This window comes from Streptomyces sp. NPDC002309, from assembly GCF_053593375.1.
This window is the reverse complement of sequence record NZ_JBSFCI010000004.1, coordinates 170,520-281,305: the sequence shown is the minus strand read 5'-3', so window position 1 is coordinate 281,305 and position 110,786 is coordinate 170,520. Positions and strand designations below refer to the sequence as shown.

The window sequence follows — 110,786 nt, the reverse complement described above, 5'->3', positions numbered from 1 at the left end:
TGGGCCGCGCTCACGGCACACCGGCCGCTCCCAGCATGCGCTGCTCCTGATCCCGGATGAGGACAGCACGCATGTCCGGGACGCATTCATCACCTGGGCTTTCCGAGGCGAACGGATGCCGCGGGAGGACGACTACCTGATCTGGCAGGTCAGTCAGCAGGGCAACCGGTACCCCCGCCCCGCCGACGCCGGCCGCGCACTCTGGCGTGACCTGGACGCCTTGCTGCTCCAGCACCCGCCGGCGGGCAGTGCCCATCCGCAACAGCCTCGGGTGTTTCGCAGCGCGGTCGAGGTTTCGGAGGACCTTCGGGTCCGGGCGCTCGGATTCGACCAGGAGGGGCAGGCAAAGGACACCCAGTTCGTCGACGCAAGCACCCCGGCCGTCCTCGGGTTCGCCGAGGCCAACGACGCCCGTACCGTCCCCGCCGTCGGCCGGTTGCGGCAGTGCGGCGAGCTGTTCGGGCGCCGCCTCGAGCGCGCGGTCAAACGTGCGTGGTCTGCGTACGTCAAGGACTCCAAAGCCGACGGCGCGGCCTGGGCCGCAGAAGCGGGCGCCCGGTACTGGCCCCGTGCCGAAGCGGAGTTCTGGGCACGGTTCCGGCTTCTGGACCGCACTGGTGATGTCGCCGACGGTGGTTTCGACCCGGCCGCCACCCGTCGGGCGTTCCTGCGCCTGGCCGAGGAGGCGTACGACGCGGTCACCGAACCCGTCACCCGTACCCTGCGCGGCGCGAAGGCCGTCTCGCAGGCCCGCATCGAGCTCTACGGCGGAACCCCCAAGAACCGGGCGGCCTCACCCGAATCCCGCGCGAAGACCAAGGAGCCCACCGTATGACGACCACAGCCCGACCTGCCGCACCGGACACCACCCGTGAACCGGAGGTTGTGGACGGGCAGATCCCCAAGCAGAGCAGCACACCGCGGGCCGGCCGCTCGCGCGCGTACACCAACTGGGTCCTGCAGGTCTGCCGCGAGGACGTCGGCGCCCGCAGTGCGTTGCGCAGCGGGCTGGGCAAGGACCTCGACTCGGTGCGGCGGATGCACCGACTGGTGGCACCGTGGCTGCCCGAGCAGTGCTCTGCAGACGTGGAGCGGGCCTACTACACGGTCGCGGCGATGATCGCGGCTCAGCCCCGCAGCGCGCTGGCTTTTCCGGACCTGACGCCGACCGCCGGCCAGGTGCCGCCCGACGGGCAGGAAGCGGCCCCCACCCGGTGGCGGCGACGCGCCAGTCTCGGCACAGCGTTCGCCGTCGCCGTCACCGAAGGCCCGGGCCGGGAGAAGGAGATGCGCGCGGGAACAGCGGAGAGCCGTCTCAATCTCCTCACCCGCCAGAGCGTCAACGGTCTGCACCGGCACCTTCCCGCCTCCGCCGGGTACTTGCGCACGCTGGGTGTGGACGTCGACTGGTCACAGCTCCTGGACGACCTCGGCGACTGGCGCAGGCACTCCGGACGGATCTCGCGCACCTGGCTCCAGGACTTCTACCGGCTGCGCGACCAGAAGTCCGTCGGAGAGGCTGACGACGCCGACGAAGAAGAGGAACTGGCGGCAGGACCGACGGGCCTCGCCTCACCCTGACCCCGCCCCGACCCCGGAACCACACCCGCCACCATCATGCGCGTCCGCGTAAAGGAGTCACTTCATCATGCCCATGGCCGCTCGTTTCATCGACATCCACATCATCCAGAGCGTTCCCTTCGCCAACCTCAACCGGGACGACACCAACTCGGTCAAGACGGTCCAGTACGGCAACACGCTGCGTACCCGGGTCAGCAGCCAGTCCTGGAAGCGGGCCGTCCGCGAAGTGTTCGAGGACCGCATCGGCCAGGCTGCCCTGCGTACTCGCCGCATCGGCGAGCGCGTCACGCGGCTGCTGAACGAGGACCGGGAGTGGCCGCTGGACCTCGCCGAGCGGGCAGGTGCGCACGTGGCTGCAGCCAGCAGCATCAAGTTCGAACTCGCGAAGAATCCGGCAGACCTCAAGCAGACCCTTCCCAACAAGGTCCTCACCAACGCGATGGTCTACGTCCCCGAGAGCGCTGTGGCCGAACTCGCCGACCTGGCCGAGGAGCACCGCGTCGCACTGCAGGCCGCCAAAGACATCAAGAAGCCGGCCGACAAGAGCGTCCTGCCCACCGACCAGGTCGAGGCGGTCCTGCGCTCACGCAACGGCGTGATCAACCTCTTCGGCCGCATGCTCGCCGAGGTCGACAACGCCGGCGTAGACGGCGCCGTCCAAGTGGCACACGCGCTCACCACCCATGAGACCGACGTCGAACTCGACTACTTCTCCGCCGTGGACGACGTCACCGCCACCTGGGGAGACCAAACAGGCAGCGGTCACATGGGGCACACCGAGTTCAGCGCCGGCACCTTCTACCGGTACGCCACCATCGATCTCCGCGACCTCGCCGCCAACATCGGCGAGAACCCCACCGAGCTCCGCGAACTGGCCGCCGCGTTCCTCAACGCGTTCATCCTGTCCCTGCCCCAGGCGAAGAAGAACTCCACCGCGCCCCACACCATCCCCGACCTCGCCCACATCTCGGTGCGCGCGGACCGGCCGCTGTCCTACGCCGCGGCATTCGAAAGCCCGGTCACCGCGTCCGGGCAGGGTGGCTTCGCGAGCGCCTCCCGCACCACCCTGGCCGACTACGCGGAAGCCGCCAACCGCCTCCTCGGCACCCAGGGGATCATCGACGCCGGCTGGGCCGGCATCGACACCAAGGGCCTCGACGGACTCGGCACCCGCCACACCGGCTTCGACGCCCTCATCTACGCCGCCCTGGACAGCGCGCTGGCCGCACAGCCCGCCGGAGACGCGGCATGAACGACGTCCACCCCACCCCCGAGCCGGGGCTCCTGCTCCGGTTCGCAGGCCACCTCCAGTCATGGGGCCTGCACAGCCACTTCAACGAACGCGACACCGCCGGCTTCCCCACCCGCTCGGGCGTCATCGGCCTGCTCGCGTCCGCGCTCGGACGCAACCGCGACCAGCCCATCGACGACCTCACCGCCCTGCACATGACGGTGCGCACAGACCGGCCCGGCGTCATGCTGCGCGACCTGCACACCGTCGGCGGCGGGCTTCCCCCGAAGGCAACCGTGACCACAGCCGAAGGCAAGAAGCGCCCCGGCGACACAGGCACCCTCCTCACCCACCGCTACTACCTCGCCGACGCCGCCTTCACCCTCGCCCTCACCGCACCCCCGGACACCGAGGTCAGCGCGCTCCTCGACCGCTGTACCGCCGCCCTCCGCAACCCCCGGTGGCCGCTCCACCTCGGCCGGCGCTCCTGCCCACCCGAAGGCCCTCTGCTGCTCGGGCAGAGCGAGGACGCCCTGTACCACCTCGTACACCTGCCACTCGCCGCCCGACCGACGAAGAATCGTGTACCGGGAGGCGTGCCGGTGGAGTTCCTGGCAGACCGCCCGCTGAACCACCTACCCACCCCGGCCGGCACGGTCGGGGAAACGGACGGGGACGGCTCCCACCCCTCCGGCGAAGTCAACGACCAGCCCGTCAACTACCACCCCCGCCACCGCTCCTACCGGGCACGGCCGCTGTACCGACGCACTCTGCTCCTGCCCCCCACCCAGTTCGCCGGACTCGGAACAGACCAGCTGACCGCCTTGCACCAGTACATCGGCACCCGGCTGAACACCACCGAAGGGAGCCGACGATGACCCTCTGGCTCACCCGCATCGTCCCGGACGCCGGCTCGCGGGACGCCCGGCGCGACCTCAGCGGCGCCCTAGGCATGCACCGCCGCATCATGAGCCTGTTCCCACCAGACGCCGGCCCCGACCCCCGGGCACAATTCGGTGTCCTCTTCCGCACCGAAGACACCCCCGCCGGGCCGCACCTGCTCATCCAGTCCTCCCACGAACCCGACACCAGCCGCCTGCCCGACGGCTACGGAACCGCCCTTTCCCGCCCCCTCGACGCGCTCATCGACGCCATCCGCCCCGGACTCACCATCCGCTACCGGTGCGTCGCCAGCCCCGTCCGCAAACCCGGCGCCACCACCCGCGCCCTCTACAACCTCCCACCCGTCGTCCCGCTCACAGGCGCAGCAGCCGACGAATGGTGGACTCGCCAAGCCGACAACAGCGGCCTCAAACTCCTCACCCACCACGCCCTCCCCCTGGACGCCGCCCAAGGAGAACGCCGCCCCGACGGCGCGCCACCGCAACGTATCCGCCACAACCGCACCCAGTTCGACGGCACCGCAGCCATCATCGACACCGACCTGCTCCGGACGGCCATCCTCACCGGCATCGGACGCGGCAAGGCATACGGCTGCGGCCTCCTCAGCATCGCCCCCGCGAGGCCACAGCAGTGACCCCACGCGCCACGTCGAAACCACTCACCACCGGCAACGCCAGGCGCAAACTCGCCGCTCCCACCGTAGCCATGCTCCCCCGCATCGCCGACTCCCTCTCCTTCCTCTACCTCGACATCGTCCGCATCCACCAGGACGACACCGGAGTCTGCGCCGAAATCACCAGCGAACGGCGAGGAACAGAAACCGTCTACCTGCCCACCGCAGCCCTCAGCTGCGTCCTCCTGGGCCCCGGCACCTCCATCACCGCCCGCGCCCTCACCACCTTCGCCAGGAACGGCACCACCGTCATCACCACGGGGTCAGGAGGCGTCCGCTGCTACTCCGCGGCAGTCCCCGAATCCCTCACCACCCGCTGGCTCGAACGACAGACCCGCGCCTGGGCCAACGACACCCACCGCCTCACCATCGCCCAAGCCATGTACGAACTCCGCTTCGGAGACGGCACCGCGGCTGACGGAACCAACCTCGACAAACTCCGCGGCATGGAAGGCCAACGCGTCAGAGCCCACTACCAACTCCTGGCCCGCCAATACAAAATCGGCCGCTTCCGCCGCGCCTACGACCCCGACTCCTGGGACAGCCAGGACCCCGTCAACCTCGCCCTTTCCTCGGCCAACACCTGCCTGTACGGCATCGTGCACGCCGCGATCACCGCGCTCGGCTGCTCACCCGCCCTCGGCTTCGTCCACAGCGGCAACCAACAAGCCTTCGTGTACGACATCGCGGACCTCTACAAAGCCGAACTCACCATCCCGCTCGCCTTCTCCCTCCACGCGTCACCCAACCCTGAAAGCGAAGCGCGCCGCTCCTTCCGGCACGAATTACGCCTCTTCCAACTACTCCCGCGCATCGTCACCGACATCCAGCAACTCCTCGACCCGAGCAACACATACGAAACCCCGGATCCCGAGGAACGAATGGTCGACCTCTGGGACCCCGTCTCCGGCTCCGTACCGGCCGGAATGAACCACGGCAAGCAACTGTGACCCGCGTACCGAAGGAGGACAGCCCATGTCCTCAATGATCGTCATCTCGGCCACAGCCGTCCCCGACCACCTCCGCGGAGCTCTCACCCGTTGGCTCCTCGAAGTCACACCAGAGCTCTACGTCGGCACGGTCTCGGCCAAAGTCCGCGATGAACTCTGGGCCGCCGTCACCGCTTGCGCCGACGGCGGCGTTGCAGTCCTCGTACACCCCGACAACAACGAACAAGGCTTCCACCTACGAACAACGGGAAGCCAACGCCGCGAACCTCTCGACTTCGACGGCCTCACCTTGATCGCCTTCCAGCGAGAAAGTCAAGGAATGGCAAACCCCCGCTAACGTGCCAGGTCAAAAAGGGGTCCTCTCCGCGCGAGCGGAGGTGAGCCGCAGACCTACGTGCGTCCAGTCGGCGGGCACCGGTCCTCTCCGCGCGAGCGGAGGTGAGCCGCTGCTCGACGAAGCGTCCCAGGAGCGGATCAAGTCCTCTCCGCGCGAGCGGAGGTGAGCCGAGCCAGATGGTTCGGCGCTCGCGGTACACCGCGTCCTCTCCGCGCGAGCGGAGGTGAGCCGATGATCACTACGTTGCCGGTGAGGCCCACCAGGTCCTCTCCGCGCGAGCGGAGGTGAGCCGACAGGAGTAGGACGATCGCGAACGCCCCCGCGGTCCTCTCCGCGCGAGCGGAGGTGAGCCGTCAGACGCAGCAGGCGACCGCGGCCCGGCTGGGTCCTCTCCGCGCGAGCGGAGGTGAGCCGCACCATGCGCTGTACGTGAATACCCGCGACGGGTCCTCTCCGCGCGAGCGGAGGTGAGCCGTCGCCCCGCTGTGGCAACGCGCCCTCGGCGGTGGTCCTCTCCGCGCGAGCGGAGGTGAGCCGGACATCACCAGCGGGCAGCCGCCGGCGGTGTCGTCCTCTCCGCGCGAGCGGAGGTGAGCCGCTCGACATCTGCGCCATCGCCTACACCGTCGCGTCCTCTCCGCGCGAGCGGAGGTGAGCCGTCGTAAAACACCGCCACCTACCAGGCACGCTGGTCCTCTCCGCGCGAGCGGAGGTGAGCCGGCGTGGCTCCCCAAGGCAAGGGAGAAACGGAAGTCCTCTCCGCGCGAGCGGAGGTGAGCCGGCACCCGATGAGCCGCGGATCGCTCCGGGGCGGTCCTCTCCGCGCGAGCGGAGGTGAGCCGTCGAGATCGGCACCCTCCTCCGTGACCCACAAGTCCTCTCCGCGCGAGCGGAGGTGAGCCGAACAACCAGGGCGCCGACGCCCTCTCGGCGATGTCCTCTCCGCGCGAGCGGAGGTGAGCCGGAGGTAGCTGTGGCGCTCACCGTCGGCGAACTCGTCCTCTCCGCGCGAGCGGAGGTGAGCCGTCGGGGGTACCCGTCGAGGAGGGGCAGGATCCGTCCTCTCCGCGCGAGCGGAGGTGAGCCGCCACGGCCGCCGCCGACCAGACGCAACCCATCGTCCTCTCCGCGCGAGCGGAGGTGAGCCGACGAGAAGACCGGCCACCTTGGCCGTGTCAGTGTCCTCTCCGCGCGAGCGGAGGTGAGCCGGCCGCTGAACAGCGGTTTCTCCGCCATCAGTAGTCCTCTCCGCGCGAGCGGAGGTGAGCCGAGGTTCGTCCCGGCGCCATCGGCGCTGAGGTAGTCCTCTCCGCGCGAGCGGAGGTGAGCCGGCTGACGGCATCCCGTCGTTCAGGGAGCGCCGGTCCTCTCCGCGCGAGCGGAGGTGAGCCGTGGTATCCGGTCACGGTGGCGAGGGCGACGATGTCCTCTCCGCGCGAGCGGAGGTGAGCCGTGCGACACCGTGAATCGGGGTGCCGCTGGCCTGTCCTCTCCGCGCGAGCGGAGGTGAGCCGGTGAACACGGGGCCGGGGGTGGGGGTGGGTTCGTCCTCTCCGCGCGAGCGGAGGTGAGCCGGTGCCGGTCCAGGCGGCGATGTGTTCGATGCCGTCCTCTCCGCGCGAGCGGAGGTGAGCCGAGGTTCCCCAGCGTCGGGTCCTTCACCACGGGGTCCTCTCCGCGCGAGCGGAGGTGAGCCGACACCACCACCGGCGCCCGGCAGGCCCCGGCCGTCCTCTCCGCGCGAGCGGAGGTGAGCCGATTCAACGAGTCGTAAAAACCCGCCACCTACCGTCCTCTCCGCGCGAGCGGAGGTGAGCCCTTCGGGCTGATATCGACGGAGACCGTCAGATCGTCCTCTCCGCGCGAGCGGAGGTGAGCCGCGCCTGGCGTCGTCCCTGACCACGCTCGGCACGTCCTCTCCGCGCGAGCGGAGGTGAGCCGAGGGATCAGATGAACGGCACACAGATCACGGTGTCCTCTCCGCGCGAGCGGAGGTGAGCCGCAGACCTACACCCTCAACGCGGGCAGCGTCTCGTCCTCTCCGCGCGAACGGAGGTGAGCCGGCGGTCCGTGTGGTGGTGAAGTTGCGCCCGGTGTCCTCTCCGCGCGAGCGGAGGTGAGCCGGTCCGCCACCGCGACGGTGCGGTGCTTCCCGCTGTCCTCTCCGCGCGAGCGGAGGTGAGCCGACTTGGGCGTTCATCAGAAGGTCACTCCCGCAGTCCTCTCCGCGCGAGCGGAGGTGAGCCGCGTTGCTTCCACCAGGACTACGGCGTCAACGTGTCCTCTCCGCGCGAGCGGAGGTGAGCCGCGGATCATCGGCGACGTCCGCCACCGCTCCCTGTCCTCTCCGCGCGAGCGGAGGTGAGCCGTACCACGCCGAGGGTGAGCACGCTTTCTGTGGGTCCTCCCCGCGCGAGCGGAGGTGAGCCGCCGCCCTGTCCGAGGGGGGCCGGCCGTGACCCGTCCTCTCCGCGCGAGCGGAGGTGAGCCGCGAGGGGGTCCTGATGCCCACGGTGCCCATCGGTCCTCTCCGCGCGAGCGGAGGTGAGCCGCAGATTCACGTACGGGCCCAGCCGGACGAAGCGTCCTCTCCGCGCGAGCGGAGGTGAGCCGTGGCGCAAGGACGAGATCATCACCAGCGTGATGTCCTCTCCGCGCGAGCGGAGGTGAGCCGTCGACACGTCGATATCCGTCGGCACCGGGCTTGTCCTCTCCGCGCGAGCGGAGGTGAGCCGCCCTTGTAGCCCTGTACGGCGGGATGCACCATGTCCTCTCCGCGCGAGCGGAGGTGAGCCGACCGTCCCCTCCACCAGCGTGGCTCGGACCGTGTCCTCTCCGCGCGAGCGGAGGTGAGCCGGAACCCGTCGCCAACGACCAGGTGAAGATCTCGTCCTCTCCGCGCGAGCGGAGGTGAGCCGTTCACGACCTTCACGAACACCACGCTGCGGAAGTCCTCTCCGCGCGAGCGGAGGTGAGCCGTAGCCCCAGACCGGGGCCCGGACCCCCAACCGGTCCTCTCCGCGCGAGCGGAGGTGAGCCGCGCCACATGCCGTGCCGGTAGACCACTGTGAAGTCCTCTCCGCGCGAGCGGAGGTGAGCCGCAGACCTACGACCAGACGCGCACGATGACGGCGTCCTCTCCGCGCGAGCGGAGGTGAGCCGGGGCGCGCCAAGCTGAACCAGGCGGGCAGTCCGTCCTCTCCGCGCGAGCGGAGGTGAGCCGTACCCGCTGGAGTCCGACCTGTCCGGCTCCCCGGTCCTCTCCGCGCGAGCGGAGGTGAGCCGTTCTGGATCGAGACGGTCTACAACAACGGCATGTCCTCTCCGCGCGAGCGGAGGTGAGCCGACGCCGTCGCGGATGGAGACCGTCAACGACCTGTCCTCTCCGCGCGAGCGGAGGTGAGCCGAAGGGCCTCAACAAGGGTCTGCTGCGGCAGATGTCCTCTCCGCGCGAGCGGAGGTGAGCCGAGAGGTCCGGACTCCTTGCGCCGCTTCGTACGGTCCTCTCCGCGCGAGCGGAGGTGAGCCGGCCGACGGCTACCTGGCCCTCGTGCAGATCCTGTCCTCTCCGCGCGAGCGGAGGTGAGCCGACGGCCCGGTAACTTCCCCTGCGTATCGCCCCGTCCTCTCCGCGCGAGCGGAGGTGAGCCGCTTCGTAACCCCCAGAGCAGGCCCTCGACGGCGCGGACGCCGTGGTGATCGTCACCGAATGGCCCGAACTCGCCGAGCTCGACTGGACAGCGGCGCAGAGCGTGATGCGTACCCCGGTCATGTTCGACGGCCGCAACCTCCTCGACCCGGCCCGCCTCCGCGAGATCGGGTTCCGCTTCATCTCAGTCGGTCGCCCCTAGGCTGTGGTCCCTCCTCAGGATGGGTGCCACGGAAGCAAGGTGGATACCGAGGATCACTCAGGCGGTACCTGTCGGCGACAGAGCCACGTCGGCGTGTCCGGTGTGGAAACTCCGGATATCCCCAGAGCTGGCAGGTCGCAGGCCAGGGTGTCCTGCTCGGTCGTCGGGTCGAGCGAACGCAACGCGCGGGTGGGCGCACGGCAAGGCCGCCCCTGCCTGATCGGCGTGGGGCGGCCTTCTGTGGGCCTCGGTCAGACTTCTGCGAGGCAGTTCGAGAGGTCGAGGGCGTCGGTGGCGAACGTGAGGGCGACGCACAGGCCGGTCACCTCGTACAGGGTCGGACGGACCAGGAGCGGCCAGTCGTCCGGGGCGGCGGGCCAGGAGGCTAGGTGCACCTCGGTGGTGGCCAGGCCCAGGTGGGCGGTGACGTCCCAGCCGGTGAGGGAGGCGGGCTTCCAGTGCAGACGGATGCGGCCGAGGGGGAGCCTGGGCCTTCCGGCAGCGAGCCACGAGATGTCGAGCGGGCCGTCGGGCCGGGTGGAGACGCGCCGGACCAGCGCGCCGCGCACGCCGTCTGGCATGGGGCGCACGGCGAGGCCGCGCAGCGGAAGGAGAGACGAGGGGCGAGACCGCGACGAGATAGAAGCCTCCTTGGTGGTGAGGGGATTGGTCAGTCCCAGGCGAGGGCGTCGCGAGCCCTTGCCGGGAGGTAGTCCTCCTGGCCGTCGTCGGCGATGTACGCCTTGCCATCGCCGACGACGACGTCGGCCCCCACGTAGTGGGCGAAGGGGAAGTCGGGGTTGACGGCGAGGCGGACCCGCAGATTGGGGTCGAGGTCCTGGAGCTGGCGGAGCAGGTGGCCGACGGTCAGGTACAGGGGCAAGGGATCCTCCGAGAGTGGTGGGTGGGGGCGGGGCCAGAAGGGCCTGACTCGGGCAGTCAGTGCGAGGAGTTCGCGACCAGGTCGGCTAGGAACCCGGCGACGGCCTCGGAGGGGGTGTGGAGACCGAACTCCTGGACCCAGGCGTCACCTTCGGCGGGCTGCACCCGGACGTGCCAGACGATGCTCCGCTTCCACGCAGCCGGGTCTTCGGGGAGCCAGCCGACGTAGACGCGGCCGTCGGGGCTGGTCGCGTGGACGTTGGCCTCCGGGGTGTCGACGATCGCCCATCCGAGAGTGCCAAGGAGGTCGAGCACCGGACCCGCGCAATGATCGGAGGAGAGCCAGTGGCGGTCGTCCACTGCGGGGCGGACGACGGCGGGCAGGAGGGTGGCAGAGGTGCTCACGGTTGGACTATCCCCTTCGTTGACCTGCGGTTTTCCCGACACCCGTACGTTGGCATGCGGCATGCCGAAGTGCGTAGTGGTTTCCCGGGGGTGACGTCTGCCGTGGGCGAACTCGAGGTCGCCGGCGGGTGGCCGAAGGTCGGGGAATGGAGCGGCAACCGCCGTTGTCGTACCTGGGATGTGGCGACGGACCGCACGGAACCGAAGGGGGAACAGCGATGGTCGAGGCGAGCAGACACTGGGACGGCGCCGGGTTGGAGCGCAAGATCCGCGCTGCCGGGCGACCGTGGACCGTGGGCGACATCGCGATGGTCGCCGACGGCCAGTGGGGCGTCGGCGTGCAGCCCGACCGGTGGCTGGACGAGGAGATCGTGGAGCGCCGGGTTGCGGAAGGCCGGCGCGTCGAGCTGACGGTGGAGGAGCTGGCCCGCGCGGTGGGCTCCCGCGCCGAGGACGCCCACCGCGACGAGGACCTCGCCTGACCGTTCAGCGACGCGGCCCCGTGGCGGGCACCGGTGGCCCGACGACGGCCGAAGGAGGGGACGGTTCGGACACCTGCCCCGGGGCATGCGGTGCTTGCCCGGAACGAGCGACAGCGGCCTGGGCCAGGCGCACCGCCGGGGCCTCGGCCACGGGTGCGGTGGCTTCGCGAGCCTCGACAACGCGCCTGATCGCCTGGAGGTACGCACGGCTCTCCGCGTGGGCGACGCGGAGGGCGACTGCCGATTCGGTGATCCGGTCCAGTTCGTGGAAGTCCGGTGCGTACCCGCGCCGTGTCAGGGCATGTAGACGGTCCTGGTGGGTGGCCACCGCGTTGTCGGTGATGGCCAGAGCTGTACGGGTGTGCACGGCCGCGCGCAGGAGCGGGTCCGGGCTAGGGCGGCGGACCGCGAGGACTTCCAGAGCTTCGGTGGGCTGGCCCCAGGCTTTCTCGATCATGGCCGTGGCCTGGTCGAGCATGGCGGTGGTGGGCATGACGGAACTCCCGATGTGTAGGGACGGTTTCGAGTGGGTGCGTTGTCCCGGACAGGTCCGGGGTGGAGGTCAGCGGCTGTGCCGTGGCGCCGATGAGCTGGCTGGCAGCTGGACGGCGGTTGCGGGGGCGAGGCTGTCCGACGGGTTCTGCACCGCGCCCGTGGACCGGCTCTGGGCGGCCATCACCCGGAGATCGGCTGCGGTGCGCGGAGCCCACGCGGCGCGGTGGACGGCCTGGGCGACGGCCGTACGGCGCACGTCGAGCGGGGTCGGAGCGTGGGAGATCCGGGGATCGGCGACCGGGGCGACCGTCGTGAGCGTGACCAGGTGCTCCATCCACCGGTCGATCTGATGCCGTTCACGTATCACGGGCGCCGACTCCGCCATCACCGCTGCTGTCGAGGCGATCAAGTGGGACGGGGTGCGGGCGGTGAACACCGCCTCCGCCCGCGTGCCCCATCCCGGTGGACCGGCCCAGAGCGTGACGGCCTCGTCGTCCCACCCAGAGAGACGGTTGTCGATCACGACGCCGGCCTGCCCGTCGGGTGCGACGATCTCGACGGTTCCGCGCTCGGCGCCGCCGTCGCGTGTCCAGCCGGCGTCGGTCAGCGGCTGGACGGCGCCAGCCCAACGGTGGGACGGGCTTGCCAGGAAGCGCGCGTTGTCGTCGTAGGCGTCGGATTCGGCGTAGTCCCGGGCCAGCGAGGTGGTGAGGCCGGCGACAATCTCGGCCGGGGTGACGTGGTTGAAGGTGGCCGTCCAGCGGGGCGCGGAGACTGCTTCCGTGGCAGCGGTGATCTTCCACAGCTCGAAGTCGTCGCCGAACCAGCCGATGCGAATGCGCTGGTCGGGGGAGGTGACCACGAGCTGGCAGGGGCCCTCGTCGAGGTGGTGGCGCGGCCAGTAAGCGACGGGGGCGAAGCCGGCGTCGCCCGTCCCGCTGGAACCGGCCAGGTACATGGGGCTGACCAGTACCTCTTGGTACCGGTTCGGGTCATCAGGGGCGTGCATGGGCAAGGCTCCGAGTGAAGGAGGGGAACGCGCCCGCGTGCGCGGCAGGACGAGTGGCTGGAGCGCACGCGGACGCCACGGCAGCGACGAGGTGTCTCTGTCTCTCACCCGGGTCACCGGCCCCGGCCCGGTGCCGACTGGGCAGTCACGGCTGCTGGCACCTGCGGGTGCGGCTGCGATGCGTGGCTGAACAGGGCGTTCGGCGCGGCAGCGCTCCGTCGTAGGCTGCCGCGGTCCGGGCACCGTCCGTCCCCGTCCCCAGCGGGGCGTCAGCGTGGGTGCGCGTGGACGCCGCTGCCGGACGTAGGGCCGACGCGACCCTCCGCAGAGCGACGGGCTCGCTCCAGTGCTCGACGCTCGCGTAGACGGCCCCCAGCGCCTGGCCGGCATCGGTCAGTACGTAGGGGTCACCGTGTCGCGAGCCCGTGCGGGCGACCAGGCCGTCGGCCTGCAGCCGAAGGAGACGCTGCCGCGCGAGGCCGTTGTCCAGACCGGCCTCCTCGGCGATGTGCACGAACCGCATCAGGCCGCCGCGCGCGTCGAGGACCTGGACCACGGCGGTCGAGTGCCGAAGGTGCAGCCGGCGCAGGGCGTCCTCGACACGTTCGGCTTCGGCCATCGGGCCCTGCGACAGGTGCGCGCGGGACCAGTCCGACACGGTGCGAAGCACGGGAGCCAGAGACTCGCCGAGCGCGCTGAGCCGGTACGGCGCTCCGCGACGGTAGGTGTCTCGCGTTACCAGTCCGTCAGCGTGCATCGTGGTCAGCCGCTTTCCGACGAACTGCTGGCTGACGAAGGGGAGCTGGGCGGCGACGTCGCGCACGCGCATGGGGCGGTTCTCCTGGGCCAGGGTCATCGCCGACCAGGTGGTCCACTTGGGCCCGATCCGGGCAAGCGCGTCTTCGACGCGCTGAGCGTCGATCGAAGCGATGGAGAAGGTGGGGCGCTGCGCGAGGGTGGTCATGAAGGCGTCCTGTCGGGAAGTGATCAGCGGGTGTGGGAGGACGTGCTGGACGTCCCAGTGACGGGCACGGCGGCTGGTCCGGCGAGGGCGCCGGAGTTCGCCGTGGTGCTGCGGATGAGGGCAGCGGACACACGCGGCGTCGGCGCGCGCATCCCGCTGGGCGGATTCGCCCTGCGGTGTGAGCGAGAGGAGCTGTTCGGGCTGGTGCAGACTGTCGCTGGTGTCCTGGTACAGCAGCCCGTCGGCCACCGGGCGTTGCACGGTCTGGGGCCAGACCGAGCGTCTTTGCAACGAGGTGAGTGCCTGGACGCGTGGTCGCGTGGTACGGGTTCACTCGGCCGCCTCCATCCGGGCAAGCAGGGAACGGACCAGGGTGGGAAGGCTGCTGGGTCCGTCGCTGAGCCAGACGTGGTCGGTTGCTTCGTCGAGGATGTACGTGGCGTCTTCGAGCAGGCCGCTGGCGATCTCCATGCAGGCGTCGGTAATCCAGGAGGCGGCGAGCAGGGACTGGGAGAGGACCTCGACGTAGTCGTCCGGCGGGAGGCCGGTGGCCTTGGCGGCCGTGCGGATCGCCTCCAGCTCCAGCGCGCTGAACGCGAAGTCGAACGCGTCGTCCCGCTCGGTGCCGCCGGACTTGGCGACGGCCGGGTTGCCGGGCTCGGTGGGGATGCTCACGCGGGTGCAGATCTCGTCGACCGAGGCGGTCAGCTCGGCGAAGGACTCGGTAAGCCATCCCAGTGCGGAGGCGTAGGAGGCCAGGGCGAACAGGCCCGCCGGCGTGGCAGGGCGCGGCTCGGCGGCCACGAGCCGTTCGAGCCGGTCGTTCAGCTCGCCGACCACCCGGGGCCCGGCGGACAGCGCAGCCAGCACGGGGTGCAGGTAGGAGTGGCTGGCGGCTGTTGGGTACTCGGCGGTGAGGATCTCGGAGACGCTCTGTGCGGCATCGGTGAGCAGGTTCGCCAGTTCGGTCCGGGTCAGCGGGGTGCGGTCGGTGGTCATCGCTGGGGAACCCTTCGGGGAGCAGCAGCTGAGGGCGATGCTGTTGTCGGAGGGGCTGCGGGGCCTGCCTCTGGCCGGTCGACGGCGAGCGGCGACCGGGATCGGGCGGCCTGCACACGGGCCTCGGTGTCGGAATCCGCCTCGACGTTCTGTTGGGGATCGGTGCGCAGGTGGGCGGCGCGGTAGACCGCGTAGTCCTTCCGGCTGCCGGCGGCGACGAGGTAGATCTCGCGGTTGTGGGTCGAGGTCGGCGGGGCCGGGCGGAACTGGATGACCATGCGGTAGGCGACGGAGGGGTCGACGTAGACCTTGTGGAATCCGGCGAGACGGCCCTGCAACGGCAGGCAGTCGTCGCTTCCGTGGACCAGGTTCTGCAGCTCCAGCAGCGCCAGATCGCGGATCCGGTCGGGGAGTTCCCGCAGGTCGGCGATGGCGTCCGGGTGCGCGGCGAAGGCGAAGCGGGCGCGGCTCACCTCAGCCTCCCCTGTACCGGACGCTGTACCTGTCGCGCCGGGGTGGTGCGGGGCTCGTTGGGGCCGGCGTTCGGTTTCTCGGAGGCATTGGCCGACCGGGCGAGCGCCATGCGGGCGATGCGGGCCCGGACGACGGCGCCGTTGTGATCGCTGTACTCCGGTGGCTCGGGCAGCGGACCGCGGCGCTCGTCCAGCCAGGCCTGGGCGTCATAGACGTCGGTGAAGGCGCCCTCGCGCATGGTGTACGTGCTGGCGTCGTGGTCCCACTCTTCGAGGAAGATGCGGATCGATGACTGGGCGGCACGGGAGTCGCGGACAAGCGTCCACGTCTCGGCTCGATGGTCGTCGGAGGTGTAGCTGCCGAGGAACTCGTAGCGCGTGCCCGACCCCCGGATCTGCTGCTCGACCTGAAGCGTGAGGTCGTCGGCAGGCTTCACGAAGTCGTCGCCCACCCGAGCGATGCGCTTGGGTGGGCAGCCGCGTAGGACCAGCCAGCTCTGGGCGAAGGACGCTGCGGCGTGGTAGCTCGTCTCGAACGTGAACGTGGAACGGCTGAGATCCCGTGCGACGGCGATCGCAACGAGGTGCGGCTCGCCGGGTGTCCCCCACGTGATCGACCGGTCGTGGGCGAGGACGAAACTGTGGGAGCTACTTGGCGCGGTGTGGTGCTGGGACAGGATCGTCAGGTCGTCGGCCCTGAACGTCTCCATTGCCTCCTGGGAGGCGTCATCGGCAGGCGAGAGGTCGTCGAGGTCGAAGTCGAAGGTGTCGTTCACGCTGCCAGCCCCGCCTGCTTGGGTGCCGGGGTGGCCAGCACGCGATGGTTGGGCCGGTTCGCGTTCGTCGTGCAGGCCGCGAAGGGCCCGTCGGGGGCGCGCAGGTGCGCCAGCGTCTGATCCAGGTGGTCGCGGTGCCAGGTCGACGGGCCGGACAGGCCCGCCTCCGTGTCGGTGAGCTGTTGCCAGGCGAGCCAGAGCGCGTGGAGCCGGGCGACGGCCTCCGGGTGTTCGTGCCACCGTGCGCACCACGGACGACTCGTGCTGACCTCCCGGCCGTAGACCGGGAGGAAGAGGTGGTTGACCCAGTCGCTGAGGGTGGCGAGTTCGACGGCGTACGCCTCCCCGCCCAGGGCGAGGATGAACACTGAGGTGGGTCCGTTGGTCTGTTTGTCGTCGGTCGCCTCGGTTTCCGAAGCGCCGTCCGTCTTTTGGCCGGCGACGGTTTCGGGCTCGGAGCCGAGGCGGTCGAGGATGACGCCGTGCTGCCTGACCTCGGCCATGGTCTTGGCGAGCGTGCTGGCGAGGTCGTCTAGGTCTGCGTCGGAGACGCGGAACGGCTCGGTGCCGGGGGTGGTCGGGCTGGTGTCGGACATGGGGGTGCGCTCCATCTGTGAGACGGCGACATGCCCGAAAGGATCTGGAGAAACCGCGGTTTGGTCCGGCCGGAGAAACCCGGTAGTGGAGCGCTACTGGGCTGCGCAGCGAGGGCAGCGCGGGAAGGGGGCTTCCAACAACTGCAACGCGCGAGCGGCTTGTTGGGGGACGACCCCGTTGCCGAGCGCGGTGAGCTGAGCTGGCCGCCCGAGTCCCGGGGTGGCGGTGACCCATCCGGCGTCGAGGCCCTGCATCCACTCCACGAAGTCCGGGCGGAGCCGACCGGCCGCATCCGTTGGGGCAGGGGCAGGACGGGTGAGCCTCTCCCATCGGGTGATGGCGGCTCCGTACGCCCCCCATCGCCGGTCTGCTCCTCGGCCTCCGAGGACTCCTCCGCCCAGAGCGGCAGGATCACTGCTGACAGGGGAGGACGCCACCCCTTGTGGGGACGGCGGGCCGGGGTTCCCGTGTTGCCGGCCCTCCGTGTGGGCAGCAGGGACGCTGCCGCGCTGGGCAAGGTCATGTCCCCATTGCCGTGCCGCTGGTTCGGGGAGCCCTTGACCCCGTCCGACGCCTTCGGTGTCGGCAGCAGGAGCCACTCGACCTCGTCGGCCAGGTTCGGCCTGTGCCCCCCGCTCTTCCTCTTCGTCGGATGCTGCGAGCCGCCGTTCTTGCCGATGTTGCTGGTCGGCGTCTTGAGCAGGATGTGCGGTGGGCCAGGCGGCGAGGAAAATGCGCTCCCGGCGGTGCGGGGCCCCGACGTCGGAGGCGCGAAGCACGAGCCACTTCGCGTTGTACCCGAGGTCGGCCAGGGATCCGAGTACGGCACCGAGTGCCCGCAGAGGAGGCTGACCTGTGGTGTCTCCCAGACACCACAGGCAGGGTTCCACGTCGCCAGGGGCACCGGCGGGGGAGGTGAGGAGGCCGCGCACATTCTCGATCACAACCAGGCAGGGTCGGAGGGCCTGGACCGCACGGGCGACGTGCAGCCAGAGCCCGGAGCGGGTCTGGGCGTTGAGTCCGGCCCGGCGGCCGACGACCGAGACGTCTTTGACAGGGGAAACCGGCCGTCAGGACGCACACTCGGGGGACGGTGCGCCAGTCGACGGTGGTGATGTCGCCCAGGTTGGGGACGCCGGGCCAGTGGCGGGCCAGGATGCGCGAGGCGTTCGGGTCGACCTCGGCGTGCCAGGCCAGCGTGCCGCCGAAGGCGGACTGCACGCCCAGGTCGAGGCCGCCGTACCCCGAGCAGAGCGACCCGATCAGCGGAGGACCCGCCGCGGCGTCGAAGCCCGACGCAGTGGCGCGGTGGTCCAGAGCATCGGAGGAAGGGGCGTCAGTCAAGGTAAAGTCCCTGAAAGGTAAGAGGAGATGGGCTGTGTGTTGAGGGGCGTCAAGGATGGCCGCGCGACGGCAGCCGGGCTGCCGCCGGCGCGGGGACGGGGCCGGTCCATGCCGGGGGTGATGCGGTTGGGTGTGGCGTGCTGCGGGCGCGGGCGGCCTGCACTCGGGCGGGAGGCGGTCCGCTCGCCGATGGAGCGGAGACGGTCGGTTTCGGAGCCGGGCTGTCGTTCGCGGTCGCCCAGCGGGCACGTACCTTGTCGAATGGGCCGAGCGCGTGCAGGGCGTGGTTGATGAGCCGGCCGGGACCCAGGACCTCGTCCTCAGCCAGGGCGCGAATGGCGCGCGCCGAGGCGGCTGCGGTGCGAGTGAGGGAGGAGCGCATTACACGGTGTGCGAACCAATCGGCGCTGCCGGGGACCATGCCGTCGCAGACGGCGGTCAGTTGCTCGCCCGACAGCGTGCCGTCGGCCAGGAGGCCGCGCCGCTGGGCCTCCCAGAGCAGGGTGATCCGGTCGATGGGCTCGCCCCGGTGGCGCAGCGCGCACAGGCACCGGTAGTGCTGCCCGTGGGCCCGGTCGGCGAAATCCCCCGGCCGCAGCCAGGCCACCACCTCGTCCAGGGCCTCCGGCTGCTCGGTGAGGACTGCCAGGAGGAACCGCTCGTCGTCGGCAACCTGGTCGAAGTGGACCGGCGGCGGGACGGCTGCGGCTTCAGTGGGCGCAACGGTGGGCGCGACCGGACGTGCATCGGTCCCCCAGCGCCGCGCGAGGTCGGTGAGCACTCCGGTCAGGACGTCCGCCGTGCGCAGCGCTGCCTCGACCTCGCCTTGGACGGCGACGGCGCGAGCCGCTTGGTGGAGGCGGATCGCGTGCTGGGCGATGGTGCGGTTGATTGCTCCCTCCAGCACCATGCGGCCGTACACCGGGGCGTGCTCGGTGCGCGGACACGCCTGGATCAGGGTGTGGGTGTACGCCGCGGTCAGACCCCGCACGTGCAGGCCGGCCTCGTCGACCGCGTCGGTCACCCACGACAGTGGCAGCGGACCGTTGGCCGAGAGCGCGGGATGGCCGTGGCTGCGGAGCTTGCGGATTGCGCCGAACAGCGCCCGGTGGACGGGCCGGTAGAAGTGATCCGGCGCGAGCCAGTCCAGGTGCGAGAGTTGGTCGGGATCGAGGAGCACGGCTCCGAGGACCGCCTGTTCGGCACTCAGCAGCGGGTTCATCGACGGTCTCCGGGGTCGGATGTGGAGGGCTCGCTCTGCCGGATGCGGAGGCCGGTGACTGCCCGGTCGGCAGCGGCCATCGCCTGGGCGAACTCGTCCAGAACGGCAGTGAAGGCGGGATCGGACGCGGGGACCGACCCGGCCCCGCTGACCAGCCACCACTGCCCGTCGCGCACAAGGACCGGGGTGTGGGGCAGCCGCCGAGGACGCGGAGTGGGCGCGCTCATGCCGACCGCCCGAGGTCGTCATGTCCGATGTGTTTCGCGAGGGCCCGTTCGGTGATCGCCTTCGTGGCGCGGGCGGAGGCCGGGCCGACCACCCTGGCGGAGGGCTCCTTGTACCAGGGCTTGAGGTTGAGCATGGCGACCCGGATGCCGGTGGCCAGCAGCAGCACCTTGCCCTTGGGCAGGGCGCGGATCGCGTCGGGCGGCAGGATCCGCTCGGTGCGCATGCTTACCGAGGTGGACTTGCCGCTCTCACTCGTGGACACCGAGGTGGTCTGGACGTCATGGTCGCCTACCTGCCTGCTGAGGCGGTCGGCGAAGTCGGCGTCGTCGATGCCGCTTCCGATGATCTTGATGGTGGCGGCGGAGTACAGGGCGTCCATGCCGGCCTCGCCCCAGCACCGCTGGCCCTGCCGGTAGGACTGCAGGATCGTCATCGGGATGACACCCCGGCTGCCCAGGTGCGAGTACAAGTCGGGCAGATCGCTGATGCGGCAGACGTTCGCGGCCTCGTCGAGGACGCACAGGGCAGGCGGGTCGAGTCGGCCACCGGAGCGTTCGGCGACGATCACGGCCGCGCGCATCACGGCGTCGGCCGCTGCCGCGATGATCGCGCTCGCGCTGCCGCCGCTGTCCTTGCTGAGGAGGTAAAGGGTGTCGCGGGAGGTGGCGAAGGCGAAGGGCTGGAACTCGGGGAGGTGCTCGTTCGGGGTGACCCAGGCGGCGACGTCGGGGTCGAGCAAGCAGCTCGCATACTGCCGCGCTGTTTCGTAGATGCCGTCACGCGTCTCGGTCGCGCCGGAGACGGTGCCTCGGAGTTGGGCGGCGACCGCGTCGTGGCCGGCGTCGGTGAGTAGGTCCACCGGGGTGCGGTCGGCCGGCATGGCGAGCCAGGCCAGGACGTCGGTGATCGGCCGACGGTGGCTCGCAGCGGCCAGGAACAGGGCGCCGAGCGTGTTGCTCGCGGCGGTGGACCAGAAGTCCGAGCCGCTCGACTCGTCCACGCTCACGGTGACGAAGTGCCCGGCGAGCCGCTTGGCCCCGGCCAGGTCGCGGGCGTCGGCCAGGATGTCCCACCACATCTCGCGGGGATGGTGGGCGATCTGCTGAGGGTCGAGGGTCCAGACTGTGCCGACCTCGGCGCGGGCGTCCACCGTGGCGGTGAAGGCGTCGCTCGCGGCCTTGTTGCTGGTGAGCAGGACCGGGCCGGGCGCCGAGAGGATCGCGGGGATTGCCAGCCCGGACGTCTTGCCGGAACGAGGGGCCATGATCGCGACGATCACGTCCTCCCAGGACGCGCGGACCTCGGCACGACCGGGATCGAGGGTGCCCAGCAGGATGCCGCGGTCAGCGGGAGCGACCTCTTTTGCCCTCCCGGTTGCCCAGGGACGGGCGCAGGCTCTTCGCCTTCGCGGTGATCTCCTTGTCCAGCAGCGGCGCCAAGTCGCCTTCGCGGGCGAGACCGGCCTGGGAGCTGGAGCGCCGGCGCATCCACAGCACCACTGCGGTGGTAACCAGGGCCACGGTGAGAAGGCCGGGCACGACGCGAGCGCCGACCAGCAGTGTGGTCGCGCTCAGTGCCGGCCACAATACCTCGGGGTGGAGCAGGACGTCGGTGGCCCGGAACGGGGCCCACGGCCCGTTGCTGATGAGGGTGTTGGCGAGGTTGCCGGTCAGCCAGGCGAGGGAGCCGAAGGCCATGGCGGCGCCGAGGATGCCGAACAGGAGGTAGAGGAGCGCGTCCGACCTGATGGTGGTCGAGGGCGTGCTGGTGCGCGCGGAGGGCACGGCGGTTCCTTGGGTGTGTGAGCGGGCAGAGGGCGGGGCGCGCTCGGTTCTCGCGCGGCTCATGGGCCTACTCCTGGGGGCTCGAACGGAAAGGTTTCAGCGAGGTCGGCCGGCGGGGCGCGACGCGGGCTCAGGCGGCGCGGCGGCCGGCGGGCTGCCGGTCAACGGAGGCGTTCCGGCGTGCGGCGAGGACGCACGGGCTGCCCGCCGCCGGTCCGCTTCGGGACTGCGAATGGACGACGGTGTGGGGATCGCTTCGGTGCCGAGGACATCGTCGAGCTGCTCCTGGGTCCGCTGGACGTTGACCATCCCGTGAAACCTGGGGTCGGTGCGCTCGGCAGGACAGGCGGTAACACCGTCCGCAGCGACATCCAGCTGTTCACGGACGTCCTGGAGCATTCCGTAGGCGGCGGCCAGTCGCGTCCAGGTCTAGAACGTCGGGTTGTGATGCGGGTCGTCGAAGTCGAGACGGACGCGGGTCTAGTCGGCGGCAGCGGCGACGAGTTCGGTCAGCTCGGGCAGCGCGCCGTTGACATCCTCGATGATCCCGGCCGCCTCGTCAGGTGTGGCGTCCTCGGTAAGGCGGGCGATCATCCCGCGGACGGAGTGCGGGTCGGCGGAAGCGCTGGGCAGGTTCCGGACCTGCAGCGGCTTGGCGGAACTGGGTGTCACGCTGCGGTGGACAAGCCGGATGTTGTGCTGCATGGCGGCGCCAACAGCCTCGCCGACGCTGGAGTAGTCCGCCCATGCTTTCCCCTCGATCTCGGCGGTTGTCCTGGACGGGTCGTGCCGGGTGGGAGTACGCGGCAGGCCAGCGGCTGGCGCTGACAAATGTGACCTCGCTTCACCGTCGGGGGCCCGAGGTGCGCGTCGAGTGTCCGGCCGCGCTGGACGGTTCCGTTTCGGAGCCGGGCGCCGAGGAGACCTTGGCCTTGGCCGCTGCGGGCGATGAACTCAGGGCGGCGTTCCGGTGGTCGAGCAGGCTGGAGGACCGCGTCCGTGCAGGGGTGTGGGCCTCTGACATGGTGCCAACGCGGCGCAGCTCGGCTTCGGAGTCGATGAGTTCGGACTGAGCCGAGCTGACGAATTCTGAGGCGAAGCCGAACCGGTCGGCGAGCGCGTACGCGTCCTCGTCCAGTTCGTTGACCTGTTCGCCTGCCGCCTCCAGCGCCTCCCGGACACGCTCCAAAACACCGTGCTCGGGGTGAAGGAGATGGTCGACCGCCCGCAGAAGGTCGGCCCCGTTCTCGGCCGCCCTGATCCGGTCCGTGATCCGGAGGAGTTCCGCTCCAGCGGCATAAGGCCCGAAGACAGGCACCTGGGGGCTCATCCGCGCCGCGTCCAGGGAGGGCGGGAGGTCGACGTTATAGCGGGCGGCGCGGAGCATCTCGGCCGCATGGGTGGCGATAGCGACCTTGTCATCGAGTGGGGTGTTGGTGGGAAGGCGATGGCGCCGGCCGTGCCAGTCGTCGATCTGCTGGAAACCGGCGTGCTTGAGGAGCCGGGCGGAGAGGTCATCGGTGGCGCCCTTGGCGACGACGCTGCCGCTGAACTCGGACGTGATGGTTATCGAACGGGCAGGCAAGAGGATCTCCTGGACTCAGCGGAAACGAGGGACCCGGATGATCGGGCCAGCAGGAAGAGAATCCGGCGAATCCGGGATTTGGCCCGGCCGGAGAACGCTGGTAGAGGCCGCAGGCCGCTCAGGCCCCCAGCGCCGTCAGCGGAAGGTGACTGGGTGCCCCGCCGCAGTGAGGTATTCCGGCCAGGATCTGATGCCGGCAGGGCACATTCCAGGCGACGGCCCGCTCGGTCCCCTCCAGGGGAGGCATCCGGTACTGCTCGAGCCAGGCTTCGGATTCGGCCTGCTCCTTGGCGCGCTTGGCTCGGAGCGGTGTCGACGGTCAGCCGCCAATTTCTCACCCGGAACGTCACGTAATGGACCAGGGGGACGGTGACGTCGCGACCACCGTGTCCATGGGGACGGTGGTCGTGATCATCTTTATCGGAGCAGGCTGGCGGCCACCCGTAGGCAGGTAGCGCCGCGGTGAGCCACTCGCGGGATCGGGGCAGCTCGTATGCAGCAACTCTGCCGTTTGAGGACGGAATGGGGCGGGCTAGCTCGATATAGCTATGCGTGTGGAGTGCATGCATAGGGGTGGATCCGTCTGCCGAGCATGTCCCTTGAGTTGTTGTCGACAGCATGGAAGGGCTCTTCGTGGCCGACAGCAAGACCGTGAAGATCAGGCAGGCCGCCCGCACGTTCGGACTGGTGACGCCCCTGGGTAGGGAGGCTGCCGTGCAGGCGCCCCCGGCCGACGAGGTGTGGGAGCTGCCGAGCGGCAGCGCGCGTGTGTACTACGGGGAGGGCCAGAAGGGTGTGGTCCGGCCCGTCGTGCTGGCCGACGGGTTCAATCTCGGGCCGAGCGACTTCGACTGGCTCTGGGACCAGCTGGAGAACGGTCGGTTCCCGTTCATCAGCGAGCTTCGTCGTCGCGGACGCACCCTGGTCCTCGTCGGGTTCGACGAGCGCAGTGAGTCGATCCTCAAGAACGCCGAGACGGTGATGGCCGCGATCCTGCGGACTAGCGCCGAGCAGCTCGACGACACCCGGCTGCTGGCCGGCGGGTTCAGCATGGGCGGCATCGTCACCCGCTACGCGCTGGCGAAGATGGAACAGCGGCGCATGGACCACCGGGTCGGCGTCTACCTTTCGGTCGACAGCCCGCACCGGGGGGCGTGGGTGCCGATCGGCCTGCAGGCGTTCGCGCACTACACCGCCGGTGTCGACGACACCTACCTGCGGCAGATCAGCAGCCCGGCCTCGCAGCAGATGCTCTGGCGCTACCTGGACGACATGAAGGGCACGCCGCAGGAGAGCCCGCTGCGGACCCAGTTCAAGGAAGAGCTCCAGAAGGTCGGCTCATGGCCGCAGATCCCGCATCTGCTCGGCGTGTCCAGCGGATGCGGCGACGGCACGGGCAACGGGGTGCGGGCCGGGGCGAAGACCCTGAGCTGCGCCGGGCCGCTCTTCGACGGCACGTACTTCCTCGCCCAGTCCCAGGGCGAGGAGGCGGAGGTGGCCGTGCTCAACGGGGTCCTCGGCGGGCCGCACTCGATCACGACCGGTGGCTTCCCCGAGCTGGACGGGGCGCCGGGCGGGACGCTCGAATCGTTCGGCATCATCGGCGACGCTCTCGCTGGCGTCGGCGAGAGCGTCGACCTGGTCCACCGTTCCGGGTGCTTCGTGCCGTCCGTCAGCGCGGTCGCCGTACGGGACCTGGACCGGCAGGAGGACCTGTACATCAACATCGACGAGTTGCCGCCGGAGGAGTCCGAGCTCAACGACTTCCTCCTATCCCAGGACAACGACTCGCACGCACTCATGACGGAGGACATCGGCCGCTGGGTCCTCGACCGGCTGCCCGACTGACTCCAGTCGGCTCCGGCAGAAACGAGCAGGGGCTGTGCTCGCTCCGTCCGACCACGGCGGCGGAGCGAGCACGAGCCCCTGTGATCGTCACCGCACCTCATGTCCTCTGACACTGCTATGGGCGAGTCGGACTGAGGGTCTTGTGCTGGTGCTCTGGTTCGGAGATGCGGGAGCAGTAGCGGCAGATACAGTCGAGGATCTGATCGGCGGTCTAAGAACTCCTAACGCAATGCCCCCGTGCGAGCTGGGTGGTGGTGCGCGTGCATCATGACGGCAGTCGATGTGAGCGTAGGGAGCGGGGATGGCCGAGGGCGGCGCTGTGGATCTCATTTGCCTGGCTGACGGAGAGAGCAGTCTCTTGGTTCGGGTGCTGGGCCGACACATGCCTGGGGTGTTGCCATGGCACGACTTCCTCGACGCTGAGATCGTCGTCACGAGCGGGTTCGCCCAGGGACGCTTGGATGTCTGCCTAGCCCGGGACGATCTGGACAGCTGGTCACAGGTCTTGGGCGCGCTCGCCGCCGGAGGGGACGCCGCGTGGATGGATGACGGACGCAACCCCGAGATCCGATTCGAACCGTCCGGCCAGAACGGAGTCGCCGTGGTCGCGGTGGAAGACTTTGCCAGTACAGGGACGTCGGTCCGGGTTCCGGTGCGTCTGACCGATGGATGGGCCGATGACCACTACCAACGGCTGCGGCGAGTCAGGGCGGCCTGGCCTCAGGAAGTTGCGGAGACCTCCCCTGGTGCCTATGAGTGGCGGCGCTGAACTGGCGTCAACCGGCGCCAGCAGATGAGCGCGCAGGCCAGGGTGAGAAAGGCTTCATGGATGTCGTCGCGGATCTCCCAGCGGATCCGCAGGCGGCGGAACCAGTGCAGGTGGGCAAAGGCCCGCTCCACCACCCAGCGTTGAGTCCCGAGTCCGGAGCCGTGCGCGGTGCCGCGCCGGGCGATGACCGGCTTCACGCCGAGGTCCCAGACGAGGCGGCGGTACTTGTCGTGGTCGTAGCCGCGGTCGGCGAGCACCGTGTCCGGGCGGCGCCTTGGCCGGCCTCGCTTGCCGCGCACGGGCGGAACGGCTTGCAGCAGTGGGATGAGCTCAGTGACGTCGTTGCGGTTGCCGCCGGTCAGCGTGGCTGCGAGCGGGATGCCGGTGGCGTCGGTGATCAGGTGGTGCTTGCTGCCAGTTCTGCCCCGATCGACAGGGCTTCGTCCCGTCTTGGGCCCCCCTTTACTGACGTCGGCGCTTCAGGGTGATGGTGGTGGGAGGTCGAGAGAGAGGCCGGTTTCCGCGAGGAATCTGTCGAGGACCTCGCGGGCTTCGGTGCGGTCGTATCCCTGTGCCAGCATCTCTCGGCGGCAATCGCGCCTCCCCGACCGGTGGGCCTTGACGGGCGCCCTGCCGCCGGCCTGACGGCCGCGGGTCTCAGGCGTCGATGCGTACCCAGGTACGGCCGGCTCGGAGCCATAGGGTTCCGTCGCGGCCTTGGCCGCACTTCATGACCACCCGCCCGGGCACCCGCACTCGCTCCTGGCAGATGGCGACGCACACGTCGCCGACCAGCTCCGCGCGGGTCACGGTGGTGCTGCGCTTGTAGTGGTCGCGGCTGGTCAGGACCACCCGCGTGCCGCGCACTGCGAATCCGTCCGGGGCCTTTACCGGGCTGCGATAACTCGCGACTTCGCCGGTGGATGGTGTGATCCGGGTGAGGAAGGTTCCTTTGGGGCTATACCAGACCAGCCATACCGACTCGCCTTCCGTGGCGGCCGTACAACCCTCCAGTGGCCAGTCGGGAAGTCTCCCCTTCGGTGCCCACGTCGCGACACCCCGGGTGTTCCAGCCCGCCAGGCCGGCCCCGGACTCCGGGTGGTCGCCGTAGATGCCCTCGTCACCGTAGGCGGTCCAGATGCCCCCGCTGCGGTCGGTGACCAGGGTCGGGATGTCGTCACCGATGCAGAAGGCACCCTCCGGCCGGCCCTCGGGGGAGTACACGACGGCGTTCTTCCACCAGGCCCCCTCCGCGTCCCGGTGGGTACGGCCCGATGCAAGCAGGAACCGAGAGCCTGGCAGCAGAGCCAGGTGGCTGGGCCGCATGTCAATTCCTTCGACCGGGATACGCCGCTGCTCCTGCCCGGAGGCGATGACCAACTCTGCGTCGAACGGCGTTTCGGCACGCCATCCGATCCACCCGCGGGGATACTTGTCGCGGCTCAGGTACCGCCGCTCGACCAACATCACGGCAAGTTCGCCGGCCGGTCCCACCGTCCACCACAGCGCACGCCACCCCGCCTGGACATCCTCGGGGGACAGCCTCCATGCGACGGGCAGCTCGTCGATCGTCATGGGGATTCACCTTCGGGACTCCGGGGGCCTACGCCATCCGAAGATCGCCACGTTACAGGTCGGGGAAATCCCTACTCCCGCCGGGGAAGCGAAGACCGGCCCTTCGCGCCGCAACGGAGAAAGCCCAGATGACAGCAGACAACCGACAGACAGTGCTCGACCTCGTCCAGTGGAACGGTCGGATCGGCGATCTCATCGCAGCGGCCCGCAGGATTCCAGAAGGGGTGACTCCTGAGGTGGCTCTGGATCGCGCCGCCGCCGAGGCCGTCCTGAGCAAGCTGCTTGCTGGGGAAGCAACCCTTACTGATGTCCCCGCGTGGGCCGAGGAGCTGCACACACGCGAGGACGTCGACGTCGAACCAGGACACGAGGACCTGCTCACTCAGTTTCTGTTCGAGCTCTCGACACCCGAACTCTTCGAACCGATCACCCGAGAACTTTGCAACCGGTGGATCGACGAACTACGACAAAACGCATAGACATCACTACCTGACTTCGGTGTTACAAGGTGAGACGGCTTCCTCGAGGGTCAGGCCGGTGCCGGCTATGAAGCCGTCGAGGGTGTCGGGCCGGTACTGGAGGCGTTTGAGCCGGTTGCGGACGAGGGTTTCGAGCCGGTCGAGTGCGACGACGGCGAGGTTGGCCAGGCTGCGCTTGACGTGCGCCCACACCCATTCGACGGGGTTGAGGTCGGGCGAGTAGGCGGGCAGCAGGAACACCGTCAGCCACTCACGCTCGTCGATGAGCCGGCGCATGGCACGGGAGACGTGGGTGTTCAGGCGGTCCCAGACCAGCACGATCGGAGCCTTCAGGAGATGGTGGGCGCCGTCGACGAGTGCGACGAAGTCCCGCTCGCCCATGCTGCGGCGTGTGCCCCTGCCCGCCGGATGGGTGCGCAGCCGGTGGCACAGCCGGGTCCGGGAGCCGGGCCGCATTGCGATCAGTCCCGCCACGGACAGGCGTCCCGAGCGGCGTCCGCTGACGGTCACGACGGGGGTGTGCCCGCGTCTGCCCCAGGTCCGTACCCGGGGCGGCTTGCGGGTGAAGCCTGCTTCGTCCTCGAAGCAGATGTATCCCCCGCAGTCCGCCCGGGCTCTTTTACCTCGGCCCAGGTCGCCTCCTTCCACGCGGTGACGGCCTGCTCGTCGCGCTCGGCGACCCGCCGCGCGGGGACCTGCGGGCTGAAGCCGATCCGGTGCATCAGCCTCGTCGCACCCGAGACGCTGTAGGAGACGTGGAACTTCCTGCCGATCAGCGTGGCCACCCGCGCCGCGGTCCACACCTGGTCCTCCACCCAGCCGTGCGCAGCCGGGCCCTCATCGAGACAGGAGGCCAGCTTCTCCAGACAGCGCGGCGACAGCCGGCAGCGCGATCCACCCGGACCGCGTGACGAGAGAGCCTCCGCACCACCGTCCCGCCACAACTGATGCCAGTGGTAGGCAGACTTCAGGCTCACCCGCAAGCGCCGTGCGACCTCCGACATCCGGGTGTTCAGCTCGAACAGCTCGGCCGCCTGCAGCCGTACCGACTCCCGGCGCCGACGCCCCTCGGCGGTCAGACCGCCCCCATCGCCATATCTCATCCACCACGGGATACAGGCACCGTTCCGATCACATCAGGCACTTCGCCAAGATTCACCCCGACGAGCCGAAGTCAGTAGCGCCCGGATGTGGGAGCCATCGACTGCGGCCAGGGAGAAGTCCAGGGCATTCGCACCACGCAACTTGGCCAGAAGGACCTCGTGCAGCCGGGGCCAGACGCCGGCCTCGGCCCACTCGGCCAGGCGGCGCCAGCACGTCATGCCCGAGCCGAAGCCGAGTTCCTGTGGCAGATGTTCCCAGGCGATCCCGGTGTGCAAGACGAACAGGATGCCCTGAAACACCAGCCGGTCCGGATGCCGCTTGCGTCCGGGGTGACGAGTCCGCCGTTCGACCTTGGGCAGCAGCGGCTCGACTACCGCCCACAACTCGTCATCGACTTCCCACGGCTTCGGCCGAGCCACCCCGCACCCCCGGATCATCAGTCCTGGGGTGATCCAACCACCTTGAAGATCATTTCGGTAGGAGTTCTAAGGTAGTTGAATCAGCGGTCGCGGGAGAACGCGATGCGGGGGTCGACCGGCCGGACCGCCGCCGCGGGGGTGACGGGGGCGGCGACCGGTGCCTTGCCCGGGAGGCCGGCGCGGGCCGGGCTGGCGGCGAGCGCGGCGGCGCTGATCGGAGATGCACGAGGGGTGTCCTGGCCGCGTTCACGGGATGCGGCCGGTACGGGTGCAGGGCGGCGTGCTGCCACGTGCTGAGCGAGGCGCGGTTGCACTGCGACCTGAACGCCGGACCGGTGCAGGGCGAGTGTGGCATCGGCGACCTTCCCCAGGGCTTCGTCCCGGCTGGCGGTGGCTGGCAGCGTGTAGATGTCAAGGCTCGAGTCGTGTCGCCAGCCGTGCTCCGCCAGCGCGAGTCCGGTGAGGCGGGAGGCGCGGTCGTCGATGGCCGCGACGATGCCGAGCTGCGGATGCTCGGCGATGGCAACGTCGGGCTCACCGAGCGGGCCCGGGGCGCGGGCGGGTGCTGTGTCGGGTGTCAGCGAGGGGCCGAGGGCGATGTCCACGTCGACCCGGTATCCGGCCTTGCGCAGCAGCTCGACTGCTCGGGTCGTTCGGTTCTGCCCGTCACTGTTCTGGTCGGCCAGTGCGTACAAGGTCGGCTGGTTCGGGACGGGATGGAAGTCGAACCCCTTCAGCATCCAGGTGCTGGCCGCGAGGTTCTTCGGGTTCGCGGCGACGATGCCGTGGACGGGGTGGTGGCCGAAGGCCAGATCGGGCAGCACGTCGTAGTGGCTGGGCATGGCAGATCCATCCGGGGGTGGGCGCGGTCGCAGATGTGGGTGAGAGACGAATTGCTTCTGCCGGTGGTACATGAAGGACTCCAGGACGGTGGACGGTCAGCGAGCGGGGGTGGATGAGGGTCGTGCGGGCGGCAGCGTGGCGGGGGCGGACGACTGCGTCGGCGATCCGGACGGGAGCGCGTGCTGTCCCGCCGACGGCGAGGGGGCCAGAGCGGCACTCACCCGGGACAGCGCAGGGGCAGGCGGGAGCGCGCTGGCGGCGCGCTCCTCGACGGATCGCTCCTGCTCATGGCGTGGCGGTACGCCAAGTTGGTCCAGGCGGGCGTCGACGGCGGTGAGTGAGCGTTTTCAGCGTTGCCTCTCCAGGGTGAGGACCGCTTTCGCGATGACGGTCATGCGGTTGGGGCTGATGCGGGATCTGCGGAAGATCTGCCAGGATTTCAGCCGGGCCATGCCGCGTTCGACGGGAGCTCGGGCCTGGGCGAGGGCCCGGTTGACGGTGCGCTGGGTGGCGGTGAGTTCCCCGCCGGGCGGACGTCTGAGGCCGGTGGTGACGTGGGGACCGGCACCGGTGTAGGCGCGGTCGGCGAGGACGGGGACGCCCTGGCGTTCGCAGATCCGGATGATGCGGTGGGTGCGGGCCGCGGTCAGGTCGTGGTTGCGGCCCGGCAGCGTGGGCGAGATCCACAGAATCTCGCCGGCGGGATCGGTGACGACCTGGACTTTCACGCCGTGGCGGCGGTGTTTGGCCGAGTAGTCGGCGCGGCTGTCGCCGACGCGGTCGCACTCGGCGAGGGTTCCGTCCAGCAGGACGAAGTCGGGATCGAATTCGCGCAGCGTCTTCAGCAGGCCCGGGGCGCGGTCGGCGAGCAGGCCGGTGACGGTGGTGACGTAGGCGTGGGCGGTGCCGACGGATATCCCGAAGGCCGCGGCGATCCCCGTAAGGGTGTCGTGGCGGCGCAGGTACACGAGTGCGACGAGCGCGCGCCGGTGCGGCGGGAGTTTGCACCGCCGTTCACCCTCACGGGTGACGATGAGCATCGTGACCCACTCGACCAAGGCGTGCGGGAGGTCGAGTACGGCAGGATACGGAACCAACAGGGCTCCTGTGCTGCTGAGTTGAGACGTCGAACACCTCTCTCAACGGCACGGGAGCCCTGTCCGTTGCGCACCACGAACCACGTCACCACCGTCACTCGATCAGTGGCCACGCTGAAAACGCTCAGTAGATCCGGCACGCTGCCGCCGTGCCGCGCGTTGGGGCCACCGGGCTCGGAGTCGTAGACCACTTCGTACACCGTGGGCTCGGCGGACCGGTGACGGGTCACCATCCAGCTCTCGGGGAACTCAGGGTGCTCGGAGGGTGGCTCCTGCGGTGGCGAGATGATCAGCGAACTGCCGTCGGGAAGCTCCGCGCGGACGATGTAGTCGCTGAGGCCGTACTCGACGGTGCACTCCAGGCCGCGCCGCCGCAGTGCACCAGCAAGGGCGGCGTGACGGTGGTCCTGATCGGACGCCGCGGGCGGGGGCGACGCGCTGATCCAGGCGAGGACCTGCGGGTTTTCGTGGTGCATGGGGTTCTCCGTTGCCGAACGGCCCAGGGCCGACGGCGTGGGCCGCCGGGTGTGTGGAGCTTGAAGAGGTGCGGGTGATGCATGAGGATCCGGCGATCGGTCGGTTTGGTGCTGCCGTGAATCCGTACTGCGGGGTCAGCGGGAACGACCGGGAGGCGGGAGATGCGATGCCGGGGGGACCGGGGGCGAAGCGGGCGGGACGCCGCGGGAGCTGGGAGTGGACCGGGTCAGGGCGACGCGCGCCCGTTCGGTCTGTTCCGGCCGTTCGGCGTCCGCCCGGTCGGCCAGGTACTCACCGACGCGCACGAGCGCCGGGCCCTGGTGGGACAGTTCGTGCGCGTAGTGCCAGCCTTCGCTGTTACGGTGCTCCTCCGCGCGCTTCTGGTAGAGCTGGAGCGAGCCCGGTTGCGAGGCTTCCATGAGCGCCATGATCTGGTCCCACTCATGCCGGAGCGCAGCCGCTCGGATCAGGGTGGCGTCGATCCCGCGCAGTCGGCGGAGGTCGTCGCTGATCGGTCCCTCGACGTAGTCGGGGCCGTCGGCGGCGGCACGGACCCCGGCCAGTACCTCAGGTCCGTGGTCGAGGAACACCTCGGCGTGCTCCCACGCTTGGGTGTCGCGCTTGACCTTGCCGTCCGCGTAGACGTCCTCATCGAAGGGCCAGCCGTCCGCGTCGCAGAGGGAGTCCGAGACCGCGTCCCAGGCGTCGGTCGCCTCATTGATGCCGGTGGCGGCCGAGGCCAGCGCCGGGAGGTGCCGTCGCCACGCCAGGGGATCGGTGGCCGCCGGCGACTGGTTCTCACCGGAGGCGGGCGAAGGGGAGGAGGCAGACATGATCGATTCTTGCTCCGTCGCTGGTCGTTGGGTTATGTCGTCATGCGGGCGTCGGTGTCGAACAGTTCGCGCTCGGCTGGGTGCAGGATGTGCTGCGTGATGAAGGAGCGTCCGGCGACCTTCCACAGGCCCCGGCCCTTGGTCAGGGCGGACACGGCTTGGGTCTCGACGCCGGTCAGGCCGAGCAGGGAAGCGGCGGCGTCGAGCTGGTCGGGCTCTTGGCGGTAGATGATGCGGGTGGAACAGTCGGCCAGCAGGCCTTCGGCCAGCACTCGGCCGCGTGAGCCGACATCACCGGCCGAGAGCAGGTCTGACAATCGGTGGATGACCATCAAGTTCGCGATGCCCAGGCCCCGGGAGAGCTTCCACTGCGACTGCATCCGCTCCAGCAGGCCGACGTGCCGCATCAGCCGCCAGGCTTCGTCGTAGATCACCCAGCGCCTGCCGCCATCGGGGTCGGCGAGGGCGGACTCCATCCACGCGCTTGCGCAGGTCATCGCGAGGACCAAGGCTGTGTCGTCGCCGGAGCCGCCGAGACGGGAGAGATCGATGGACAGCATCGGCGTGGTCGGGTCGAAGGTCACCGTCGAGGGGGCGTCGAACATGCCGCTGAGGTCGCCGTGCACCAGGCGGCGCAGGGCGTGTGCGAGGTCCTGGGCGGCCGATCCGAGATGCCCGGCCTGGTGGCCGAGCGCCCGGTCGAGGCGTTCCGGTGAGCCGAGCGCGTGCGCGATCTCGCCGAGCAGCGGCACCGTGCCACGGGCGGCGGCATCAGCGACGACCACGTCCAGGGCGAGATCCAGGACGGTGTGTTCCATCGGCAGCAGATCACGCTTCAGCACCGTGCGTGCCAGGCTGGCCAAGAGCAGCAGACGTCGCTTGCGGACCTCCGTGAACCAGTCCTCCTCGCTGACTGAGGCGGGCCGGGCAGGGGCGTCGAGTGGGTTCAGCCTGCCCGGGAGCCCCGGCCCCAGTGCGATGCTGTAGCCACCGAGGGCCTGCGCGGCGGACGTCCACTCGCCCTTCGGATCGCACGGGATGTAGATGCGGTAGCCGTGGGCGATCGACCGCGTGGCGATGGACTTCGCCAATGCCGACTTGCCCATGCCGATGATCCCTGCGAGGACCGCGTTCGGGTTCGTGAAGCCCTCGACCCGGCCGCTGTTGTACAGCGAGAACGGGTCGAAACAGAAGGCCGCCTCGGCGTGGACATCGCGGCCGATGAACACCCCCTCCGCCCCCAGGCCGCCCTCGGCCACGAAGGGGTAGGCCCCCGAGGCCGTGGCGGTGGTCATCCGTTGAGCGGGCAGGCCGAGCCTGCCACCGCGGGCGGAGGCCGAACCGGGACGACCCGACGGCGGGTAGGTGGCCCGCAGTTCCGGGTCGAGGGTCTGCTCGGCGCGGTGCTTGGGCGGTGTTCCGGCGAGGCGGGCCTGGCGGCGGGCCTCGGCGAAACCGGCTCGGGCGGCCCTCTGCTCGGCGCGCGATGTCTTGCGGGGCACGAACAGAGGGGAGGCGCTGGCACGGGTGCGGGACATGAACTTTTCTCCAGACGGGGTGGCGAATCAGCGCCGGACGAGGCCGGTGAACGACGTGTGCAGGTCGGCCGGGGTGGTACGGCGCCGCACCAGGCGCGCGGTGCGCTGGTGGCGCTGGCAGATGGTGAGCTCCGGCGCCCCCTCGGGCAGGCCGGCCACATGCTCCACGGGGTCGGGCACCTTGCCGGAGTCCGGCTGGGGCGCCGCGTGGTAGGCGGTGTGGACGTGGTCGGCGGCCTGCCAGATGCGGGTGCGGGCGGTGCGGAGCTGGTCGCCCTCGGCCGGCACGAGCTGTCCGGTGCGGACGGCGTGGGCGTCGAGCAGCCCGTACAGCGAGACGAGGTGGGCGTGCAGGGCGTTCAGCTCGGCGCGGGTGGTGACGAGCGGGCCGCCGGGGAGGTTGAGCGCGCGGTGGAAGTCGAGCGCGGCGGTGGCGAAGGGCACGAAGTCCTGCGCGGTCGGGCTGGCGGTGCGGGACATGACGGTGCTCTTTCGAAGGGAAGGGGTCAGGCGGCCAGCGCGAGCGGCAGGGCGGCGGCGGTGAACGCCTCGGCCTGCTGCCAGGTCAGCGGCCGCAGGTCGAGCTGGGCGCCGACGGCCGCGGTCTCCACCACCGCGCAAGCGGTGCGCAGTTCGTCCTCGGTGTCGGCCGAGACCGTCAGCAGCCCGGTCAGGGCGACGTCGGCGTGCCCCGCGATGAGCTGGCGTTCACGGGTCTTGATGTCCTGGTACTCGATCGAGTCGGCCTCGGAGTCGACCTGTCCGCGCCGGGCGCGCTCCGCGGCGTCAGCGATCACCGTGGACTTCTTGCGCTGGACGTCGCGCAGGGCGGCGTTCAGGTTCTTCGGCTCGTAGGAGAGCGACAGCGTGCGTCGGACCCCGCCGGTGAACAGGAGCTGATGCAGGAAGCCGGCCGACGTCTCGGTGCGGGGCCAGTTCTCCACCCAGTAGGTGGCGTGGACGGCCGAGTCGGTCGCGATGTGGTCCGCCTTCTCCACGACCACGACGGGTCCGGCGGCGGCGGGCTCGGCCTCGGGACGGCCGGCGGCGGACCACCGGTCCAGCGTCGACAGCGCCTTGGGATCGTAGGCGGTGCGCACCACGGCGGCGATCTCGCGGGCGGTGAGCCAGCCGGTCGGGGTGAGACCGGCCGTCCGTGCGGCCTGCTCGAAGGTGGAGGTGAGCTGCGCCAGGACGCTGAACGCACCGGTGAGCCCGCCGCCGGCCCGGTTGATCAGGCGTCGCGCAGCCTTGGTGTCCAGTGCCACCGCGACGTACGCCTCGTGTGGGGCGGCTGCCGGGCCCGCGCCCTGGATCAACTCGTTGTAGATCGTGCCGGCCATGGAGGTGTCGGGCCGGCCGTGCTCTTCCCAGTAGCGGCGCAGCGCGTCGCCGGAGTCGGGGACAGTGCGCTCGATCACCTGGATGCGGGCGATCTGACCGGTGCGGGCGAGGGCGGCCAGCGCCCTTCCCCAGCCGCCCACGTTGGCCTGCTGGGTGCCCGGGTCGAGCAGCGCGTAGGCGCGGGAGGAGACCTTGACCACCGCGGTCAGCGTGCCGGTGTGGGGGTTGTGGACCGCGCCGTACGTGCCATCGGGAGCGGTGGCCACACGCAGGCTTGCGGCGGTGCCGGGCAGGTGGAGCAGCCCTTCGCGGGTGGGCCGGAGGGAGGGCCGGGTGAGCCAGACGAGCTGGCCGCGCATCCGGCGCAGCGCGTACCGGGTGACGATCGGAGCCCAGTCCGCCAGGGCACGGCCCCGGTGACGGACGAAGACGAGAAGAGCGATGACCGCCCACAGCGGAAGGAGCTGGAGAGCGCCGACCACACCGAGGGTGAGGATCACGGCGAGCAGAAGAAGGCCGGTGAGTCCAGCGACGATCAACTGCGGGACGGTCAGGCCGAGCAGAACCCCGCGCCTGCTGCGGTGGGGGAACTTCACGGTGGGCGTGGGGGACTGGTGCTTGCCGGACATGGTGTTTCCAGACGGTGGGAGGGGGCGGAGGACGGGGCGCGCGGCGCTCTTCTGGACGGCATGGTGAAACCCTTCTGCTGATCGGGCGGGGGGCTGATGGGGTTCGAGACATCTCCCCGCCCCGTGCTCGGGAGGGGGACAGACCTGCTCACCCCAGTTCCCCACTCTCTGGACGCTGCCCTGCGGTCGGGCGCCACAGCGGAGGGGCCGCCCGATAGCCAGTCAGGCCCAGGGGTGGGGGCGGGCTGAAGATTGCAGCCCGCCCCCCGGGGTGTGGTGGGTCAGGGACCTGACGGCGGCTGGGTGGGAAACACCCAGTTCGTAGACGTCGGGGAACCCGTAGCCGACGGTGCGCTGGAGGGTGCCGACGTGGTCGAGGGCGCGGGGTCGGCGGACGACACGGTGCCCGCGTAGGTCGCGCCGCCTTCAGGAGTTGACGCGCCGGCGGGATGGCCGGAGCCGCTGACACCCTGGACGGTCAGCTCGGATCCTTCCGCTTCGCCGCCACCGGGACGCGTGATGAGCGGGGGGATTCCCGGGCGCTGGATCAGGGCGTGACCCTTGTCGCCGGTGGCGTTCGGGTCCTCGCCGTAGCGGAGGCGGGTCTGCTGCTTGGGCGGGCCGGCGTCGATGCCCTCCTTGCTGAGGGTGCCGCCGGAGGGGCTGATGCCGGAGGCGACACCGTCGGCACCCGCACCGGGGACCTTGTTCGGGCCCTGCGGGGCAGGGGTTCCGGTGCTTGCCTGCATCGCCAGAGTGCCCGCGGTCTTCGCTGCTCCTGCGACCACCGCCATGCCAGCTACCCCGGTGCGGTGCAGGTCGTCGTGGCCGCTGCCGTCGCTGGCCCAGTGGACGAACTTGTACGTGGCGTAGGGGCAGAGGAGAACCAGGACCATCACAACGATGCCCGCCATAGCGTCGGACAGGGCCGCCATGCCGTCGCTGGTGTCGGTCTTGCCCATGGCGGAGACGCCGATGAGGAAGACGACGGTCATCAGGAGCTTGGAGACGATCAAGGTGGCGGTGGCCTCGATCCAGCCGCGCCGCCACCGCTTGGCGACCTCCCAGCCGCCGCCGGCCCCGGCGAACACGGCGAGCGTGACCATGATGAGCACGCCGACCTTGCGGGCGACCATGACACCCCAGTAGAGGAAGGCGCCGATCGCGCACCCCACGGCGACCAGGGCTGTGACACCCCAGCCGAGTCCGTACATGGTCCCCAGTTGATCGACCTTGACCACGCGGCGGATCGCGTCGTCGACGGAGGTGTTGGCCGCCTGGAACAGGCCATCGGACAGGGCGTCGACCACGGTGATGGCGACGGTGGTGAAGGCGATCGCGGAGAAGCTGAACAGGACGCCGGTCATCGTGCCGAACGCCGCCTGAACAAGGGCGCGTTCGTCACGTCGCCATGCTGCGGTCATGAGCTGGATGCAGAAGATGCCGACGGTCAGGGCGAGCCCGATGGGCAGCAGCAGCTCGTAGTTGTCGCGGAACCAACCGGCGTTGAGATCGATGGCCGTCGTCGTGTTGACGGACTCGGCGGCGAGATCGGCCGCACTGGCCGCCAGCTCGCCCGCCGACTTCGCGATCCATGCGCCGATGCCGTCGGTGACGGTGCCGGCGGGGTTGGCGGCGAAGTCAACGGCGCCGCACACTTTGTCCATCAGTGGGAAGTCGCAGACTCCCATGGTGCTACCTCCTTTCTGAGGCGGGGGTCAGGGCGCTACGGACGGCAGGACGCCGACCAGGGCGCAGGGACGGTCGGGCCGGCACTGGACCGCGAGGGTGGCGGCACGGCTCTCCGCGCCGCCGGCGCGCGACCCCTTCCAGGCGATCGACTGCTTGCCGGAGACCGTGACGGCGTACACGTACGCCTCAGTGATCGCCCCCGGCTTCTCCTGAAGGGCCTGGATGAAGGCGTTCGGGAAGTGACCCTCGTGAACCTTGGCCGTGGCGAACTGGCCGTTGGCGGCCATTTCCTTCCACAGCACAGGCGAAGGGACGACCTTGTCGACCGAGGCCGGATCGGCGTACTTCGCCTCCGTGGTCAACCACCCGCGAAGAGCCTTCCGCAGCTCGGCCTGCGAGTACGCGCGGGTGTCGTAGGACCACAGCGCTGCCGCTGCTGCCTTCCCGTACGCGATCGGGTCGCGAGTCTTCGGCGGGGCCGGGAGGTCACGAAGACCGGTGTGCGGCGCGGGCCGTCCGGACGGTGCCGCGGGTGGGGAGGAAGCCGTACGCGAACTCGTCGGCGGAGCAGGGGTTTCGGAGGGGCTCCTGCCGTCGCGGGTGAGGTACGCGGACAGGCCGGCGAGGGCGACGAGCACCACCAGGGCGACGGTGCCGAGCAGCGCCCGACGGCGTACGCGAGACGCGCCGGCGGGGTGGGTGGAGTGCTGAGCCATCAGTGGATCTGCGTCCCGAGCGTGCTGAAGAAGGCGACCACGCCGTTCGCCGCGCCCAGCAGAAGGGCCGCGCCGGCGCTCACCAGTACGCCCTTCTTGCCGTTCGCCTCCGCCTGGTGGCCGCCGGAGTGGTGGCCCCAGGCCCACACGCCCGCGCTGACGCAGAGGGCGCCGACCACGGCGATGAGGCCGAAGAGGTTGATCGAACCCATCACTTGCCTGAGGACGTCAAGGCCCGGCAGGCCGCCCTCGTTCGGCTTGATCCCGGGATCGTAGGCGAGCCGTAGAACTTGGTCAGCGAGATACATGGGGAACTCCAGTTCGATTTACTGCATGCCGAAGCCCGCACGGGCGAAGCGGCGGTGCGAGGAAAAGTGGAGGAGGAAAGCGCCGTCAGATGACTCGGCGTGCCGCGAGAATCCGCGGTTTCCACGAGGTGAGAGTCGCGATGCGGACCACGTCACCGGTGCGCGGGGCGTGGACGATCAGCCCCTGCCCGATGGCCATCCCGACGTGCTCGGGTACTGCGGCGGTCCCCTCGGTGAAGAGGAGATCACCCGGCCGAAGGGCGTCGACCGATACGGCCTTGCCGTCCTTGACCTGCGTGTATGTGGTTCGCGTCATGGTGACCTCGGCGGCCTTGTACGCCTGCTGCATCAGTGAGGAGCAGTCGCACCGGCCCATCGGGTTCTGGCCGTGGGAGTCGGTGCAGCTCCCGCCCCACTGGTATGGGGTGCCGAGCTGTCCCAGCGCCCAGCGGATCGCCGTCTGAACCTTCGGCGGAGCGTTGGCGGGGATCTCGTACTCGGCCGGCAGCGCGCCGGCCGGGATGGTGCCGAAGTCCGCCCCGTCACCGTCCGCCGAACAGCCGCCCGCGGAACTGAGTGAAGGGCTGCCGGTGTCGGTCGAGCCGGACGGCGAAGGACTCGGCGATGAGGTGCCGGCCTTCTGCAGCAACGGCTCGATGGCCTTCTGCAAGGCGGTGGCCAATGGCTCCCACTTGGCGTACGCGTCGGGGAAGCCCGACCTCTGCACCGCCTGGGCGGCCTGGGTGACGGACAGGGACTGCCAGCCGGAGACCTTCCTGAGCCCCTCGTAGAACTTGGTACTGGCGTGCACCGGGTCGAGGATCTCGTTCGTCGTGCCCCAGCCCTGCGACGGCCGCTGTTGGAACAGGCCCAAGCTGTCGCGGTCGCCGTAGGTCAGGTTTCGCAGGCCGCTTTCTTGCAGGGCGGTCGCCAGAGCCACGACCTGCCCCCGCGCCGGGATGTTCATCGCGACGCCCGTGGCCTGGATCGTCCTGGCATTGGGCACCTGCTCTACGGGGTCGTCCAGACCCGGTACAGAGACCGAGCCTTTGTCGCTGCCGTCTAGGATGGCCTTCACCTGCGTGGCGACGGCGGAAGTATCCACGCCCTGTGCACCGTCGATCGAGCAGGAAGCCGAGGCAGTCACGGCGCCGACGGCAAGGATCGGACCGGCCAGCAGCAGCGGGCCGGTCGCGCACAGACCGAGGACGGCTCCGGTCGCCTTCCTCATCGCAGCCGCCGTTCACCGAGATGACGGTGCCGGCTGGGTGACGGCAGCGGGTCGGGGCGCGGATGTATCAGGGCATGCTGCATCGCAGCGGCTCCTCGGTGTTCGTAGGAGGCGCGGTGCCGACTTCTCGTGCAAAGCCGTCGGCACCGCACCGATGTGCATCCGCCTCTCGGGCGGCCCCGGGGCAGAGGAGTCGGTAGTTCCCGGACGCCGGTTTCAGGTCACGAGCGGCAGCCAGCCGCGCTCGTAATCTCAGGCAGTACACGAGGACCTCCGGACGGCGTTTGGGACTGCGTGGCCAACGTGCCGCCGACGCTGCTCGATTGGACGAGACGGCACGGATAAGCACAGGTCAACGGGGGTGGAGCGAGGCTCCTGCCCGGGGACACGGCGAGACAGTAGACCGGGATTCCGGCCGCACCAAACGACTCCCGCTCTCGCGTCCGCAGCGCGGGTCACCTTGTTAGGCGCGGCCGGAAGTCGCCGTTAACCTCCGGTGCAACCTCGCCCGAGACAATGGCCGTTGAGCGCCGTCCGGAGCAGGTCCAGATCCGCAGTGCCCGAAGAGAGGCCCTCCCCATGAGCTACACACTGCACCGAGGCGACGCCCTGACCGTCCTGAAGTCCCTCCCGGACGAGAGCGTCAACGCGGTGATCACCGATCCCCCCTACAACTCGGGTGGACGAACCAGCTCGGAGCGCACCGGCCGCACCGCGCGAGCCAAGTACGTCACCAGCAACAGCGCCCATGGCCTTGCGAACTTCCCTGGAGAGAACCGCGACCAGCGCTCCTACCGCTCATGGCTGACCGAACTGCTCACCGAGTCCTACCGGGCCTCGACCGAGCACGCCGTGGTCATGGTCTTCTCTGACTGGCGCCAGGAGCCCACAACGACCGACGCCCTGCAGATGGCGGGGTGGACCTGGAGTGGCACCATCCCATGGATCAAGCCCGCCAGCCGGCCCCGCAAGGGCGGGCCGAAGCAGGACTCCGAGTTCATCCTGTGGGGCGTCAAGGGATCCCTCGACAACACCCGCGACCTCTACCTGCCCGGCCACTACATCGCCTCCCAGCCCCGCAAGGGCCGGGTCCACATCACCCAGAAGCCGGTCGAAATCATGCAGCAACTCGTCCAGGTCTGCCCCGAAGGCGGCTCCGTCCTCGACCCGTTCACCGGCAGCGGCTCCACAGGTGTCGCGGCCCTGCGCGAAGGACGCCGCTTCGTAGGCGTCGAACTGTCCGCGCACTACGCCGACATCGCTGAGAAGCGGCTGCGCGCCGAGCTGACGAAGGACGACTTCGAGCTGGCCGGACCGGAGGCATGAGCATAAGAGCGGAGACCCTGGGGCCGGCGGCCCGCAGACGCCGAAGGGCGGCTGGTGCATCGAGTAGCCGATGCACCAGCCGCCCTTCTCGTTGCGTCAGGCCGCTTCGAACGCCCGCCGGATGAGCGGCGCCGCCCTCTCCAGGTCGGTCGCCGAGGCGAGGCGCACCTCCAGGTCCCCGGTCCCGAGATGTCCGGCCGGAACAACATCAGCTCGGCCTCCAGCGTTCCCTCCCGCGATCTCTGCAAGGAAACCAATCGAACGAACGCCCTGGATATTCCACCTGCGGGTAGGCAGATCACTCAGCGGGGCGACGCTCTACCGTAGAAGCCGTAGAGGATGGGCTCAGGTCAGAGGATGACGCGCAGCTCGACCTCGTGCAGCAGTCCTGTCGACGCTGCTGCTGGCGTAGCCCGAGATATTGAGCCTTTGCCAACTTGCTGCGTGGGCTGGCCGGTTGGTTCGACACATGAGTGAAGCCCCTGGTAGACGGGTTCACGACCAAGATCACCCGGTACCCACCAGAGGCTTCACGTGCTTGTCTACCCGTGCGGGCTGGACGTGTCCAGTCGGTCCCTGTCCTTCCTTACCACCCGTCTGCGCGAACACCGTCGTCGGATGGGAAGCCGCTGGCGCCGGCTCTCAGTCGGCCGTCAAGCCCTGCTGGTGCTGGCGCATCTGCGTAACGGGACCACGTACGCCCAGCTCGCAGCAGGTTTCGAGGTCGGGACGAGCACGGTCTACCGCTACATCAGGGAGGCCGTCGACCTGCTGGCCGGCCTTGCACCGACCCTCGCCGAGGCAGTCCGGGCTGCTTCGGGGAAGGCGTACGTCCTGCTCGACGGGACGCTTCTGCCGATCGACCGGATCGCTGCAGACCGGCCCTACTACTCTGGAAAGCACAAGAAACACGGCATGAACGTGCAGGTCATCGCCGATCCGTTCGGCCGGCTGCTGTGGGCCTCGCCCGCACTGCCAGGAGCCGTCCACGACGTATACGGGCAGCCCGCGAACACGGCATCATCGACGCTCTCGACCAGGCCCGCATCACCTGCTGGGCGGACAAGGGCTACCAGGGCGCCCGCGGCACCGTCCGGGTCCCGTTCCGGGGCCGATGGGAGACGCTCTCCACAGGCCAGCAGGCCGTGAACCGATCCCAGGCCAAGATCCGCGCCCTCGTCGAACAAGCCATCGCCACCCTCAAGTCCTGGCGGCTGCTCCGCAGACTTCGCTGCTCGACCACCCGCATCACGGGCATCGTCCAGACCGTGCTCACCCTGCATCACGCCAGCTCAACCGCAGGTTGAAAAAGCCTCACTGTTGGGCAGCTGCTTGTCGAAGACCTTCTTGCCGGCCGGAGTGAGTCCGTGCCCGTGATGGGCGCTCTTGCCGACGTCCAGGCCGAGGAAGACGCCCACGTCGTCGATGTTGTCCAACCCAGCCTCCCGAACGGGGTTCGTGCGGTGCTGGCCAGGGCGTTGGCGTCGTATGCGCGCATCCACGTTATGCAGACCTGCCGCCCGCAAGCGGCCGGGCATTGCGCCAGGCCAGGCGGTAGTCGGACCTCTCATCAGCGTCTCCAACGGCGCCTCCCGGGCCCGGTGACACCACCCCCCAGGTCATCCGTTCGACAGGAGGGAACAGTCATGCCGGGCCCGGAGGCCAGCGGCCCTCTTGCAGGACCGCGGAAAGCATAACGGGGGTGACAACCCGATGCCCGGCGCGACGAACACGGACAACGACACCCCGATGTCATTCAGGGCAGTGACAGCGACCTGCCGTTCGAGGACGGAACCTTCAGGACGGTCCCCGCTGTCAATCCGTTCGGATTCAACCCGGTCAACGCGGAGACGGCCCGCGTCATGGAGCGAGGTGGTCTGCTGATCGTCTCGGCCGCAAAGCGGAACAAGTTCGGGAAGGCCACAGCAGAGGAGATGGCCTCGGCAGGCTTGGAACTGATCGACGAGGGGGCCGGGGTCCACCCGTCCCACATGTTCAGGACGATGAAGTACACCGACGGCCGAGTCATCACACCGCACGAGCGCGCGTTCGCGTGGCGCATGTACCGGAGGTTGTAGTTCAGTGAAGGTTGAGGACGTCATGAGCTTCCTCGTCGACCACAGAGCTCCGAATGTCACCCCTGGCTATGTCGCGGAGCAACTGCTCTCCATGTCCTGGATCATCGAGCCCAAGGACGGGGCGCAGATCTTCGAGACCGGGAAGGAGTGGCTGAAGTCGGACGACCCGTTCCGGGTCGAGGTCGCGATCGGACTGGAGAACCTGACCTATCTGGCCGACTCCTGGGAGGAGCTGGTCGAGCTGGCCGAACCTCTCAAGGAGAAGTTCCCCACGATGGTCGCCGACATCGACGCCTGGATGGCGAGGGCTGAAGCCTCGTACGAAAGGCGCCGGACGGGTTCCTTCTGGAACGACTACAAGCCCCACTGACGTCTCCTCGACCGATCGGCACCACACTCTGTCGCCGCCGCGTCTGGACGATGTGGAGGCGCGTCTCACGGGGGAGGATGAGCTGCTGGTTCGCTGGCTCAACGGCGGTCCCGGCACCCGCGAGGGCGTCGAAGCGTACTTCCGGCACTGCTGGGAACAGTGGGACACGGCCGGGCCGCTCCGCGCTTTCGGCATCCGCGTAGGCGCCGACGAGGTACTTGCGGAGACGATCGACTTGCGGGTTCGCAGGAACACCAGCTTCAGGAACGCCTGGACCACCCGGTCCCGCACGGTGGGGATCCCCAGCCGACGGCGCTTGGCCGTCCCCGGCTTGGGAATCATCCGTTCCCGCACGGGAAGCGGGCGGAAAATGCGGTCTTTCAGGTCGGACCGCACCTCGTCGAGGAATGCCTCGACGCCTTGCCCGTCCTCTACGGAGCGAGCGGTCTGCCCGTCCACTCCGGCCGAGCGGGCGCCCCTGTTTCTCCTCACCCGATCCCACGCGACCAGTAGGAACGCGGGGTCGGCAACGAGATTGAACAGGTCATCGAACCGGCGATCACGATCGTCGGTCGCCCAACAGTGCAGCTTGGTCTGCATCTCCAGTACCCGGCGCTCGGCCTTGAACAGCGCGAACTCCAGCGCGTCGGTATTCACCAGCGGCCTCCCGGCATTGCAGCATCCTCCCTGCCGACTTGCTGGCCCCCTTCGCCATGCACGGAGCTTTCCTCCGCTCGGACTACTACGGGGCCTCCGCCCCACCTGCGGCCCTCAGCCGGCAACGGGCCTGCCCTCGACCTCCGGACCGGATGCCAGAAAGCGGGGGCGACCGCAGGCGGTTCCCACGTTCACCATGTGCCGATCGGCCAGGTCGGCGTCCCGCTACTACCCCGGCAGCATCACCACGCCTACGCCGCAGACCTTCAGCGTGGCCTCCCCACCGGCAGTTGGAGACCGGCTTCGGAGTTGACCGCCCCTGTCGAAGCGAGCGATCACGCACTGCACCCCGGGCCCATATCCGCCAGATTTGAGCCCGGTGCAAGACTTACGGGGCTTTACACGGGTTCCTCTTCGTACGCCTTCTGGCCTTGCTTGCCGAACCCGACACGTCTGGCAGTACCGTGCCGTCCCGGCGTTGTCAGGGCTGCTTTCCATCCTCACCGGCGTTCCCCGGCTCGGACTGCCCTCAGCTTCTACCCGGCCGCTCCGACGGCCCGGCGGTAGAGGTCTCGCACCTCCACTCGGTCACATGGCGCCTCGTGGCGCACCCAGCAGTTCTTGCGCGGCAAGTCCGACAGGAGCCCGAGCACCAACCGCGCGGCCCGCAGCCGGGGTTCGACCCGTGCGAACCGGCCAGCGATTCGGCTCATGGCCACCTCGAACGCCTCCCGCCAACGGCCGGGATCTACGCTGTGACCTGCGGCCACCGTTCCTTCGTAAGTCCACACAACTCACGATGATCAACGGTGGCCGCGCCCGTCTCCGCACCGGCCCGACCAGCAAGATCACGATCTACAGCTGGAGTACTAGAGCGCTCGGAAATGTGGCAACGTCTACGCAAAGGGGACGAGGGGGATGGCCAGATGAGCGACCATCAGCGAAGGCGCGACCGGATGCGGCTTGCCCGCCAGAGCGCGGCTCCCAGCCGAATACGCCGACAGCGCGGGGAGCAGAGGGCGGGAATTCCATGGGTCACGATCGGTACGGCGGCCGGCGCCGTCGCGGCGATCGGTAGCCTCATAGCCACCGCCGTTGCCACCTACTACAGCGCAGAGGTAGCCAAGGCGCAGCTCGACCAATCAAAGAAGGACACTGAGCGCGATGAACGAGACCAGGCGACCCGGGTGACGTTCTGGGAGGAGAACTCCTTCTACGAGCAGTCAAGAGCGATCCATCTCGTGAACCGCTCGCCTGACGCGGTCTCCAACGTCCAGGTCTTCGTCGACGCGACCGTCGTCAAGGGTGAGAAAGACCTGCTCATGCTTGCTGACAGCAACCTGCCTCCGTGCTCGGAAATCGTGTACAAGGCGGGCGAATTGAGCGGGTCCATCGTGAATGGAGAAGGCGAGAAGAAGACGAGGCTGTTGAGCGACACTGCATGGGAGATCAAGAGGCTCGTATTCACTGACCGTGAAGGAAAGATCTGGTCCAGGGCGCCGGTTTTTCTAGAGCTGGAAACAGAAGTGGACTCCCTTAACCCCCTGCTTAAGGGAATCGTCGTGCCCAAGAAACAGGGAAAGGTGAAGGCTCTGGACTCGTGCGGTTCGGCATCCTGAAGCGCGGCGCGAAATCCGCTGTACGCGGCAGGCCGGGCTTCGGCACACTGGTTTGCGTGAAGATGCCCCGAGTTGAGTGCCCCTGCTGTGCCCGGCCGATCGCCGCCGGGATAGTCGCAGGGCGCCCCGGCAAGGGTCGCCTGTGGCGGCACGACCCCACCGAGCGGCCCGAGCTGTTCGGCGACGCTCTCGTGTCTTGCTCCGGGTCGCTGGAGATCGTGCACCTGCCCGCGCCCGCGCAGCTGGAGCTCGTGGAGGCCGACGAGCCCGAGGCAGAGCCGGTGGGGCCGTTGGGCACAATGGCCCTGTTCTGACCCGCCGGCCGAGAGGCCGGACTAACCGGCGGCAGTGTCACCCATCCGCATCTGCTCGGCGAGCGCCTCCCGGAGGGCTGCGCCTTCGTATTGCCGTGGAAGGCCTCGAAGACGGTCCAAGGTGATCTCGCCGACGAAGTCTTGGATCAGCCTTTCCAGCGGGGTGGGTTCGGTCATCGGCAGGCCCAGAGCTTTGAACGCCTCGTCGCTGAGCGGGGATGGTGCCTCATTGCGCAGGACGGTGAGTCGCGGGTTGTTCTCGTCCATGCTGAAGAGGACTGACGTGGTCCAGCTACAGGCGGCCCACGCGGTCCTGAGGGACTGAACGTCGGTGGCCACGGTTCCCTTGAGGGTCCATCGAACGACCGCAGTGCACCACTCGTGATCGCCGATGCGGTATGTCTGGATGCTCTCAAGCTCGTTGAAGACCGCCTCTGAGGACGCCCACCCGACCGCCGGCACGATCACCCCGTAGCCGTCGAGCATGCTCGCAGCGTTGCACCGGAAGAGGCCGTAGTCGGCGGCCGGGAAGGTTTCGCGGGACGCCCTCTCGACAGCCTGCGTGGCGTTCTGCGACTTCAGGATTTTCAGCGCGAGAGTCTCGTCCGGCGTGGTCGCTTCGGCGAACCGGGTGGCCACGTCGCCCATGCTGACCAGGTGAACGAACCGCGCTCCGAGCCCGGCGAGGTCCGCACTCATAGGAGGCGGGTAGGTAGTGCCCTTCCCGAAGTCGTTGGTGTTGGCGCTGACGAAGTACACGGTCTCGTCCGGGTGGTCGCGCGCGTACTCGACAGCGGACAGCCAGATAGCCGCATCCCGGGCTCCGACCTTGAGATCCTTCACGATCTTGCAGGGGGGAAGGTTGTTCGCCTCACGGAATGCCGCCTGCCGTAGCGCTTCCTCGCTCGTCGGGATTTCCGTCACGATGTCCAGCCACTTGCTCCGCCAGTGCTCCCGTACGTGGTCCAGTCCGCTGGGCTCGACCGTCGTGTCCAGCGGCCAAGGAGTCACCTGGCGGAGGGCTTCAACGGCCTGGACGGCCTTGTCGTACTTCTCGCGGTACTTGATGGCTTGCTGAGCGGCGAGTTCCTCCAGCACCACCCACGGCACGCCGACCTGTTCCGCGTTGAGTGTGCGGATCGCCCGAAGGAGGTCGGCGCTACTGCTCTCCGGGCTGAAGGATCGCAAGATGCTGGTGTCCAGGATGATCAACGCTCGCCCCCCAGGCTTCTGTCCTTGACGAACGAGGATCTCAGCAACGGGTGCGTGAATGCTCCAGGTTTCAGTGAAATGAACCCCGCGCTCGGGGTGTGGAAGCTGCGGCGGGGATCTCGGCCCGTCGCATCCGGGCCCCCGTGCTCGGGGTTACGGGGGCCGGGAAGACGAGCGGCTCGAGGGAGGTGGCACCGGCGGCCGGGGCATGCGCGACCCCGCCGTCCCGGACGCTGGCTGCGGCATGACCGACGGTGCGGCTCTCCCGGCCACACGCTTGCTCAAGGCGCGCGAGCGCGGGCTGCAGCAGAACTGGTCAAACCGTGCGCAGGCGCTGAAAGTCGCCCGTTACATCAATTTACAGGGTTACCTTCGGGGTTGGCCCCTCCAGCTGGACGCTGGTTGGTGGGGATCGGCGATACGTTGAAGGTTGGCTCGCCCACCGTCAGGACGTGCACCGAATAGGTGTAGTTGAACATGCGACAGTTCAGCAAGCCAAGAATGGCGTTGAGGACCAGGCACTTTTGGCTCCCGGCACCTGTGAAGAACTGGGACTCCAGTTGCACATCCGCGCTATCGACAGCGAAAACGGTCGCTTCGTCTTCGAATGGAGCCAAGGCTCCTGGAGAAGCGACAACCGTGAAACTGTCGATCGACCCTGGCTTCCCCGGTTCAGCGCCCGAGTAGAACCTCACCTGGCCTGGTGTGACGGGGAGGAAAGTCTTCACCGTGAAGTGCTGGGTCGTATCCAGGACAGCGATATCGCACTGGACCCACCCCGTGTAAATTTCGAGCAAGAAGCGTTCGTTTCCGGCGCTCGTTCGGTTGGTCCAGTGGCGCATGTAGTGGGAAGAGTGGACGCTATCCAGCGGTTTTCCGTAAGGTCCGGGCATCTGAAGAGTCCTTCGTCTTGAAGGTGCGACCCCACTGCATGAAGCCTTACGCATTCACGCGAAACAGCCCGACCCATTCAGTGACGCATCCGTGTCCTGCGCAGAGTCGCGCTCACGTTGCTTGCGCCAGAACCCTCACTGGCTTACATGGCATGGCCTATGTCTATTCTTGATGGTCCTTCACCATCCCGCATCTTGAGCCGGGTGCTTCTGTGAGGTGCGAGCTCTTGTGGCCGAGCCCGAGCGGAGCCGGTCGGCCCTTTGAGTCCGTAACAAGATCTTGTTGAGGTGCCCTGGTCGGGCGTAACCGATGTGATGATCCGGCCGTTTGCGTCGTGTGACGACTCGGCCGTGGATCGTGGACGACGACTTCTGGGTACGGATCGAACCGCTGCTACCGCCCTGGCCCGAGCGGTCACCAGGACCGAAACCCATACCAGACACCGGTTGTGCCTGCAGGGCATCTTGTACGTCTTGTGTCAGGACATCGCCTGGCAACTCCTGCCGTTGGAAGTCGGGTTCGGCTCCGGACAGACTTGTTGGCGACGCCTGGACCGCTGGCAGAAGGCCGGAGTCTTCGAGCAGCTGCACCGCGTCCTGCTCGCCGAACTGCACGCGGCCGACGAACTCGACTGGTCCCGCGCGTGCGTGGACGGCTCTCACTTACGCGCGAAAAAGGGGGTGCCGCAACCGGTCCGTCGCCGGTCGACCGGCGGAAGACAGGCAGCAAACACCACTTGATCTGCGACGGGCGCGGCACCCCGCTCCGGGTCATCACAACTGCCGCCAACGTCAATGACATCACCCAAACCCTCAACCTGGTCGACGGCATCCCGTCGCCGGACGGACCGGCCGCCCGCGAAGGCGACCCGAGTCCGTTCTGGGCGACAAGGCGTACGACTCATGCGCTGTGCGCCGTGAACTTTGGCGCCGCCGGATCCTGCCGGTGATCTCCCGTAGGGGCGTGCCGAACATCAAGAGTCTGGGCAAGCTCCGCTGCGTTGTTGAGCAGACCTTTGCCCTGCTGCACCAGTTCAAGCGCCTGGCCGTGCGGTGCGAGCGACGCCTCGACCTCCACAATGCCTTTGTCTCGCTGGGCTGCAGCCTTATCTGCTGGCGACGGCTCAAGAAGGCTGCCAGACCATGATCGCAGAAGCCCCCCGTGCCGGAAGGTTCCCTTGTAGAGGGCGGCGGGTACGCCGGGGCATCCTCACCGCGCTCGCTACTCACCTGTCTCGTGCTCTGAACGATCCATGGCCGGCGGCTCGTTGTAGGTGATTACCACCGGCGCGTTTGCCTCTGCCCGTGCTCGGTCCGACGCCGTCGCGATCTCCTCGTAGGTCCATTCCCTGTACAGGCGCTCCCCATGGGCATCGGTGATGTCGATGACCACGCTAGTCCACTCCTCGGCGGGCTGTTCGGGGATGAGTCCCAACTCGTACGTAGCGTCCTGGAGGAGGGATTCGGTGACGCGTATGCCGGTGAGTCTCTCGGCCAGAGCGAGGACCGCCGCCTTCCGGTCGACGTCCGGAGCGCTTTCGTCGTGCTTTCCCTCGAAGGTCAGAGGGAAGCCGACTTCCCGCAGCAGGGGGACCAGTTCATCAGGGGTGTTGCCGTCGCGCGATGAGGGGCCCTCGAACGTCGTACGGAGCTCACCATCCTCGAACCAGTGGAAAAGGTGGATGGGTTTGCCGCCGTTGGTCGAGTGCGCCACGACCCGGCCGCTCTTCGACAGCGTCTCCACGCACGGCGCCGCGATCCCCAGGCCACCGTCGAATCCGAGGACGAGTGTCCAGTCGCCGTTCTCGCCCGGAGCGCTGAAGGCGCCCGCGACGTAGGACTCGTCCCAGTAGTCGTAATCCACCTCGGCGCGGTGAGCGTCGTCCGCCTCGATCAGCCCGGCCGTTCCCTCCCCAGTGCCGCGCAGTTCCGCCTCCATCGCACGCAGCACCTCGCGCGGGGCCCACCCCCGTATCAGTGTCAGTGTGTATCCGCTCTCCATCATGTGGCGGAAGACCGGCGAGGTGCGGATCCAGGCGTAGTCGTGCGCAGTCACCAAGTTCATACGGCGCAGTGTGCCCGATGCCTCTGACAACGCCCCGTGCAAGCTGGTTCATACATCTGGAGCTGGTCGGTCGCGCTGCCGAGTCCGCGTCAGCAACATGATCGTGTTACGAGCTCTTTGCCAGTCGTGGCGTTGTTCAGACCGAGTGCCCGCCCGTTAGGCCTGCCACCGGTTAGGCGTCTTGCGGGTCTCGTGCCACCAGTTGAACGACGACCAGCCGCCGCGGGGACAGGGCCGCTTCACGCCGCCGATTCCCTCGTCGTCGACCTTACGCATGTACCAGACGCGGATTGCGCCCCAGTCGACCATGCCGTGCGGGCGGCACGCCTCGCAGTCGGTGACCCTGCACGCCACGGCATGCACCCCTCCCGGAATGGGGGCGGGCCCCCGGCACCTGACGATCACAGCGGGGCCGCAGAAGTAGCCGATACGCGAGGAGGCCCCCGGCCCTAGCCGGGGGCCTCACTCGGGTCAGTCAGGCGCGCGGGGTCAGCCGAGCATCATCCCGTCATCCCTGGTACCGCGAAGTACCAGCGTCGATGCGGCGGCGGCTCCGACCGCCTGGGCGACGGCGCTCACGTGGTCCGGCGGGCAGACCGCCGCGACCCCGATGACGACCACGCCGATGAGGATGACCTTGAAGCGGGGGTTGCCGTGGAGGGGGTGACGGGGCCCATCATGGGGAGAGGGCGTCAGCATTGTTGCCGTCCTATCTGCCGCGAGAGCGGCGGTCCGGCCACTGGGCGTCCTCACGATGCTTGCGAGGCTAGAGGCGCCTGGTGGCCGCTGAGTTGGTGCTCCAAGTTTCCCGGCTGTCTTGTGTCCTCAGGAGGGGGTCGAGACAATACGCCGACAAAGTGACCTCTATGCGTTACATCCTGGGGGGACCGTGCCGCGCCGACCCACGCCACTGAACCCAGACGATGGCCCTCGGGCGCGATTTGCCCTAGCGCTCAGGAAGTTGCGCGACGAAGCGGGCTTCGATGCCATGACGATTGACGCCATCGCTGCCGAAAGAAAGATCCCCCGGGCAACGCTGTATGCGGCCATGAGAGGCGCGCGCATTCCGACCGTCCCGGTGCTCGCAGCGCTCGTGCGAGCGTGGAACGGAGACCCGGGTCACTGGCTTAGATTCCGCTCCGAAACGGAGGCGGAAATCGAGAATCTTCGCCTCTCCCGGAAGGGGCCTCCGGGTGCGGACGCAGTGCGTAGTGTGGACTTCCGTCGGCATGGCATCGCACGCGGAGAGGGGGAAATGGAGTGGATTAAGAAACTCGTCGCGGAGGTAATGGAAGATGCCTCAGTTTCGGGAAGTTCCAGTAACAGCGCGGATTCCGATCAAAGTCCCCACGCGTCCGAGGGGCTGCTTTCGCGCGAGGAGCGCAGGCAACTGCTAGAGGAATTGCACTGGAAGGTAGACCGGCTGATCGTCGACGGAGTTGATGAGACGGAGCAGCGCGCAGCTATGGGAGTGGCACAACAGCTGCAGGACAGGCCCGGCGCGACAATCCTCTACGTTAAGAATGAGGAGCAACTGCGAGCGCTGCTGCGAACAATTGGCCCCTTGCTGGAGTCGATTAATTTGGAAATTAAAGTCAAGAAAGGCGGCATGACGCGACGTGAAGTGATGGCGTTGCTCGACGGTATGTCGCCAGATGCAGTCTCGGAGCGGCTTATAAGCGGGGGATTCGGCGACGATGCCGCTGCCGTTTGGCAGTACTTGCGTTTTCGAGCAGGGCGGCCCGGATATCGCGATCTGGCTCTGGCCACCGATCTGTCTTTCTATAAGGTGAGAGATGTTCTCCATGCGAATAGACCAGGTCGAGGCGCGATGGAGAAGGTGGCCCGCGAGCTTTTCGATCGGATCGCTGGGGTCGACGATCGGCGCCGTACGCAACTGACTGACGGACAGAGCCCCGCAGATAACTAGGACTGCGGCGCAGCTCCGTCCGCCCAGCAGGGCGTCGTGACGCTACCATTCCGCTAAGGGCTTGCAGATCATTAACACGTTGAGCCTTTTCCAACCTCGTGGTGAGGGTGGCTGGTTGGTCGCGGAGGTCTGTACAGCGCAGTGAAGCTCCTGGTAGACGGGTTCACGACCAAGATCACCCGTTGTCTTCCAGGAGCTTCCGTGCTTGTCTACCCGTCCGGGATCGACCTGTCCAGTTCGACCCTGCGGTTCCTTGCCCGTCACCTGCGTCAGCGCCGCCATGAGATCGGTAGCCGGTGGCGACGCCTGCCAGCGGGACGCCAGGCACTCTTCACGCTCGCGCACCTGCGATGCGGCGACACCTACGGCCGGCTCGCCGCGGCGTTCAACGTCGGCATCGCCACCGTCTACCGCTACATCCGCGAAGCCGTCGAAGTCCTGGCCGCCCTCGCGCCAACGCTTGAACAAGCCGTCAGCACCGCGGCGACGAAAGCGTTCGTGATCCTGGACGGCACCCTGCTGCCGATCGACCGCATCGCCGCCGACCGCCCCTTCTGTTGAGTCGGCACGGAGCGCGGTGCCTGTGTTGCCACCGGTCCGTTTCTCCGTGCCGCTCGCCGAACCCGGCGTGCGGCTCTCACCGCACCGGGCTCTCCACGGTCTCTGCCGTTCAAGCGTGGTTGAGTGTCCAGGGGTTGGGGATCGTGTTGCCCCGGTATCGGTAGCGGGTGACCGCGGTCGAGACCATGGGGAACAGTTCGATCCCGTCCGCTGAGAGCTTGTGCCACCGGCCATTGCGGTCGGTAAAGCGTCGGCGGACGTCCTTCCACCTCCAGCGATGCAGCACCATCCACCAGCTGGTCACCCGTCGCCATACGAACTGGTCCAGGGCTTTCAGCGTGGTCTTGCATACCGCGTGCTTGAAGTAGTTGACCCAGCCGCGCAGAATCGAGTTGATGCTCTTCAGCACGGTCCCCGGGTCTTGCTGCGACGTTCTGTTCGTCAGGGCACGGATCTTGTCCTTCACCTGCCGGATGGGCCTCTTGGCGATGAAGGTGTAGACGTACCACTTGTTCGAGCCCCGCTTGCGGCGCCACTGGATGTGGAACCCAAGAAAGTCGAACCCGTCCGACATGTGCACGATCTGAGTCTTGGCCGGTGACAGCCTCAGCCCGAGAGGGTGCAGTACGTCGGCAATGTCCTCGCGCAGACGGGCGACGTCACCACGGCTGCCGTCGACCAGGACGACGAAGTCATCCGCGTAGCGGACGATGCGCCAGTTCGCGCGGCCGTGGAGACGATGGTGTGCCCGCCTGAAGTCCCTCGCGGCCGGCCTGCTGAGCAGCATTGCGGCTGGCGCGATGATCATCGCGGGCCCGGCTGGCCAGGCTTCCGCAACTCCCGCCGCCTCCGACGCTCCTGTCACCGCTGCGTACTCTCCGGGCTGCAACACTGCCACGTGGGATGGCATCAATCTTCTGCGCAGTGTCGGGATCAACCCGTGGATGCAGGAGCCGTGGTACGTGGAGGGTCTGCTGCGTGCGGTTGCCTCCAACTACCCCAAACCCTGGGACTTCGACCGTGCGGCGCTGAACATCACGAGAGCTTGCTCAAACGGATAGCCGTTCAGCGGGCGCTAGCCCGCTGAACCACAAAGCCGCCCGCCTGCGCTCCCGTGGCGGGCGGCTCCGAGGTCGGTGCCGGTCTGCGGTCTCAACGGAGTGTCCGGAGCCTGGGCGCTTGGTCGTGTGACCGCAGTCGCGGCCGACGCACCGCGCGTTGCCCGCGCCGCACGCCAGTGGCAGGGCAGTTTGAACCTACGGAACGGGCTCGTAAGTCACGGTATGGCCGATGCAACCGGCGGCGGTCTCCTGCAGAGCCGCCACCTCTGCGTCGTCAACGGCGAGATTCCAACGGAGCTTGGTGCCGACCCACTCTGTTACGTACCGGCAGTGTGCACCGGTGGCAGGCGGCATCCAGTCGGTCGGGTCCTGGTCAGCTTTGCTGCGGTTTGAGCGTGCAGTGACCGCGACGAGGCTGGCCTCGGCGCCCTGGTCGTTGGCGTACAACTCACGGCGCTGCGCTGTCCAGGCTGAGGCGCCGCTGTCCCATGCTTCGGCGAGCGGAACCATGTGGTCGATGTCCAGTCCCGACGGTCCAGTTACGACGGTGGCGTCGTAGTACGAGAACCAGGTCCCGCCGGCCAGCCGACAGCCGGGAGCGACTTCCGGCTGTTCGACTGCTTCGGAGATCAGTACCTCGTTGCGGGTGTGGCAGCCGTCGGCGGGATCGTTGCCGGAGTTCCAGTGTCGGAAGCTGCTGCGGGTGTAGCCGTCGCGGGACTCGGTGCCCAACGGCAGGCTGGCGATGGCGTCAGCCAGGGGGAGTGTCTCTGCGGCGTGAGCGGGTGGAGAGGCGGTGAGGGACAGGCCGGCGAGCGTGGCGGCAGTCAAGCCGCGCCACAGGGTCTGGATCATGTGACGTTGATAGCGGCTGACCAGGGCGCATTGACGGCGGCTGGTCCGTGAGCCCCCTGTGTGAGTGGATTGGTCCTACTGGAGAAACGAAACGCCACCCTCGCAGTGAGCAGCCCGGAGGATGCTTGACGTACCGCCTCGACCGGTAACCTGAACCCGATGCCGCTGGTTCTGGGCCGGGCTCCCTGTCTTCAATGACTGAGGAGTCCTTCCAATGAGCGGATGCTGCGGGCAGGGGCCCGTGATCGTCAGCGGGGCCGCACCGACGCCTCGTGTCGATGTCGAAGCCCTGCTGCTGTGCGATGTCCTCCCCGGCGGCACCATGGCCGGTCTCGCCCTCGTCGAGCCCGTCTACGACACCGTGTCCGGCGACCGGATCGGCACGCGCATCGTCGACCCGACCACCGGCGCCGCCTACGTGCCGACCGGCACCCTCGGCCTGTGCTCGCTTCCCGACGCCTGCACGCGACAGATCAGCACCGTCTACCGCTGCGACGACACCAACGGCGACGGCGAGCCGAATGTCACCTTCACCGAGGTCTGGGCGCTCGACCCCTGCACTGGGGAGGCCCCGGAGCTGATCGGGACGTTCGCCGAGGACGACTACGGCACGCCATATACGCCGGTCGCGCCCGTCGACTGCCCCGACGCCACGGCGGACACCCCGGTCGTGCTCGGGCAGATCTGCTACGACGCCGGGGCGGGCGAGACCCGCACCGCGGCCGTCCTCAAGTGCCAGGCGTGCAGCAGCCCAACGGTCTCCTACCTCGACGTCGAGACCGGCGCGACCGTCACCGCGCCCACCGTGGTGCCCTGCGCCACCCAGGAGAGCCGCGCGCAGCTCCTGTGTGACGTTGCAGGCGACGGCACGTCAACGCCGTTCCTGCGGACGTACACGATCGCCCCGGACGGGACGGTCACCACGGCGGACACCACCCTTGACGGAGCCATCCCGTACGTACCGGCTGGCACCGTCGGCGCCTGTCTGCCGGTAAGCGACTGCGAGTCGCCGACGACCCCGACCGCCACCGTCGGCCTGTGCCTTGCCGACGGCACCCCGATCGCCGTCACCGTCGTCCGGGACTGCGCCGGAATGATCACCTCGTCCGGCTGGATCAACCTCCTCACGGGCGCCTACAGCGCGGGCGCGCCCCCCCAGCCGGGGCAATGGCGTGCGGAGAGAGCCAGTCGATCCAGCTCAGCGGCACGTTCTGTGACGTCGACGGGGACGGTGACGTCGTCGGCCTGGTCCTGATCGAGTACAGCTACGCCCCGGACGGCTCGATCGATTTCGACCAAGAGAACCGTCTCCACCAGAGGCTTTGCATGCTTGTCTACCCGTCCGGCGTCGACGTGTCCAGCTCTGCCCTCCGCTTCCTCGCCGCCCGCCTGAGGAAACAACGGCGCGCTCTCGGCACCCGATGACGGCGCCTGAGCGCGGGCCGACAGGCTCTCCTCGCCCTCGTGAAGGCCTACGTCGGGGCGGTGACCCTGTTCCTGCGCTGGTGCGCGGGTACAGGGCGGGGCTGGTCGACCGCGGCCCGGGATATGGGCTGTTTATGGTGTGGCTGCGGTGGGCACCGGGCAATGGTGGCCAGCGCCAGGCCGTGGTTCCGATGCCGGGAGGAAAGCCGGTCTGTGGGGATGCGCGAATCAGCAAGGTGCTGACTGCGGTACGGATGTTCCTGCTTCACACGGTGGTCAAGAGGCCGTACCGCACTAAAGCATGGACTACAGCTGGATCTCGCTCTGTCGATATCGACTTCCTCGTCCCCGGTCATCCCCAAGCTCGTAGAGCTGCTCAAGTACCCAGGCTGGCATCGCCTTGCTACACACGTGTAGAGGCCGATGACCCGCTCTACCGACGGAGGTTCGCATATGCTCGTAGCATCCACCCCATTGGCCATGTCGCACGACTTCGCGGCGATCATCTCAGCTGTGATGGCAGCTCTCCTGGTTCTGCTCATTGCAGAGTTCCAGGCCGGTGTCCGCAACAACACAGCCGTCGCCCGTGCACTGAGTGAGGAGTACGCCGCCCCGATTAAAGAGAGCTTCCTCGCCCACTATAATGGAACACCGCTTCCTTCAGCAGATCAAGCCCGCGTTGACAAGGAGCTGAGCAAGTACCAGCAGCTGCGCCGCTCGTCACAAGTGAACGTCGCTTGGCAACTTCTCTTCCTAATCGCCGTGGCAGCCCTCGTTGTCGCGCTGTGCGTCGTGTTGTTTTGGGCGGCGCACCCCGCTCCGGCCACAGGAAATATCAAGCAGACCACTGATGGAACATGGCAGGCCAAGACGGCTTTGTGGGTAACAGGGAGTGCCTTCGTGATCCTGGGCGTGGGCTTCTTCATGAGGTATGCAGCCGCATACAACTTCAGGCGCCTTCAGGCCAGCATCAAGCTGGCCAAGGAGTGCTCTCTCACGGACAGCCCCTCCGAGGTACGCAGGCGTTACACAGAGTGGGAGGACACGCTGTCCCCCCGTCCGTTGTTGTCTGGCCCTTACGCCATGTCGACCGCGTTCATCGACCCCCGTAGGTGGTCCCACTGGCTGAGCAGGTACGGCTCGTAAGCACCCGGCCCTGCAGCTGATGCGGCCATCGGCGAGGCTCCGACAGTGCGCGTCGACCAAAGCGACGCGCACCCTCGTCATCCGGGATCCTTATCCATCCGCTCGCCCACGATCCACCACTCTTCCATCCCGGATTCATCGAGTTGGCGGATGAGATCGTTAATCCGCGTTCTGATCTCCGACTCCTCATCCCCTGGCGGCACATGTGCTGGGCGCGTCAATTCCCACCACTCGCGAACGATCGGATCGTGAAGGAATCGAGAAACGTGACGATAAAGGTCATCTCTGCTGAATTCGCCATTGCGGTAGCGATTGGTGATATGTTCAAGGGTAAAACGGCACTTGATGAACTTTGGCATCGTCTCGAAAACCTGCTGTTCTGTGTTGATGCCGACCGGCTTCAGATCTTCGTACGTCGTTTTTTGCACGGCCTCCATCTGAAGTATCGCCCGTTGCACGTCATCTGGCTGCAACGCGCTGCAGGCGAACTCGAGCAACACCCCCACCAACATTTGGCTCTTCGTGTAGCGCAGTTCTGCCTCGTTCAGCAGCTCTGGCTTGCCAGCCATGATCTGATCGACCAGCCGCTCTCGGGCACGCAACTTCCGATAAAGGCGCCACCAGCCATCGCTCTGACGGTGTAACCGCTGTACCTTGCGGATCTGCTCCACCAGAGCCTGAAGGTGGGCCTCCTGTGCAGGCGTCCACTGCTGCTGAGAACCTCTGGGAATCTCCTGGACGATATGGGCGCCTCTCAGCAGCTCCATGACTGCCCTGAACGCCAGTTCAGGCGTTTGGGCGTCGTCGTGTCCGGACACACTCACCTCTTCCTCAACCTCGTCCGGGCCCTCCAGCCTCACCACCATCTTCTTGTGTGACATGTCCGTCGCCAGCGGCTTGGAAGCGGCAAGGACGGAGGGGCTTGGTGAGGATCGGCGGAACTCTGCTCGAACACGCTGGCCGCATGCTCGATGTAGTTCAGGACGGCTTGCAGTAGAGCGGCGTAGGCGTCTCGCCGGATCCCGCGCCGACTGCCCCGATGCCCTCAAGATCCATCGCGCCCTCCCGGTGCAACGATCCCACAGCAGCCCACGACTGACCCCGTGCTTACCCTTCGGGGTACGCCGCTGGTTCTGGGCCGGGCGACCGCGCGGGAGACAAGGGCAGACCCGTGGCAACGAAAGCGTTCTCGCTCAACACCGATCCCCATGTGGCTCAGCTGGGAGCCCTCGGTGAGCTGCATTTCGTCCCGGAAGTGATGGGCGACGCGTTCCTCGACGGCTATGCGGACGTCCTGGAGGCGCAGCGGGCCCTCGGGGACGGCACGGACTTGAAGGACGTGAACCCCGAGGTGCTTCGCGGGGTCTACGCGTCGATGAAGTCTTTCCTCGCCACCATCATGACGCCCGAATCGGCCGCGCGTTTCCTCCGGTTCGAGGTCATCAAGGGTGGCAAGACGGTCGCCAACTTCCGCAGCAGGGAGGAGGCCGAAGCTCACGCGGCCAGCCTCACCGGCACCGCGCGCGTCGAGGACAAGTCGATGCGGCTCCCGGACCGAGTCCTGGTCGAACTGCCGGAGTGGACGCAGGAACTGTACGGGGGCGGTAACCGCCCTACTGGGTCGTCCAGCGGATCCTCGCGAGCGTCGCGGCGGGCTTCGCAACGTGGGAAGGTCAGCTCGCCCTCCAAGGCGTCGACATCCACCGCTGGACGCTCCGCACGATGATCAGCGCCGCTGAGGCGGCGATGTACATGGCGGCGGAGGATGACGCCGCGCGCGCCCGCATCGAGGCGAAGCTGTACGCGCCTCCGCGTGGGCCTCGTCCCGTCCGACGGCAGGCGCAGCAGCGCTCTCAGGCCCCGAGCGCGGGCATGACCCGGGTCGACGCACGGTCACTGATGGCGCAGCTCGCGGCGCAGGACGCCCAGCTCGGACTGGGCTGAACCGGATAATCTGGACACGCCGCTGGTTCTGGGCCGGGCAACCGCACTCCTTCGTGAGGTTGCCCGATGGCTGGCGAAGACGTCGACTACGGTCGCGCGGTCATCCGGATCGACATCGACTCGTCCGACGCCGACAGCGACGGCCGAGTCGCGGGGACCCAGCTGCAGCGGGCCCTGCTCCGTACAACCCGCCGGATCGGCGAACAGATCCGCCGCCAGATCCAGCGGGGCTTGAACGCCGCAGCCGTCACCGTCCGGGTCGAGCCGGACCTGAGCCGGTTCGACTCCGCGCTGCTGGCCGGCCTGCGGTCGCTGGACGGCATCAACGTCCCGGTCCTGCCGGACGTCACCGGCTTTGTCGAGCGCCTGCGGGCGCTCCTCGCCGGCGTCGAGATCCCGATCCGTGTCGTACCGGACCTCGACGACTTCGACGCCCGGATCCGCGCGCACCGCCCCCCGACGGTCACCGTCCCGCTCGACGTCGATTCCGCCGCGCTGACCCGCGCGCTCGGCGGGATCGGCCGTATCGCCGGCCGCGTCGTCGGTGTGCTAGGCGGCCTGGTGCGCCTGGCGGCGATCGGGATCGCCGCGGCGGCAGCCGCTCAGGGCCTGGTCGCGCTGGGCGCGGCCCTCGCCCCCGCAGCCGGGCTGATCGCGGCCTTCCCGGCGGTGATCCTCGGCGCCCAGGCCGCGCTCGGCGCACTGCGGCTCGCCCTGATCGGCGTACAGGAGGCGTTCTCCGCGGCGCTCACGGGCAGCGCCGAGGAGTTCGAGAAGTCCCTCGAAGGTCTGTCGCCGAAGGCACAGGCCGCCGCACGCGAAGTGCGGGCGCTGAAGCCCGCATTCGAAGAGGTCCGCGACGCGGTTCAGGATGCGTTCTTCGGACCGCTGGTCGGCCAGATCACCGCCACCGCGAACGCGCTGGGCGGCCCGCTGCGGACCGGCCTGACGAACATCGCGGCAGCCTGGGGGACAGCAGCCAGGAACGCCCTCGGCTACGTCCGGGGCAACCAGGGCGTAGCGAACGTCCAGTCCATCCTGACGGCGGCTGAGCAGGCCGTCAGCGGGCTGAGCGACACGACCAACAAGCTGACCGCCGGCGTCCTCCAGTTCGCCGCGGCCGTGGCCGACGCGTTCGGCGCCGAGCTCCAGTCCGGCATCAGCAACCTGGGCCAGGACTTCGGTACTTTCCTTCAGGAGGCAGCTCGGGGCGGTGATGCCGTCCGGTGGGTCGACAACGCGCTGAACACGCTGGCGCAGCTCGGCGACCTGGCGGGGAACGTCGGCAGCATCTTCTCCGGCGTCTTCCGCGCCGCAGACGCCGAGGGCGCCGGCTTCCTGGGCCGCCTACAGACCATCACCGCGTCGGTCGCCGAGTTCGTCAACAGCGACCCCGGCCAGTCTGTGCTCGGCAACATCTTCGCGACCCTCAGCCAGGTCGCCGCCCGGCTCGGCCCGATCGTCGCGGCCGTCGTCACGCAGCTCGGCCAGATCGCGCCCGCCCTAGGTCCCATCCTCACGGGACTCGGCCCCGAGCTCGTCCAGACGATCACCGGGATCGGGCAGGCCGTCCAAGCTGCGCTGCCCCATGCGGCTGTCGTCTTCCAGCAGCTCGGTGCCGCCGCGATCTCTCTGGGGCCTGCCCTGCCCCCGCTCGCTGCCGCCGCGGCGGCCCTGGCGCGTTCTGCCGCCGACCTGGTTGCCGCGCTCGCCCCCGCTGTCGGCCTGCTCGCCCAGGTGCTCGGCCCGATCATCAACTACGCGGCTCCGGTCCTTGTGGCCGCAGCGGCGACGTTGGTGCTGATCAAGGCGATCCGGGGTGCATCCTCATCTTCCGGGCGCTCCAGGCCGCATGGCTCGCGCTGGGCGCGGCGTTCGTCGCCAACCCGATCGGCTTGATCATGGTTGCGGTGATCGGCCTGGTGGCGGCGATCTACCTGCTCTATCGCAGGTTCGGCGCCTTCCGGGCCGTCGTCGACACCGTGGGCCGCGCCCTGCGAGACGGGTTCCTCGCAGCCGTCGAATTCGTGAAGGACCTGTTCAGCGGCTTCGGTGACTTCTTCGTCAGCGCGTTCGAGACCGCGAAGTCGGCGGTGTCGTCCGGGATCGACGCCGTCGTGGCGTTCTTCGCCGCACTGCCAGGACGCATCGTCGCCGGCGCCTCCTCACTCGCCTCGACCGTCGGCCAGTTCTTCGTCGGCGCCTTCCAGTTCGCCCGGAGCGCCGTGTCGGCAGGCGTCCAAGCGCTGATCAACTTCTTCGTGCAGCTCCCCGGGCGGATCGTCGCCGGACTGGCCGCGCTGCCGGGGCTGCTGTATGAGGCGTTCACGTCCGCCGTCGCCTTCTTGATCATCGGCGTGCTGTCCTTGATCGCCGCGGTCGTGTTCGTCTTCACCGAGCTGCCCGGCCGGATCCTCAACGCCCTGGTCGGCATTGGCCAGTTCTTGCTCGCCGCCTTCACCGCCGGGTTCACCATCGTGACCGCGACGGAGCTGGGCTGGATCAACGCGACCGTCGCCTTCTTCGCATCCCTGCCCGGCCGGATCGCCAGCGGCCTGTCCCGACTCGGGGCCTTCCTGGTCACCGTCTTCACGATCGCGTTCAACATCGCCCGCGCGCGGATCACCGGCTGGATCACCCAGACCGTCGCGTTCTTCCAGGCGCTGCCCGGCCGGATCGCCTCCAGTCTGTCGGCTCTGGGCTCGTTCCTGCTGCGGAACTTCACCTCGGCGTTCAACTCGGCGCGCAGCCGCATCACGTCGTTCCTGTCGAGCGCGGTGGGCTTCTTCCGGAACCTGCCCGGCCGTATCGGCTCCGCCCTGTCGGCGCTGCCCGGCCGGCTCGCCTCAGCTTTCTCTAGCGCCGCGAGCCGCGCCCGGGGCGCGGTGTCCAGCCTGATCAGCGGCATCGTGGCCCTGTTCAGCGGTCTGCCCGGAAAGATCGTCGCGGCGCTCGGCGACATCATGGCCAAGGTGCGGTCGGGCCTGCCGTCCGCCGTCCGCAAGTACCTGCCGTTCGCCGACGGCGGCATTGTGTACGGACCGACGCACGCCCTGATCGGCGAGGCCGGGCCCGAGGTCGTCATCCCGCTCACCCGCCCGCGCCGGGCACGGCAGCTCGCCGAGCGGTCCGGGCTCCTCGACATCCTCGGCGCCGCCAAGGGGGCGCCCTCGAGCGCCCAGGCCGGGGCGGTCCTCAACCAGACGATCAACATCACCGAGGTCGGCAACGCCCGCGCGACAGCGCATCGCGTCTCGACCCGGCTGGCTCTTGATGCGGGAGTGATCTGATGCCGCTGACCGACTACGTCACGGTGGGCGGCGTCGAAGTCGTCAACCACACCCGCCTCAACACGTACTTGCAGACGGTCGGCTCACCGCTGGACAGCACGGCCGTCTGCTCGTGCGAGTCGCTGACCGCGGAGATGGTCGGCGACCTGCCGTACAACACCCCCGAGGAGGACGAGGCGCCCTGGTACGACCCGGACGTTCCGGAGTCCGCCCAGTTCGCGGGCTTTCTCCTCCTGAACGTGGAAGGGCTCGACGAGAATCCGGTTCGCCGCATCGTGACGAACGGAGTCGCCGGCGGCGGCGCGATCGGACCTGCCAGGGCCGAGCCGCGCACGATGGTGTTCACGGGCATCCTGCTCGGTGCGACCTGCTGCGCCGTGGAGTACGGGTTCCACTGGCTCGGCGAGGCCCTCCAGGGCTGCACGGTCGGGCAGTGCGAAGGCGACTGCATGACGCTGTTCAACTGCTGCCCCGGCGCTGAGATGAGCCCGGATGAGTTCGCGGAGAAGCACCGGCGGACGATCCGCCGCGTCGCCCTGGTTGACGGGCCGCGCGTCATCTCCCGGGCCGGGGACGGCTGCGTCGGCGGGGACTGCGAGTCCGGGGCCGACATCGTCGGCGTTGAGTTCACCCTCACCGCGGGTACCCCGTGGCTGTGGACCGACCCGATGACCGTCATGGAGATCGTGCCGCCGGTCGACCCGGACGACGGGTGTGTGACCTGGTGCCTGCACCCGTCGGGCGGCGAAGGCTGCGACGGCGCCTGCCGGTTCGCGCCCTGCTCGGATCCCACCGCGGCCTGCGCCGACGACCGGTGCATGCCACCCGCACCCCCTGTGCCGCTGCCGCCCGATACCTGCTTCTGCCTTCCGCTGGCGGCCGAGACCGACTACTACGAGATGGACCTCACGAGCCGGCCGAGCTGGTCGGTCGACGCCCCGGTCATCACAGTCACCGCTGGCTCGGCCGCCCTGCGGAACATCACGATCGAGATCTTCGAGCGGAGCCCGAACGACTCGGCGATGACGTGCGAAGAGGTCGCTGAGCAGTACCGGTGCAGCCCGCACTCCACCTACCACGTCACCTACGTTCCGGCCGGGGGAGCGGTCACCCTGGACGGGCAGATCGGGCGGGCCTTCGTCGAGTGCGGCGGCACATGTGAGTCGTCGAGCGACGTGTATGGCCGCGACGGCGGGCCGGTGTCCTGGAAGACCCTCGAATGCGCCTCGTACTGCCTGGCCGTCTCCTCTGACGTGTCCAACCCGCCGAGCCCGGAAGCGCTCATCACGGTCAACGTCTCCGGCCGGGGGTACTGATGGCCATGGCCGGGTGCGGCACCCACACAGCCGTCATCGCCGACCGCACGGGCGCCCCGATCAGCCCGGCGACGACCCTGACCGAGGTGGAATGGCTGCGGCTCCTCGATGAGACCAGCACGGCGCGCGTGGTCATCAACCCGGACGGCGACTGCTGCGAGGCTCTCGGGCGCGTCCGGTCGTGGCGGCACAACCTGCTGATCTACCGCGACGGGCAGTTCGTATGGGAGGGCCCGATCATCACGCCGACGTGGTCACTCGGGCAGTTGGAGATCCGCGCGGCGGACATCGGGGCATGGCTGGACCGGAGAGTCGTCCACGAGACGATCCAGTTCGGCGGATCGGACCTCGCCGACATCGCGACGTGGCTCATCGGGGACGCCTTCGCCCCGACCCAGGCCACCAGGTCTTGAGGGTCGCCCCGGCCGGCGTGACAGGGGGCAGGCAGTACACCAGAGACATCGGTCAGTCCGGCGACCATCTGCGGGACCTGGCCGCGACCGGCCTGGACTACACCGTCGTCGGCAACACGATCATCCTGCTCCCGGAGAACTGGCTTGAGAGCGTGGGCCGTCTCTCCGACGTCGACCTGCCCGAGGGTCTGGAGGTCACCGAGGACGGCACCAACCTCGCCACCCGGTGGGTCATCGCCGGAGACGACGAGGGCGACGTCCTCGGCGAAGCGGGCTCCCTCGACGCGTACTACGGGCTGCTGGAGCGGTACGAGGAAGACAGCTCGATCACCGACGACGCCTCCGCGACCTCGGCGGCCCGCGCCCGAGTCCGCTCCAGCCTGCCGGTGCCCGTCTTCATCGACAGCCAGGAAGTGACGCTGTCCCCTGAAGCGGCGATCGACGTACCGCGGCTGGTCCCAGGATGGTGCCTGGACGTCACGAGCACCCTGACCTGCTGTACGGTCACGCAGCGCATGAAGATCGTCGGGCTGAAGGTCACCGAGGAAGGCGGCACGAGCGACCAGCCCGGCACGGAGAAGGTGCAGATCCAGCTGGCCGCCGCAGGAACGGAGATGGGCTGATGGCGCTCCGAGGAGGCCCCACGCGACGGGTGCCAGGCAACGCGCTCGCCGGGATGCTGCGCGACGCCGAGAGGCGCGCCCGCAAGCCGGCCCCGGGACGCGGACGCCGAAGGGAAGCGGAGTCGGCGCAGGCGCCACAGCCCCTGCCCTCGCGGGCTCCGGTCGCGGCGATCGTCACGACCTGCGAAGAGGGCCGCGCGGTCTGGGTGTTCCCCGAGCCGTTCACGTCGCCTCCGGTCATCAGCGCTGTACCGGTAGACCCCGAACCCGTTGACGACGAACACACAGTCATGGCTGCCCTAGAGGAAGTCACGGCCTGGCGGGTTGTTGTGCGGGTTTGGAGCACCCTTCCCAAGCGCCGCAGTGGCGTGACAGTTCCGGCAGGCGAGGGTGTACGCGTCCATCTGAGGGCGTTACCCGCGACTGAGGCCAGCGAGGCGCGGTAACGGACCCGCGACGATTGTGCACTTGTCAGATGGCCCGCCCCCCTGCGCGGTAGAACAGGACCAGTCGTCAGAGCGGAGGTGGGCTGGCGTTGATGACGATCCTGTCGTTCTGGCTGACGGTCATTGGGACGGTCGCGGGCGTCGTGAGCATGTGTATCGCTTGGCTCGACCGGCGTGGGCCTCGTGAACCCAGGCAGGGGCCGAGTAGGATCAGCCGCTACTTCGACTTCGCATTCGTGCTCTTCCTCTGCCTCATATGCGTCGCCGTCGTCGTCGTCGACATCGGCGCGTTCTGGGTGCGCTTCGACGTGTCCCGGTGGGGGGCTGTCGGGGGCGTCTATCTGAACCTCGCCGGAATGATCCTATTCAACTCCCTATACTCGCAAGGCCACAAGCTTGCGCGCTTCGTCTACACGATGTTCTGTGGGCTAGGCGTGGCGCTATGGACAGGCGCAAGCATTGCCTTGTGGTCTGCCTGAGAGCACACGAATGCGGAACCCTTTACCCTACTCCTCGTCGCCGCTGGTTGTGGGCCGGGCTGTCGTCTCTCCCCTGAGAGGTGTGCTTTGGCCTCGGTCTGCGTCTGCGACGAGTACTTCACCGTCGATGAGGACGGTTCCCTCTGCATCGTGCCGGGCCGTCAAGGACTCCGGGAGGTCCTCCGCTTCACGGCCCCAGGCACCCACCAGTTCCAGAACGCGAGCTACCCGTGGCTGGCCCGGGTGCGCATTCGTGTGCAGGCGGCCGGTGGCGGAGCGGCAGGCGCACGTGCGAACGCCAACCAGTGTTCCGCGCAGCCTGGGGGTGCTGGCGGCGGTTACTCAGAGGGCGTCTACGACGTGTCTGCCTTGGGGGCGGTGGAGACGATCGTGGTCGGTCAGGGCGGCAGCGCGGGGACCGCGTCGACGGACGGAAGCGACGGAGGGAACAGCAGCTTCGGCGGCCTGGTATCCGCGAACGGGGGCGCCGGTGGCCCGTCCGTGATGACGTCCGGGACGACGACGGTCTGTTTCTCCGGCACCCCTGGCCCCCTCGGTGGTTCCGGCCAGATTGTGATGGGTGGTGGAGCGGGCGGTGGAGCCCTACGGCTGGACGGCGGCCAGGGGCTTGCCGGTGTGGGCGGTGGATCCCACCTTGGGCACGGCGGATACCAGCGCGCCTCAACCAGCGGCGGCGGTGCCGGCCGAGGCTACGGCGGCGGCGCGGCCGGGGCCCTTGCACGAGACGGTGACAGTGTCACCGGCACCGCCGGACAGGACGGCATCGTGATCGTCGAGCTGCTCGGATAGAAGCCCGCTGTCACCCTCGGTCGTTGCGGGTCCCCGGCCGGTGGGAGGCCGGGGACCCGCAGGGGGTCATCCCTGCACACGGATCCAGCGGACGATGCGCAGGGCGACAAGCCCGACGCCCGCAGCGACGGCCTCGTGCGCGCCGGCCTGCACCAGCAGGTATGCCAGGGCACCGGCCACGACGGCGTCAGTGATCGTGGGCCGCCGAAACTCGAAGTGTCCGCCGTACTTCCAGCCCTGTGCTTCCATGGATTGTCCTTCCGTAACGCCTTGCCTGGTGTGCTGAAGGTTCCGAGGGGGAGCTGCCTGCCGGGGCGGCTCCCCCTCCCTCGTCGATCTCGCGATCGCGAAGCGTTGGGGAGGCTAAACGGGGCGTGACGTGAAATCCCAACAGCAATGGCGGTTTGAGACGTACGCCACATTCACCCCCGTCTTTCAACGTCATCCGGTCGCCGGTACCCCCGGCGTCCCAGATAGTTCAACCAACCGAATTGGTGATTGGCTTCCTTACTCTCCGTAATAGCGGTGGATGCGGCGGCTCGCTCGCCGCGCGAACGAGTCACCTTCGAAGCAGCCTGGTGACGTGGAGTTTCCAGTTGACGTGGCGCTCGCGGAGCTGGTGCCGACGCTGCCGGTTGGGCCGCGCTGGTGGTACGAGCTCAAGTTGGATGGCCACCGCACGGTGCTCTTCCGTCAGGAGGCGACGGTGCGTCTCCAGGCGAGGTCCGGGCGGGACGTCACACCGTGGTGGATGGATCTGGCTCTGGCTGGGAAGCACTTGCCGCCGGGCGTCGTACTGGACGGAGAGGCGGTCGTGCCGATCGACGGCCGAGTCTCGTTCGAGGCGGCGCAGTCCCGGGCGGCCTCGACTCCCGCCCGTGCACGGGACTTGGCAGAGCGGCATCCGGCGCTGCTGATCGTCTGGGACGTACTGGCGTTGCCGACGGGTGATGTCCGGGCGCGGCCGTACGAGCAGCGGCGGGCGCTGATGCTGGATGTGGTGGGCGCGTTGCCGCGGCCTTCGCCGATCCAGGCGGTGTCGGCGACGGATGACGTCGAGGTCGCGCGGGTCTGGTACGAGACGCTGGCCGACGCCGGTGTGGAGGGTGTGGTGGCCAAGAACGGGCTCTCGCCGTACCGGGCGGGTAGGTCGTCGTCGTGGAAGAAGGTGCGTCACGCGGAGACCACCGATGCCGAGGTCGTCGGCTTCACGGGGTCGGTGACGCGGCCGAGGGCACTGGTGGTGCGGCTTCCTCCCCGCGCACGCGGGGATGGACCCCCGCGAAACCTGCCAACACGAACTCGACAGAACTGCTCCCCGCGCACGCGGGGATGGATCCACCGTGTCGATCTCCCGCATCAAGAGCCTGGCCTGCTCCCCGCGCACGCGGGGACGGCCCCGGCGACCGGCACTTCCCGCACGCCTCGGCCGGCTGCTCCCCGCGCACGCGGGGATGGACCCGATGCCACAGTGACAGACACCCGCGGTCCGGACTGCTCCCCGCGCACGCGGGGATGGGCCCCCGCTCGGTGTTGTCCCGGTGGTCCCCTTCTCCTGCTCCCCGCGCACGCGGGGACGGACCCCCCGGGTCGCCGGCGCACTGGCTGAGTCGGGCCGCTCCGAACCAGGGACTTCCCAGGGACTTTTCAGGGACTTTCAGCTCTGTCCCGGGGACTTTCCAGGGACATTTCACTGAGTCAGCGGGAAAGGTCCTGACAGCTTCGAAAGACGCAAAGTCCCAGGTCAGGGTCGATTTGGTGTCGGTCGATGCCGCCCAGTAGGTCGTGTCCCCGTGCGGTCCACGTGGGCTGGGCGAGGTCACGCGGCTGAGGACCTGTCGGGCGCCGCCGACGCCAGTGCCGCCGTGGGCGCTGTCCCGGGTGAACTCGCCCTTGAACAGCGCCACTTGGCTGCGTTATCGCACTCGTCAGTACGTGTAGAAGCCCGAGCCGCTCTTACGCCCCAGCCGGCCCGCGTCCACCATCCGCTGCAGCAGCGGGGGAGCGGCGTACAGCGGCTCCTTGTACTCCTCGTACATGCTGTCCGCCACGGAGGCCACGGTGTCCAGCCCGATCAGGTCGGACAGCTTGAGCGGGCCCATCGGGTGGGCGCAGCCCATCTCCATGCCGTTGTCGATGTCCTCGCGGCTCGCGATGCCCGACTCGAACATCCGGATCGCCGAGAGCAGGTAGGGGATCAGCAGCGCGTTGACCACGAAGCCGGAGCGGTCCTGGGCGCGGATGCTGTGCTTGCCCAGGATCTTCTCCGTGAACAGCTGGGCGCGGCCGAGCGTGCCCTCGGAGGTGGTCAGCGCCGGGATCAGCTCGACCAGCTGCTGCACCGGGGCCGGGTTGAAGAAGTGGATGCCGATGACCTGGTCGGGGCGCGAGGTCGCGACCGCCAGCTTCACCAGCGGGATGGAGGAGGTGTTCGACGCCAGGATGGCGTCCGGGCGGGTCACCACCTGGTCGAGGACCCGGAAGATCTCGGTCTTGACCTGCTCGTTCTCGACGACGGCCTCGATCACCAGATCGCGGTCGGCGAACTCGCCCAGGTCGGTGGTGAAGCTCAGGCGCGCCTGCGTGGCGTCCCGCTCCTCCTCGCTGATCTTGCCGCGCTCCGCCGCCTTGGACAGGGAGTTGAACAGCCGGGTACGGCCGATCTCCAGGGCCTCGCCGGTGGTCTCGGCGACCTTCACGTCCAGTCCGGCGCGGGCGCACACCTCGGCGATGCCCGCGCCCATCTGGCCGCAGCCCACGACTCCGACGCGCGTGATGTCGCCCGCTGGGATGCCCGTCACATCGTCCCCTTCGCTGACTCGGCAGGTTCGCCCGGTTCGGTGCCTGCTCCGTTCGTGCACGTTACCCGTAAGTATCGATGATCGATCGCACGGGTGGGGGCATGCTGTGCCGCGGAGACGATCCGTGACCGAGTTCATGTTCATCCGCAGAGTACAGGGGTGTTTTCCATGGGACGGCTGTCACGCCGGGCGTTCGCGCTGGCCGCACTCTCGACGCTGGCGACGGCGGGCGACGCGGGCGCGGCCTCCGCAGGGCGGCCCCGGGCCATCACCGAGATGCGGGGCATGTGGCTGGCCACCGTGGGCAACCGCGACTGGCCGTCGCGCACGGGCCTGTCCGCCGCCGTGCAGCGCGCCGAGCTGCTCGCCTTCCTCGACGCGGCGGCCCGGCGCAGGCTGAACACCGTCATCCTCCAGGTGCGTCCGACGGCCGACGCGCTGTGGCCCTCGCCGCACGAGCCCTGGTCGCAGTACCTCACCGGCACCCAGGGCCGCGACCCCGGCTGGGACCCGCTCGGCACCGCCGTCGCCGAGGCGCACGCGCGGGGGCTGGAGCTGCACGCCTGGTTCAACCCGCTGCGGATCGCGACGCACGGCGACACGAGCCGTCTCGTCGCCTCTCACCCGGCCCGGCTGCACCCCGACTGGGTGGTGCGCCACGGCGGGAAGCTCTACTACGACCCGGGGCTGCCGCAGGTTCGCACGTTCGTGCGGGAGGCCATGCTGGACGCGGTGGCGCGCTACCCGGTCGACGCCGTGCACTTCGACGACTACTTCTACCCGTACCCGATCGCAGGCCAGACCTTCGACGACGACGACGCCTACGACGCGTACGGCGGCGCCTTCCCGAGTCGCGCCGCCTGGCGGCGCGACAACGTCGACCGGCTGGTGCGCGACACCGCCACCCGCATCCAGGAGATCCGCCCCGGCACCCGGTTCGGGATCAGCCCGTTCGGGGTGTGGCGCAACGCCGACACCGACCCGCGCGGCTCGGACACCCGGGCGCTGCAGTCGTACGACGACATCTACGCGGACTCCCGCAAGTGGGTCCGGGAGAACTGGATCGACTACATCTGCCCGCAGCTGTACTGGCACATGGGCAACGCCGCCGCCGACTACGCCAAGCTCGTCCCCTGGTGGGCGGAGGTGGCGCGGGGCACCAAGACGCAGTTGTACGTGGGGGAGGCGCTCTACCGGGCCGGTGACCCGGCGCAGGCAGCGAGCTGGCGGGATCCGGCGGAGCTGTCGCGGCACCTGACGTTGGCCCGCGCCCATCCGGAGGTGCGCGGGCACGTCTACTTCGCCGCCCGGGAGGTGTCCCAGGACGCCCACGGGGCCATGGCGCGGGTGGTCGCCGACCACTATCAGCAGCGGGCGGCGCCCCCACGCTGAATCACCGCCCGGTGGTGGTCTCCCTGTGCCGGATCTGGGTGTCGGGTCCCGGGGAGCACAGCCCCTCGTGCCCGTCCTGGAAGCGGACGCGGTAGGGGGGTTCGCCCTTCTGGCCGAGCACTTCGACGATCTCGCCGACCTTGTCGTGCTGTCCGACCACCCTGCCGTGCTGGACAAGCTGGTCGCCCACGATTGCGCGCATCTGGGGCCTCCTCACGATGTGCGGAAGCAGCGGTCCCTCGTCGTCGAGTGTACGGCGGACAGCACCGGCCGGTACCGGTGCGAACGCCGTTCAGCCTCGGGCCCGTTGCGTGACGGCGATGCAGACGAGCACGGCCGCGGCCGTCACCGGGGCGGCCGCGGTCAGGTGCTCGCCCAGCAGCAGCACCGACCACACCAGTGTGAGCAGGGGCTGGGCCAACTGCAACTGGCTGGCCTTGGGGACGCCCACGGCCGCCATGCCCCGGTACCAGACGACCAGGCCCAGGAACTGTGAGCCCGCCGCGACCCAGAGCACTCCGGCCACGCTGTGGAAGGTGAACTGCACCGGCTCGGACGAGAGGGCGATTACCGCGGCCGGCACGGTGAGCGGCAGGCACAGCGCCAGCGCCCACCCGATCACCTGCCAGCCCGGCATCACCCGCGCGAGCCGCCCGCCCTCGGTGTAGCCGGCGGCGCACACCAGCAGCGCCGCGAAGAGATAGAGGTCCGCGGTGGACAGGGCGCCGCCGCTCTGCTGGACCGTGAACGCGAGCACCGCGGCCGCGCCCGCCAGCGCCGCCGTCCAGAAGGTGCGCGACGGGCGGATACCCGTCCGCAGGGCTGACATCAGCGCGGTCGTCAGCGGCAGCAGGCCCACGACGACGGCGGCGTGCGCGGTGGTCGACGTCTGCAGGGCGAGCGTGGTGAGCAGCGGGAAGCCGACGACGACACCACCGGCGACGACCGCGAGGCCCGCCCAGTGCTCCCGGGCCGGCGGCGCGACACGCAGGGCCAGCAGGCACCCGCCCGCGATCAGCGCGGCGAGCACGCTCCGTACGGCGGCCAGCGACCAGGGGCCGAAGCCTTCGAGGCCCCACGCGGTGGCCGGGAAGGTGAGGGAGAAGACGGTGACGCCGAGCGCGGCCTGGAGGGTGCCGACGGAGGCTCTCGGCCGGCCGCTGACCGCTATCCGACGTGGTGCGATAGCGCTACTCTGTGTCTTCATGCAACAGAGTAGCAGTGTCGCTGAATTGGCGAACCACCTGCGACGAGAGCTCGACCACTACTCTCCTGGTGGAAAGCTCCCGTCCAGCCGGGTACTGGTGGAGCGGTTCCGGGTGAGCCCGGTGACCGTCTCCCGCGCGCTCGCCCAGCTCGCCGCCGAGGGACTGGTCGTCACCCGCCCGGGCGCCGGGGCGTTCCGGGCCCAGCCCCGCGCCGGGGGCGCACCCGCCGGCGACACCTCGTGGCAGGAGGTCGCGCTCAGCGCGGACGCCGCCGCCGAGCTGGTGCCGCGCACCGTGGACGCCTCCGGGGTCACCGTCTCGCTCGCCGTGCCGCCCCCGGGGGTGATCGAGTTCAGCGGGGGCTATCTGCATCCCTCACTCCAGCCGGAGAAGGCCATGGCGGCGGCCCTCACCCGGGCGGGCCGGAGGCCCGGTGTGTGGGGGAGGCCGCCGGTGGACGGGCTGCCGGAGCTGCGCGAGTGGTTCGCGCGGAGCGTCGGCGACACGGTCACCGCCGCCGAGGTGCTGATCACGTCGGGCGGTCAGTCGGCGCTGACGACGGCCCTGCGCGCCCTGGCCCCGCCGGGTGCCCCGGTCCTGGTGGAGTCGCCCACCTACCCGGGCATGCTGGCGATCGCCCGTGCCTCGGGCCTGCGCCCCGTGCCCGTCCCGGTGGACGCGGACGGTGTGAGGCCGGCGCTGCTCGCCGACGCGTTCCGGGCCACCGGGGCACGGGTCTTCGTCTGCCAGCCGCTGTTCCAGAACCCCACCGGCGCCGTGCTCGCCACGCAGCGGCGCGGCGAGGTGCTGCGCATCGCGCGGGACGCCGGGGCGTTCGTGGTCGAGGACGACTTTGTGCGGCGGCTCGTGCACGCGGACGCCGGGCCGCTGCCGCCTCCGCTGGCCGCCGACGATCCCGACGGCGTCGTCGTGCACGTCTACTCGCTCACGAAGGCGACCTCGCCGAGCTTCCGGGTGGGCGCCCTGGTGGCGCGCGGGCCCGTGCTGGAGCGCTTGCGGGCCATCCAGGTGGTCGACACCTTCTTCGTGCCCAGGCCCCTGCAGGAGGCGGCCCTGGAGCTCGTCGGCTCGCCCGCCTGGCCGCGTCATCTGCGCGCGGTCTCGACGGAGCTGAAGGCCCGCCGGGACGCGATGACGGCGGCGCTCGCCCTGCGGGTGCCCGAGCTCGCGCTGCCGCACGTCCCCTCGGGCGGCTACCAGCTCTGGCTCCGCCTTCCCGAGGGCACCGACGAGGCCGCGTTCACCGCGGCCGCTCTGCGTGCCGGGGTGGCGCTCGCCCCCGGCCGGCCCTACTTCAGTGCCGAACCCCCGGCCGGCCATGTCCGCCTCAGCTTCGCGGCGGTGGCGGGGACGGGGGAGGTGACGGAGGGAGTGCGGCGGTTGCGCGCGGCCTGCGACGAGATCCTGTAGGCCTGGACTCCCGCCCCCTACCGTCCAGTAACATCGCCGCCACGTCGTTCCGAGGAGGCGCCATGGCACGGTCACATCGTTCGCCCCTGTTGCTCGCCGGCCTGCTGGCGGCCGCCGGGGTGACGCACTTCGTCGCCCCGAAGCAGTACGACGCGATCGTTCCCCGGGCCCTCCCGGGTCCGCCGCGGGCGTGGACGTACGCGAGCGGCGCCGTGGAACTCGCCCTGGCCGCCGGGCTCGCCGTGCCCAGGACCCGGCCGGCCACCGCGCGGGCCGCGGCGGCGTTCTTCGTCGGGGTGTTCCCCGCCAACGTCCAGATGGCCCTCGACTGGCGCCACCGGCGGCCACCGCTGCGGAACGCCGCCTTTGCCCGCCTGCCGCTCCAGGTCCCGCTGGTGCTGTGGGCGCGGAGCGTCGCACGCGACGAGCGCCCCGGCGCGTCCGGCGCGTGAGCGCGGGCCGCCGAAAATCCCTCGACCCGCGCTCCCGGGACCTGCGAGCCTCCCGGCATGACCGACGTGCCGAACCTCGCAGCGGGGTACGAGTTGTCCACCGACGCCGGGCGGATCGACGCCGAGTGGGTGCACCGCCGGCTCTCGGGCGACGCCTACTGGGCGATCGGGCGGTCGCGGGAGACACAGGACCGGGCCATCGCCGGGTCGCTCAACTTCGGCGTGTACGCCACCGTTTCAGGTGATCAGGTCGCCTATGCGCGGGTGATCACCGATCGGGCCACCTTCGCCTGGCTCTGTGACGTGTACGTCGATCCGTCGGTGCGCGGCAACGGCATCGGCACGGCGCTCGTCGAGGCGGTGCGCGAGCACCTGCGGGGGTACGGCGTGCGCCGCGTGCTGCTGGCCACGCGGGACGCGCACGGGGTCTACGGGAAGGTCGGATTCGCGCCACTGGCGCGGCCGCAGGAGTGGATGGCGCTGCATTTCGAGTGACTTGTCCGGCTGATCCTGGGCTTGGGGCATCGTTTCGCGCCGCCTCCATAACCCCCCGGTAACGCCTCTTGACCTGCCCACTCTCCAGGCGCACGATCCCCGCATGGCACTTCGGGTCACGTTTGTCGCCGCGGCGAGCAGCGGCCCGCTGCTCGCGGAACGTTTCGATGACGACCGGCCGCTGGACCAGGCCGGCTGGGACGAGGTGCAGCGTGTCGCCCGCGACCTGGTGCCGCTCGCTGCCGCCGAGCTGCGCTACTGCTCGCCCACACCCCGCAGCCGGTCCACCGGCGACGCCCTCGGTTACGCCCCCCTGGCGCAACTCGCGTTGCGCGACTGCGACATGGGGCGCTGGCGCGGGCTCACCCTGGGAGAGGCGATGGCCCGGGAGCCGGAGGCGGTGGACGCCTGGCTCGCCGACCCCCGCTCCGCCCCGCACGGGGGCGAGGCGCTGCTGACGTTCATCGGGCGCGTCGGCCACTGGCTGGACACGCGGCCCGTCGAGGACGGCGGCCGGATCGTGGCCGTGGCCGAGCCCTCGGTGATCCGCGCGGCCCTGGTCTACGCCCTGAAGGTGCCGCCGTCGACGTACTGGAGCATCGACGTCTGCTCCCTGTCCACCACCACGGTCGCGGGCCGCGCCGGGCGCTGGAGCCTGCGGCTGGAGAGCGGTCCGGCTCAGCCGACGCGGGTGTAGTCCGTCGCCAGCACCAGGTCCTTCGCCGGGCCGCGCACCCGCCACACCGACCGCCAGCGGTCCTCGTCGCCGACGGTGAACTCGCCGCGGTACAGATCGGCCGAGCACGGGTGGTCGGCGACATGCCGGCCGGTGGTCAGGTCGAGGTCGTGGAAGGGGCGGCCGTCGGCGAAGCGAACGTCCGCCGTGCCGGGCGCGGCGCCGGGCAGGAAGCGCAGCGTCCGCCCGGCCGGCCGCGCGACGCCCCGCCAGACGAACGTGCCGGACTCCTCGTGCAGCAGGCCGCCGCCCAGGGGCGCGAACTCCGTCGTGCCGTCGAAGTGCCCCTCGTCCCCGCTCGCGAGATCCCGCACCGACCTGCGGACCCGCCACCGCCCGGCCAGATACGCCAGCACCTCCGGCACCGGCCAGAACTCGCCCATCCCGCTCCGCTCCCGTCCCGTTCGTCACCGCGCCACCCGTGGACGCGCCCCGCCCGCCCTCTCTATCAGCCGGGGGTCCGCGTCCGCCGACCGGGCCCGGTGGCGGATGACCCGCGCTTTCCCGAAGGTTCGGCCGGACGCCCCCTGATCGTCACCGGCGACGGGGGTGGGTGGCTGGATCCTGCGGTCCGATGGCGTGAGTCCGGGATTGTATAAACGTGCAGGGAAGCGTATAGTCATGCCATCCATGAGGAGGGTTCATGACGGTACGTGCGGCAGTGGCCGGAGCGAGCGGATACGCGGGCGGAGAGCTGCTGCGTCTGCTCCTGGCGCACCCCGAGACCGAGATCGGCGCCCTGACCGCCAACGCCAACGCGGGCCGGCGGCTCGGCGAGCTCCAGCCGCAGCTGCAGCCGCTGGCCGACCGGGTGCTGAGCGAGACCTCCGCCGAGGTCCTCGCGGGCCATGACGTCGTGTTCCTCGCGCTGCCGCACGGGGAGTCCGCCGCCGTCGCCGAGCAGCTCGGCCCGGAGGTGCTCGTCGTCGACATGGGCGCCGACTTCCGGCTGAGGGACGCCGGCGACTGGGAGAGGTTCTACGGCTCCCCGCACGCCGGGACCTGGCCCTACGGCCTCCCCGAACTGCCGGGTGCCCGCGCCGCGCTGGAGGGGTCCAAGCGCGTCGCGGTACCCGGCTGCTACCCCACGGCCGTCTCCCTCGCGCTGTTCCCGGCGTACGGCGCGGGTCTGGCCGAGCCCGAGGCCGTGATCGTCGCCGCGTCCGGCACCTCCGGCGCGGGCAAGGCGCTCAAGCCGCATCTGCTCGGCTCCGAGGTCATGGGTTCCATGTCGCCGTACGGCGTCGGAGGCGGCCACCGGCACACCCCCGAGATGATCCAGAACCTCAGCGCCGCGGCCGGCGAGCGGGTCTCCGTCTCCTTCACGCCGACCCTGGCCCCGATGCCGCGCGGAATCCTCGCCACGTGCACCGCCGCCGCCAAGCCGGGGGTCACCGCCGAGTCGGTCCGCACCGCCTACGAGAAGGCCTACGCCGACGAGCCCTTCGTCCGTCTGCTCCCCGAGGGGCAGTGGCCCGCCACGGGTTCCGTCCACGGTTCCAACGCCGTTCACGTGCAGGTCACGTACGACGAGGCCGTCGGACGGATCATCGCGATCAGCGCCATCGACAACCTCACCAAGGGCACCGCGGGCGGTGCCGTCCAGAGCATGAACCTCGCGCTCGGGTTCCCCGAGGCGCTGGGCCTTTCCACGATCGGAGTCGCACCGTGAGTGTCACGGCAGCACAAGGGTTCACGGCGGCCGGCATCGCCGCCGGGATCAAGGAGAGCGGCAAGCCGGACCTGGCCCTCGTGGTCAACGACGGGCCCCGCCGCGCCGCCGCGGGTGTCTTCACCTCCAACCGCGTCAAGGCCGCGCCCGTGCTCTGGTCCGAGCAGGTCCTGAAGGGCGGCCAGGTCACCGCCGTCGTCCTCAACTCCGGCGGCGCCAACGCCTGCACAGGCCCGAAGGGCTTCCAGGACACGCACACCACCGCGGAGAAGGCCGCCGAGGTGCTCGGCAGGGGCGCGATCGAGATCGCCGTCTGCTCCACGGGCCTGATCGGCGTGCTGCTCCCGATGGACAAGCTGCTCCCCGGCGTCGAGGCCGCCGCCGCCCAGCTCTCCGAGCACGGCGGCGAGAAGGCCGCCATCGCCATCAAGACCACCGACACCGTCCACAAGACGTCCGTCGTCACCAGGGACGGCTGGACCGTCGGCGGCATGGCCAAGGGCGCGGGCATGCTCGCCCCGGGCCTCGCCACCATGCTCGTCGTCCTGACCACGGACGCCGAGGTGGACAACGCGGACCTGGACAAGGCGCTGCGCGCGGCCACCCGGGTCACCTTCGACCGCGTGGACTCCGACGGCTGCATGTCGACCAACGACACCGTCCTGCTCCTCGCCTCCGGCGCGTCCGGGGTCACCCCGGCCCACGAGGAGTTCGCCGAGGCGGTACGCCAGGTCTGCGACGACCTCGCGCAGCAGCTGATCCGCGACGCCGAGGGCGCCGGTAAGGACATCAAGATCGAGGTCGTCAACGCGGCGACCGAGGACGACGCCGTGGAGGTGGGCCGCTCGATCGCCCGCAACAACCTCCTCAAGTGCGCGATCCACGGCGAGGACCCCAACTGGGGGCGCGTCCTGTCCGCGATCGGCACCACGTCCGCCGCGTTCGAGCCCGACCGGCTGAACGTCGCCATCAACGGCGTCTGGGTCTGCAAGAACGGCGGTGTCGGCGAGGACCGCGAGAAGGTCGACATGCGCTACCGCGAGGTGCACATCGTCGCCGACCTCGCCGCCGGCTCCGAGACCGCCACGATCTGGACCAACGACCTCACCGCCGACTACGTCCACGAGAACAGCGCCTACTCGTCATGACGACGACCCGCAAGCACACCGCGCTGCCCAAGGCGCAGATCCTCATCGAGGCGCTGCCCTGGCTGACCCGGCACCACGGCAGGACGGTCGTCATCAAGTTCGGCGGCAACGCCATGGTGAACGAGGACCTGAAGGCCGCCTTCGCCCAGGACGTCGTCTTCCTGCGCCACGCCGGTCTCAAGCCGGTCGTCGTGCACGGCGGCGGCCCGCAGATCAGCGCCGCCCTCGACCGGCACGGCATCGTCAGCGAGTTCAAGGCGGGCCTGCGCGTCACGACCGAGGACGCCATGGACGTCGTCCGCATGGTGCTGGCCGGTCAGGTCCAGCGCGAGTTGGTCGGCCTGCTCAACCAGCACGGGCCGCTCGCCGTCGGCATCACCGGCGAGGACGCCCACACCATGACAGCCACCAAGCACCAGCCCCGGATCGACGGCGAGCTCGTCGACATCGGGCGGGTCGGCGAGATCACCGCGATCGACACGGGCGCGATCGAGGCACTGCTCGCCGACGGCCGGATCCCGGTCGTGTCGTCGATCGCCCGCTCACAGGACGACGGACATGTCTACAACGTCAATGCTGATACGGCGGCTGCGGCACTCGCTGCTGCGCTGGGCGCCGAGACCCTCATGGTTCTCACCGACGTCGAGGGCCTCTACGAGGACTGGCCCCACAGCGACGAGGTGATCAGCCGCCTGACCGCCTCCCAGCTGGAGAAACTGCTGCCGGAACTGTCGAGCGGCATGGTGCCGAAGATGGAGGGCTGCCTGCACGCCGTGCGCAACGGCGTCACCACCGCCCGCGTCATCGACGGCCGGGTCCAGCACTCGATCCTGCTGGAGATCTTCACCGACGAAGGCATCGGCACGATGGTCGTGCCGGACGCGCAGGAGGGGGCCGCCGGATGAGCGCCAACCAGGAACTGACCGCGCGGTGGCAGGGCGCGCTCATGGACAACTACGGCACCCCGCGACTGCCGCTGGTGCGCGGCGCGGGCACGCGGCTGTGGGACGCCGACGGCAAGGAGTACCTCGACTTCGTCGGCGGGATCGCCGTCAACGCGCTCGGGCACGCGCACCCCGCGGTCGTCGAGGCGGTCAGCACGCAGATCGCGTCCCTTGGGCACGTCTCCAACCTGTTCGTCGCCGAGCCGCCCGTCGCGCTCGCCGAACGGCTCCTCCAGCTGTTCGGCCGGGACGGCAGGGTCTTCTTCTGCAATTCCGGCGCCGAGGCCAACGAGGGCGCGTTCAAGATCGGGCGGCTGACGGGGCGCACCCACATGGTCGCCACCGAGGGCGGCTTCCACGGCCGCACCATGGGCGCCCTCGCGCTCACCGGCCAGCCCGCCAAGCAGACACCCTTCTTGCCGCTGCCCGGTGACGTCACCCATGTGCCGTACGGGGACGCGCAGGCGCTGGCCGCCGCCGTCACCGAGGAGACGGCGCTGGTCGTCGTCGAGCCGGTCCAGGGCGAGAACGGTGTGGTCGTCCCGCCCGCCGGCTATCTGAAGGCGGCCCGCGCCATCACCGCCGCCACCGGCTCGCTGCTGGTGCTCGACGAGGTGCAGACGGGCGTCGGGCGGACCGGGCACTGGTTCGAGTACCAGGCCCACGAGGGCGTCCTGCCGGACGTCGTCACGCTGGCGAAGGGCCTCGGCGGCGGGCTGCCGCTGGGCGCCACGGTGGCCTTCGGGCGGGCGGCCGAGCTGCTCCGGCCCGGTCACCACGGCACGACCTTCGGCGGCAACCCCGTCGCCTGTGCCGCCGGACTCGCCGTGCTCGACACCATCGAGAGCGAGGGACTGCTGGAGAACGTCAAGCGGCAGAGCGAGAGGTTGCGGGAAGGAATCGAGTCCCTGAACCATGGATTGATCGACCATGTCCGGGGTGCGGGGCTGCTCCTGGGTATCGTGCTCACCAAGCCGCTCGCGCCGCAGGTCCAGCAGGCGGCCCAGGACGCCGGTCTCCTGGTGAACGCGCCCGCCCCCGACGTCGTACGGCTCATGCCGCCGCTGAACCTCGGCGACGACGAGGTGGCGGCGCTGCTCCGGGCGCTGCCCGGTGTCCTCGACGCAGGTCACGGGGACGGACGAGCCGGAGAATGAGACGACGATGAGCCAGCCGCAGGACAACGGGTACGCGGGAGTCAACGGGCCCGCGGTGCCACAGACCCGCACCGCACGCCATCGCCGGATCGTGGACATCCTCAACCGGCAGCCGGTGCGCTCCCAGAGCCAGCTGGCGAAGCTGCTCGCCGACGACGGTCTGACCGTCACCCAGGCGACCCTCTCCCGCGACCTCGACGAGCTGAACGCGGTGAAGATCCGCAACACCGACGGCGACCTGATCTACGCGGTGCCCAGCGAGGGCGGCTTCCGCACGCCGCGCGCGCCGCTGGGCGGGTCGGCGAAGGAGGAGCGGATGCGGCGGCTCTCCCAGGAGCTGCTCATCTCCGCGGAGGCGTCCGCCAACCTCGTCGTCCTGCGCACCCCTCCCGGCGCGGCCCAGTTCCTCGCCTCCGCGATCGACCAGGCCGAACTGCAGGACATCCTCGGCACGATCGCCGGTGACGACACACTGATGCTCATCAGCCGGCATCCGGACGGCGGGCAGGCGCTCGCCGACCATCTGCTGCGGCTGGCGCAGAACGGCCACTGAGCCGGGGGCTCCGTCGAGCATGCCGGCACCGTACGGGCAGATATGCCGTCAGCGAGCCAGGGGAGAGGCCATGACCGCCGAACGCCAGGAAGCGGAGACACCGAAAGCGCTGTGGAACGGGGTCGCGGGGCGCAACTGGGTCGCCGCGCAGGACCTGCTCGACGTGCTCCTCAAGCCGTTCGAGCCACTGCTCGCCGAGCCGGTCGTCGCCGGTGCGCGCGTCCTCGACGTCGGCTGCGGCACGGGCGCCACGACGGTCGCCGCGGCACGGCGAGCCGGCGCGGAGGGCAGCTGCGTCGGTGTCGACGTCGCCGAGCCGATGATCGCGGCCGCCCGGGCGCGCGCCGAGCGGGAGGGAGTGCCGGTGGAGTTCGTCCACGCCGACGCCGCGACCCACGACTTCGCACCGGGCGGCTTCGACCTGATCGTCTCGCGGTTCGGCGTGATGTTCTTCGACGACTTCGCCGGGGCCTTCGAGAATCTGCGGCGCGCGGCGCGGCCCGGCGCGGAGCTCCGGCTCATCGTCTGGCGCGGTCCGCAGGACAACCCCTTCATGACGACCGCCGAGCGGGCGGCGGCGCCGCTGCTGCCGGACCTGCCGCACCGCGACCCGGACGGGCCGGGGCAGTTCGCCTTCGCACGGGAGGACCGGGTGCGCGGCGTCCTCGCCGAGAGCGGCTGGACGGGGGTCGCCGTCGAGCCGCTCGACGTCTCGTGCGCGATGCCGCGGAAGGAACTGGAGCGCTACTTCACGCTGCTCGGCCCCGTGGGACGGATCCTCCAGGAGACGGAGGAGCCGACCAGGTCCCGGGTGATCGCAGCACTCCACGCGGCCTTCGCCCCCTACGTGCGGGGCACGGAGGTCGCCTTCACAGCGGGCTGCTGGCTGATCAGCGCCTCCGCGTAGGGGACCCGCTTCCCGACCCGGTCACCAGGCCGCGCCGCCCCGTCACCCCGCCATCAGGGCCGCGCCGCCCCGTCACCCCGCCATCAGGGCCGCGCCGCCCCGTCACCCGGTCCGTGCTCACCCCAGCCACCCGCCGAGCCCGCCGGTGCACCACACCTCGTCGCCCGCCGTGATCAGGAGTGCCTCCACGTCCGGCAGGGACTCCAGCCAGGTCAGGCCGTCTCGGGCGCCCATGGCGAAGGCGGCCGTGGCCCAGCAGTCCGCCCACGTCAGACGAGGAGCGACGACCGTCACCGCGAGCAGGTCCGTCACCGCCGACTTCCCGGTGCGCGGGTCCACGATGTGGGCGCCGCGCTCGGCGGTGCCGGACGTCGCGACGGCCAGCTCGCGGGCGCCCGCCGCGGAGATGACCGCAGCCAGCCCGCCGGGCCGCAGCGGATCCGAGACGCCGACCCGCCAGGGGCGCTCCGCGCCGGGCACGCCGAGCAGCTGGACGTCCCCGCCGCCGTTGACGCTGACCCCGCTCGCCCCGGCAGCCGCCAGCAGCCGCGCCGCCCGCTCGACGGCCCAGCCCTTGACGATCCCGGTCGGGTCGAGTCGGCCCTCGTACGTGGTGCTGAACCACCCCTCGCTGACCCGTTCCGCCTCGGCGGCCAGTTCCAGCACCTCGGCGACCTCGGGATCGCACTCCTCGACGGTCAGCTCGCCACGGCCCAGCCGGGTGATCTGGCTGTCCTCGCGGTAGGTGCTGAACACCGCGTCCACCTGGTGCAGTCCGGCGACCGCCGTGGCGAGCGCCGCTCGCACGGTTCGGGGATCCCCGCCGCGGACGTCGAAGGAGAAGACGGTCCCCATCACCTCCTCAGCCCGGCGCACCGCGGCGGGAGCCTGCGCGGGCTCCGTCACCGGCTCAGCCACCGGCCTGGTCCAGTGCCGACTGGAGGGACTCCCGGTAGCCCGCGCTGGTGTAGGTGGCCCCGGAGACGGCGTCGATCTGCGCGCTGCCCGCGGCGACGGCGGCCCGGTTGAGCTGGGGCACGGCGTCGGCGGTGATCTGGGTGCTCTGCCCGCCGCTGGGCGCCTGCACCGCCTCCGCCTGCGTGATCTTCCCGCCGCTGACGGTGATCCGGACCTGCACGGGACCGTACTGCGTCTGGGCCACGGCCCCGTCGACCGTCCGCGCGGCCTGCGCCTCGCCGGCCCCCTGCCCGCCCGAACCCTGCCCGCCCGAACCCTGCCCGCCCGAACCTTGCTCTCCCGAGCCCTGCCCGCCCGAACCCTGCTCTCCCGAGCCGCCGCCCGCCGGCACCTTGTCCAGTGCCGACTGGAGCGACTCCCGGTAGCCCGCGCTGGTGTACGTCGCCCCGGACACCGCGTCGATCTGCCCGCTCTGCGCCGCCACGGCGGCCTGGTTGAGCTGGGGCACGGCGTCGGCGGTGATCTGGGTGCTCTGCCCGCCGCTGGGCGCCTGCACCGCCTCCGCCTGCGTGACTTTCCCGTTGTTCACGGTCAGCCGCACCTGCACGGGACCGTACTGCGTCTGGGCCACCGCGCCGGTGACCGTGGCGGTCCCCGCGGCCTGCGCGCCGCCCTGCGGAGCCGCCGCGCCCGGCGGTTGCCGGGGTATCGCGGCGGCGGCGGAGCCGGGGTCGGTCGCCGGTTTCAGCGACAGCAGCAGCACGATGCCGGACACGGTGGCGGCGGTGGCCAGCACGGCACGCCGGATGGGATGGCTCTTCTTCATGGTTGCCGGTCTCCTGGTGGCCCGTCGCTCACATCTCGAACGACTCGTGATGGATACGGCGGGCGGGAACCCCCGCGCCGCGCAGTGCCTCGTACACGGACTGCGCGAAGCCGGGCGGCCCGCACAGGAAGACGTCGTGATGGTCGATGTCCGGGATCTTCCGCTCCAGCGACTCCGCCGAGATGTCCGGGCGTTCCCCGTCCGGGCTGTTGACCGCGTACATCAGCCGGGCGCCGCGCTGGTCGGCGATCTTCGCCAACTCGTCCCACAGGGCCAGGTCCTGGGTGCTGTTGGCCCGGTACAGCAGCGTGATGTCACCGGCCGCGCCGGGCAGGGTCTCGAACAGCGCCCGCATCGGTGTGATACCGACGCCGCCCGCGACCAGCAGTACCTTGCCGCGGCTGCGGCGCTGGGCCGTCAGCGCGCCGTACGGCCCCTCGGCCCACACCCGCGTGCCGGGCTCCAGCTCGCGCAGCCGGGTGCTGTGGTCGCCGATCGCCTTCACGGTGATCCGCAACATGTCGGGGCGGGGAGCCGCCGACAGCGAGTACGGGTGGGAGCTGAACCGCATGCCGGGCGCCAGGAACCGCCACCGGAAGAACTGCCCGGCCTCGGCCCCCATCCGGTGCAGCTTGCGCCCGCTGATCAGCACCGACACGATGCCGGGCGTCTCCTCGATGACCGCCTCGACCCGCATCCGGTGCCGCAGGTTGAGCCGGATCGGAGTGATGACCCGGAACCACACCACCAGCGCCGTGACCGCGCCGTACAGCCCGTACCAGAAGGTCTTCGCGGCGGGCTCGACGGCGAAGTCGTTGCCCGTGCTGATCTGGTGCCAGAACGTCAGGTACAAGGCCGCGTACGTCATCAGATGGACGTGGTACCAGGTGTCGTACGGCATCAGGCGGCGGACCGGGCCGATCGAGACGAGGCCGATGAGCAGCAGCAGTCCCGTGCCGATGGCGGCCTTGCCCATGTCCGGCAGCTGGTTGACGGAGTCGACGGTCTGCTGGACGACGTCACCGAGGGTCTTGCCCGCCTGCAGGGCGTACCCCCACATGATGAGGAACACATGGGCGATGACCAGGCTCAGCGTGTACCGGCCGGTCATCGCGTGCCAGCGCGCCACCCGGTCGGAGCCCACCCGCCGCTCCAGCGCGGGCACCCGGGCCATCTGGAGCACCACCAGCGCCATCAGATACCCGGCGAGCAGCCCAGTGATGCGGCCGGCGTTGACGATCCGCCCGGTGGTGTCGGCGACGGCCGGGGTGTTCTGCCACCACAGCCACAGCACCGCGGCGGCGCCGGCCCACACGGCGAGCAGCAGGGGGACGGCGGGCGAGCGGCGCGGCCTGATGCGGCGCATGGTCTGACGCCGGGCGGCGCGCCCGCCTGACAGCGTGGTGGTCACGGTTCCTCCGGGGACGGGGGCAACGGTTCGACGTGGTCCCTTGGCCCAGAGATACGTGCGGTGGCGGCCGTGTGTTCAGCTCAGTACCGGGTGATCGCGGTGGTTCCGCTCTCCGTCCCCACCGCGATGTGCGGCCTGCCCCCGGCCTTGGCCCACAGCAGGATCCGCCGCATGGCGTCCTCGGGCACCGACACACAACCCGCCGTCGGCCCCTTGCCCGTGACGTGCAGGAAGATGCCGGCTCCGCGCCCGCGCACCGGTTTCCCGTAGTTGAAGCCGATCACCAGCGCGTGCGTGTACAGCGGCCCGTACGACACCAGGTGCTCCGCCTCCTGCGCCCGGCAGTCGGCGGGGCGGGGCTCGGTCCAGCGGTTGTACGAGGCCGAGTCGTTGTCCTGGCACCACCAGGAGTCCTGGCGCACCGGGCGGTAGGCGTACGTCGTGCCGGCCGGCGCCGGCTCGATGCCGAAGGCGTACGGCAGGGAGAACAGCCCCGTGGGGGTGGTGTTCGCGCCCTGCTTGCGCGTCGCCCCCTCGACCAGCCCCTTCGCCCCGAACCGCGCCGGTGCCGAACCGGCCGCGACCCACCGCCCGTCCACCCGGTCCCACCAGGTGACCGTCCCTGTCGTGGCGTCGGCCTGCGGCGCCACGGCGGTGACGAGCTGACTGCCGCCGCCGGTGTCGGCCATGCGGTCGGGCAGCGCGTCTCCCTCGGCGGGGGCGGCGCCCAGGAGGGCGGCGCAGAGGAGGACGGACACGGCGGCGACGGCGGCGGGGCGCATGTCCCCGACGCTAATGGGGCCTTCCCGCACCGGCAGCGCGGATGGTCCGTTCGGACCCGGAGGTCACCCCACGCGCCGGCGACGTGCACGGGCGGCGGTTCACGTCGCAGGGCCGTCGAACGTCATCGGAGCCGGCGGCAGGGGCACTCGCGGGAGCCCGTCGAGGCTCGTGGCGATGTGGTCCTTGCCCGCGAAGGAGGAGCTGAGCGAAAAGGTGTCCTCGCGCGCGAAGCGCCGGGAAGAGTCGGCTGTCCGACGGCCGCGTCGTCAGCGAGGTGTCCTCGCGCGCGAAGCGCCGGGCGTGCAGTTCGCGATCGCCGTCGTACGTCATCAGCGGCACCGCGAAGCCGCAGCTGTCGCGGACCGGTTCGGCCGTCACGACGACGATCGCGCACAGCCCGTGCGTGCTCGGGTCGATGTCCGGTAAGCGGGCCGGCAGTTCCCCGAAGCGCGGGTCGTCGCGGAAGACCGGCTCGCCGCGCCCGTGCACGCGGACGATGTTCGGCGGGCTCTGGAAGGCGCACCACATGAGGGTGATCCGCCCGTTCTCCCGCAGGTGTGCGACCGTCTCCGCGTTCGAGCCCGCGAAGTCGAGGTAGGCGACGGTGAGTTCGTCGAGCACCACGAACGAGCCCTTGAGGCCCTTGGGGGAGAGGTTGACCGTGCCCTCGCCGGAGAGCGGTGCGGTCGCGGTGAAGAAGAGGGGCTGCTCCTCGATGAACGAACGGAGTCTGCCGTCCATGCGCTCGTACGTCTTTCCCATGGCAGGTGATTGTCCGCGAAGTTAGTTCGTCTGCCTGAGGATTTCGCACGGAGAGCTTCGACCGTGGCCGCCCCGGCCGGCGCTCGAGCGGGGCGGCCACAGCGCCTGTCACGTCACCGGGTGAGTGTGCAGGCGGCCAGGGAGGTGAGGCCCTGGGGCTCGGTGGTGGTGGTGCGGCCGACGGCGACGGCGATGCGGTCGATGGCGGCCGTGCGCTGGGAGGCGAGCGGGCCGAGGACGGCGTTGCGTGCGAAGTCGGGTCCGCCTTGTCCGGCGGTCTCGCGCAGTCGCCGTTCGGCCTCGGTGATCTGGGTGGCGAGCAGTGCGAGGTCGCGGTCGACCTCGGCCCGGGCGGAGGCGGGCACGGCGGGCAGACGGGACGCCACATCGGGGCAGGAGAGCGTGCCGGGTGCCGCCTTCGTCGACGCGCGGGCCGGATCGCTCGACGGCGTCTCCCCGGCCAGCGCGGCTTGGGCGATCACCGTGGCGGACAACACCACGGCGCACTCGCCGCCGATCATCGCGAGGCGGCGCCGGTGGTACTTCGGAAGAGCGCTGGACATGTGAATGCCTCACTGGGGGTGTCGTGACCTAGGGGGCGCCGGCGTTCGGTGAGGAGTACGGGAAAGCGATTTCGGATGTTCAACGGCGGCGGCGATCCGACTCACCGACGGCGACCGGATTGACGAACCATGCAGACTCCTGCATACTCATGCATGTCAGCGAATGCAGTGTGAGGAGAAACCCGTGACCGAGCGCGTCGTACTCGCCTACTCAGGCGGTCTGGACACCTCCGTCGCCATCGGCTGGATCGCCGAGGAGACCGGCGCCGAGGTCATCGCCGTTGCCGTGGACGTCGGCCAGGGCGGCGAGGACCTGGACGTCATCCGCAAGCGCGCCCTCGCCTGCGGTGCCGTCGAGGCCGAGGTCGCCGACGCCAAGGACGAGTTCGCCGAGGAGTACTGCCTCCCGGCGATCAAGGCCAACGCCCTCTACATGGACCGCTACCCGCTGGTCTCCGCCCTCTCCCGGCCCACGATCGTCAAGCACCTCGTCGCCGCCGCCGAGAAGCACGGCGCCACCACGGTCGCCCACGGCTGCACCGGCAAGGGCAACGACCAGGTCCGCTTCGAGGCCGGCATCGTCGCCCTCGCCCCCGACCTCAAGTGCATCGCGCCGGTCCGGGACTACGCGATGACCCGCGACAAGGCCATCGCGTTCTGCGAGGAGAAGAACCTCCCGATCGCGACCACCAAGAAGTCGCCGTACTCGATCGACCAGAACGTCTTCGGCCGCGCCGTCGAGACGGGCTTCCTGGAGGACATCTGGAACGCCCCGATCGAGGACATCTACGAGTACACCCAGAACCCGGCCGTCGCGCGTGAGCCCGACGAGGTGGTCGTCACCTTCAAGGCGGGCGTCCCGGTCGCCGTCGACGGCAAGCCCGTCACCGTGCTCCAGGCGATCCAGCAGCTCAACGAGCGCGCCGGCGCGCAGGGCATCGGCCGGATCGACATGGTCGAGGACCGCCTCGTCGGCATCAAGTCCCGCGAGGTGTACGAGGCCCCCGGCGCGATCGCGCTGATCACCGCTCACCAGGAGCTGGAGAACGTCACCGTCGAGCGCGAGCTCGCCCGCTACAAGCGGCAGGTCGAGCAGCGCTGGGGCGAGCTGGTCTACGACGGCCTGTGGTTCTCCCCGCTCAAGCGCGCCCTGGACGGCTTCATCAACGAGGCGAACCAGCACGTGAGCGGGGACATCCGGATGACCCTGCACGGCGGCCGCGCGGTGGTCACGGGCCGGCGCTCCGAGGCCTCGCTGTACGACTTCAACCTCGCGACCTACGACACGGGCGACACCTTCGACCAGGCCGCGGCCAAGGGCTTCATCGACATCTACAGCCTGTCGTCGAAGATCGCCGCCAAGCGCGACCTCGCCTGACGGGTCCGCCCTTCGGGTCACCTCCCACGCATCGATCTGACAGCCGCCTCCTCACCTGCAAGGGTGGGGAGGCGGTCGCACAACGGCGGTCCCACGGGCGGCCGAGGCCCACCGACTTCTCCGAGGAGCAACGCAAGTGAGCAGCAACAGCGGTGACGTACGCAGCGGTGACGTACGGCTCTGGGGCGGCCGTTTCGCCGACGGTCCCGCCGAGGCCCTGGCGAAGCTGTCCGCGTCGGTCCACTTCGACTGGCGGCTCGCGCCCTACGACATCGCCGGTTCGCGTGCCCACGCCCGTGTGCTGCACAAGGCGGGCCTGCTCACCGCCGACGAACTGAGCCGGATGATCGAGGGGCTCGACCGGCTCGACGCCGACGTGGCCGCCGGCGACTTCGTCGGCACCCTCGCCGACGAGGACGTCCACACGGCCCTGGAGCGGGGCCTGCTGGAGCGCCTCGGCCCGGACCTCGGCGGCAAGCTGCGCGCGGGCCGGTCGAGGAACGACCAGGTGGCGACGCTCTTCCGGATGTACCTGCGCGACCACGCCCGTACGGTGGGCGGCCTGATCGCCGACCTCCAGGACGCCCTGATCGGCCTCGCCGAGGCACACCCCGACGTCGCGATGCCCGGCCGCACCCATCTCCAGCACGCCCAGCCGGTCCTCTTCGCCCATCACGTCCTCGCGCATGTGCAGTCCCTGTCCCGGGACGCCGAGCGGCTGCGTCAGTGGGACGAGCGGACGGCCGTGTCGCCGTACGGCTCGGGCGCCCTCGCGGGCAGCAGCCTCGGCCTGGACCCGGAGGCGGTCGCGAAGGACCTCGGCTTCGAGCACGGCAGCGTCGCCAACTCCATCGACGGCACGGCCTCCCGGGACTTCGTCGCCGAGTTCGCCTTCGTCACCGCGATGATCGGGGTGAACCTCTCCCGGATCGCCGAGGAGGTCATCATCTGGAACACGAAGGAGTTCTCCTTCGTCACCCTGCATGACGCCTTCTCCACCGGCTCGTCGATCATGCCGCAGAAGAAGAACCCGGACATCGCGGAGCTGGCGCGCGGCAAGTCCGGCCGACTGATCGGCAACCTCACCGGCCTGATGGCCACCCTCAAGGCGCTCCCGCTCGCGTACAACCGCGACCTCCAGGAGGACAAGGAGCCGGTCTTCGACTCCATCGACCAGCTGGAGGTCCTCCTCCCCGCCTTCACCGGCATGATGGCCACCCTCACCGTGCACCGCGAGCGCATGGAGGAGCTGGCTCCGGCGGGCTTCTCGCTGGCCACGGACATCGCGGAGTGGCTGGTCAGGCAGGGCGTGCCGTTCCGGGTGGCGCACGAGGTGGCCGGTGAGTGCGTCAAGGCCGCCGAAGCCGAGGGCAAGGAACTGGACGAGCTGACCGACGAGCAGTTCGCGAAGATCTCCGCCCATCTCACCCCCGAGGTCCGCACCGTGCTCGACGTCGCCGGCGCCCTCGCCTCCCGCGACGGCCGCGGGGGTACGGCCCCCGCCGCCGTCGCGATCCAGCTGGCCGAGGTGAAGACGGACGTGGCGGCCCAGCACGCGTGGGCGACGGCGCGCGGCGGGCGGTAGGGCAAAGCCCTCGGCTGCCGGGGGCGAGGGCCGTCGCGGGTTACGTTGGTCGCGAGCCGTACCGGAGCCGACCGAACGGAGCCCGCGATGCCCTTCGCCCGACTGGCCACAGCGACGACCCCCACCTGCCATATCGGACTGGGTCTCGCCGCCGTCGGCCGCCCCGGCTACATCAACCTCGGCCGGGAGCGGGACCTCGGTCAGGACCGCGGCGTCGAGACGCTGCGGGCCCGCACCCATGAACTCCTGGACGCCGCCTACGCGCAGGGCGTGCGCTACTTCGACGCCGCCCGCTCCTACGGCCGCTCCGAGGAGTTCCTCGCCGGCTGGCTGAACGCCCACCCCGAGGCCGACGACGTCGTCGTCGGCAGCAAATGGGGCTACACCTACACCGCCGACTGGTCCACGGACGCCCAGCGGCACGAGGTCAAGGACCACGGCCTCGCCACCTACGAGCGGCAGCGCGCCGAGAGCGCCGAACTGCTCGGCGACCGGCTCGACCTCTACCAGATCCACTCGGTGACCCCGGACAGCCCCGCCCTCTCCGACAGGCGACTGCACGCCGCGCTCGCCGAGGCCGCCGCCGGGGGACTGACGATCGGCTTCTCCACCAGCGGCCCCGAGCAGGCCGCGGCGATCCGGGCGGCGCTGGAGGTGACGGTCGACGGTGAGCCCCTCTTCCGTACGGTCCAGTCCACGTTCAACGTCCTGGAGACCTCGGCCGCCCACGCCCTCGCCGCGGCGCACGACGCCGGGCTCACCGTCATCGTCAAGGAGGGCATGGCCAACGGGCGGCTGGTGGAGCGGCACGCGCCGGGCGGGCTCAAGGCCGTGGCCGCGGAGACGGGCCTGGGCTGCGACGCCGTCGCTCTCGCGCTGATCCTCAGCAAGCCCTGGGCGGGCGTGGCCCTCTCCGGCGCCGCGACCACCGGCCAGCTCGCCTCGAACCTGCACGCCCCGGTCGTGGACCTCGACGACGATCAGCTGGCACGACTCGCCGTCCTCGCAGAGGACCCGCAGGTCTACTGGGAGCAGCGCGCGCGGCTGCCCTGGCACTGACCCTGGCGTCACCTCGTCGCTCAGGTGAGGCACACACGGCAAGATGAGACACGAGTGTCTCATCTGGGGTATTCTTGTCTCATGGCCGTCGATCGCGAGTACGTGCTGCGCACCGCAGCAGCCCTGCTGACCAGAAAGTCCACCGCGACCATGGACGAGGTCGCCAAGGCCGCGGGGATCAGCCGGGCCACACTGCACCGCCAGTTCGCGGGCCGCGACGCGCTCGTCCGGGCGCTGGAGGCGCTCGGCCTCGCGGAGTGCGAGGCGGCCCTGGAGGCGGCCCGGCTGGACGAGGGCGGCGCGCGCGACGCCGTACGGCGGCTGGTGCGGGAGGTCGAGCCCGTGGCCGGACTCGTCGCCTTCCTCTACACCGAGAACCAGCTGTTCGAGGGCGACGAGCAGAACGAGGGCTGGGACCGGCTCGACGCCCGGATCTCGGCGTTGTTCCGGCGGGGCCAGGACACCGGCGAGTTCCGCATCGACCTGTCCCCCGCCTGGCTCACCGAGGCCCTCTACGGCCTGATCGCCGCCGGCGCCTGGTCCGTCCATGACGGCAGGGTCGCCGCGAAGGACTTCCAGCACATGATCGTCGAGCTGCTGCTCGGCGGCGCGACACGGAGAGAGGAATCATGACCAGCACCCTGCGGCCGGCGTACACGCACGACGCGGTGAGGCGCCCAGGGCGTTGGCTCGCGCTGTCCGTGCTCATGCTCGCCGTGCTGCTGGTGGCGGTGGACGCCACCGTGCTCGGCCTCGCGACTCCTTACATATCGGAGGACCTGAGCCCGTCCGGCGCCCAGCTGCTATGGATCGGTGACGTCTACTCCTTCGTGATCGCCGGTCTGCTCGTCTCCATGGGCAGCCTCGGCGACCGCGTCGGCCGCAAGCGGATCCTGCTGATCGGCGCCACGGCGTTCGGCGCGGTGTCCGTGCTCAACGCCTACGCGACCACCCCCGAGATGCTGATCCTGGCCCGGGCGCTGCTGGGTGTCGCGGGCGCGACCCTGATGCCGGCCACGCTCGCCCTGATCCGCAACCTCTTCCACGACCCGCGCGAGCGCAGCCTCGCCATCGGTGTCTGGGGTGCCACCGCGGCGGCCGGCATGGCGATCGGGCCGATCGTCGGCGGGTTCCTGCTGGAGCACTTCTGGTGGGGCTCCGTCTTCCTGATCAACCTGCCCGTGATGGTGGTCCTCGTCCTCGTCGGCATCAAGCTGCTGCCCGAGTCGAAGAACCCCGGGCACGGCCCCTGGGACCTGCCGAGCGTGGTGCTGTCGCTGGTCGGCATGATCGCGGTGGTGTACGCGGTCAAGGAGGCCGCGACGCACGGGTTCGGCTGGGAGGCGGTCGTCGTGGGCCTGCTGGGCGCCGCCGCGCTCCACGGCTTCGTCCGGCGTCAGTTCACCCTGCGGGCCCCGCTGCTGGACATGCGGCTGTTCCGCCACCGCGGCTTCAGTGGGGCGGTGCTCGCCGATCTGCTGACCGTCCTCGGCATGTCCGGTCTGGTCTTCTTCCTCTCGCAGTATCTGCAACTGGTCCAGGGCAGGCGACCGTTGGAGGCGGGCCTCGCCGAACTTCCCGCCGCCATCGGTGCGGTGGCGGCCGGCCTGGTCGCCGGGCGGGCGGCCCGGCGGTACTCGGTGCGGGCGGTGGTCGCGGGCGGTCTCGCCGCGGTCGGCCTGGCGCTGGGCGCGCTGACCCTGCTCTCCCGGGACACGGGGTACCCGCTGCTCGGCACCGCGCTGCTGGTCGTCGGTGTCGGCGCCGGATTCTCGTTCACGGTGACCGCCGACGTGATCCTCGCGTCGGTGCCCAAGGAACAGGCGGGCGCGGCGTCGGCCGTCTCTGAGACGGCGTACGAACTGGGCGCAGCCCTCGGTATCGCGCTGCTCGGTTCGATCGTGACCGGCGTCTACAAGGGCTTCGCCGCGCCCGCGGGCACGCCGGAGGCCGCGCACGAGTCACTGGGCGGAGCCGTCGAGGCCGCGGCGGGCCTCCCGGCCCCCACCTCCGCGGCCCTGCTGGAAGCGGCCCGCGAGTCCTTCGTGGACGGCCTGGCCCTCGCGTCGGGCGTGGGTGCGACGGTACTGCTGGCGGCGGCGGGAGCGGCATGGTTCCTGCTCCGGAACCAAAAACTGGACTGACCGACCGCCCCGCGCCCCAGGGTCGCGGGTAACCACGCACCCGCGCGCAGCAACGACCGGCACCCTGTACGACCTCGCCCGAGCCTCAAATCCCCCGCGGAGGGAAACCAACCGCAGGGGCGCGGGGAACGGCGCGCCAAGCCCCCACCCACCTGCAGCGCAGCAACGACCCGCACCCCGCGCGAACCGGCCGGAGCCTCAAAACGACGCCGAGGGCAACGACCCCAGGGGCGCGGGGAACGGCGCGCCAAGCCCCCACCCACCCGCAGCCGAACCCGAACCGCACCCCCCGACGACCCGCCCCGCCAACCAGCGGAGCTAAGCCGCTTCCTTGGCCTTCGTGGCGTACATGTCCACATACTCCTGCCCCGACAGCCGCATGACCTCCGTCATCACGGAGTCCGTCACGGCCCGCAGCACATAGCGGTCCCGGTCCATCCCGTCGTACCGGGAGAACTCCAGCGCCTCACCGAAGCGCACCGTCACCCGCGCGGGCCGGGGGAAGCCGGCACCGCCGGGCTGGATCCGGTCCGTCCCGATCATGGCGAAGGGGACGACCGGAGCCCCGGTCATCAGGGTGAGCCGGGCGATGCCGGTACGGCCCCGGTACAGACGCCCGTCGGGCGAGCGGGTGCCCTCGGGGTAGATACCGAAGACGCGCCCCTCCTCCAGGATCCGGCGCCCGGTCATCAGCGCCGCGACGCCGCCCCTGGCGCCGTCGCGGTCGACGGGGATCATGCCGACGCCGGTGAAGAACCACGCCATCAACCGGCCCTTGAGCCCCTTACCGGTGACGTACTCGTCCTTGCCGATGAAGAAGACCTGACGGTCGCAGACCAGCGGCAGGATCATCGAGTCGATGAACGTGAGGTGGTTGCCGGCCAGGATCACCGGACCGGAGCCCGGGATGTGCTCCACGCCCTCCACCCGAGGGCGGAACATCAGGCGCATGATCGGACCGAGCACTGCCTTGATGAGCGCGAAGCGGGACAACGGGCCCTCCGGGGTCAACGGTTTCGGTATGAGTCTGTGCAGGTGAGGACGATACTCGCGGCCCCCGGGCAAAAGCACATCGGGGACATCGGGTTCACCGAGGTCTTACGCACTGTTGACGTACGTTCACCTGCGGTGGCGCCTCGCAGCCTACGCGTATCCCGGCCGCGACGATGTGACCGACATCGCGTCGAGCCGCTACCGACCGGCTACCCCGCCACACACCGCCGAAGCCGACACCTCGTCACCTCGGCCGAACATACGGTCCTCATACGACATCCGTAGTCATCCACGCGTTCGACATGACGCCTCCCGGCTGACACGTCTACACCCCTACCATCGGCCGGCACCATCGACATTCACGGCAGGGAGGCCGCTGATGGCAACGCAGGAGTCGAACGAGCGGGAGCAGGCGCACCACGGGCGGCGGGCGCTCCTCGGCGCCGCGATGCTCGGCGCCGGCGGCGCCGTCCTCGGACTGCCCGGCACGGCCAGAGCCGACGCACGCCAGGGAGGCCGAGGAATGAAGAGCCTGCCCGTGCCGACGATCGTCGGTCACCGCGGCGCCAGCGGCTACCGCCCCGAGCACACCCTCGGCTCGTACCAGCTGGCCCTCGACATGGGCGCCGACATCGTCGAGGCCGGCGACCTGGTGCCCACCAAGGACGGCCACCTCGTCTGCCGGCACGAGCCCGAGATCGGCGGCACCACGGACGTCGCGAGCCACCCCGAGTTCGTCGACCGCAGGACCACGAAGCTGCTGGACGGTGTCTCCACCACCGGCTGGTTCACCGAGGACTTCACCCTCGCCGAGCTGAAGACCCTGCGCGCCACCGAGCGCATCCCGGCCAACCGCCCGCACAACACCCTCTACGACGGCCGCTGGGAGATCCCCACCTTCGAAGAGGTGCTCCGTTGGCAGGACGAGCAGGCCCGCAGGCGCGGCAAGGAGGTGTGGATCTACCCCGAGCTCAAGCACCCCACCTACTTCCGCGCACTGGGCCTCTCCCTGGAGGAGCGCGTCGCCAAGGTGCTGCGCAAGTACCGCAGGGACCGCTGGAACTCGCCGGTCATCCTCCAGTCCTTCGAGCCGACCAGCATCCAGCGCCTGCACAAGCTGGTCGACAACCCGCTCGTCGTGCTGCTGTCCGGCGCCACCACCCGCCCCTGGGACTTCGTGGAGACCGGTGACCCGCGCAGCGTCGCCGACCTGATCAAGCCGGCCGGCCTGCGCGAGATCGCCTCCTACGCCCAGGGCATCGGCCCCACGCTCGACCTGGTCATCCCGAGGGACGCCGCGGGCAACCTCACCCGGCCGACCACCCTGGTCGCCGACGCCCACAAGGTCGGCCTCAAGCTGCACCCCTACACCCTGCGCAACGAGAACCCCTTCCTGCCCGCGAACTTCCGCAAGGGCACCGACGCGGACGCCTACGGCGACGCCTTCGGCGCCTACAAGGCGTACTTCGCCACCGGCATCGACGGCATCTTCACCGACCAGCCGGACACCGGTCTGCTGGCCCGCGAGGACTTCGTCAACGGCTGAACCGCCCCACCCCGATCGGGGTGACTGCCGCCCGCCCGGGCAACCCGACGCCCGGGCGGGCGCGTCGTGCCGCATATGACGCACGATCTGGTCACCGCACTGCGCCCCCTGCTCGCCGCCGAGGCCTCGGCCGAGGCGCCCGCCGCCGGCACCGAGCCCGCAGACCTGGAACAGGCGGTCTGGCTCCGCCTGCTGGAACTCCTCGACTCCGGCGGCCCGCCCCGCGACCCCGAGCGCTGGCTGCGCCGCGCCGTGCGCTCCGAGGCCCGCCGCTCCCGCCGCACGACCCGACGGGAACGCCCCTACGGCACCGAGCCCGCCGACGCCGCCGAGCGCACCCCCGAACAGCTCGTCCTCAGCGCCTCCCGCACCCGTGCCCTGCGTGCCGCGGTGCGCAGGCTGCCCGGCCGCTGCCCCGTCCTGCTGGAGGCGCTGATGTCCCCCAGGGACCCCACATACCGGGAGATCGCGGGGGAGTTGGGTATCTCACAGGGGAGTCTCGGGCCGGAACGTTCCAGATGTCTGGGATGTCTGCGGCGATTGCTCGCCGCGGAGGTTGCGGCTCAGGGAGCGCGGGGATAGGAGTGAGGGACATCAGCAACAGGTGAGCGGGAGGCGTGCACACATGGGCATGAGCGTGATCATCTCCGAGGCGACCGACCAGGACGTCGAGCAGATCTTCAAGCTGCAGTACCTGTGCTTCCAGAGCGAGGCGGCGCTGTACGGCAACTACCGCATCGACCCGCTCGTCCAGACGCTGGATTCGGTCCGTCAGGAGGTCGCCGAGGACTGCGTCTTCGTGGCCCGGCTCGGCGACGAGGTGATCGGCTCGGTGCGCGGCACGATCACCGACGACGGCGCGGCCTCCATCGGCGGCCTCTGCGTCCACCCCCGCCTCCAGGGCCACGGCATCGGCGCCCGCCTCCTGCGCGCGGCCGAGTCGGCACTCGCTGAGCAGCGCGGCGCCAAGAAGTTCCGCCTCCACACCGGCCACCGCAGCGAGAGCAGCCTCCGCCTCTACCGCAAGGTCGGCTACGAGACGGTCGGCACGTCGAAGGGGACGGACGGCGTACCCATGATCGTCCTGGAGAAGCAGGCGGGCGCCTACGTGGCGACGGCCTGAGCGGCCACGCCCTGGACGCGGGGTCGCCCGCGTCCGGCCTCGCGAACCCGCGTCCTGCGACGGTGCTCAGCCCGCCTGCGCGTGTCGCGCCTTCCGCAACCACCACAGCGCCGACACCGGCAGCAGCACCGGGATGAACAGATAGCCCATGCCGAAGTCGGACCACACGGTCGCGTCCGGGAACGCCGACGGCTCGACCAGCGTCCACGCACCGACGACCAGCACGCCCACCAGCTCGGCGCCGCAGCAGACCTGTGCCGCCCTGCGGGCCGTCTCCCCGCCGCGCACCAGCGTGTACGTGATGAACCCGTACACGACCCCGGCCAGCGCCGACAGCGAGTAGGCGAGCGGCGCCCGGTCGAACTCGGTCGCGATCTGGTACGCGGACCGCGACACGGCTCCCACGACCATCACGCCGTACAGCCAGACCAGCAGTACGCCGGGCCCGCTGATCAGCCGTGTCCTGGCTGTCGTGGTCACCTCAGCCTCCCCAGATGTCATAGAGCCGCACCTGCAGCACGGCGAGCACCACGCCGCCCGCGGCGACCGTGACCGAACCCCACCTGGACCGCTCGGCCAGCGACATGAACCCGGCGGCCGGGACGCAGGCGAACGCGCCCAGCAGATACGCCACGAAGATGGTCGTTCCCTGGGCCGGCTTCTCGCCGCGCGCCAACTGCACGATGCCGATCACCAACTGCGCCAGCGCCAGCACCGACACCACGGCCATGCCGATGAAGTGCCAGTCCTTCGTCGGCTGATCGCGGTACGCGGCCCAGCCGCACCACGCGCCGAGCAGCAGGGCGGCGACAGCGGTCGCCACCGTCAGGGCATCAAGCATGGACCGACCCTATTACGGCCCGAAAGGCCTGGTGCGGTCGCCCCCGGGCTGCCCCGTAGGGTCGAGAGCATGAAGATCCGCGCTCAAGCCCTCCTCTTCGACAACGACGGCACTCTGGTCTCCTCGCTCGAATCCGTCCACCGCTGCTGGACCCTCTGGGCCGGCGAGTACGGCCTCACCGCCGAACGTTTCGCGGAGGTCGAGCTGCACGGCCGCACCGCGGCCGAGATAGCCGCCGACCTGCTGCCGTCCGAGATCGTGCCCGAGGCCGTCGCGCGGATCGAGGCGCTGGAGGTGGAGGACGTCCCCAACGGCGGTGTGCGCCTGCTCCCCGGCACCCACGACTTCCTCACCGCCCTGCCCGCCGAGCGCTGGGCCGTCGTCACCTCCGCCACCCGCCGTCTGGCCGAGGCCCGCCTCGACGCCGTCGGCATCCTGCCCAAGACGCTGATCGCCGCCGACGACGTCACCCGGGGCAAGCCCGACCCGCAGCCCTACCTGCTCGGTGCCCGCGCGCTGGGCGTCGACCCGGCCGCCTGCGTCGTCTTCGAGGACGCCCCCGCCGGACTGCGGGCGGGGCGTGCCGCCGGGATGACCACCGTGGCCTTGGCCACAACCCACCCCGCCCACGAGCTGACCGCCGACCTGGTGGTCGAGGACCTGTCGGCCCTGTCCGTGCTGGTCACCTCCCAGGGCGTGGAGATCTCCGTACGGCACTGAGGACCGTCCACCGCTGTCCGCAATGCGGACTGCGTTTCCTGATTGCCTGTGTACGTCTGCTTTACTGATCGCATGACCACGACGAGCAGCCGCATCCCTGCGACCGAGGCGACCCCCACGCCCGGTGCCGGCTGTATGTGTCGTCGAATGTGCGCCTTCTAGAGGGCCCCCGATCCCCCTGAGCCTCGCGCCCCGAAGCGAGCCGCCGCGGCATGTCCGTACCTCTTCGCCGTACGTGACCCCCTTGCCCCGCGCACCACCTCCCTCTCGTATCCGGGCACACCCGTGCCCCGGTACTCGACAGTGACGGAACCCCCACGTGATCACCACATCGGGCCTTACCAAGACCTACCGCTCCCGCGGTCGCGAGGTCACCGCCCTGGACGGCGTCGATCTGCACGTCCGCGAAGGCGAGGTGTACGGCGTCATCGGCCAGTCCGGCGCGGGCAAGTCCTCGCTGATCCGCTGCGTCAACCTCCTGGAGCGCCCGACCTCCGGCACGGTCACGGTGGCGGGCCAGGACCTCACCGCCCTCGTCGGGCGCGGTCCGCGCGCGGGACGGGAACTGCGCCGGGCGCGCAGCCACATCGGGATGGTCTTCCAGCACTTCAATCTGCTGTCCTCGCGGACCGTCCAGGACAACGTCGAGCTGCCGCTGGAGATCCTCGGCAAGTCAGGGAAGGAACGTTCCCGCAAGGCGCTCGAACTGCTCGACCTGGTAGGCCTCGCCGACAAGGCGAAGGCCTACCCCGCCCAGCTCTCCGGCGGCCAGAAGCAGCGCGTCGGCATCGCCCGCGCCCTGGCCGGCGACCCCAAGGTGCTGCTCTCCGACGAGGCCACCAGCGCCCTCGACCCCGAGACCACCCGCTCGATCCTGAAGCTGCTGCGCGACCTGAACGAGCAGCTCGGTCTGACCGTCCTGCTCATCACGCACGAGATGGACGTCGTCAAGAGCGTCTGCGACTCGGCCGCCCTGATGGACAAGGGCCGTATCGTCGAGTCCGGCACGGTCGGCGAACTGCTCGCCACCCCGGGCTCGGAGCTGGCCTCCGCGCTCTTCCCGGTGGGCGGCGAGGCGTCCGGCGACGACCGCACGGTCCTCGACGTCACCTTCCACGGCGAGTCCGCCACCCAGCCGGTCATCTCCCAGCTGGCCCGCACGTACAACATCGACATCTCCATCCTGGGCGCCGCGATCGACACCGTCGGCGGCCTCCAGGTCGGCCGGATGCGCATCGAGCTGCCCGGCCGCTACGAGGACAACGTCGTGCCGATCGGCTTCCTGCGCGAACAGGGCCTGCAGATCGACATCGTGGGCGCCGCGGACGACGCGCCCCTGCTGGTGAAGGAAGATGCCAAGTGACCTGGTCCGAGATGCGGCCCCTGCTGGAGCAGGCCTGTACCGAGACGCTGATCATGGTCGGCTGGTCGACTCTGATCGCCGTCGTCCTCGGCCTGCCGATCGGCGTCCTGCTCGTCCTCACGGACAAGGGCGGACTGCTGCAGAGCACCGTGCTGAACAAGGTCATCGGGCAGATCGTGAACGTGGGCCGCTCGCTGCCGTTCATCATCCTGATGGTGGCGCTGATGAGCTTCACCCGCTGGGTCACCGGCACCACCATCGGCAGCGGTGCCGCCATCGTGCCGCTCGCCATCGGCGGCATCCCGTTCTTCGCCCGCCTCGTCGAGACGGCCGTCCGCGAGGTGGACCACGGCCTGGTCGAGGCCGTGCAGTCCATGGGCGGCAACAACTGGACCGTCGTCCGCAAGGTCCTCGTCCCCGAGGCCCTGCCGTCCCTGATCGCCTCCACCACGACCACGGTCATCGCCCTGATCGGCTACTCGGCCATGGCGGGCACCGTCGGCGGCGGCGGACTCGGCGACCTCGCCGTCCGTTACGGCTACCAGCGCTTCGAGACCGGACTGATGTGGATCACCGTGGCGGTCCTCGCCGTCGCCATCTCCCTCATCCAGTTCGCCGGCGACTGCACGGCCCGCTCCCTGCACCACCGCGGCGCGGGCTCCGGCCCCGGCCCCAAGCTCCGCCTGCTGAAGGCGAAGGAGCCCGCCGTGGCCGACGTGGACAAGGTCGCGTAACCCCCCAAGAACCCCCCGCACACCATCGCGGGGTCGCACCACCCTTAAGGAAAGGCACTTTTCGTGCGTAACACCGCCAAGATCACCGCCGCCGCCCTCGCCGCCGGAGCACTCACCCTCGGGCTCACCGCCTGCGGCTCGGGCCAGGACGCCGCCTCCGACACCTCGGGACCGCTGGTCGTCGCCGCGACGCCCGTCCCGCACGCCCAGGTCCTCCAGTACGTCAAGGACAACCTGGCCGCGAAGGCCGGCCTCGACCTCGAGGTCAAGGAGTTCACCGACTACGTCACGCCGAACACGGCGACGGAGGACGGCTCCGTGGGCGCCAACTACTTCCAGACCGCGCCCTACCTCGAGGACTTCAACAAGAAGAACGGCACCCACCTGGTGTCCGTCGCCTCCGTGCACCTCGAGCCGCTCGGCCTGTACTCCGAGAAGACCGACAAGGTCGCCGGTCTGAAGAACGGCGCGACCATCGCCGTCCCCAACGACACCGTCACCGAGGCGCGCGCCCTCCAGCTGCTCGCCGCGAACGGGCTGCTCACGCTCAAGGACGGCGTCGGCACCGCGGCCACCACCGCCGACATCACCGAGAACCCGAAGAACCTCAAGTTCAAGGAGCTGGAGGCGGCCCTGACGCCCCGCGCCCTGAAGGACGTCGACGCGGCCGTGATCAACGGCAACTACGCCCTGGAGGCGGACCTCGAGCCGGCCCGGGACGCCCTCGTCCTGGAGTCCCCGGACAACAACCCGAACGTCAACCTCCTCGTCGTCAAGGAAGGCAGCGAGGACGACCCGCGCGTGAAGAAGCTCGCGAAGCTGCTCACCTCCCCCGAGGTCAAGAAGTTCATCGAGAAGGAGTACGCCGGCTCGGTCATCGCCTCCTTCTGAGCCGCGTCCGCCTTCCCGCGCACCCGGGGTCCGCTCCTTCGCACGGAGTCGACCCCGGGTGTGTGGCGGAGTGCTTTCATACTGCATGCTGGGCAGTTCAGCAGTCCCTGACGGTTCGAAGGTTATGGAGCGACGTCATGACGAGCAGCTTCCCCAGCGTCTCCATCAGCACGGAGCGGTTGGTGCTGCGTCCGTTCGACGAGGACGACGTCCCCGCCCTCGCCGAGATGATGAACGACGAGCAGGTCGTCGCCTGGACCGATGTGCGGCTGCCCTTCACCGAGGACAGCGCCCGCGCCTGGATCACCGGACAGGCCCCCGCCGAGCGCGCCCGGGGACGCGGCGTCGCCCTCGCCGTCACCGAGTTCCTCACCCAGCGCCTGGTCGGCCTCATCCAGCTGAACCGCGCCAACTGGCACGTACGCGCCACCGAGCTGTCGTACGTCGTCGCCCCCTGGGCCCGCGGGGAGGGCTACGCCTCGGAGGCGGCGCTCGCCACCGCCCAGTGGCTGTTCCACGACCAGAAGTTCGAACGCATCGAGCTGCGCACCGCGGCCGACAACACCGCCTCCCAGCAGGTCGCCCAGAAGATCGGCTGCATCAGCGAGGGTGTCCTGCGCGGCGCCTGCATAGCGCGCGCCCGCACGGACGACGGCCGCTGGACCGAGGTGCGCACCGACTACATCGTGTGGAGCCTGCTGCCCGAGGACCTGGAAGGTGCGGGCGAGCAGTTCGCGGACACCGGCGGTTTCACGTCGTACTCGGACTGGAACTGAGGCCGGCGGGGAAGCCGCACGAGCGCGCCCGGACCGCACCAGGTACTCTCACGGAGCCCGCCCGCCGGCTGCCGCCGACGACCTGCGCGAACCCAGGAGACTGACGACGATGGCCGACCGGGTCACGGTGATCGGCTGGGACGGCTCTCCACTGACCGCCACGGCACGCGGCGCGCTGGGCGCCGCCACCCTCGTGGCGGGTGCCGGACACCACCTGGGACTGCCCGAGGTACCGCCCGGCGCCGAGCGCGTCCGGCTCGGCAGCGTCGCCCTCGCCGCCCGCCGGATCGCGGCCCATCGCGGCACCGCCGTGGTCGTCGCCGACGGCGACCCGGGCTTCTTCGGCGTGGTCCGTACCCTGCGCGCCCCCGAGTTCGGCCTGGAGGTCGAGGTCGTCCCCGCCGTCTCCTCCGTGGCCGCCGCCTTCGCGCGGGCGGGCATGCCCTGGGACGACGCACAGGTGGTCGTCGCACACCCCCGCACCCTGCGACGCGCGGTGAACGTATGCCGCGCCCATGGCAAGGTCGCGGTCCTCACCTCGCCCGGCGCCGGTCCCGCCGAACTGGGGCTGCTCCTGGACGGCGTCCACCGCACCTTCGTGATCTGCGAGGAACTGGGCACCGCGCGCGAGCAGGTCACCGTCGTCACCTCCGACAAGGCCGCCGACCACACCTGGCGCGACCCGAACGTCGTCATCGTCATCGGTGGTCCCGCCGCGGCGCAGGAGGGCGGCGGCTGGATCGCCGGCCGCGATCCCGCCCCGGGCCCGCGCGGCTGGACCCTGCCGGCCGAGGCGTACGACGGCGCCCTGGGCGAGGGTGAGACCGAACTGCTGCGCGCGGCCCAACTCGCCCGGCTCGGCCCCCGCGTGGGGGACCTCGTCTGGGACATCGGCTGCGGCAGCGGCGCCTTCGCCACCGAGGCCGCCAGGGCCGGCGCCGCCGTCATCGCCGTCGACCGCGACCATGGCGCCTGCGCCCGCACCGACGCCGCCGCGCGCCGCCTCGGGGTCCAGCTCCAGATCGTCCAGGGCATCGCCCCGCAGGTCCTGGAGAACCTGCCCGAACCCGACGTCGTGCGGGTCGGCGGCGAGGGCGCGGCCGTGGTCTCCGCGGTCGCCGACCGGCGCCCGCAGCGCATCGTCACCCACGCCGCCACCCGCGACGCGGCCGAACTCATCGGCCGCGACCTCTCCGAGCACGGCTACGAGGTCGAGTGCGCCCTCCTGCAGTCCGTGGAACTCGACACGCGGTCCTGGACGGAGAAGGAGCGGAGCGTCGCGTTCCTGCTGACCGGCGTGCTGCCCGATCGCGCCCCGTGATCTGTTTGTCGTACTGCGCGCGGTAGGCTGGCCGATCGTTGTACCGCATTCGGGCGCCCGGCACTTCGTCGGTCAATGTCCGGAAAACATGCTCGTTCTGGGGTGGGTGCGGTACGGCACAACCCGGGGACGCGCAACGTGGCACAGTCCACAGCGGGCCGTCGTGAATGAAGCTGACGTGGCGGTGGAACGGCCGCGACAATGCCACTGAATGGCTTTGTCGCCTTTTCCGGCGGGTCGTTCGTGCCGCTGGGCACGCGCGCTCGTTCTTCACGGCGGGGCGGTCGGTGCGCCGTTCCGGGTGAGCTGGACGTAGGAGCATCAACCGATGGGCGAGGGGTTACGCATGACCGACACCGGCCAGGTCCCGGGCGAGGGGCTGCCGGAGAACGCAGGGCTGGTCGAACAGCCCGACGTCTCCGTTCCCGGCGCGTACACCTACGTCTCCGAGACGTCCGTCGAGGAGGAGGACCTGCTGCTCCCCGGCGCGCAGGGGGCCTGGGGCAACGAGGTCGCCCCGCCCGCGCCCGAGCCGGTCGTCGAGGCCCTCCACGAGCCGGGCGCCCACGAGATGTCCGGCCGCGACAGCGGTTCGGTCGACCTGACCGGCGTCCGCCTGCCGGGTCCCACGCCCGTGCCGCCGGCGCCCGTGCCCGCCGCCGTGCCGCGCCGCCCGCTCCACCTGGGGCCCCTGATCCCCGACGCCTCCGCGAGCCCGGTCCGCTCCCTCGCCGACCGCGGCCCCGCGGGCGCGCCCGTCCGGCAGATGGGGCCGCCCACCGCGGGACCCGAGTACCTCGACGTCCCGCATGTGCGGGAGACGCCGCAGCAGGCCGCGGTGGTGCAGGACGCCACGCCGTGGAGCGGCACCCGGACCGCCGCGCCGCAGCCCACCGGGGCGCGGACCCCGGTCGGCGCGGAGGCGGCGGTTGCGGAAACGGTTGTTCCGGTGGCTGTTCCGGCGGGTCGGCCCTACGAGTACGCGGACGGCCCCGTGCAGGGCGCGCCGGCCGTGCCGGCTCCCGTGCACGAGGAGGCCCGGGCCGAGGTGTACGCGCAGGCGATGGCCGCGGTCCCCGCCCCGGGTGAGCTGCGCCGGCAGCCGGTGGCGCAGGTCCATGAGCAGGTCGAGCCGCACGCGCCGGCCGAAGCGCCGGCAGCCGCCCTCGCGGAGGTACCCGGACCGCCGCAGGCGCAGGCCGCGCCGGCGCGGATCGCCGCGGATGCCGGAGCCCCCGGGGCGCCCGGTCACGGCGAGGCCCACACCGCGGAGGTGGGGGCCGCCACCGAGCCCGCGTTCGCACCCGAGCCGGGCGCTGAGGCGGCGCCTCCCCCGCAGCAGGGTGCCGCCCCCGACGGACAGCCCTTCGTGCCGGAGGCGGGTGAGCCCGCGAGCGCCCCCGCCGCCGCGCAGGAGGAGACGCCGATCGCCGGACCCGCGTCCGCCGCCGTGCCGGAGCAGCCCCTCGTGGCCGCGGAGGAGGCGCCCGCTGCCGGGGCCGAGAACGCTCAGGCCGCCGCGCCCGTGGAAGCCCCGCAGCCCGTGCGGCGGCCGGACCACGACCTGGCGCGGGCCCAGGACACGCCCGCGACCGAGCCCGCCCGCCTCGCGCCCGAGCCGCAGGACGTCGCCGAGCAGGTCGTACCGGCCGGCGCCCCCGAACCCCCGGTGACGGACGAGCCGCCCCTCCAGCCCGTCCCGCACCCCGTGGACGTGGCGGCGGAGGCGGACCCGGCCGCGCCCGTCGAGCAGCCGCACGAGATCGCGCCCGAGGCGGTCCCCGATCAGCAGTTGGGCCGGTTCGTCCCGGTGGACGGCACGGTGCCGACCACCCCGCACCTCGCGCCGACCCCGCCGCACGCCATCGTCCTCCCCGCCCAGGAGCAGGCGCCCCGGCCTTCGGCGCAGCCGGAGGCCGTGGCCATGGTTCCCGGCCCCCGCGAGGCCGCTCCCGCGTCCGCCCCCGAGGCCGTCCAACTGGTGCAGAACGCCGAGGACTTGGACACCCGGGCCGCCGAGCAGGAGGACCAGAGGGTGCTCGACCAGCAGCACCGGCAGGGACCGCAGGACCAGCGGGTCCCGCAGCAGCCGCAGAGGCCGCAGGACCCCGAGGAGACGGCAACGGCCCCCGTGGCGGAGGCCCGGCAGGCCATGGGCCCCGCCGCGCCCGCCTACGACGACGCCGAGCGCGAGGCCGTGCTGAAGGTCATGCGTGAACGGCGGGACATCCGCAACGGCTTCCGCGGCGACCCCATCCCGCACGAGGTGCTCCTGCGCGTCCTGGAGGCCGCCCACACCGCGCCCTCGGTCGGGCACTCGCAGCCCTGGGACTTCGTCGTCATCCGGTCCGCCGACACCCGGCGCACCATGCACGAACTGGCCATGCGCCAGCGCGAGGCCTACGCCAAGTCCCTTCCCAAGGGCCGGGCGAAGCAGTTCAAGGAACTGAAGATCGAGGCCATCCTCGACACCCCGGTGAACATCGTCGTCACCGCCGACCCGACCCGTGGCGGCCGGCACACCCTCGGCCGGCACACCCAGCCGCAGATGGCCCCCTACTCCTCCGCGCTCGCGGTCGAGAACCTCTGGCTCGCGGCCCGCGCCGAGGGCCTCGGCGTCGGCTGGGTCAGCTTCTTCGACGAGCGCGAGATGGTCCGCACGCTGGGCCTGCCCGAGCATCTGGAGATCGTGGCCTATCTGTGCGTCGGGTACGTCGACGAGTTCCCGGAGGAGCCCGAGCTGATGCAGGCGGGCTGGTCCAGGCGCCGCCCGCTGTCCTGGGTCGTGCACGAGGAGACGTACGGCCGCCGTGCCCTGCCCGGGGAGGAGCCGCACGACCTGCTCGCGGAGACCGTCGCCCAGATCCGGCCGCTGGACGCGAAGGCGCTCGGCGAGGCGTGGGAGCGGCAGAAGCGGATGACCAAGCCGGCCGGCGCGCTCGGCATGCTGGAGATCATCTCCGCCCAGCTGTCCGGCCTGTCCCGGCAGTGCCCGCCCCCCGTCCCGGAGCCGGCGGCAGTCGCGATCTTCGCGGGCGACCACGGTGTGCACGCCCAGGGCGTCACCCCGTGGCCGCAGGAGGTCACGGCCCAGATGGTGGCGAACTTCCTCGGCGGGGGAGCGGTCTGCAACGCCTTCGCGAACCAGGTCGGCGCCGAGGTCTGCATCGTCGACGTCGGCGTCGCCGCGGAGCTCCCGTCCACCCCGGGCCTGCTGCCGCGCAAGATCCGCCCCGGCACGGGCGACATGACCACCGGCCCCGCGATGACCCGCGAGGAGGCCACGCAGGCCATCGAGGTGGGCATCGAGACGGCCCGCGACCTGGTGGCGGCGGGCAACAAGGCCCTGCTCACGGGTGAGATGGGCATCGCCAACACCACGGCGTCCGCCGCCCTGATCTCGGTCTTCACCGAGGCGGACCCGGCGGAGGTCACCGGCCGGGGCACCGGCATCAACGACGAGACCCTCGCCCGCAAGACCGAGGTCGTCCGCCGTGCCATCGAACTCCACCAGCCGGACCCGGCGGACCCCATCGGCGTCCTCGCCGCGATCGGCGGTCTCGAACACGCCGCCATCGTGGGCCTCCTCCTCGGCGGGGCGTCCCTGCGGACGCCGGTCATCCTGGACGGCGTCAGCGCCGGCGCCGCGGCCCTGGTCGCCCGCGCCATCGCCCCCGAGGTCCTCGCGGCCTGCATCGCGGGACACCGCAGCGCGGAGCCCGGCCATGTGGCCGCCCTCAACAAGCTGGGCCTGCGCCCCCTGGTCGACCTCGACCTCCGCCTCGGCGAGGGCACGGGTGCGCTGCTGGCCCTGCCGATGGTCCAGAGCACGGCGAGGGCGATGCATGAGGTGGCGACGTTCGACTCGGCGGGAGTGACCGAGAAGTAGGCACCCCGCGCGCAGCGGGCCGGACGGGCGCTCGTGGCACCCGTCCGGCCCCGGCCGCGTACGCTGAACGCACTCCGACATCCGCACGTCAGGGCCGCTCCGGAGCCGTAGCGCCCACCGCACGCCCGCACGAGGAGCCTTACCCTCATGGCCGAACACCCCGCCTACCCCGTAGGCCTCCGCCTCAGCGGCCGTCGTGTGGTCGTCCTCGGCGGAGGCCAGGTCGCCCAGCGCCGGCTGCCCGCCCTGATCGCGGCCGGCGCGGACATCCTCCTGGTCTCCCCGGACGCCACGCCCTCGGTGGAGGCCATGGCGGACGCGGGCGAGATCACCTGGGAGCGGCGGCCCTACGCCGAGGGGGACCTGGCCGACGCCTGGTACGCCCTGATCGCCACCAGCGACCACGGGGCGAACACCCACGCCTCGGCGGAGGCCGAACGCCACCGCGTCTGGTGCGTCCGCTCCGACGACGCCGAGGCGGCGACCGCCTGGACCCCCGCCACCGGCCACAGCGAGGGTGTCACCGTCGCGATCCTCACCACGGACGCCAAGGCCCGCGACCCCCGGCACACCGCGGCCGTTCGTGACGCCGTCGTCGAGGGCCTGCGCGACGGCACCCTGGTCGCCCCGCACCACCGCACCCGCACCGCCGGTGTCGCCCTGGTCGGCGGCGGCCCCGGCGACCCGGACCTGATCACCGTGCGCGGCCGCCGCCTGCTCGCCGAGGCCGACGTCGTCATAGCCGACCGCCTCGGTCCCCGCGACCTCCTCGCCGAACTGCCCCCGCACGTCGAGGTGATCGACGCGGCGAAGATCCCGTACGGGCGCTACATGGCCCAGGAGGCCATCAACAACGCCCTGATCGAGCACGCCAGGCAGGGCAGGTCCGTCGTGCGCCTCAAGGGCGGCGACCCCTTCGTCTTCGGGCGCGGCATGGAGGAGGCCCAGGCCCTCGCCGAGGCCGGGATCCCGTGCACGGTCGTCCCCGGGATCTCCAGCTCCATCTCCGTCCCCGGCGCGGCCGGCATCCCGGTCACCCACCGCGGGGTCGCGCACGAGTTCACCGTGGTCAGCGGTCATGTCGCCCCCGACGACGAGCGTTCCCTCGTCGACTGGCCGTCCCTCGCCAAGCTCACCGGCACCCTGGTGATCCTGATGGGTGTCGACAAGATCGGCAGGATCGCCGAGACCCTCGTCGCGCACGGCAAGCCGGCGGGCACACCCGTCGCCCTGGTCCAGGAGGGCACGACCGCCGCCCAGCGCCGGGTCGACGCGACGCTGGCGACGGTCGCCGAGACCGTGCGTGAGCAGGAGGTCAGGCCCCCCGCCGTGATCGTCGTCGGCGAAGTCGTCGACGTCGGCCCCGGGGCCCCCGCGTAACCCCGGGTAACGCAACCCGTTCCGAGCCGTTGGCACCGTACGTACGACAAGGCAGTATCACCCTGTGGCCGATCTCATCACCGTCGAGGACCCCGACGACCCGCGCCTGCGCGACTACACGGGCCTGACCGACGTCGAACTGCGCCGCAAGCGCGAACCCGCCGAGGGTCTCTTCATCGCCGAGGGCGAGAAGGTCATCCGACGCGCGAAGGACGCGGGCTACGAGATGCGCTCCATGCTGCTGTCCGCCAAGTGGGTCGACGTCATGCGCGACGTCATCGACGAACTGCCCGCCCCCGTCTACGCGGTCAGCCCGGAACTCGCCGAACGCGTCACCGGATACCACGTGCACCGCGGCGCCCTCGCCTCCATGCAGCGCAAGCCCCTGCCCACGGCCGCCGAACTCCTGCGTTCCGCACGCCGGGTCGTCGTCATGGAGTCGGTCAACGACCACACCAACATCGGCGCCATCTTCCGCTCGGCCGCCGCGCTCGGCATGGACGCGGTCCTGCTGTCACCGGACTGCGCCGACCCCCTGTACCGGCGCAGCGTCAAGGTCTCCATGGGCGCCGTCTTCTCCGTGCCGTACGCCCGGCTGGAGGTCTGGCCCAAGGGCCTCGAGTCGGTCCGCGAGGCCGGCTTCGCGCTGCTCGCCCTGACCCCCGACGACAAGGCCAGGGCGCTCGACGAGGCCGCCCCGCACCGGATGGACCGCGTCGCGCTCATGCTCGGCGCGGAGGGCGACGGCCTGTCCACCCAGGCCCTGGTCGCCGCCGACGAGTGGGTCCGCATCCCCATGTCCCACGGGGTCGACTCCCTCAACGTGGGCGCGGCGGCGGCCGTCGCGTTCTACGCGGTCGCGACGGGCCGGCCCCTGCCGTAAGGCGGTTCGTACGGTCGGCGGGTCCTACGGGGACTCCACGAGCGCCGTCGGCCGGTGCTCGGCGAGCGAGGCTCCCGTGTCCGACGGCCGGTGCTCGGCGAGCGAGGCCCCCGCGTCCGACGGCCGGTCCCCGCCGGGCTGTACCTGTTCCTGCTGTGCGCCTGGGCGGCCCCGCTCGTCGCCGAGCCCGCGCGTCGCCGCCTGGCAGCCCTGCACCACCCCGATGCCGAGCGCCACGAGCAGGGTGACGACCACGAACACGAACAGCCGCTGCCGCAGCAGCCGCGGATTGGCCGGCCGCCGCCCGGTCCCGGTGGGCCGCGACGCGGGACGGCCGGCGCCGCCGCGCGGTGCCGTACGACTTCCGCTGCCGGAGCGGGTGGTGTTGCGCGCCGGCGTGTTCCGTGAGGCGGGCGTGGGCCGCGCCCCGGACCGGGACGACGGACCGCCGCTGCGGGAAGGAGCGCCACCGTTCCGGCTCGCCGACGCGCCCCGCGGCGCCACCGGCCCCCGCGGACTGCCGGCACCGCGCGGCGCCGGAGTCACGGGCCCGCCCTGCTGCTGCCGGCGCGGCGCGCGGTCGGGATAGGTGTCGGCCAGCCGTCCGGTGGGCCGGTCCGCCTCGCCGCTGCGCGGCGCCGGAGGCCGCCCCTCGATCAGGCCCTGCGCCTCGCGTGCCGCGATCTCCTTGAGCCGCAGCGACAGCTCCAGCGTGCTGGGCCGCTCCTCGGGGTCCTTCGCCAGACAGGCCCGCACCAACGGGGCCAGCGCGTCCGGCACGCCGTGCAGCTGGGGCTCCTCGTGGACGACGCGGTACAGCATCACCTCGGAACTGCCGTGCCCGAAGGGGGAGTCGCCGGTGGAGGCGTACGCCAGGGTGGCGCCCAGCGAGAACACGTCCGTGGCGGGCGTGACGGTGGCTCCGCGCACCTGCTCGGGCGCGAGGAAGCCGGGCGAGCCGACGGCCGTGCCGACATGGGTGAGCGTGGAGGCCCCGGTCGCCCAGGCGATCCCGAAGTCGATGATGCGGGGGCCCTTGGGGGAGAGCAGGATGTTGGACGGCTTCAGGTCCCGGTGGACGACCCCGGCCTCGTGTACCGCGACCAGCCCCTCGGACAGGGCGGCGCCGACCGCGGCGACGTCGGCGGCGGGGAGCGCCCCCTCGTCGGCGACCTTGTCGTGCAGGGAGGGGCCCGGCACGTACTGCGTGGCGAACCAGGGCCGGTCCGCCTCCAGGTCCGCCGCGACGAGCCGCGCGGTGCATCCGCCGCGGATCCTCCGGGCCGCCGACACCTCACGGGCGAAGCGGGAGCGGAACTCCTGATCCTCCGCCAGATCGGGCCGGATCACCTTCAGGGCGACCCGCTGGCCCTTCTTGTCGGACCCCAGGTAGACCACGCCCATCCCGCCCGCGCCGAGGCGTCGGTGCAGTCTGAACGAGCCGACGACGCGCGGGTCCTCGCGCCTCAGGCGCATCATCGCCATGTTCATCCCC

Annotated in this window: 105 protein-coding genes, 14 pseudogenes and 2 CRISPR repeat arrays (1 of these 121 only partly in view); of the genes and pseudogenes, 62 read left to right on the top strand and 57 right to left on the bottom strand. The window is 70.2% G+C overall.

Annotated features, from left to right (window positions below; all coding sequences use genetic code 11):
- The 8 genes and pseudogenes from casA to ACWCPM_RS05895 all read left to right on the top strand — a co-directional run.
- A protein-coding gene (gene casA, locus ACWCPM_RS05930; RefSeq protein WP_450974889.1) for a type I-E CRISPR-associated protein Cse1/CasA crosses the window boundary here: on the top strand, positions 1-835 show its 3' portion. It extends 794 nt beyond the left edge of the window; only the last 835 of its 1,629 coding nucleotides appear in the window; its start codon lies off the left edge, out of view; the stop codon is at positions 833-835.
- The gene (gene casB, locus ACWCPM_RS05925; RefSeq protein ID WP_450974888.1) at positions 832-1,581 is read left to right on the top strand and encodes a type I-E CRISPR-associated protein Cse2/CasB; all 750 of its coding nucleotides are present in this window, start codon (positions 832-834) and stop codon (positions 1,579-1,581) included. The genes casA and casB overlap by 4 nt, the downstream gene beginning before the upstream one ends.
- A 67-nt stretch (positions 1,582-1,648) precedes the next feature.
- Positions 1,649-2,833, top strand: a complete 1,185-nt coding sequence (gene cas7e / locus ACWCPM_RS05920) for a type I-E CRISPR-associated protein Cas7/Cse4/CasC (RefSeq protein WP_450974887.1) — start codon at positions 1,649-1,651, stop codon at positions 2,831-2,833.
- Positions 2,830-3,690: a type I-E CRISPR-associated protein Cas5/CasD gene (cas5e, locus tag ACWCPM_RS05915; RefSeq protein ID WP_450974886.1), complete on the top strand. Its 861-nt coding sequence runs from the start codon at positions 2,830-2,832 to the stop codon at positions 3,688-3,690. The genes cas7e and cas5e overlap by 4 nt, the downstream gene beginning before the upstream one ends.
- Complete coding sequence (cas6e, locus tag ACWCPM_RS05910; RefSeq protein WP_450974885.1) at positions 3,687-4,349, top strand: type I-E CRISPR-associated protein Cas6/Cse3/CasE; 663 nt, start codon at positions 3,687-3,689, stop codon at positions 4,347-4,349. Before cas5e ends, cas6e begins: the two co-directional genes overlap by 4 nt.
- A 71-nt stretch (positions 4,350-4,420) precedes the next feature.
- Positions 4,421-5,338, top strand: coding sequence for a type I-E CRISPR-associated endonuclease Cas1e (cas1e, locus tag ACWCPM_RS05905; RefSeq protein ID WP_450974884.1), 918 nt, complete (start codon positions 4,421-4,423; stop codon positions 5,336-5,338).
- A gap of 25 nt (positions 5,339-5,363) precedes the next feature.
- Positions 5,364-5,675 carry a type I-E CRISPR-associated endoribonuclease Cas2e gene (cas2e, locus tag ACWCPM_RS05900; RefSeq protein WP_450974883.1) on the top strand — a complete coding sequence of 104 codons (312 nt, stop codon included), beginning with the start codon at positions 5,364-5,366 and terminating at the stop codon, positions 5,673-5,675.
- Positions 5,676-5,694: 19 nt separating this feature from the next.
- Positions 5,695-9,326: direct repeats of the CRISPR family, unit length 29 nt; unit sequence GTCCTCTCCGCGCGAGCGGAGGTGAGCCG.
- Positions 9,327-9,349: 23 nt separating this feature from the next.
- Positions 9,350-9,526 (top strand): annotated as a pseudogene (locus ACWCPM_RS05895) (UDP binding domain-containing protein); the annotation flags it as partial.
- A gap of 251 nt (positions 9,527-9,777) precedes the next feature.
- Here the strand turns inward: ACWCPM_RS05895 and ACWCPM_RS05890 are convergent.
- The 3 genes from ACWCPM_RS05890 to ACWCPM_RS05880 all read right to left on the bottom strand — a co-directional run bounded on the left by ACWCPM_RS05890 (position 9,778) and on the right by ACWCPM_RS05880 (position 10,813).
- On the bottom strand, positions 9,778-10,107 hold the full coding sequence (locus ACWCPM_RS05890; protein WP_450974882.1) for an esterase: 330 nt from the start codon (positions 10,105-10,107) through the stop codon (positions 9,778-9,780).
- Positions 10,108-10,196: 89 nt separating this feature from the next.
- Positions 10,197-10,409 carry a hypothetical protein gene (locus ACWCPM_RS05885; protein WP_450974881.1) on the bottom strand — a complete coding sequence of 71 codons (213 nt, stop codon included), beginning with the start codon at positions 10,407-10,409 and terminating at the stop codon, positions 10,197-10,199.
- 56 nt (positions 10,410-10,465) lie between these two features.
- Complete coding sequence (locus ACWCPM_RS05880) at positions 10,466-10,813, bottom strand: DUF317 domain-containing protein (protein ID WP_450974880.1); 348 nt, start codon at positions 10,811-10,813, stop codon at positions 10,466-10,468.
- A gap of 218 nt (positions 10,814-11,031) precedes the next feature.
- Here ACWCPM_RS05880 and ACWCPM_RS05875 point away from each other — a divergent pair, with 218 nt between their 5' ends.
- Complete coding sequence (locus ACWCPM_RS05875; RefSeq protein ID WP_450974879.1) at positions 11,032-11,295, top strand: hypothetical protein; 264 nt, start codon at positions 11,032-11,034, stop codon at positions 11,293-11,295.
- A 4-nt stretch (positions 11,296-11,299) separates the two neighbouring features.
- Here the strand turns inward: ACWCPM_RS05875 and ACWCPM_RS05870 are convergent, their stop codons facing one another.
- From ACWCPM_RS05870 to ACWCPM_RS05805, 14 genes and pseudogenes are all read right to left on the bottom strand, one after another.
- Complete coding sequence (locus ACWCPM_RS05870; protein WP_450974878.1) at positions 11,300-11,788, bottom strand: hypothetical protein; 489 nt, start codon at positions 11,786-11,788, stop codon at positions 11,300-11,302.
- A gap of 69 nt (positions 11,789-11,857) precedes the next feature.
- Positions 11,858-12,799: a DUF317 domain-containing protein gene (locus tag ACWCPM_RS05865; protein WP_450974877.1), complete on the bottom strand. Its 942-nt coding sequence runs from the start codon at positions 12,797-12,799 to the stop codon at positions 11,858-11,860.
- 145 nt (positions 12,800-12,944) lie between these two features.
- The gene (locus tag ACWCPM_RS05860) at positions 12,945-14,012 is read right to left on the bottom strand and encodes a winged helix-turn-helix transcriptional regulator (RefSeq protein WP_450974876.1); all 1,068 of its coding nucleotides are present in this window, start codon (positions 14,010-14,012) and stop codon (positions 12,945-12,947) included.
- An 81-nt stretch (positions 14,013-14,093) separates the two neighbouring features.
- Positions 14,094-14,762, bottom strand: coding sequence for a hypothetical protein (locus ACWCPM_RS05855; RefSeq protein WP_450974875.1), 669 nt, complete (start codon positions 14,760-14,762; stop codon positions 14,094-14,096).
- Complete coding sequence (locus tag ACWCPM_RS05850; RefSeq protein WP_450974874.1) at positions 14,759-15,235, bottom strand: hypothetical protein; 477 nt, start codon at positions 15,233-15,235, stop codon at positions 14,759-14,761. Before ACWCPM_RS05850 ends, ACWCPM_RS05855 begins: the two co-directional genes overlap by 4 nt.
- Positions 15,232-16,011 carry a glycosyl hydrolase gene (locus ACWCPM_RS05845; protein ID WP_450974873.1) on the bottom strand — a complete coding sequence of 260 codons (780 nt, stop codon included), beginning with the start codon at positions 16,009-16,011 and terminating at the stop codon, positions 15,232-15,234. Before ACWCPM_RS05845 ends, ACWCPM_RS05850 begins: the two co-directional genes overlap by 4 nt.
- Complete coding sequence (locus ACWCPM_RS05840) at positions 16,008-16,607, bottom strand: DUF4913 domain-containing protein (protein WP_450974872.1); 600 nt, start codon at positions 16,605-16,607, stop codon at positions 16,008-16,010. Before ACWCPM_RS05840 ends, ACWCPM_RS05845 begins: the two co-directional genes overlap by 4 nt.
- 93 nt (positions 16,608-16,700) lie before the next feature.
- Positions 16,701-17,600: pseudogene (locus ACWCPM_RS05835) on the bottom strand (DNA cytosine methyltransferase); the annotation flags it as partial.
- 121 nt (positions 17,601-17,721) lie between these two features.
- Positions 17,722-17,829: pseudogene (locus ACWCPM_RS05830) on the bottom strand (DNA cytosine methyltransferase); the annotation flags it as partial.
- A 172-nt stretch (positions 17,830-18,001) separates the two neighbouring features.
- Positions 18,002-19,174, bottom strand: a complete 1,173-nt coding sequence (locus ACWCPM_RS05825) for a DnaB-like helicase N-terminal domain-containing protein (RefSeq protein ID WP_450974871.1) — start codon at positions 19,172-19,174, stop codon at positions 18,002-18,004.
- Positions 19,171-19,401, bottom strand: coding sequence for a hypothetical protein (locus ACWCPM_RS05820; RefSeq protein ID WP_450974870.1), 231 nt, complete (start codon positions 19,399-19,401; stop codon positions 19,171-19,173). Before ACWCPM_RS05820 ends, ACWCPM_RS05825 begins: the two co-directional genes overlap by 4 nt.
- Positions 19,398-21,186, bottom strand: a pseudogene (locus tag ACWCPM_RS05815) (type IV secretory system conjugative DNA transfer family protein). The gene ACWCPM_RS05820 and the pseudogene ACWCPM_RS05815 overlap by 4 nt, the downstream one beginning before the upstream one ends.
- Positions 21,187-21,666: 480 nt before the next feature.
- Positions 21,667-21,858 (bottom strand): hypothetical protein, encoded by a 192-nt coding sequence (locus ACWCPM_RS05810; RefSeq protein WP_450974869.1) that lies wholly within the window; start codon positions 21,856-21,858, stop codon positions 21,667-21,669.
- A gap of 172 nt (positions 21,859-22,030) precedes the next feature.
- Positions 22,031-22,771, bottom strand: a complete 741-nt coding sequence (locus ACWCPM_RS05805) for a hypothetical protein (RefSeq protein WP_450974868.1) — start codon at positions 22,769-22,771, stop codon at positions 22,031-22,033.
- Between the two features lie 618 nt (positions 22,772-23,389).
- Here ACWCPM_RS05805 and ACWCPM_RS05800 point away from each other — a divergent pair.
- Positions 23,390-24,619 (top strand): esterase/lipase family protein, encoded by a 1,230-nt coding sequence (locus tag ACWCPM_RS05800; RefSeq protein WP_450974867.1) that lies wholly within the window; start codon positions 23,390-23,392, stop codon positions 24,617-24,619.
- A gap of 301 nt (positions 24,620-24,920) precedes the next feature.
- Positions 24,921-25,388 carry a DUF5959 family protein gene (locus ACWCPM_RS05795; protein ID WP_450974866.1) on the top strand — a complete coding sequence of 156 codons (468 nt, stop codon included), beginning with the start codon at positions 24,921-24,923 and terminating at the stop codon, positions 25,386-25,388.
- Here the strand turns inward: ACWCPM_RS05795 and ACWCPM_RS05790 are convergent.
- Both ACWCPM_RS05790 and ACWCPM_RS05785 read right to left on the bottom strand, forming a co-directional pair.
- A pseudogene (locus ACWCPM_RS05790) lies at positions 25,370-25,852 on the bottom strand (IS5 family transposase); the annotation flags it as partial. The gene ACWCPM_RS05795 and the pseudogene ACWCPM_RS05790 sit on opposite strands and share 19 nt — an antisense overlap.
- A gap of 193 nt (positions 25,853-26,045) precedes the next feature.
- Positions 26,046-26,963: a hypothetical protein gene (locus tag ACWCPM_RS05785; RefSeq protein ID WP_450974865.1), complete on the bottom strand. Its 918-nt coding sequence runs from the start codon at positions 26,961-26,963 to the stop codon at positions 26,046-26,048.
- A 128-nt stretch (positions 26,964-27,091) separates the two neighbouring features.
- Between ACWCPM_RS05785 and ACWCPM_RS05780 the strand changes: the two genes are divergently transcribed.
- Positions 27,092-27,442: a hypothetical protein gene (locus tag ACWCPM_RS05780; protein ID WP_450974864.1), complete on the top strand. Its 351-nt coding sequence runs from the start codon at positions 27,092-27,094 to the stop codon at positions 27,440-27,442.
- A 6-nt stretch (positions 27,443-27,448) separates the two neighbouring features.
- On the opposite strand, the gene ACWCPM_RS05775 is transcribed toward ACWCPM_RS05780, so the two are convergent.
- The 12 genes and pseudogenes from ACWCPM_RS05775 to ACWCPM_RS05720 all read right to left on the bottom strand — a co-directional run bounded on the left by ACWCPM_RS05775 (position 27,449) and on the right by ACWCPM_RS05720 (position 39,673).
- A protein-coding gene (locus ACWCPM_RS05775; protein WP_450974863.1) for an IS630 family transposase occupies positions 27,449-28,545 on the bottom strand; the annotation gives its coding sequence in 2 pieces (ribosomal slippage) (positions 27,449-28,047 and positions 28,047-28,545; 1,098 coding nt in all).
- A gap of 54 nt (positions 28,546-28,599) precedes the next feature.
- A pseudogene (locus ACWCPM_RS05770) lies at positions 28,600-28,983 on the bottom strand (transposase); the annotation flags it as partial.
- Positions 28,984-29,045: 62 nt separating this feature from the next.
- A complete protein-coding gene (locus tag ACWCPM_RS05765) occupies positions 29,046-29,807 on the bottom strand; it encodes a hypothetical protein (RefSeq protein ID WP_450974862.1) in 762 nt (253 codons plus the stop codon).
- A 348-nt stretch (positions 29,808-30,155) separates the two neighbouring features.
- A complete protein-coding gene (locus tag ACWCPM_RS05760; protein WP_450974861.1) occupies positions 30,156-30,905 on the bottom strand; it encodes a transposase in 750 nt (249 codons plus the stop codon).
- 611 nt (positions 30,906-31,516) lie between these two features.
- On the bottom strand, positions 31,517-32,215 hold the full coding sequence (locus tag ACWCPM_RS05755; RefSeq protein WP_450974860.1) for a hypothetical protein: 699 nt from the start codon (positions 32,213-32,215) through the stop codon (positions 31,517-31,519).
- 32 nt (positions 32,216-32,247) lie between these two features.
- Positions 32,248-33,753 (bottom strand): ATP-binding protein, encoded by a 1,506-nt coding sequence (locus tag ACWCPM_RS05750; protein WP_450974859.1) that lies wholly within the window; start codon positions 33,751-33,753, stop codon positions 32,248-32,250.
- A 27-nt stretch (positions 33,754-33,780) separates the two neighbouring features.
- The gene (locus ACWCPM_RS05745) at positions 33,781-34,233 is read right to left on the bottom strand and encodes a DUF6238 family protein (RefSeq protein ID WP_450974858.1); all 453 of its coding nucleotides are present in this window, start codon (positions 34,231-34,233) and stop codon (positions 33,781-33,783) included.
- A gap of 26 nt (positions 34,234-34,259) precedes the next feature.
- Positions 34,260-35,726, bottom strand: a complete 1,467-nt coding sequence (locus ACWCPM_RS05740; protein WP_450974857.1) for an SCO6880 family protein — start codon at positions 35,724-35,726, stop codon at positions 34,260-34,262.
- A gap of 281 nt (positions 35,727-36,007) precedes the next feature.
- The gene (locus tag ACWCPM_RS05735) at positions 36,008-37,417 is read right to left on the bottom strand and encodes an SCO6881 family protein (protein ID WP_450974856.1); all 1,410 of its coding nucleotides are present in this window, start codon (positions 37,415-37,417) and stop codon (positions 36,008-36,010) included.
- Positions 37,418-37,444: 27 nt separating this feature from the next.
- Positions 37,445-38,134, bottom strand: a complete 690-nt coding sequence (locus tag ACWCPM_RS05730) for a hypothetical protein (RefSeq protein WP_450974855.1) — start codon at positions 38,132-38,134, stop codon at positions 37,445-37,447.
- On the bottom strand, positions 38,134-38,442 hold the full coding sequence (locus ACWCPM_RS05725) for a DUF6112 family protein (RefSeq protein ID WP_450974854.1): 309 nt from the start codon (positions 38,440-38,442) through the stop codon (positions 38,134-38,136). The genes ACWCPM_RS05730 and ACWCPM_RS05725 overlap by 1 nt, the downstream gene beginning before the upstream one ends.
- 85 nt (positions 38,443-38,527) lie before the next feature.
- A complete protein-coding gene (locus tag ACWCPM_RS05720) occupies positions 38,528-39,673 on the bottom strand; it encodes a C40 family peptidase (RefSeq protein ID WP_450974853.1) in 1,146 nt (381 codons plus the stop codon).
- A 579-nt stretch (positions 39,674-40,252) separates the two neighbouring features.
- Between ACWCPM_RS05720 and ACWCPM_RS05715 the strand changes: the two genes are divergently transcribed.
- Complete coding sequence (locus tag ACWCPM_RS05715; protein ID WP_450974852.1) at positions 40,253-40,999, top strand: DNA-methyltransferase; 747 nt, start codon at positions 40,253-40,255, stop codon at positions 40,997-40,999.
- A 96-nt stretch (positions 41,000-41,095) separates the two neighbouring features.
- Here the strand turns inward: ACWCPM_RS05715 and ACWCPM_RS05710 are convergent.
- A pseudogene (locus tag ACWCPM_RS05710) lies at positions 41,096-41,200 on the bottom strand (DUF5655 domain-containing protein); the annotation flags it as partial.
- A 333-nt stretch (positions 41,201-41,533) separates the two neighbouring features.
- On the opposite strand from ACWCPM_RS05710, the pseudogene ACWCPM_RS05705 reads away from it, so the two are divergent.
- Positions 41,534-42,306, top strand: a pseudogene (locus tag ACWCPM_RS05705) (IS5 family transposase).
- 6 nt (positions 42,307-42,312) lie between these two features.
- Here the strand turns inward: ACWCPM_RS05705 and ACWCPM_RS05700 are convergent.
- A pseudogene (locus ACWCPM_RS05700) lies at positions 42,313-42,435 on the bottom strand (IS110 family transposase); the annotation flags it as partial.
- A gap of 426 nt (positions 42,436-42,861) precedes the next feature.
- On the opposite strand from ACWCPM_RS05700, the gene ACWCPM_RS05695 reads away from it, so the two are divergent.
- Both ACWCPM_RS05695 and ACWCPM_RS05690 read left to right on the top strand, forming a co-directional pair.
- Positions 42,862-43,077, top strand: coding sequence for a hypothetical protein (locus tag ACWCPM_RS05695; RefSeq protein ID WP_450974851.1), 216 nt, complete (start codon positions 42,862-42,864; stop codon positions 43,075-43,077).
- Positions 43,078-43,099: 22 nt separating this feature from the next.
- A complete protein-coding gene (locus tag ACWCPM_RS05690) occupies positions 43,100-43,447 on the top strand; it encodes a hypothetical protein (RefSeq protein WP_450974850.1) in 348 nt (115 codons plus the stop codon).
- 1,193 nt (positions 43,448-44,640) lie between these two features.
- Here the strand turns inward: ACWCPM_RS05690 and ACWCPM_RS05685 are convergent.
- Positions 44,641-44,817 (bottom strand): hypothetical protein, encoded by a 177-nt coding sequence (locus ACWCPM_RS05685; protein ID WP_450974923.1) that lies wholly within the window; start codon positions 44,815-44,817, stop codon positions 44,641-44,643.
- A 213-nt stretch (positions 44,818-45,030) separates the two neighbouring features.
- Here ACWCPM_RS05685 and ACWCPM_RS05680 point away from each other — a divergent pair, with 213 nt between their 5' ends.
- Both ACWCPM_RS05680 and ACWCPM_RS05675 read left to right on the top strand, forming a co-directional pair.
- Positions 45,031-45,723 carry a hypothetical protein gene (locus tag ACWCPM_RS05680; protein ID WP_450974849.1) on the top strand — a complete coding sequence of 231 codons (693 nt, stop codon included), beginning with the start codon at positions 45,031-45,033 and terminating at the stop codon, positions 45,721-45,723.
- A 56-nt stretch (positions 45,724-45,779) separates the two neighbouring features.
- Positions 45,780-46,037, top strand: a complete 258-nt coding sequence (locus tag ACWCPM_RS05675; protein ID WP_450974848.1) for a hypothetical protein — start codon at positions 45,780-45,782, stop codon at positions 46,035-46,037.
- 21 nt (positions 46,038-46,058) lie between these two features.
- Here ACWCPM_RS05675 and ACWCPM_RS05670 read toward each other — a convergent pair whose 3' ends face one another.
- Both ACWCPM_RS05670 and ACWCPM_RS05665 read right to left on the bottom strand, forming a co-directional pair.
- A complete protein-coding gene (locus tag ACWCPM_RS05670) occupies positions 46,059-47,249 on the bottom strand; it encodes a PIN domain-containing protein (protein WP_450974847.1) in 1,191 nt (396 codons plus the stop codon).
- 353 nt (positions 47,250-47,602) lie between these two features.
- The gene (locus ACWCPM_RS05665; protein ID WP_450974846.1) at positions 47,603-48,142 is read right to left on the bottom strand and encodes a hypothetical protein; all 540 of its coding nucleotides are present in this window, start codon (positions 48,140-48,142) and stop codon (positions 47,603-47,605) included.
- A 355-nt stretch (positions 48,143-48,497) separates the two neighbouring features.
- On the opposite strand from ACWCPM_RS05665, the pseudogene ACWCPM_RS05660 reads away from it, so the two are divergent.
- Positions 48,498-49,289, top strand: a pseudogene (locus tag ACWCPM_RS05660) (IS5 family transposase).
- Between the two features lie 75 nt (positions 49,290-49,364).
- Here the strand turns inward: ACWCPM_RS05660 and ACWCPM_RS05655 are convergent.
- From ACWCPM_RS05655 to ACWCPM_RS05645, 3 genes are all read right to left on the bottom strand, one after another.
- The gene (locus ACWCPM_RS05655) at positions 49,365-50,207 is read right to left on the bottom strand and encodes a DUF6461 domain-containing protein (protein WP_450974845.1); all 843 of its coding nucleotides are present in this window, start codon (positions 50,205-50,207) and stop codon (positions 49,365-49,367) included.
- 156 nt (positions 50,208-50,363) lie between these two features.
- Positions 50,364-50,561 carry a hypothetical protein gene (locus ACWCPM_RS05650; protein ID WP_450974844.1) on the bottom strand — a complete coding sequence of 66 codons (198 nt, stop codon included), beginning with the start codon at positions 50,559-50,561 and terminating at the stop codon, positions 50,364-50,366.
- 135 nt (positions 50,562-50,696) lie between these two features.
- Entirely contained in the window at positions 50,697-50,906 is a 210-nt protein-coding gene (locus tag ACWCPM_RS05645; protein WP_450974843.1) for a hypothetical protein, read from the bottom strand.
- A 262-nt stretch (positions 50,907-51,168) separates the two neighbouring features.
- Here ACWCPM_RS05645 and ACWCPM_RS05640 point away from each other — a divergent pair, with 262 nt between their 5' ends.
- Positions 51,169-52,137 (top strand): hypothetical protein, encoded by a 969-nt coding sequence (locus tag ACWCPM_RS05640; RefSeq protein ID WP_450974842.1) that lies wholly within the window; start codon positions 51,169-51,171, stop codon positions 52,135-52,137.
- A gap of 201 nt (positions 52,138-52,338) precedes the next feature.
- A pseudogene (locus ACWCPM_RS05635) lies at positions 52,339-52,692 on the top strand (helix-turn-helix domain-containing protein); the annotation flags it as partial.
- 115 nt (positions 52,693-52,807) lie between these two features.
- On the opposite strand, the gene ACWCPM_RS05630 reads toward ACWCPM_RS05635, so the two are convergent.
- Together ACWCPM_RS05630 and ACWCPM_RS05625 are read right to left on the bottom strand one after the other, a co-directional pair.
- Positions 52,808-53,596 (bottom strand): group II intron maturase-specific domain-containing protein, encoded by a 789-nt coding sequence (locus ACWCPM_RS05630; RefSeq protein ID WP_450974841.1) that lies wholly within the window; start codon positions 53,594-53,596, stop codon positions 52,808-52,810.
- A gap of 358 nt (positions 53,597-53,954) precedes the next feature.
- On the bottom strand, positions 53,955-54,614 hold the full coding sequence (locus tag ACWCPM_RS05625) for an HNH endonuclease family protein (RefSeq protein ID WP_450974840.1): 660 nt from the start codon (positions 54,612-54,614) through the stop codon (positions 53,955-53,957).
- 214 nt (positions 54,615-54,828) lie between these two features.
- Between ACWCPM_RS05625 and ACWCPM_RS05620 the strand changes: the two genes are divergently transcribed.
- From ACWCPM_RS05620 to ACWCPM_RS05610, 3 genes and pseudogenes are all read left to right on the top strand, one after another.
- On the top strand, positions 54,829-55,869 hold the full coding sequence (locus ACWCPM_RS05620; RefSeq protein ID WP_450974839.1) for a hypothetical protein: 1,041 nt from the start codon (positions 54,829-54,831) through the stop codon (positions 55,867-55,869).
- Between the two features lie 71 nt (positions 55,870-55,940).
- Positions 55,941-56,159, top strand: a pseudogene (locus ACWCPM_RS05615) (IS5/IS1182 family transposase); the annotation flags it as partial.
- A 360-nt stretch (positions 56,160-56,519) separates the two neighbouring features.
- The gene (locus ACWCPM_RS05610; RefSeq protein ID WP_450974838.1) at positions 56,520-57,185 is read left to right on the top strand and encodes a hypothetical protein; all 666 of its coding nucleotides are present in this window, start codon (positions 56,520-56,522) and stop codon (positions 57,183-57,185) included.
- A gap of 77 nt (positions 57,186-57,262) precedes the next feature.
- Here the strand turns inward: ACWCPM_RS05610 and ACWCPM_RS05605 are convergent, their stop codons facing one another.
- Positions 57,263-58,066, bottom strand: a complete 804-nt coding sequence (locus tag ACWCPM_RS05605) for a DUF6082 family protein (RefSeq protein WP_450974837.1) — start codon at positions 58,064-58,066, stop codon at positions 57,263-57,265.
- Positions 58,067-58,356: 290 nt separating this feature from the next.
- On the opposite strand from ACWCPM_RS05605, the gene ACWCPM_RS05600 reads away from it, so the two are divergent.
- The 9 genes from ACWCPM_RS05600 to ACWCPM_RS05560 all read left to right on the top strand — a co-directional run bounded on the left by ACWCPM_RS05600 (position 58,357) and on the right by ACWCPM_RS05560 (position 66,506).
- Positions 58,357-58,911, top strand: a complete 555-nt coding sequence (locus ACWCPM_RS05600; protein ID WP_450974836.1) for a hypothetical protein — start codon at positions 58,357-58,359, stop codon at positions 58,909-58,911.
- A complete protein-coding gene (locus ACWCPM_RS05595; protein ID WP_450974835.1) occupies positions 58,908-59,129 on the top strand; it encodes a hypothetical protein in 222 nt (73 codons plus the stop codon). The genes ACWCPM_RS05600 and ACWCPM_RS05595 overlap by 4 nt, the downstream gene beginning before the upstream one ends.
- Positions 59,130-59,195: 66 nt before the next feature.
- Positions 59,196-61,028 carry a hypothetical protein gene (locus ACWCPM_RS05590; RefSeq protein WP_450974834.1) on the top strand — a complete coding sequence of 611 codons (1,833 nt, stop codon included), beginning with the start codon at positions 59,196-59,198 and terminating at the stop codon, positions 61,026-61,028.
- Entirely contained in the window at positions 61,025-62,419 is a 1,395-nt protein-coding gene (locus ACWCPM_RS05585) for a hypothetical protein (protein WP_450974833.1), read from the top strand. The genes ACWCPM_RS05590 and ACWCPM_RS05585 overlap by 4 nt, the downstream gene beginning before the upstream one ends.
- Entirely contained in the window at positions 62,419-63,735 is a 1,317-nt protein-coding gene (locus ACWCPM_RS05580; RefSeq protein WP_450974832.1) for a hypothetical protein, read from the top strand. The genes ACWCPM_RS05585 and ACWCPM_RS05580 overlap by 1 nt, the downstream gene beginning before the upstream one ends.
- Positions 63,735-64,148 (top strand): hypothetical protein, encoded by a 414-nt coding sequence (locus tag ACWCPM_RS05575; protein WP_450974831.1) that lies wholly within the window; start codon positions 63,735-63,737, stop codon positions 64,146-64,148. The genes ACWCPM_RS05580 and ACWCPM_RS05575 overlap by 1 nt, the downstream gene beginning before the upstream one ends.
- Positions 64,149-64,165: 17 nt before the next feature.
- Positions 64,166-64,771, top strand: coding sequence for a hypothetical protein (locus tag ACWCPM_RS05570; protein WP_450974830.1), 606 nt, complete (start codon positions 64,166-64,168; stop codon positions 64,769-64,771).
- Positions 64,772-65,309: 538 nt separating this feature from the next.
- A complete protein-coding gene (locus ACWCPM_RS05565) occupies positions 65,310-65,696 on the top strand; it encodes a hypothetical protein (RefSeq protein ID WP_450974829.1) in 387 nt (128 codons plus the stop codon).
- A gap of 150 nt (positions 65,697-65,846) precedes the next feature.
- Positions 65,847-66,506 carry a glycine-rich domain-containing protein gene (locus ACWCPM_RS05560; protein ID WP_450974921.1) on the top strand — a complete coding sequence of 220 codons (660 nt, stop codon included), beginning with the start codon at positions 65,847-65,849 and terminating at the stop codon, positions 66,504-66,506.
- A gap of 66 nt (positions 66,507-66,572) precedes the next feature.
- Here the strand turns inward: ACWCPM_RS05560 and ACWCPM_RS05555 are convergent, their stop codons facing one another.
- A complete protein-coding gene (locus ACWCPM_RS05555; RefSeq protein ID WP_450974828.1) occupies positions 66,573-66,755 on the bottom strand; it encodes a hypothetical protein in 183 nt (60 codons plus the stop codon).
- A 280-nt stretch (positions 66,756-67,035) separates the two neighbouring features.
- Here ACWCPM_RS05555 and ACWCPM_RS05550 point away from each other — a divergent pair.
- Positions 67,036-67,665 (top strand): annotated as a pseudogene (locus ACWCPM_RS05550) (ATP-dependent DNA ligase); the annotation flags it as partial.
- A 91-nt stretch (positions 67,666-67,756) separates the two neighbouring features.
- A CRISPR array of direct repeats spans positions 67,757-68,086; the repeat unit is 25 nt; unit sequence CTGCTCCCCGCGCACGCGGGGATGG.
- Positions 68,087-68,434: 348 nt separating this feature from the next.
- Here ACWCPM_RS05550 and ACWCPM_RS05545 read toward each other — a convergent pair.
- Positions 68,435-69,307 carry a 3-hydroxybutyryl-CoA dehydrogenase gene (locus ACWCPM_RS05545; RefSeq protein WP_450974827.1) on the bottom strand — a complete coding sequence of 291 codons (873 nt, stop codon included), beginning with the start codon at positions 69,305-69,307 and terminating at the stop codon, positions 68,435-68,437.
- 168 nt (positions 69,308-69,475) lie between these two features.
- On the opposite strand from ACWCPM_RS05545, the gene ACWCPM_RS05540 reads away from it, so the two are divergent.
- Positions 69,476-70,699 (top strand): glycoside hydrolase family 10 protein, encoded by a 1,224-nt coding sequence (locus tag ACWCPM_RS05540; protein ID WP_450974826.1) that lies wholly within the window; start codon positions 69,476-69,478, stop codon positions 70,697-70,699.
- A 1-nt stretch (position 70,700) separates the two neighbouring features.
- On the opposite strand, the gene ACWCPM_RS05535 is transcribed toward ACWCPM_RS05540, so the two are convergent.
- Together ACWCPM_RS05535 and ACWCPM_RS05530 are read right to left on the bottom strand one after the other, a co-directional pair.
- A complete protein-coding gene (locus ACWCPM_RS05535) occupies positions 70,701-70,901 on the bottom strand; it encodes a DUF1918 domain-containing protein (RefSeq protein ID WP_450974825.1) in 201 nt (66 codons plus the stop codon).
- Between the two features lie 90 nt (positions 70,902-70,991).
- The gene (locus ACWCPM_RS05530) at positions 70,992-71,906 is read right to left on the bottom strand and encodes a DMT family transporter (RefSeq protein ID WP_450974824.1); all 915 of its coding nucleotides are present in this window, start codon (positions 71,904-71,906) and stop codon (positions 70,992-70,994) included.
- Here ACWCPM_RS05530 and ACWCPM_RS05525 point away from each other — a divergent pair.
- From ACWCPM_RS05525 to ACWCPM_RS05510, 4 genes are all read left to right on the top strand, one after another.
- The gene (locus ACWCPM_RS05525) at positions 71,905-73,338 is read left to right on the top strand and encodes an aminotransferase-like domain-containing protein (protein WP_450974823.1); all 1,434 of its coding nucleotides are present in this window, start codon (positions 71,905-71,907) and stop codon (positions 73,336-73,338) included. The genes ACWCPM_RS05530 and ACWCPM_RS05525 overlap by 2 nt on opposite strands.
- A gap of 62 nt (positions 73,339-73,400) precedes the next feature.
- Positions 73,401-73,790 carry a DoxX family protein gene (locus tag ACWCPM_RS05520; RefSeq protein WP_450974822.1) on the top strand — a complete coding sequence of 130 codons (390 nt, stop codon included), beginning with the start codon at positions 73,401-73,403 and terminating at the stop codon, positions 73,788-73,790.
- 57 nt (positions 73,791-73,847) lie between these two features.
- Positions 73,848-74,285, top strand: coding sequence for a GNAT family N-acetyltransferase (locus ACWCPM_RS05515; protein ID WP_450974821.1), 438 nt, complete (start codon positions 73,848-73,850; stop codon positions 74,283-74,285).
- A gap of 103 nt (positions 74,286-74,388) precedes the next feature.
- Positions 74,389-74,982: a histidine phosphatase family protein gene (locus tag ACWCPM_RS05510; RefSeq protein ID WP_450974820.1), complete on the top strand. Its 594-nt coding sequence runs from the start codon at positions 74,389-74,391 to the stop codon at positions 74,980-74,982.
- Here ACWCPM_RS05510 and ACWCPM_RS05505 read toward each other — a convergent pair.
- Positions 74,964-75,404, bottom strand: coding sequence for a DUF6314 family protein (locus ACWCPM_RS05505; RefSeq protein ID WP_450974819.1), 441 nt, complete (start codon positions 75,402-75,404; stop codon positions 74,964-74,966). The genes ACWCPM_RS05510 and ACWCPM_RS05505 overlap by 19 nt on opposite strands.
- Positions 75,405-75,664: 260 nt before the next feature.
- On the opposite strand from ACWCPM_RS05505, the gene argC reads away from it, so the two are divergent.
- The 6 genes from argC (at position 75,665) to ACWCPM_RS05475 (ending at position 81,402) form a co-directional block, all read left to right on the top strand.
- Positions 75,665-76,693 (top strand): N-acetyl-gamma-glutamyl-phosphate reductase, encoded by a 1,029-nt coding sequence (gene argC / locus ACWCPM_RS05500; protein WP_450974818.1) that lies wholly within the window; start codon positions 75,665-75,667, stop codon positions 76,691-76,693.
- Positions 76,690-77,841 (top strand): bifunctional glutamate N-acetyltransferase/amino-acid acetyltransferase ArgJ, encoded by a 1,152-nt coding sequence (gene argJ, locus ACWCPM_RS05495; RefSeq protein WP_450974817.1) that lies wholly within the window; start codon positions 76,690-76,692, stop codon positions 77,839-77,841. The genes argC and argJ overlap by 4 nt, the downstream gene beginning before the upstream one ends.
- Entirely contained in the window at positions 77,838-78,746 is a 909-nt protein-coding gene (gene argB, locus ACWCPM_RS05490; protein ID WP_450974816.1) for an acetylglutamate kinase, read from the top strand. Before argJ ends, argB begins: the two co-directional genes overlap by 4 nt.
- The gene (locus ACWCPM_RS05485) at positions 78,743-79,942 is read left to right on the top strand and encodes an acetylornithine transaminase (protein WP_450974815.1); all 1,200 of its coding nucleotides are present in this window, start codon (positions 78,743-78,745) and stop codon (positions 79,940-79,942) included. The genes argB and ACWCPM_RS05485 overlap by 4 nt, the downstream gene beginning before the upstream one ends.
- 7 nt (positions 79,943-79,949) lie before the next feature.
- Complete coding sequence (locus tag ACWCPM_RS05480; protein WP_450974814.1) at positions 79,950-80,495, top strand: arginine repressor; 546 nt, start codon at positions 79,950-79,952, stop codon at positions 80,493-80,495.
- A 70-nt stretch (positions 80,496-80,565) separates the two neighbouring features.
- On the top strand, positions 80,566-81,402 hold the full coding sequence (locus ACWCPM_RS05475; RefSeq protein ID WP_450974813.1) for a class I SAM-dependent methyltransferase: 837 nt from the start codon (positions 80,566-80,568) through the stop codon (positions 81,400-81,402).
- Between the two features lie 117 nt (positions 81,403-81,519).
- Here ACWCPM_RS05475 and ACWCPM_RS05470 read toward each other — a convergent pair whose 3' ends face one another.
- The 6 genes and pseudogenes from ACWCPM_RS05470 to ACWCPM_RS05445 form a co-directional block, all read right to left on the bottom strand.
- Complete coding sequence (locus tag ACWCPM_RS05470; protein ID WP_450974812.1) at positions 81,520-82,320, bottom strand: FAD:protein FMN transferase; 801 nt, start codon at positions 82,318-82,320, stop codon at positions 81,520-81,522.
- The gene (locus ACWCPM_RS05465) at positions 82,313-83,146 is read right to left on the bottom strand and encodes an FMN-binding protein (protein WP_450974811.1); all 834 of its coding nucleotides are present in this window, start codon (positions 83,144-83,146) and stop codon (positions 82,313-82,315) included. Before ACWCPM_RS05465 ends, ACWCPM_RS05470 begins: the two co-directional genes overlap by 8 nt.
- Positions 83,147-83,174: 28 nt before the next feature.
- On the bottom strand, positions 83,175-84,557 hold the full coding sequence (locus ACWCPM_RS05460; protein ID WP_450974810.1) for a ferredoxin reductase family protein: 1,383 nt from the start codon (positions 84,555-84,557) through the stop codon (positions 83,175-83,177).
- A gap of 80 nt (positions 84,558-84,637) precedes the next feature.
- On the bottom strand, positions 84,638-85,339 hold the full coding sequence (locus ACWCPM_RS05455) for a L,D-transpeptidase family protein (RefSeq protein WP_450974809.1): 702 nt from the start codon (positions 85,337-85,339) through the stop codon (positions 84,638-84,640).
- A gap of 99 nt (positions 85,340-85,438) precedes the next feature.
- Positions 85,439-86,102 (bottom strand): annotated as a pseudogene (locus ACWCPM_RS05450) (pyridoxamine 5'-phosphate oxidase family protein).
- Between the two features lie 113 nt (positions 86,103-86,215).
- The gene (locus ACWCPM_RS05445) at positions 86,216-86,665 is read right to left on the bottom strand and encodes a hypothetical protein (protein WP_450974808.1); all 450 of its coding nucleotides are present in this window, start codon (positions 86,663-86,665) and stop codon (positions 86,216-86,218) included.
- 184 nt (positions 86,666-86,849) lie between these two features.
- Between ACWCPM_RS05445 and ACWCPM_RS05440 the strand changes: the two genes are divergently transcribed.
- From ACWCPM_RS05440 to ACWCPM_RS05420, 5 genes are all read left to right on the top strand, one after another.
- Positions 86,850-88,043, top strand: coding sequence for an argininosuccinate synthase (locus tag ACWCPM_RS05440; RefSeq protein WP_450974807.1), 1,194 nt, complete (start codon positions 86,850-86,852; stop codon positions 88,041-88,043).
- Positions 88,044-88,179: 136 nt separating this feature from the next.
- On the top strand, positions 88,180-89,628 hold the full coding sequence (gene argH, locus ACWCPM_RS05435; protein WP_450974806.1) for an argininosuccinate lyase: 1,449 nt from the start codon (positions 88,180-88,182) through the stop codon (positions 89,626-89,628).
- An 87-nt stretch (positions 89,629-89,715) separates the two neighbouring features.
- Positions 89,716-90,687, top strand: a complete 972-nt coding sequence (locus ACWCPM_RS05430) for an aldo/keto reductase (protein WP_450974805.1) — start codon at positions 89,716-89,718, stop codon at positions 90,685-90,687.
- 81 nt (positions 90,688-90,768) lie between these two features.
- A complete protein-coding gene (locus ACWCPM_RS05425) occupies positions 90,769-91,320 on the top strand; it encodes a TetR/AcrR family transcriptional regulator (protein WP_450974804.1) in 552 nt (183 codons plus the stop codon).
- Positions 91,317-92,831, top strand: coding sequence for an MFS transporter (locus tag ACWCPM_RS05420; protein WP_450974803.1), 1,515 nt, complete (start codon positions 91,317-91,319; stop codon positions 92,829-92,831). Before ACWCPM_RS05425 ends, ACWCPM_RS05420 begins: the two co-directional genes overlap by 4 nt.
- A gap of 318 nt (positions 92,832-93,149) precedes the next feature.
- Here the strand turns inward: ACWCPM_RS05420 and ACWCPM_RS05415 are convergent, their stop codons facing one another.
- Positions 93,150-93,824, bottom strand: a complete 675-nt coding sequence (locus ACWCPM_RS05415) for a lysophospholipid acyltransferase family protein (protein WP_450974802.1) — start codon at positions 93,822-93,824, stop codon at positions 93,150-93,152.
- A gap of 379 nt (positions 93,825-94,203) precedes the next feature.
- Here ACWCPM_RS05415 and ACWCPM_RS05410 point away from each other — a divergent pair, with 379 nt between their 5' ends.
- From ACWCPM_RS05410 to ACWCPM_RS05400, 3 genes are all read left to right on the top strand, one after another.
- On the top strand, positions 94,204-95,370 hold the full coding sequence (locus ACWCPM_RS05410) for a glycerophosphodiester phosphodiesterase (RefSeq protein ID WP_450974801.1): 1,167 nt from the start codon (positions 94,204-94,206) through the stop codon (positions 95,368-95,370).
- A gap of 75 nt (positions 95,371-95,445) precedes the next feature.
- Positions 95,446-95,952: a sigma-70 family RNA polymerase sigma factor gene (locus ACWCPM_RS05405; RefSeq protein ID WP_450974800.1), complete on the top strand. Its 507-nt coding sequence runs from the start codon at positions 95,446-95,448 to the stop codon at positions 95,950-95,952.
- 43 nt (positions 95,953-95,995) lie between these two features.
- On the top strand, positions 95,996-96,493 hold the full coding sequence (locus ACWCPM_RS05400; RefSeq protein WP_450974799.1) for a GNAT family N-acetyltransferase: 498 nt from the start codon (positions 95,996-95,998) through the stop codon (positions 96,491-96,493).
- A gap of 66 nt (positions 96,494-96,559) precedes the next feature.
- Here the strand turns inward: ACWCPM_RS05400 and ACWCPM_RS05395 are convergent, their stop codons facing one another.
- Together ACWCPM_RS05395 and ACWCPM_RS05390 are read right to left on the bottom strand one after the other, a co-directional pair.
- Positions 96,560-96,994, bottom strand: a complete 435-nt coding sequence (locus tag ACWCPM_RS05395; protein ID WP_450974798.1) for a hypothetical protein — start codon at positions 96,992-96,994, stop codon at positions 96,560-96,562.
- On the bottom strand, positions 96,975-97,334 hold the full coding sequence (locus ACWCPM_RS05390) for a hypothetical protein (RefSeq protein ID WP_450974797.1): 360 nt from the start codon (positions 97,332-97,334) through the stop codon (positions 96,975-96,977). The genes ACWCPM_RS05395 and ACWCPM_RS05390 overlap by 20 nt, the downstream gene beginning before the upstream one ends.
- 69 nt (positions 97,335-97,403) lie before the next feature.
- On the opposite strand from ACWCPM_RS05390, the gene ACWCPM_RS05385 reads away from it, so the two are divergent.
- The 9 genes from ACWCPM_RS05385 to ACWCPM_RS05345 all read left to right on the top strand — a co-directional run bounded on the left by ACWCPM_RS05385 (position 97,404) and on the right by ACWCPM_RS05345 (position 109,291).
- Complete coding sequence (locus tag ACWCPM_RS05385) at positions 97,404-98,054, top strand: HAD family hydrolase (protein WP_450974796.1); 651 nt, start codon at positions 97,404-97,406, stop codon at positions 98,052-98,054.
- 319 nt (positions 98,055-98,373) lie between these two features.
- Entirely contained in the window at positions 98,374-99,417 is a 1,044-nt protein-coding gene (locus ACWCPM_RS05380) for a methionine ABC transporter ATP-binding protein (protein WP_450974795.1), read from the top strand.
- Positions 99,414-100,151 carry a methionine ABC transporter permease gene (locus tag ACWCPM_RS05375; RefSeq protein WP_450974794.1) on the top strand — a complete coding sequence of 246 codons (738 nt, stop codon included), beginning with the start codon at positions 99,414-99,416 and terminating at the stop codon, positions 100,149-100,151. The genes ACWCPM_RS05380 and ACWCPM_RS05375 overlap by 4 nt, the downstream gene beginning before the upstream one ends.
- A gap of 63 nt (positions 100,152-100,214) precedes the next feature.
- Positions 100,215-101,042 carry a MetQ/NlpA family ABC transporter substrate-binding protein gene (locus ACWCPM_RS05370; RefSeq protein ID WP_450974793.1) on the top strand — a complete coding sequence of 276 codons (828 nt, stop codon included), beginning with the start codon at positions 100,215-100,217 and terminating at the stop codon, positions 101,040-101,042.
- Positions 101,043-101,179: 137 nt separating this feature from the next.
- Positions 101,180-101,818: a GNAT family N-acetyltransferase gene (locus ACWCPM_RS05365; RefSeq protein WP_450974792.1), complete on the top strand. Its 639-nt coding sequence runs from the start codon at positions 101,180-101,182 to the stop codon at positions 101,816-101,818.
- A 109-nt stretch (positions 101,819-101,927) separates the two neighbouring features.
- Positions 101,928-103,139, top strand: coding sequence for a precorrin-6y C5,15-methyltransferase (decarboxylating) subunit CbiE (cbiE, locus tag ACWCPM_RS05360; RefSeq protein WP_450974791.1), 1,212 nt, complete (start codon positions 101,928-101,930; stop codon positions 103,137-103,139).
- A gap of 346 nt (positions 103,140-103,485) precedes the next feature.
- Positions 103,486-107,028, top strand: coding sequence for a nicotinate-nucleotide--dimethylbenzimidazole phosphoribosyltransferase (gene cobT, locus ACWCPM_RS05355; protein WP_450974790.1), 3,543 nt, complete (start codon positions 103,486-103,488; stop codon positions 107,026-107,028).
- A gap of 147 nt (positions 107,029-107,175) precedes the next feature.
- Complete coding sequence (cobA, locus tag ACWCPM_RS05350) at positions 107,176-108,408, top strand: uroporphyrinogen-III C-methyltransferase (RefSeq protein ID WP_450974789.1); 1,233 nt, start codon at positions 107,176-107,178, stop codon at positions 108,406-108,408.
- Positions 108,409-108,472: 64 nt separating this feature from the next.
- Positions 108,473-109,291 (top strand): TrmH family RNA methyltransferase, encoded by an 819-nt coding sequence (locus ACWCPM_RS05345; protein WP_450974788.1) that lies wholly within the window; start codon positions 108,473-108,475, stop codon positions 109,289-109,291.
- 24 nt (positions 109,292-109,315) lie between these two features.
- Here the strand turns inward: ACWCPM_RS05345 and ACWCPM_RS05340 are convergent, their stop codons facing one another.
- The gene (locus tag ACWCPM_RS05340; RefSeq protein WP_450974920.1) at positions 109,316-110,782 is read right to left on the bottom strand and encodes a protein kinase domain-containing protein; all 1,467 of its coding nucleotides are present in this window, start codon (positions 110,780-110,782) and stop codon (positions 109,316-109,318) included.
- Positions 110,783-110,786: the final 4 nt, after the last annotated feature.

Bases quoted from the DNA above. Each gene is read 5' to 3' on its own strand.
- ACWCPM_RS05680 (WP_450974849.1), top strand. From the start codon at position 45,031: ATGAGCGACCATCAGCGAAGGCGCGACCGGATGCGGCTTGCCCGCCAG.
- argC (WP_450974818.1), top strand. From the start codon at position 75,665: ATGACGGTACGTGCGGCAGTGGCCGGAGCGAGCGGATACGCGGGCGGA.
- ACWCPM_RS05540 (WP_450974826.1), top strand. From the start codon at position 69,476: ATGGGACGGCTGTCACGCCGGGCGTTCGCGCTGGCCGCACTCTCGACG.
- ACWCPM_RS05740 (WP_450974857.1), bottom strand. From the start codon at position 35,726: ATGTCCGGCAAGCACCAGTCCCCCACGCCCACCGTGAAGTTCCCCCAC.
- ACWCPM_RS05755 (WP_450974860.1), bottom strand. From the start codon at position 32,215: ATGTCTGCCTCCTCCCCTTCGCCCGCCTCCGGTGAGAACCAGTCGCCG.
- ACWCPM_RS05535 (WP_450974825.1), bottom strand. From the start codon at position 70,901: ATGCGCGCAATCGTGGGCGACCAGCTTGTCCAGCACGGCAGGGTGGTC.
- ACWCPM_RS05510 (WP_450974820.1), top strand. From the start codon at position 74,389: ATGGCACTTCGGGTCACGTTTGTCGCCGCGGCGAGCAGCGGCCCGCTG.
- ACWCPM_RS05390 (WP_450974797.1), bottom strand. From the start codon at position 97,334: ATGCTTGATGCCCTGACGGTGGCGACCGCTGTCGCCGCCCTGCTGCTC.
- ACWCPM_RS05410 (WP_450974801.1), top strand. From the start codon at position 94,204: ATGGCAACGCAGGAGTCGAACGAGCGGGAGCAGGCGCACCACGGGCGG.
- ACWCPM_RS05875 (WP_450974879.1), top strand. From the start codon at position 11,032: ATGGTCGAGGCGAGCAGACACTGGGACGGCGCCGGGTTGGAGCGCAAG.
- ACWCPM_RS05800 (WP_450974867.1), top strand. From the start codon at position 23,390: ATGGAAGGGCTCTTCGTGGCCGACAGCAAGACCGTGAAGATCAGGCAG.
- ACWCPM_RS05590 (WP_450974834.1), top strand. From the start codon at position 59,196: ATGGCTGGCGAAGACGTCGACTACGGTCGCGCGGTCATCCGGATCGAC.
- ACWCPM_RS05595 (WP_450974835.1), top strand. From the start codon at position 58,908: ATGATCAGCGCCGCTGAGGCGGCGATGTACATGGCGGCGGAGGATGAC.
- ACWCPM_RS05840 (WP_450974872.1), bottom strand. From the start codon at position 16,607: ATGTCCGACACCAGCCCGACCACCCCCGGCACCGAGCCGTTCCGCGTC.
- ACWCPM_RS05605 (WP_450974837.1), bottom strand. From the start codon at position 58,066: ATGTCACACAAGAAGATGGTGGTGAGGCTGGAGGGCCCGGACGAGGTT.
- cbiE (WP_450974791.1), top strand. From the start codon at position 101,928: ATGGCCGACCGGGTCACGGTGATCGGCTGGGACGGCTCTCCACTGACC.
- cobA (WP_450974789.1), top strand. From the start codon at position 107,176: ATGGCCGAACACCCCGCCTACCCCGTAGGCCTCCGCCTCAGCGGCCGT.
- ACWCPM_RS05465 (WP_450974811.1), bottom strand. From the start codon at position 83,146: ATGAAGAAGAGCCATCCCATCCGGCGTGCCGTGCTGGCCACCGCCGCC.
- ACWCPM_RS05890 (WP_450974882.1), bottom strand. From the start codon at position 10,107: ATGCCAGACGGCGTGCGCGGCGCGCTGGTCCGGCGCGTCTCCACCCGG.
- ACWCPM_RS05690 (WP_450974850.1), top strand. From the start codon at position 43,100: ATGAGCTTCCTCGTCGACCACAGAGCTCCGAATGTCACCCCTGGCTAT.
- ACWCPM_RS05580 (WP_450974832.1), top strand. From the start codon at position 62,419: ATGCCGCTGACCGACTACGTCACGGTGGGCGGCGTCGAAGTCGTCAAC.
- cas1e (WP_450974884.1), top strand. From the start codon at position 4,421: ATGCTCCCCCGCATCGCCGACTCCCTCTCCTTCCTCTACCTCGACATC.
- casB (WP_450974888.1), top strand. From the start codon at position 832: ATGACGACCACAGCCCGACCTGCCGCACCGGACACCACCCGTGAACCG.
- ACWCPM_RS05695 (WP_450974851.1), top strand. From the start codon at position 42,862: ATGGAGCGAGGTGGTCTGCTGATCGTCTCGGCCGCAAAGCGGAACAAG.
- ACWCPM_RS05385 (WP_450974796.1), top strand. From the start codon at position 97,404: ATGAAGATCCGCGCTCAAGCCCTCCTCTTCGACAACGACGGCACTCTG.
- ACWCPM_RS05855 (WP_450974875.1), bottom strand. From the start codon at position 14,762: ATGACCACCGACCGCACCCCGCTGACCCGGACCGAACTGGCGAACCTG.
- cas7e (WP_450974887.1), top strand. From the start codon at position 1,649: ATGCCCATGGCCGCTCGTTTCATCGACATCCACATCATCCAGAGCGTT.
- ACWCPM_RS05365 (WP_450974792.1), top strand. From the start codon at position 101,180: ATGACGAGCAGCTTCCCCAGCGTCTCCATCAGCACGGAGCGGTTGGTG.
- ACWCPM_RS05515 (WP_450974821.1), top strand. From the start codon at position 73,848: ATGACCGACGTGCCGAACCTCGCAGCGGGGTACGAGTTGTCCACCGAC.
- ACWCPM_RS05505 (WP_450974819.1), bottom strand. From the start codon at position 75,404: ATGGGCGAGTTCTGGCCGGTGCCGGAGGTGCTGGCGTATCTGGCCGGG.
- ACWCPM_RS05865 (WP_450974877.1), bottom strand. From the start codon at position 12,799: ATGCACGCCCCTGATGACCCGAACCGGTACCAAGAGGTACTGGTCAGC.
- ACWCPM_RS05730 (WP_450974855.1), bottom strand. From the start codon at position 38,134: ATGGCTCAGCACTCCACCCACCCCGCCGGCGCGTCTCGCGTACGCCGT.
- ACWCPM_RS05485 (WP_450974815.1), top strand. From the start codon at position 78,743: ATGAGCGCCAACCAGGAACTGACCGCGCGGTGGCAGGGCGCGCTCATG.
- ACWCPM_RS05475 (WP_450974813.1), top strand. From the start codon at position 80,566: ATGACCGCCGAACGCCAGGAAGCGGAGACACCGAAAGCGCTGTGGAAC.
- ACWCPM_RS05765 (WP_450974862.1), bottom strand. From the start codon at position 29,807: ATGCCCAGCCACTACGACGTGCTGCCCGATCTGGCCTTCGGCCACCAC.
- ACWCPM_RS05625 (WP_450974840.1), bottom strand. From the start codon at position 54,614: ATGATCCAGACCCTGTGGCGCGGCTTGACTGCCGCCACGCTCGCCGGC.
- argB (WP_450974816.1), top strand. From the start codon at position 77,838: ATGACGACGACCCGCAAGCACACCGCGCTGCCCAAGGCGCAGATCCTC.
- ACWCPM_RS05795 (WP_450974866.1), top strand. From the start codon at position 24,921: ATGGCCGAGGGCGGCGCTGTGGATCTCATTTGCCTGGCTGACGGAGAG.
- ACWCPM_RS05425 (WP_450974804.1), top strand. From the start codon at position 90,769: ATGGCCGTCGATCGCGAGTACGTGCTGCGCACCGCAGCAGCCCTGCTG.
- cas6e (WP_450974885.1), top strand. From the start codon at position 3,687: ATGACCCTCTGGCTCACCCGCATCGTCCCGGACGCCGGCTCGCGGGAC.
- ACWCPM_RS05655 (WP_450974845.1), bottom strand. From the start codon at position 50,207: ATGAACTTGGTGACTGCGCACGACTACGCCTGGATCCGCACCTCGCCG.
- ACWCPM_RS05340 (WP_450974920.1), bottom strand. From the start codon at position 110,782: ATGAACATGGCGATGATGCGCCTGAGGCGCGAGGACCCGCGCGTCGTC.
- ACWCPM_RS05575 (WP_450974831.1), top strand. From the start codon at position 63,735: ATGGCCATGGCCGGGTGCGGCACCCACACAGCCGTCATCGCCGACCGC.
- ACWCPM_RS05785 (WP_450974865.1), bottom strand. From the start codon at position 26,963: ATGACGATCGACGAGCTGCCCGTCGCATGGAGGCTGTCCCCCGAGGAT.
- ACWCPM_RS05715 (WP_450974852.1), top strand. From the start codon at position 40,253: ATGAGCTACACACTGCACCGAGGCGACGCCCTGACCGTCCTGAAGTCC.
- ACWCPM_RS05620 (WP_450974839.1), top strand. From the start codon at position 54,829: ATGAGCGGATGCTGCGGGCAGGGGCCCGTGATCGTCAGCGGGGCCGCA.
- ACWCPM_RS05825 (WP_450974871.1), bottom strand. From the start codon at position 19,174: ATGAACCCGCTGCTGAGTGCCGAACAGGCGGTCCTCGGAGCCGTGCTC.
- ACWCPM_RS05565 (WP_450974829.1), top strand. From the start codon at position 65,310: ATGACGATCCTGTCGTTCTGGCTGACGGTCATTGGGACGGTCGCGGGC.
- ACWCPM_RS05555 (WP_450974828.1), bottom strand. From the start codon at position 66,755: ATGGAAGCACAGGGCTGGAAGTACGGCGGACACTTCGAGTTTCGGCGG.
- ACWCPM_RS05820 (WP_450974870.1), bottom strand. From the start codon at position 19,401: ATGAGCGCGCCCACTCCGCGTCCTCGGCGGCTGCCCCACACCCCGGTC.
- ACWCPM_RS05745 (WP_450974858.1), bottom strand. From the start codon at position 34,233: ATGTCCCGCACCGCCAGCCCGACCGCGCAGGACTTCGTGCCCTTCGCC.
- ACWCPM_RS05685 (WP_450974923.1), bottom strand. From the start codon at position 44,817: ATGAGCCGAATCGCTGGCCGGTTCGCACGGGTCGAACCCCGGCTGCGG.
- ACWCPM_RS05395 (WP_450974798.1), bottom strand. From the start codon at position 96,994: ATGACATCTGGGGAGGCTGAGGTGACCACGACAGCCAGGACACGGCTG.
- cas5e (WP_450974886.1), top strand. From the start codon at position 2,830: ATGAACGACGTCCACCCCACCCCCGAGCCGGGGCTCCTGCTCCGGTTC.
- ACWCPM_RS05720 (WP_450974853.1), bottom strand. From the start codon at position 39,673: ATGAGGAAGGCGACCGGAGCCGTCCTCGGTCTGTGCGCGACCGGCCCG.
- cas2e (WP_450974883.1), top strand. From the start codon at position 5,364: ATGTCCTCAATGATCGTCATCTCGGCCACAGCCGTCCCCGACCACCTC.
- ACWCPM_RS05665 (WP_450974846.1), bottom strand. From the start codon at position 48,142: ATGCCCGGACCTTACGGAAAACCGCTGGATAGCGTCCACTCTTCCCAC.
- ACWCPM_RS05430 (WP_450974805.1), top strand. From the start codon at position 89,716: ATGCCCTTCGCCCGACTGGCCACAGCGACGACCCCCACCTGCCATATC.
- ACWCPM_RS05735 (WP_450974856.1), bottom strand. From the start codon at position 37,417: ATGGGAGTCTGCGACTTCCCACTGATGGACAAAGTGTGCGGCGCCGTT.
- ACWCPM_RS05445 (WP_450974808.1), bottom strand. From the start codon at position 86,665: ATGTCCAGCGCTCTTCCGAAGTACCACCGGCGCCGCCTCGCGATGATC.
- ACWCPM_RS05870 (WP_450974878.1), bottom strand. From the start codon at position 11,788: ATGCCCACCACCGCCATGCTCGACCAGGCCACGGCCATGATCGAGAAA.
- ACWCPM_RS05480 (WP_450974814.1), top strand. From the start codon at position 79,950: ATGAGCCAGCCGCAGGACAACGGGTACGCGGGAGTCAACGGGCCCGCG.
- ACWCPM_RS05750 (WP_450974859.1), bottom strand. From the start codon at position 33,753: ATGTCCCGCACCCGTGCCAGCGCCTCCCCTCTGTTCGTGCCCCGCAAG.
- ACWCPM_RS05520 (WP_450974822.1), top strand. From the start codon at position 73,401: ATGGCACGGTCACATCGTTCGCCCCTGTTGCTCGCCGGCCTGCTGGCG.
- ACWCPM_RS05405 (WP_450974800.1), top strand. From the start codon at position 95,446: ATGACGCACGATCTGGTCACCGCACTGCGCCCCCTGCTCGCCGCCGAG.
- ACWCPM_RS05610 (WP_450974838.1), top strand. From the start codon at position 56,520: ATGTCGCACGACTTCGCGGCGATCATCTCAGCTGTGATGGCAGCTCTC.
- ACWCPM_RS05530 (WP_450974824.1), bottom strand. From the start codon at position 71,906: ATGAAGACACAGAGTAGCGCTATCGCACCACGTCGGATAGCGGTCAGC.
- ACWCPM_RS05400 (WP_450974799.1), top strand. From the start codon at position 95,996: ATGGGCATGAGCGTGATCATCTCCGAGGCGACCGACCAGGACGTCGAG.
- ACWCPM_RS05420 (WP_450974803.1), top strand. From the start codon at position 91,317: ATGACCAGCACCCTGCGGCCGGCGTACACGCACGACGCGGTGAGGCGC.
- cobT (WP_450974790.1), top strand. From the start codon at position 103,486: ATGACCGACACCGGCCAGGTCCCGGGCGAGGGGCTGCCGGAGAACGCA.
- ACWCPM_RS05455 (WP_450974809.1), bottom strand. From the start codon at position 85,339: ATGCGCCCCGCCGCCGTCGCCGCCGTGTCCGTCCTCCTCTGCGCCGCC.
- ACWCPM_RS05780 (WP_450974864.1), top strand. From the start codon at position 27,092: ATGACAGCAGACAACCGACAGACAGTGCTCGACCTCGTCCAGTGGAAC.
- ACWCPM_RS05725 (WP_450974854.1), bottom strand. From the start codon at position 38,442: ATGTATCTCGCTGACCAAGTTCTACGGCTCGCCTACGATCCCGGGATC.
- ACWCPM_RS05645 (WP_450974843.1), bottom strand. From the start codon at position 50,906: ATGCTGACGCCCTCTCCCCATGATGGGCCCCGTCACCCCCTCCACGGC.
- ACWCPM_RS05525 (WP_450974823.1), top strand. From the start codon at position 71,905: ATGCAACAGAGTAGCAGTGTCGCTGAATTGGCGAACCACCTGCGACGA.